This window comes from Shewanella chilikensis (assembly GCF_037953065.1).
In the GTDB taxonomy this organism is placed as follows: Bacteria; Pseudomonadota; Gammaproteobacteria; order Enterobacterales; family Shewanellaceae; genus Shewanella; species Shewanella chilikensis.
In genome coordinates, this window is the sequence record NZ_CP149966.1 from 2,869,546 (window position 1) to 2,984,888 (window position 115,343).

Genomic DNA, 115,343 nt, shown 5'->3' on the forward strand with positions numbered 1-115,343 from the left:
AGAAATCAACCAGCACTTCTTTACCATCAAGGTTCAGCTTACCGGTTTCAACGTCAACAAAGCTGCCGTACTCACGCTCGATGCTGTAAGCATCCAGGATCAAACGGAACTTTTCAGCCAGAGTCACTTCGGCAGTGTTAAGCAAGTCTTTGAGGTTTTTAACGCGCTGTGCACGGTCTTCAGATTTGAATGGCAGATCCAGAGCCACGAACTGCTCCAGGGCATCAACCATTTTAAACATCAAAGGAACAACACCTTGACGCAGTTTGTCTACGCCATTGATATCGTCCTGAATGGATTTCATTGTGGCTTCCTGATCAGCGACCAGTCCTGCCAGATAATCATTGTAGGCTTTGAGAGATTCACGCTCGTCAGCAACGGCGGAATATTCGAAAAGCATATCTTGAGCCTGGTCAAAATACTTATCGATCTTCTTCTGTGACGCAACGGCGTCTGACTGCAGACGACCCGCGGCTTTTTGCGCGTCGGTAAGAGGATCTGCAACGACTAAGTTGCTGCTGGCGAGTGCCAGCGCGCCAACAAGCGCAGAAGCGATTTTTGTTCTATTGCTTACCTTGGACATAGTTCCCAACCAATTTGAAGTGATTAAAAAGGTTTAACTTTTCAGCAACAGTGCCCCGAATATCCCTATTTCAACGGCAGATGGTGCTATCAAGTATGTCTTTCTCTTGTGATTGTTAGTTTTTTATCTTCCCTTTCCTATGCCCCTGAAGGCATAGACCCGCTGGCATCATTTCACAAAATGTTGACCTGTGTCAACATTTGAAATGAGGCGAAAACGCTGGAAACTAAGGCTAACTGTGTGATTAATCATCAATGGCTTTTTTTTACATTTAGTGATCAATTGTCAGCCACCTTCTTAGGCGATGAATAGCGGTAAAAACAGCATAAGCTAATATTTAACCTTATGATTTATATATAATTAAAAAGCATAAGCCGGTGCGATATGTTTTATCAATCTTGAAAGAATTCAATTCGACAGACCGATGGTAATCCACTTTTTCCAAGCGATTACTGTCCTTGGGAAAGCGGTTTAACCACAAAACCATCTCCCCTGCTCTCTTGCCATGAAATCAATTGGCAGCCAGGTTCGATTGCAGTTGTTACGCAATAGTGTTTTGTCAATTTGCGACTATGTCTTACTTATATAGAGTTTAAAAAGTAAAAACCCCGGAAGGTATCCCCAACGTAGTTCACTTAAGCGGAGCTGCCTTGTGATTAACAGGATATCGGGTCTTTGATATTTTTACCGCCCTAGGCCGATTTGGCTTAGGGCGTTTGTCTATAAAGAGGATGGACAAGTCTCCTCGTAGACTGTTTAGACGCTTCGGCGTATTACCTGGTGACACCGCTTTGCTCATGACTTTGAGCTGACTTGCGATGAACTGACAAGCGTACTTAAAGCTGATTTCATTGGGCATTCGACCATGCTCTACTGCCGCTTGGCTCGCTTCTCGTCTCACCAAGTTATAACCAAGCAGCAGCCCCCATAACTCTTGATAGACAAGTTCGACTGTCTTACTCCTCAGCACTAACGCATTGTGTTGCATCGAACTTTTTATGTCTCGATACCCTAATTCAATTTCCCATCGCTCGTGGTAAAGCGCCGCGACTGCTCCCGCATCGTACTGCTCTCTGGGAAGAGACGTAAATACGGTTTTTGGCTTACCTTGTACCTGATAAGTCACGGCTCTCACTTGCCATGTTTCAGGTAGGTTAGGATTTTTCTTGCGTGCTTGTGGAGAGACTTTCATTTCGACTCGCATGTCGTCACTCTCTTCATCGTCCAGCAGGGTGTATTTCACCCCTTTCTTCGCCGGTAACAACCAATGTCTGTTAGCACCACTATTTTGGAGAGAAAGAAGTAAGCCTGCTCCATAAAAACCCTTATCCAATAAGGTCACGGAATTATCCGGTAAGGAGTCAATAAAGGGCATAGCAAGAGGAATTTCGCCTCGACGATAAGGGCTTATAGCGGCATCGACAATGACATGAGAGCGAACATTCATCATGGTCACCACCCTTAATACTGGATGAGGCGTCTGTCTGTCGCTGGATGTATTACCTGACCCAAAATGGTCTCTTAGTTCCGGTGTGTCAGCGGTTCGAAAAAGCGCGCCATCCACAGCAAAGACTTGCAAACCTTGCCATGTATCCTCAGGGTAACGCTCTAACCCCCACCTATGGCTGCATTGCCTAAACAACCATTCTGGGGCTGCTTTGCCGAGGCGTTGCCTTGCTTGCGTTAAAGCACTTTTTGCTAACAGCTCCTCATTAGCCAACCCCTCGGCACAGACATTCATTCGCCGTGCAACTTCGGCAATCGGTTCGTTGCGGAAAAACGCCATTCCAACAATAAGCCAAAGAACCATATCACTCGGTAAGCGACGTCGACGAATCGTCGCTTTATCGGAAAGTGTTACCGCTTTAGCAATCCACTCGTCAGGAATATGCTCGGAGAAGGTGGTTAGCTGAGCGACATCAACAGGACTCTCTTCAAGAAAGTCGGCAAAGCAGTTTTGAATAGACATAAAAAATCGGAAACCTACAAACAGGTTTCCGATTGTCTCTCATCAGAAGGATCGGTCAACCGATCCTTATCTGATCTACATTGCGGAAGGTATCCCGGGGTTTCATTCATTGAAGCTGACTTAATTCATCCAAAGATGAAGTTTGTCATTAGAACTTCATGCTGGCACGAACGAAGAAGTAGCGGCCCAACATATCATAAGTATAAGGATCGGTATTCGAGTCGTTGTTACCAGTGTAGTACGGAGGCTCTTTGTCAAACAGGTTGTTAACACCGCCGGATACACGGATGCGGTCTGTGATATCGTAAGAACCTGACAGGTCATGGTAAACCACGCTGTCTACTGAAGGCGCGTAGCAGCTGCCATCATTTTTCTTACAAGCAAACGAGTCCATACCGTCGATGTAGCGAGCTTCATAAGTGACAGTCCAATCATCACCGGCAGCGGTAATGTTCAGGTTGCTCTTGAACTTGGCATAAGCACCCACGCCACCTGTGATATAGCCACGATAGTCAACCGCATTACCATCCGGGTCAAACTCTTCATACTCACTCAGGATAGAGCTGTCCCAGCCGGCCTTCCAGTCCAATCCAAAGGCATCGAATACGTAGGCAACGTTGATGTCGTAACCTGAGGTATTGGTAGCACCTATGTTCTGCAGACCGTTGTCGAACTTGATACGACCGCTATTGTCGAGCTCAATATTGGAAGACTGACACAGCGCAGTGCCTGTGTTGATCTTGTTCCCACCTGCATCCAGACACTGGTTGGCAATATAGTTGTTGTCAACTGAAGTAATAGTGTTGGAAATCTCGATGTCATAGTAATCGACGGTCAGAGACAGACCTTCTACAAAGCTTGGTGAATACACCAGACCCAAAGTAGTGATATCAGCCTCTTCAGGAGTCAGCATTTCGTTACCACCAACAGTCACTTCAGCCTGATCCTGATCAGTAGCAGGGTGAACAATCTGCTCGAATGATGGTGACTTACCACCATACAGTTCGTATACAGTTGGCGCACGGAAGGCAGTGGACATACCACCGCGGATCATCAGGTCATCATAGACACGCCAGGTCAGACCCAATTTCCAGGTAGTATCATCACCGAAAGTGCTGTAATCGAAGTAACGCATAGCGGCGCTCAGATCCACTTGCTGCGCCAAAGGCAATTCGCTCAGCAGTGGAATCGCCAATTCTGCGTAAAATTCATTAACGCTGAAATCACCGGAGGTTGGCTCAACGCGAGGATCGTTTGCCAAGCCCTGAGAAGTCAGAGAATCCGGAGTATAGTGAGCAGCCTCTTTACGATGCTCGTAACCCGCGGCAAAACCCATTATACCGGCAGGCAATTCAAACAAATCGCCGGACAGAGTCGCCGCAATGATATCCAACTCGCTGCCACCGCTGTTCACTTCGGTATAGATGTATGGCTTGATGCTCTCACCTTCCCATGATGATTGCAGGAAAGGATCGAAAGTGCCTTCAAGAACTGCAGCATTGATGGAACCCAAGTTGTGCAGGTTAGCTAAAGTATCGGTTGAGTCGTTCTTGCCTTTATTGTAAGAAGCATCCCAAGTCCAACCATTTTCAAACTCACCTTCCAGGCCAACAACGATACGTATGGTGTCTACTACTTGGTCAAAGTCACGGGTACCGGACTCAACCATACGACGACCATAAGCCAGTGCTTCACCGGGTTGCACCCAAGGCAGCAGCTCGTCGGTCATCCAGCCACCGGCTGACTTAGGATTGTAAACCCAAGCAGAGTTGTTCCAGATTGGCTGAGGCGCCATTTGCTGATTGGACCAACGCTTGGAGTACATGGCTTCGGTGAAGAAACGAATCGATTCGGTCAGTTCATAAGTACCCGCCATGGACAGGTTCAAACGCTCCATTGGCGTCGACAGATAGCTGTCTTTGGCATAGTTGTATCTGTCGGCATCGCTGAACTCATGATAAGTTCCACCCAAGCCACTCAGGTCCGCTTCAGACATACCATCAAAGTATTGGAACTTAGGCTTGCCTTCGCCGTTATCGACGTACTCACCATAGTAGCCCTTGTCACCTATGGCATAAGCGCCTTCGGGTCCGGTGCCCACGATACCAAAGTTGTTGTCACCCCAGATGTGACCGCCTTGAGAATAGCTACTACCACCGCAGTACAGGCTACGTTCCCCTTTTGGACCTGTTTCTGCAATAGGACACTTTGAAAAATCACGGTCAGCCTGGCTGGCATCACCGCGCTTGGTGTATTGAGCATTAACAACGACATTACCTTTCTCGAAGGTGTTACCCAATGTCATGTCGATGCTGGACTCGTCAGCGTCACCTTCACCTGAAAGACCAGTTTGAACGTTGATTTCAAAACCGTCGAAATCTCTTTTCAGAATGATGTTAACCACACCGGCAATCGCATCGGTACCATAAATGGCAGAAGCGCCATCTTTCAGTACTTCGACACGCTGGATCATGGATACCGGAATGGTGTTAAGGTCAACAGAAGAAGCAGCACCGGTACCGGATGCAATCATACGGCGACCATTCACCAGAACCAAAGTACGGTTGTCACCCAGACCACGCAGGTTGATACGCGAGTTACCGCCTGAGCCGTTGTTGATACCGGCGTTGGTCATGGCACCACCGGCAGAGGTCATTTTTTGCAGAACGTCGTCAATATTCACTGCACCTGACGCTATGATAGATGAAGCATCGATCACACTGACAGGGCTTGCAGTTTCCATATCGGTGCGCTTGATACGAGAGCCTGTAACCTGAATACGCTCTACATTGTCAGCACCTTCTTCGGCCGCCAAAACGGTTGGAGCGCTAAAAGCAGCCGCTGCAACACCACCAACCAATGCCAGACGCACTGCGTTGGTTAACGAATTATTCTTATACATACTTATCTCCCTTTCGACATCTTGTGTCTTGGTAACGGATCCAAATGCTTTGTCCGGATCCTTTAGTTGTTTGCTGGTAGACACGAGTTTACCTGCAACAATTTCACGCAAATAAAATCACATAACAAACATTTTATCAACATTTGAAACGTTAATATTGCATATAAAATTAACAACAAAAGAGAGATGAGATTATTTCATTTAGCATGAATCTAGTGGCTCTTACACCAAGATTGCCCACTTCAACCAGAGCTGAAAACATTAACACCATGAATTAATAGAGTTTTATAAAAACCGTCTCACCCCTCCCAATCGTAACAAACGCGTTACATATCTCTTTTTGGTAAGACGTACGAACACTTTTTTCCCCAATAAAAAAAGCGCCTTTCGGCGCTTTTTTAAACAACTCTATTAACAATCAAAGGGTGTAACGAATACCGATAGCGATACCATCATCTTCAGATAATGACATTCTAGCTTCTTGCGCTTTATCGGCGCTGGTAAAGTCGCTGTAGTCTTTACGTGCTTCAACATAAAGAACCGTATTCAGATCCCAAACAAAGTGTAAACCTACAACCACAAACTGACGCTTGAACACATCGTTAGGATCGGCATTAAAGTTTGGTTGAATAACATAGTCTTTCCCTGCATCCAGAATGTTATAAGACACAAAAGAACGTAGACCATTATCAAACTTGTAAGAAACTAAGGTTTCAACACCATAGGCATCTTTAATCAAGCGTCCGATGTTATCAGTATCATGATTTTCTTCTTTGTGAGCATTTGCGGCAACATATAATCCATTCTTGTCAAAATCACCCCAAGTAGCGCCCACACCATAGATTAAATCAACAGCGGTTTTGTGCTCACCAGTACCATAGACTACATCAAACTCACCTCGGTTTATACCCGCCATTAAGCTGAATTTATCTGTGGCCTTGTAGGTCAAAGACGCACCATAGGTGTAATCGTAAGTAACCTGTTGCGCTTCTTTCTTACCTGCATTCCATTCTGCTTCACAGGCACTCTCAGTGATGTTTTCGATGTCGCAGGTATAGAAGCTACTGTTTTTTAATTGTGCCTGAACCGCAAAGCTCACATCACCGATGCTGTTACGGTATTGAACAACTTTATCACCACGACCAACACCGTTTACCGCGCCATCGTCTTTGTTGAAAGTGTAAACACCAGCAGCATTACCATCCCACACAAAACCGTAGTTAGTGTTGTATACCACGTCGTACCAGGCACCCCATTGTTTACCAATAGTAATAGTGCCATATTTATCGTGGCTAATGCCTGCGTAGCCCAGACGGTTGTAGAAGAACTCATCCTGGACTGATTCGAAGCGATTGTTATAAACAATATCGCTGCTGCCAACAGGGTTCACGCCCCATTCCAATTTGGCAAATGTGTTCCAACCGTGGGTTAACTCACGACTAAAACCAAAATTAATCCTGGAAGCACCATTGACGACTTCCGTTTCACCCTGAGTATTGATTACTCGGACATCAACGAAACCACCGATTGAGACTGCATTTTTTTGATCTTTATAGATTTCAATGGCTTGTACCGATGGAACGGCTAAGAGTCCTGCCAGGACGGATGCGATGAGAGTCTTGTTCATTTGTTGTAACCTTAAGTGTTTTCAGCCTGCCTACCCCATTCCGTTGTTTTATTTCCTTCCAAGGGGAGCGAAGATTAGCAAAAGCTCCGTAAAGCGGCAAAGATAAAAATCACATTTTTTATTACTTTTGCCTTAAAAAAAACCATAAAGGTCGTAAAAATCCAGAAATAAAACCACACATTAACTTTGTTAACTTTTTGAAACAACTTTAGTGTCAGATTAAACTCAGCTGTCCAGTGCTGATTGAGGTAAAACTTTCTTTCATTATGGAAAGTATTGGATCGGCTATCGGCTTGATTTGCCTTTCAATATAGTAGTCATAATCAATGGCTGAACGTCTGAGGGAAACTGCTTCGGGGCCATTGATTGTTACCAGATAATTAATCCGGGTGCCCAAACGGCCATAACTCAAATCGCCGGTGTGCTCCAACAGTTGTCTGGCCGCCTTGACATGGGGTGATGCCTTGGCCTGATAGGCATCCAATTTACGCCTTAGTCGCTTGGAGAAAATAAGCTCATTATCATAGTCACCGCGTTTGAGCGCTTCTATTTCTGTGGCCAGAAAGCCCACCACATCCAAATGATTGAACATACGCCGGTACAACTCGTATTGAATCCGTCTGGCCAAAGGGCTCCAGTCACTGCGAACCTGCTCCATGCCTTTGAAGATGATATCCAACTGACCTTGGCTATTGCGGCTGGCACCGACATAGCGCTTTTTGGAGCCTTCTTTCGAATCTCTGAGGGTGGGCATCAGAAACTGTTCATAATGGCGCTCAAACTCGAGTTCCAGATGACTCTGCAGCTGAAAATTATCCGCCAAATGTTGTTGCCACTTGGCGGTTACCCTGGCAGCCAACGCCCTGCCGAAGGCTTGCGGATCTGTAATGTCATGCTGCTGTCCCAGCCAAACAAATGTCGAATCTGTGTCGCCATAGATGACACTCATGCCTTCATCCTCAATCCAACGTTTGGTCTGCTGCATGATTTCATGACCGCGCATGGTAATTGAGCTTGCCAATCGGGCATCGTGGAACACACAGCCCCGAGAGCCCAGTACCCCATAAAGCGAATTCATGATGATCTTGATTGCCTGAGACAGGGGCGCATTGGCTTGGGCCTTGGCACTTTCCCGCTCTTGGGCCAACTTGGCAATAAGCGTTGGCAATATAGGTTGTTTACGGCTGAATCTTGCACCGAGAAAACCGGGTACCGTCTCGGCTTCGGGTTCACCCATACCCAACACCAGCCCCATGGGGTCGATTAAAAAAGTACGGATGATCGAAGGATATAGACTCTTGAAGTCCAGCACCAGAATGTCCCGGTAAAGGCCCGGAATGGAGTCCATCACATAGCCGCCGGGACTCTCCAGGCCGTCACTGGCCGGTGCTGCTGGCGCCACAAATCCGGCCCGGTGCAAGTGTGGCAGGTAGAGATGATTGAACGCCGCCACCGAAGCCCCTACCCGACCAAACTCCAACCCGGTCAGTTGCGCCCGGGCCAAGGCAAAATTCAATAAATCGGTTTTATCGAAAATATCCAGTACCAGACGGCAATCGGTCAGATTGTAGTGGGCCAATGCCAATTTATCCTCTTGAAAGAGCTGGCTTATCTCCTGGCCGCGATCTTCAACTTTATCTATCGCCTTGCCTTCACTCAAGAGTGCGCGGGAGACGAACTCGAGCGAATAGCGCTCAAACTGATAGAAGGCGGCCTTGAGCCAGTCTATACCGTCCAGCACCACTCTTCCGGGCAAGGAGAGGGTTTCCGGCCGATACTTGCCTTCTACCAACCAGGACATGGGCACGCCTCCCCGCCCAAGCCGTGCTTCTATGCCATGATGGACGTAGCGTCGGCTCAGCAGTGCCAGGTCAAAATTGACAACCGACCAACCTATTATGATGTCCGGATCCCAGAGACTGAACCAGTCAATCAAAGCCTGCAACAGGGCTGCTTCATCCCTGACCCAGTGGATATAGTCAGGCCCGCCCTGGGCTTGACCTATCATGTACACCCGCTGAAACAGCGCTCCATCGCGGTCACGACCGTAGAGTCCGGCGGAATAGAGCTCGCCCTGCATGCTGCATTCAAGATCGAGGGAAATAACAGCCAGTTCTATATTGTTGAGCGAGGCTTTCCTGGCGCGGCTGGCAACAAACCGTTGCAGCGCGCCGCTTTCCTCGCTGAAATAACCGTAAAACTCGGCATCGAGCGCAATAAAGCGTTCAATCAAGAAACGCTGCTGGGGTTTAAGATCGGCTTCATATAAGGGCATTCCCTGATCCTGGGCCTGCTTTTGCAGTAACCGCATCTGTTGCCGACTGCGACTGTAAAGCGCCGCAACCTTCTCTTTGGCGAAGTTTCTCAGCGCCAACGGCTGGGCCCGTACCTGGCTTAAACTCTGGCATAAAACCGCCGCATCCTTCTCTTTGGCAAAGCAAACCTGTTCCTGCTCCGGCACCTCAACCAACACAGGCCCCTGCTCGGTGGCCAGATAGTATTGCAGGCATAATCCCTCATTTCTCTGAGCCAGATGACGGGTAAGAATACGACCCTTAAGGGTTTGCGGCGTGTTTTGGGGCATGTGTCGGGACAATCGCGTTTTAGTGGTTTATTAGCATAAGAAATTACTGGTATTATATACAGGATAATTTTCCAGAACCGAGTCTCATGCTAGCAGCCCATGTAAAGACCCAGATCCGTGAGATCTACAAGGACATTGCCTCCGCACTGCCCAACTTCCGTTCCCGCCGGGAGCAGAATTATATGGTGGCGGAGATCTCCAAAACACTTGCCGGTGAATACGACAAGCAGCGGCGGATCATGGTGATTGAAGCAGGCACTGGTATAGGTAAATCCCTGGCCTATATTCTGGGAACCATACCCCTGGCGCTGGCCAGCAAGAAAAAAGTCTGTATTGCCACCGCCACAGTGGCGCTGCAGGAACAGTTGCTGCATAAAGATCTGCCGTTTTTTCTGCAACACTCCAAGCTCAACTTCCGTTACGGTCTGGTCAAAGGGCGTCAGCGTTACGTATGCTTGGCCAAGCTTGAGATGTTGGTCGGTGACGGCAACGGCAGCCAGATGGCCATGTGGCAAACCAAGCCGGATACCTCACAGGTTGAGCAGTTGCAGGCTCTGCTCAAAGACTATCAGGATGGCCGCTGGAATGGTGAACTTGATACCCTCAAAACGCCGCTGCCAGACCACCTGTGGCAGCAGATAGCCTGTGACAAACACAGCTGTCATCGCCAACTGGCCAGTCACAGCCACTGCCCCTTCCACAAGGCCCGCGAAGATATTGACACCTGGGATGTGCTTATTGCCAACCATAGTTTATTACTGGCCGACCTTGAACTGGGTGGCGGTGTGATTCTGCCGGACCCGGAAGAAGTTTATTACGTTATCGACGAAGCCCATCACCTGCCGAATGTGGCCAGGGATTTCTCCAGCGCCCAGGCCACGCTCAGAGGGGCCTGTGATTGGCTGGAGAAAGTCAGCAAGACCACTGCAAAACTGCAAAACCAAATAAAGAGCAACAATATCATCGCCCCGGCGCAGGCGATGTTGGATCGCATCGAAGAGTTAACCGGTCTGCTGAATCAGGTTGCCCACTACTGTGATACCCAACCCAAACTCTTTGCCAACCCGGAAAACCGCCTGCGGTTCGAACATGGCAAGCTGCCGGACGCCCTGTTGATCCAGGCAGAAAACCTGGCCACGGCCTCCAACGATGCCCTCAAGCAATTCAACAAGATGCAGGCTATCCTCAGCGAAAGCGTCAAGGATGGTGAATTGCCAAGGCATCAGGCCGAAGCCCTCTTGAGTGAAACCGGCTTTATGATGCAGCGCCTGGAAAACCTGCAAAAGCTCTGGAAAATGATGGCCAAGGAGGACAACCCCAAAGGTGCCCCCACCGCCCGCTGGATTGAAGCCCTCAGCGGCAAGCAGCAGGACTACCTTTTCAGTGCATCGCCAATCGAGGTCGGCTATATGCTGGAACATATGTTGTGGGAAAAAGCCGCCGGCGTCGTGCTATGTAGCGCCACTCTCAGAGCACTGAACCGCTTTGAGCATTTTGCCTATCAGGTTGGCCTGTCACTCAATGATGGCAGTCGCTATCTGGCGCTGCAATCTCCTTTCGATTTTGAAAACAACGCCACTCTCTACCTGCCGAAAATGCGCACTGAGCCAACCGAAGACACCTACACAGAAGAACTCGCCAGCCAGATAAAGCAGTTGGTGGAGGGTGAAATGGCCACTCTGGTACTGTTTGCCTCCTACTGGCAGATGGAAAAGGTGGCCGATCTACTGCGCAACAAGCTGGTATCAGAACCACTGATCCAGGGCAGTGCCCCACGCCAGCATCTACTCGAGCAGCATAAGCAGAAATGTGACAAAGGTGAGCCCAGCATTATCTTTGGTACCGGCAGTTTTTCCGAGGGTCTCGACCTTCCCGGCGACTACCTGACCAATTTAATAGTGACCAAGCTACCGTTTGCCGTGCCAACCTCGCCGGTAGAGCAGGCCCATGCAGAATATGTCAAAATGAAAGGCGGTAACCCGTTTTTACAATTGACTATTCCGGATGCGTCACGGAAACTCATCCAGAGTTGCGGCCGCCTGTTGCGAAAAGAGCAGGACTATGGCCGAATAACCATATTGGACAGGCGTTTGGTAACCAAAAGATACGGATCGTCGCTGCTCGATGCCCTGCCGCCTTACCGCCGCGTTATCGAATGATGCGCTCAATCAGGATGTAAAGTGGATATTCTGCTCGAACCCAGCAGCTGGGCCATATTGGCCGCAGTCGGCCTGCTGGCCGGATTTATTGATGCCGTAGTCGGTGGCGGCGGCCTGCTGTCCATTCCTGCCTTGCTGACCGTGGGCATGCCGCCTCATCTGGCTCTGGGGACCAATAAGCTGGCTGCCTGCTTCGGCTCCTCCATGGCGGCATTTACCTATTACCGCAAGCAGTTGCTGACGCCAAAGTTCTGGCTGTTCGCCTTTATTGCCACCGCCATAGGCGCCGTTATCGGCAGCATTGCCGTTTATCTCATCGATACCCGTTGGCTGGAAAAAATTCTGCCACTACTTATTATCGCCATCGCACTCTATTCGCTGTTTTCACCCGGAGCCATGGGCTGTAGCCAGTGTAAACCCGTCACCGAAACGCCGGCAAAACATAAACAGATACTTCAGGGGCTGGGGCTTGGCGCCTACGACGGCTTTGCCGGCCCGGGCATTGGCGCCTTTTGGGCGGTCAGCTCGACCGCACTTTACCGCCTGCCCTTCCTGCACAGCAGCGCCTTGGCCAGGGCAATGACTTTTGTCAGCAATATCACGGCATTGATGATTTTCCTGCTGCTAGGTAAAGTGCACCTTTTGGTCGGTGTGGTGATGGGCTTGTGTATGATGCTGGGTTCTTATATCGGCGCTCACTCGGCTATCCGCTTCGGAATGCCGTTTATCAGGCCACTCTTTATTGCTATTGTGGTGCTTATCGCCGCCAATCTAGCCTGGAGTGCCTGGTTTTGAACACCAATCAACTGGTACAACGCCTGCGGGAACAACTCAGGCAGTTGGAGCAAGAAGTGCTGCAACATGATGCTTCTTTACCAGCGGCGCAGCGCAAACTGCTGCAGGATACTGAACGCTTCAACAGCGAACTGTTTATTCAGCATGGTGCCCAGCTCTATCCCTGTGTGGAACAGCTGCACAAGAGCATAGATCAGCTGGAAAAACAGTTGCGCCATCAGTTGGCCCAACACACTATAGCCTTAAGCTGCGAGCGTATTCAGGACAGGTTTGTCGCCCTGAAACGGGCCCTTGGCACCACAGGTCTCAACGCCAGGGTCCAGAAGCTACAGCAGGCCAGCAAGCGGAGAAGCTACCAACAACGTCAGGGCCGCCGACACCAGGAAAGTGGTTTTGGCTGGATAGCTGCAGGTGTTATGCAAAACAGCCATCAATTGTACGAAGAGCTGAACAAACATCTGAACTGGGCCAAAAAAATAGAACAAAAGATTGAACAATTGCAATCAAAGCTTGAAAACTGTCATAGTACTGACAAAATCCCCGTCCAGAATGACATCCTTTTGATGCATCGCCGCCTCGGTAAGTGCAGGCAGGCGATCAGCTATATTGAAGATCGCATTCAGGCATTTGAACGTCCGCATCAGAGTTACAATCGTTAAGGAGCAACAATGAAACTACGCTTGACCGCCTCGGCCATACTGGCCCTGCTCAGCACTTCCTCGGTATTTGCGGCCAATCTGACCATCCCTATGTCTTTTGAATATCTGGCTCTGGATGGCAAAGAAATTGAAACCAGCAACTTCAACCACAAATCTGAGCTGGCACTGTCCGAAGGTGTCCACAAGATTGCTATTCGTTATCATGACATGGTCGATGATGAGTTTTCCGACAGTCAAAGCTTCGTTAAGTCTTCTCCTTTCATTCTGACCTTGAAAGCCGAAGGCGACAACGAGTACATCCTTAAGCCTGCGGATGGTGACTACGTCAAAAAACCCAAAGAGTTTGCCAAAACCCCTCAGGTCGTCATTACCCGCGCCGATAAGGGCCAGGTCAACTACCAGGTGGAACTGACTCAACTGAAAGAAACCACTTTCCTGTCACAGCTGTTCAATGGCAACAAGGGTCCAGATGTTGAAACCGCCGCTGCAGCCGTAACCTCAGGTAACATGGCCTCCAACCGACCTGTGGCACCTGTATCCCAGCCATCACCTGTCAGTGCCATGACAATGCCAGCAGCTTCCAAGGCCAGTGGCCAAGGTGGTGACAGTGCCGCCCATGCCCAGCAAATGCTGCAATACTGGTGGTTACAGGCCGATGAAGCGACTCGCAAAGAGTTCATGAGCTGGGCCATCAAACAGCTCTGATAGATGCTCCCTTTGGTGTATCACGCCAGCTATTCTAGGCTGGCGTTACCATCCCGGCACAGATTTCCAATCAGCAAATATCAACGCCTGTTTAAGTATCTGTGCCAAACTCCATTTTCCGGGCAATTTAGCCTCTGTTCCCCAAAGCCTGCAAACCAAACTGCCCTCGCCTCTGTGCATTGTCCTCTATATGTTGCCGGGTTTATGCACAACCAGTTGGATCCTAAGGCAATGCGCCGCATAGGCTTTCCCTGGAGCGAGCATCTGCTAGCGCGGACACTGCACTCAGTCGCCGGTACTGAGCTGGCGGCGCGAAAAGCGCTCGAGCACGGCATAGCGCTGCATATCAGCGGTGGTTACCATCACGCTCACCAAAACTTTGGCAGCGGTTACTGTATTTTCAACGACCTGGTCTACAGTGCCAGACGCATGATAAACCAAGGGCTGGCGGACAAGATTTTGATTATCGACTGCGACGTCCATCAAGGCGACGGCACAGCCACCATGACAGCCGGCGATGCGAACATCATCAGTTGCTCAATACACTGCCGACAAAACTTCCCCGCCCGTAAAGCAGACTCTCACTATGATATCGAGCTTGAAAAAGGCGCTGCTGATGACGAGTACCTCTCAACGCTGGAGCAGATACTGCCTTTGCTGCTCTTGACTCATAGGCCGGATCTCATTCTTTATGACGCTGGGGTCGATGTGCATGCTGAAGATGAACTCGGTTTGCTGCAGCTCAGCCTTGAGGGCATATTCAAACGGGATATGAGCGTATTGCGTCATGCCAGAGACGCGGCAATACCAATAGCCTGTGTCACGGGAGGCGGATACTGCAAAGACCCTCTACAATTAACATTCAGACACAGTCAATTATTTCGCGCCGCGACTAAGCTGTATCGCTAAAGGCTACGAACCAATTGCTACCAACCAAGCCTAACGCAGCAAAACTTTGGGAGCGTCACCTATGCAGCTAGAGATCCGCAACTACTACGAAGTGATGTTAATGGAAATCCTCGCTGAAGAGGGGTTGATGGATGAGCTGCCAACCGACTATGTGGCAGATCTGGCTTGTATCACGCTCAATCAACTACCGGTGCGCTACATTCACCATCTGGTGGACACCTATTTCTACGGCGACTACCAAGAGCAAGATAGAATGCGCAACGAGATCTACCAGGCATTAGAGAAATCGCGGGCGTTTTTGAAATCCAAATTGCCCCCGAAACTGGAAACCGAGCAGCAAGCGCTGGGGTAGCACAGGCCCAGTTATCAAGAAACACGGATAACTCTGGGTTTGAGCCTCACCAGCGGAAATAAAGTCGCCGCTCTGCTGCTATTCTTTTACTTCTTGGCGGTCTTGTTTTGGCCGTTAATGAGGTGGTAGCCAAGCCATCGCAGTCCATGTAGCCAGCTGTTTATACCAAACGAAAGTGTTAATGGTAGCCATTGGCGCGTCTTCGCTATAGAGGGGCTGCGCTTCTGGCGCATTAAATATCGTGTCGGGAGTAACAGAGATAAGGGTGGAAATCGGCTTTAGCTAGACTCAAAGTGTACCACCTTGTGTACCACCAAGGTTTATCTCAAGCTAACCATTTGAAAAGGTTTGGAATTGGAGGTTCCCCCAGAGCCACACCCCGGCACATGAGTCACTTGCTACGGTTGCTCCCTTCCGGGCCTGGCCGGGTTCACAAGTTATCATTGCGGGGGGACCCTGGGGTCACCACAGATTTGCAGCCTTGCTGCAACGCCGTGGATTATCCACCATGCCCCCGCCGGGATCAAGGGAAATAACCTCCGTTTGCCCCCTAGTGCTTTTAAGTGAACATAAGATAAACAAAAACCTGTGTTTACCCTTACTCTTCAAAGTACCAATAGATGTTTATTCTGTTCGACCAGTTTAGCCCCAATCCCCTTCACTTGAGCCAACTCATCAATGGATTTGAATTTTCCTTGGCTGCTACGATATTCCACAATCGCTTTGGCCTTAGCTTCTCCAATCCCTTTCAGTAGCTGCAGCTCAGATTCCGAAGCAGTATTAATATTGATTTGGTGAACCTGTGCTTGGCCGGCTTGCGGGGTTTGTGAAGTTTTATCCTTGGTGGGCTCTCCGGCGTAAAGGGGGAAACTCAAACTAGTTGCAAGTAATAAAGCATAGAATGGTGTTTTCATTGAAGACTCCTTGTCATGGTCATTGAGGCCGAGATCCTTTTCCTTGGCCTAAGAGAAATGTAGACCAGCGCACGGATATTGCAAAATTATTGCAACTAGACATTAGTACAACAGCTTAATGTGACACGCATCACCGTTTTAAACTTTCATTCTCTTTCAGTAATATAGAGGCTGTGCCTCTTAGTTAACCGTTTGAAACAAAAAAACGCTCAAAGGCGATCAAAATTAGGTGATCCATCTCTCCAATTTTCCAATTTCGTGATAGATTTCTCATACAAATGTATTACGCAAGGTGGTTAAGTTACCCAATAAAGCCCTTTGCCAAATGTGAGCTATACCCTAAATTGCTTGCCATAAAAACAAGACGAGGAAGTTAAGAATGTCTTTAGAACAAACGGAAAGCTTACCCCCTTCGCAGACAGAGAAGAGCGTCCAACAACGTAACATGTTGATCTTGGCCGCAGATATCTTGCTGCTTTTTCTATTGCACAGTTTTTTACCTTTTGAACCTGGGGTAAATACCGGTCTGTCTATCTTGGTATTTGCCGCTGTGCTCTGGCTTACTGAAGCCATTCATTTGAGTATCACGGCGATACTCATTCCGGTTCTGGCGGTATTTTTCGGTGTGTTTGAAACCAAAGCTGCCATGAGCAACTTTGCCAACCCAATTATCTATTTGTTTTTTGGTGGTTTTGTATTGGCTGCTGCCCTGCACCATCAAAAAATCGATACTCTTATAGCCCAAAAGGTGTTACTGGCTTCCAAGGGTAAACTCAGTATCGCCTGTATGATGCTGTTCGGAGTAACAGCTTTGCTGTCTATGTGGATCAGCAACACAGCCACAGCGGCCATGATGTTGCCTCTGGCACTGGGGATCTTGCAGCAACTGGATAGAGAGAGCCAGCACAACACCTATGTCTTTATGCTGCTGGGTATCGCTTATTCGGCCAACATTGGTGGCATAGGCACTCTGGTAGGTAGTCCACCAAACGCCATTGCCGCTGCCCAAGCTGGCTTGAGCTTTAGCGACTGGCTGGAGTTTGGTCTCTTGACTGTGGCCTTGATGCTGCCAACCATGCTGATCGCCCTGTATCTGTATTTCAAACCGGACTTGTCGGTGGAATGCAAACTGGATATCGAAAATCAGAAACTGAGTTTCCAGGGAAAACTGACCCTGCTTATTTTCCTGGCCACAGTTTGCTGCTGGATCTTCAGTAAGCCCCTATCAGAGGCGCTCGGTGGTATCAGCCAGTTTGACACCATAGTCGCGCTTTCTGCAGTAGTTTTGCTGGCAGGACTTGGCTTGGTTGGTTGGAAAAAGATAGAAAAAACCACCGATTGGGGTGTACTGATACTGTTCGGCGGCGGTCTGACCCTGAGTGCCGTACTGAAAGCCACGGGTACCAGCGTCTTCCTGGCCCATTGGATGACAGACATTTTCGGCAGTACCCATATGTCGCTGTTCGTGTTCGCGGTCATTTTCTTTGTGGTCATGCTGACAGAGTTTGCCAGTAACACCGCGAGTGCTGCGCTGCTGGTACCTGTGTTTGCTGCTATCGCCGAAGCATTGGGGCTGTCGCCTGTGATGCTGTCAGTGCTCATAGGTATTTCGGCATCCTGCGCCTTTATGCTGCCGGTGGCCACGCCACCCAACGCCATTGTCTATGGCTCTGGCTACATAAAGCAGTCTGAAATGATGCGAGTCGGTGTTATCATCAACTTCATCAGTATGTTGGTGCTCTATATCATAGCCCACACCTTCTGGGGCATTTGATTCTCTCAAGCCCGAAAAACAAGGCGAGCCATGCTCGCCTTGTCTCTTTTAACTGATCACTGTCAGTGCCTGCTCCAGATCAGCTATCAGGTCATCCACATCCTCAAGCCCGGCCGATATTCGCAGCAGGCTGTCACCTATGCCGGCTTTAAGACGCGCCTCCTGGGTATAGGGGGAATGGGTCATGGACGCCGGATGCTGAATAAGCGACTCACAATCCCCCAGACTCACGGCAATTTTGAACAGTGCCAGTCGATTGACAAAGGCCATGGACTGCTCCAAACCGGCCTTAAGCTCAAACGCCAACACCCCACCGGCCCTGCGCATCTGCGAGCCGATAAACTGATGGCCCGGATGGGAAACCAACCCGGGATAATGTACCTTGGCCACGGCTTTATGGGATTCGAGATACTGCGCCAGGCGCTCGGCGTTATCGCAATGACGTTCGAGTCGTACCGAGAGGGTTTTCAGGCCTCGCAAAATCAACCAGGCATCGAAAGGTGATAGCACGGCGCCAATATCTTTTAGTTGTTGTTGCTTGATGGCCGTTATCGCCGCCAGTGAGCCACAGATGATACCGGCAATAACATCGCCGTGGCCATTGAGATACTTGGTGGCGCTGTGAACAACAAGATCGATTCCCAACTGCAGTGGCTGCTGCAGCAACGGCGTCATAAAGGTGTTGTCCACTATGCTGGTCAGTTGATGGCGCTTGGCGATAGCGGCTATGGCGCGGAGATCATACACGGCCAGATGCGGGTTCACCGGGGTTTCGCAAAAAATCACCCGAGTGTTGGGGCGTATAGCCGCCTCGACGGCCGCGAGATCGGCAAAATCCACCAGAGACACCTCAATACCGAAGCGGGCAAACTGCTCTGTCATCAATGAAAAAGTGCAACCATAGACGGCCGAGGAAGCCAGCAGGTGGTCGCCACAGCTCAAGTATGCCAGCAAGGCCGCCGATACCGCGCCCATGCCGGACGCGGCAGCAGCTGCTGCTTCAGCGCCTTCAAGCAGCGCCAGACGCCGCTCAAGCTCGGCAACCGTCGGGTTACCCAAGCGGGTATAGATATAGCCCTCTTCTTCACCGGCAAAGCGGCGACCACCGCTTTGGGCTGTATCAAAACAGAAGGTGGCACTCTGATATAAAGGCGACACCAATGCCCCGGAAGACTCGCCCGAGTGGCCACCATGAATAGCCAGTGTGGCTGAGTGCAGTACTTTTGGCTGCTTGTGTTGCATGCTTAACTCCCCATGTCAGTCCGCCCATCCCTTATATTGTTATTCGGCTTCTCGCCCGGGATGATTCAGTTGTCCTGGCACCAACATACTGAGTCAGCAAGACTTGCCCAAATCGGCAAGCAAAAATCATTACCCCTTGGTTGTAAAATCTTTGTTACGTTCAGTTTTTCTGGCCAGCACTGAGGCGGAAAAATCCTTCAGTTCCAATAGTAGTTCTTTGTGGATCCGCGACAGTTTGGGCTTGCTGGCACTGGAAAATGCCAGCGGCCGACAAAGCGCCATCGCCTGATAGCCAAGTCTCGCCGTCAACAAACCGCCCCCCAGTCCCTGACCGAGCCGCGCCGAAAGCTTGCCGGACATCTCTACCGACAGCAATTGGGTACCCAAGTCGCTAGCAAGCTCTGTGGTGCCTGCATAGAGAATATTAACCAGGATCCCGCGGATCAGCCGAATACGGCTCCAATAACCCAGCTCTACCCCATAACAGCGGGCGATATCCTGGATCATCTTCTGATTGCGCCAGAGGATCAGCGCCATATCCAGTACCGCCAGCGGGCTGGCCGCCAACAACAACGCCGATTCGGCCGCATAACGGCGCACCAGCTTCATTCCAACCTTGTCACGCTCGGTCAGCACTACCTGATCAAACAGTTGCAACTGCTCAGCATCATTCTGCTCCGGATTCAGCAGCGTCTGCAGCCTGTCCTGCTCCGGCCCCTTGGGCATCTGCTTGCAAATACCATAGATAAAATCGCGCGCTTCGCCCATCTGCATACTGCCGAGCAGGCGTTGCCCGGTTTGCTGAGTATCTTCCACCTGGCGCAGGCGTTTGAGTTTACGCCACTCCCCGAAACAAAGCTTGCCAACCCAGGCCAGCACCAAGGCTAGCACCAGGCTGTAAAAACCAAACAGCCAAGGGCTTTCCCGCCAGGCATCGATAAGACCAAGCAGTGTCTGCACCACAACAGCCGCCATCACGCCCAGCAGAGCCAAACGCGCCAACCAGGACCAGCGTTTGGGCTTGAGGGAGATGAGTTGATCTGCCTTGGGCTGTGCACTCAGCACTTGTTCCAGTTCGGCTTCTGTGGGGTATTCAACAAAGTCATCGCCTTGGAAATCCTTGGCCGCGGCCAATTCGACGGCGGATTCCGGCTGATGACTGAAAATTCTCTGCGGCGCCAACTCTGTGGTTTGCGCTTCATCAGCGTGACTGCCGTTGCCGGCAGCATTGTCAACACGCTTTTCTGAACTGTGTTTTGCCACGACTTACCTCAACTTGTCGCCCAAAAGAAACTCCAGCAGGTGATCGAGCCGGATATGTTCATAGCCTAGTTCCGGTTGGCTGTCGGGCGGCGCAAACTCACAGAAATGAAATCCCTGCCTTTGCCAAAACGCTTTCTCAGGCAAGGCTCTGGGCACCTCGCCCGGATACAGGGTCACCTTCTGGCCATCGCTCATGCGCCTGCCACAGACTACTTCCACTTCTGCGCCATCGGCATCTTTTACCATACCGTGACGGGTCGCCTTGATGGCGCTGATGGCCATGGTTTCCACCCTACTGCCGGCAAATCCGGCCTGTTGCCGACTGGGCGCCAGCATGGCACTGAGCAGTGACAACACATTGCCCTGCTGATCCCGGGTCACCTGATCGACTTTACTGGCGGCAAACAGCAGAGTATCTATTCGAGGAGCAAACAAACGGCGCAGCAAATTGGACTGGCCATACTGGAAGCTGGCGCTAATGGCATTGAGTGCTTCGGCCATATCTTCAAACTGCGCCTTGCCACGATTAAGGGCGCTGAAACAATCCACCAGAATTAACTGACGGTCGAAACCGGCAAAATACTCCTGATAGAAGGGCTTAACCACCTTGGCCAGATATTGCTGATATCTGTGCCTGAGCACCTGATAATTACTGCGACGTCCGGCCGATGCCAGTTGCTGTTTGTCTTTGAGTTGCTCGGGTAACAGGGGAAAAAAGGCCAAAAGTGGCGTACCGGCCAGTTCTCCGGGCAGCAACATTCGCCCCGGCTGTGCCTGATAAAACCCCTGTTGATGCACCAGATCCAGCAGTAGTAACCGATAACTTTCGGCAATGGCGGCCAGCGCCTGATCGTCGGCATCGGCGTACAAATCCAGCGCCGCCAGCGCTGCAGCAAATTTAGGGTAAAGAGGCGAGGCTTCCAGGGTTGATTGCCGAGCAAAACGGGTTTCGGACCAGCGGTTAAAGTCCTGACTCAACATGGGCAAGTCCAGCAACCACTCCCCGGGGTAATCGACTATGTCAAGATGCAGCTTGGCGCTGTCAGCCAATTTTGCCAGCATCCCTCTTGTAGGCACATATTTGAGCGTCAGCCGCAGCTCACTGATACTGCGGGTCGATGCCGGCCAACTGGGCTTGGCCGCGGTCAAGCTGGCAATCGCCGCATCAAAGTCAAAACTGGCTATGGTCAAATCCGGCTGCAGCTCCCGCCTAACCCCGAGTAAACGTCCGTCGCGGCACACCTGAAATAGGGGTAAGCCCCTGCCATCAGCCTCAGTACCGGCGCGCAGCAGTCTATCCACCAGCGCGGTAATAAAGGCCGTCTTGCCGGCGCCGGAAAGGCCGGTAACCGCCAACCTAAGATGCCTGTCTGTAGTGCGCTGTGCCAACTCGCGGGTTTTATATTTGAGTTTGCCGAACTCTTGCCTGACGCTTGCCATAAGTCTCCTGATACAAACAAACGGGGCGGTAAACACCGCCCCTTGAACAAGGATTTATAGGTTGTTGAACTGTCTTTTCAACTCGAACTGCTCAGAGGTGACATGTTGTTCGAGTGCCCTGAGCCTATGCTCCAGCGATTGAAAGCGATTGCTTACATCTCTGAGCGCTTGCCCGGCGGGCTCCCCGGCTTGCCAGACCTTTTTCTTGACCCCAATGTCCTTATGGGTGTCTTTAGCTGTCCAAGGTTTGACATCCAGTATCATCCACAGCACCAGATAGGTGATAATCACCATTCCATAGCCACCGAGCACAAGGATTGAAACCGTAGCGACCCGAACCAACCAAGGTTCCAGATTAAAGTACTCGGCTACCCCGGCACAGACCCCGGCTATCTTCCTTTGCTGGGGAATGCGGTAAAGAGTACGCTTGCCTGATTCAGTCATGACGTTGCCTCCATTCCGGGGACTCGGCATCCAGGATGGCTTCCAGCGTTTCAATCCTTTGGCCCATCTTATCAGCTGTGTCTATCAAATCGTTAAGCTGTTTGAACTCTGCCTCGGTAAGCCCCTGGCTCACCTGACTTTTACTGCGATAATGCAGAATCAACCAGATTGGCGCCACAAAGATCATGAAGATAATCAGGGGTGCCAGCAGTAAGTCCATATCCATAAATCACCTCTGAGTCTGTATTATTTTTTGGTTTTGGCGCTATCGCCTTTCACCTTGGCCTTCAAGGCTTCCAGCTCGGCGCTGACAGAATCTTCGGCCTTGAGTGCCGCAAATTCCTCTTCCAGACTGGACTTCTTGCCACCCAGATCATAGGACTCAACTTCAGCCTCCAGACCTTCGATGCGACGCTCATACTGTTCAAACTTGAGCATGGCATTGTCGATTTTGCTGGAATCCAGCTGCTTTTTCACTTCCAGGCGTGAAGAAGCAGTTTGCTTGCGCATTATGATGGTCTTCTGGCGAGCCTTGGCATCGGCCAGCTTTTCCTGCAGTTGACCCACTTCCTCTTTCAGGCGGGCGATATGCTCTTCAACCACCTCGAGCTCTTGCTCCAGGGTTTGCGCCAGCGCTGCGGCTTTTTGCTTTTCAACCAGCGCGGCCTTGGCCAGATCTTCCCTGTCCTTGGTCAGTGCCAGCTCGGCCTTTTCCTGCCAATCCTGCACCTGAAGTTGCACTTTGCCAATACGGCGGAGTAACTCTTTCTTCTCTGCCAATACTTTAGCCGAAGTAGAACGTACTTCAACCAGGGTATCTTCCATTTCCTGAATGATCAGGCGCACCATTTTTTCCGGATCTTCTGCCTTGTCCAGCAAGGCACTGATGTTGGCATTAATGATGTCGGCAAAACGTGTGAAAATTCCCATAATCCTGTCCTCTACATTTATTGTGGGTCTCGGTTCTTGTAATACAGATCCCGTGCCAACTTTTAATTTGTTAATAATATCAATGAGTTAATATAAATCTTAACTTTTGCTTTATTTATTTAACCTACCCGCATATTATGATTTTCACCAATTATTAGCGTTAAAGACTAACTGTTATCGTGGCCAATCCCTATCAGCAAGACAATCTTATCGGTCAATCCAATGCCCTGTTGGAGGTGTTGGAGCACGTTTCCCAAATCGCACCACTGTCCAAACCTGTGCTTATCATAGGTGAGCGGGGGACGGGTAAAGAGTTGATCGCCGAACGTCTGCACTATCTTTCCCAACGCTGGGATCAGAGTTTTATCAAGCTCAATTGTTCCTCTCTGAGTGAAAATCTACTGGAAAGTGAACTGTTTGGCCATGAGTCCGGCGCATTTACCGGCGCCAAGGGACGTCATGAAGGCCGCTTCGAGCGCGCCGACGGCGGCACCCTGTTTCTTGATGAGCTGGCCAATACGTCCGGCCTCATTCAGGAGAAGCTGCTGCGGGTTATTGAATATGGTGAATATGAAAGGGTGGGCGGCAGTAAGACCCTCAATGCCGATGTACGTCTAATCTGCGCCGCCAATGAAGACTTACCCAGTCTGGCGGAAGCCGGCGAGTTTCGAGCCGATCTGCTCGACCGTTTGGCATTCGATGTGATCACCCTGCCGCCGCTGCGCTGCCGCCGGGAAGATATTCTGCCATTGGCCGAATACTTTGCCGTGGGGATGGCGCGCCAGCTCAAGCTGGAGCTGTTTACCGGTTTTGCCGCCGCAGCCGTGGCGACCATGATGGATCACAACTGGCCGGGTAATATTCGGGAGCTTAAAAATGCCATAGAGCGCAGCGTCTATCGCCATGGCCATAACCCCGAACCGATTGAAAACATAGTGCTCGACCCCTTTGCCTCGCCCTACCGGCCCACCAAGCGAGTCAAGACCCATAGTCGCCAGTTGGCGACCGCTGAAGTTGGCAATGAAGTCCTTGCCGGCAGTGCCGCCGCACCGACGAGCGATAGCCCGGAACCTTCGGCAAACCAGATACAGTTCCCGGTGGACTTCAAACAATGCTGTGAAGACTTCGAGACCGACCTGATTCAACGTGCGCTCAGTGCCAGCCAGTTCAATCAAAAGAAAACCGCCGAGCTACTGGGACTTAGCTACCATCAGCTCAGAGGCATACTGAAAAAATACAATTTGCTCGATAAGGCATAAGCCGATTGCCCAGGTAACGGCTGCACTGCTAAAATGTTCGGTCAACATCTGAATAACTAACGATTTTGTAATGAATCTGCTGACGTTAAGCCCCGGGCGAGGCTCTGATGCAATGGCGCAAGTCTCCAGGAGCAAGCTCTACGGACGCCTTGCCACTGGGCGTTTATTCCGCTCATGTCGGCGCCTGAAACTGACCGGGTGCATACTGACCGGCCTGGCTCTGACAATGCTGCTTGGCGGCTGTGGTCAACAGAAAGTGCCTTCCGGCCTGGTTTACTGCTCCGAGGGCAATCCCGAGTCGTTCAACCCGCAGCTGGTGACCTCGGGAACCACAATCGATGCCACCTCGCACCAAATTTATAGCCGCCTGGTGGATTATGATCCCGAGAGCGGCGATATCATCCCGGCACTGGCAACCGAGTGGCGAATAAGCGAAGACGGCCTCAGTTATGAGTTTGAGTTGCGCCAGCGTACCCTATTTCACGAACAGCCATACTTTCACCCCAGCCGGCATTTCAATGCAGATGATGTGCTGTTCAGTTTCAATCGCATCATAGACAAACAGCACCCTTTCCATGAGGTAGCTCAGGGCGGTTACCCCTTCTTCCAAAGCATAGGCTTTGCCGGGCTGATAAAATCCATCAGCAAACTGAGCGAATACCGAGTCAGATTTGAACTCAACCAACCCGATGCTTCATTCCTGTCCAATCTGGCCACCGACTTTGCGGTAATCCTTTCCAAAGAGTATGCCGATCAGCTTCTCGCCCAAGGCAGCCCACAACAGTTGGATAACCAGCCGGTAGGGACAGGCCCCTTTATGCTGGTGCAATACGTTAAGAATGAATATATCCGCTACCGGCGCCACCCAGGTTACTGGGGCAATATGCCGCAGTCTGAAATGCTGGTGTTCGATATCACGCCACGAAGCACTACCCGCCTGGCCAAGCTGATCACCGGCGATTGCAGCGTCTCGGCCTTGCCCAAGGCCGGTGAGTTGCCGGTTATTGAGCAGCACGACAACCTGGTTTTGGAGAGCCGCCCCGGGATGAACGTGGCCTATTGGGCCTTCAATACCCAAAAACCGCCGTTCAATGATGTCAGGGTCAGACGGGCGCTGGCCTACGCCATCGACAAGCAAAACCTGCTCAAAGCCGTTTATCAGGACACTGCCGTCGAGGCAACCGGTATTCTGCCGCCCTCCTCCTGGGCCTATTCCGATTCAGCCAAGAGTTATGAATATGCTCCTGACAAAGCCAGAGCGCTGTTGGATGAAGCCGGCATAGATAAACTGGAGCTGGATATCTGGGCGATGCCTGTGGCACGAATATACAACCCCAATGCGCTGAAGACCGCCGAGCTGATCCAGGCCGATTTGGCGACCATAGGTGTCAAGGTCAATATCGTCAACTACGATTGGAGTGTGTTCACCCAAAAACTGGCGCGCAGTGACTATGACTCAGTACTCATCGGCTGGAACGCCGACAACAGCGATCCGGATAACTTCTTTACCCCCTTGCTCAGTTGTGGCTCCATCGCCTCCAACAACAACCGTTCCCGCTGGTGTAACCCCAAATTTGACGGCCTGCTCAACCAGGCCAGACGCGTGACCGACAGAGAAAGTCGCAGTTTGCTGTACCGCCAGGCCGAGGCGATTCTGGCACAGGATATGCCGCTAGTGAGTCTGGCACATGCCAAACGTATGGCGCTAAAAAATGCCAGCGTGACCGAAACCAGCCTAACGCCTTTTGGCGGTATCGCCTTTGCCAACATAGGCCACGGCAATAAAGCGACTGCTGATGCCCCAATGCCGCCCGCAAAGGATCAAGAATGATGGCTGCTTACCTATTGCGCAGACTCAACCTCTTTGTCGCCACCTCTATGCTGCTGATTGGTGTACTCTTCTATGCCACCAGTTTGTTTCCGGTTGACCGCATCTACGCCCTGACCGGGATCCAGGCACCGACTGATGCCCAGGAGGCGCAAATCATTGCCGATTATCATCTCGATGGCGGCTCTTTTGCCCAGTTTATGGGTTATTTAACCCAGAGACTCAGTGGCGATCTCGGTATTTCGGTGACCTCTCAAAGGCCAGTGGCAGAAGAGCTGTTGGCGGTATTGCCGGCCTCTTTCGAACTGGCGACTGTATCCGGTTTATTTGCCATCATCTTCGGGGTGCCACTGGGGGTGCTGGCCTCATTGAGTAAACAGAAACTAACCCAAAACGCCATCATGGCGGTAACACTGACAGGTTACTCAATTCCGGTATTCTGGCTCGGGCTGTCCCTGTCACTCTGGTTCGGTGTCAGGCTGGGTTGGCTGCCAATTTCCGGCCAGATAAACCTGCTCTATGAAATCAAGCCTGTGACCGGCTTTATGCTGATAGACACCCTGCTTTCCGACTCGCAATACCGCTTATCCGCCTTTAAGGATGCCGCCTTGCATATAATCTTGCCAGCGCTGACCTTGTCTGTGTTGCCCTTTACCGTGGTGGTACGTATTACCCGCTCGGCGATGATGAATGTGATGAACCAGACCTATATCCGCGCCGCCGAGGCAAGAGGTCTGCCAACCAGCAAAATCGTTTTGCGCCACGCCCTGCCCAATGCCTTGATCCCCTTGCTCAAGCATCTGGGACTTATGCTGGGGCCATTTGCCAGTTATGCCATAGTGGTGGAGGTAATCTTCAGTTGGCCTGGAGTAGGCTCCTGGCTGGTATCTGGTATCTATCAGCGGGATTACACTGTGATCCAGGGCGGTACACTGGCGGTAGCGCTGCTGATTATCTTTCTGAGTATTCTGATTGAAGTGCTGCATACGGCCACCAATCCGCTCAGCAGGAAGGAACTCTATGCCTCAAATTAAGATTTATCAGGAAGACGATATTCCGTCCCCCAGCCTCAAGCTCTGGCGTACCTTTGCCGCCAACCCTTTTGCGCTTGCCGGGCTTTGGGGAGTGCTCTGCCTGCTGATCCTGACAATGTTCGGGCCCATGATGGCCCCTTACCCGGCCGATTTTCAAGATCCCAACGCCCTGTTACTGCCACCATCCTGGGACGATCTCGGCACGGTTGAGCACTTTCTCGGTACAGACGATCTCGGCAGGGATATCTTTTCCCGCCTGCTGCACGGCACCAGCTACACCTTCGGCATGGCGCTGGCGATTGTTGCCACCGCGCTCCTGGTCGGATTTATCATAGGTTCATTCTCGGGGATGATGCGCGGCCTCAAGTCCAGTATCCTTGGGCACCTGCTCGATGCCTTGCTGTCGATTCCATCACTCTTGATGGCCATTTTGGTGGTGGCGGTAATGGGCCCAGGGCTGATGAACGTATTCTGGGCCGTGGGGATTGCGCTCACCCCTCAGTTTGTGCGCGCCATACATCAAGCCGTGCATGAAGAGTTGCAAAAAGAGTATGTCACCGCCGCCAAGTTGGATGGTGCCAATGGTCTGCAGATATTCTGGTTTGTGATTATGCCCAATGTCTGGGAGACTGTGATTATTCAAACCACGCTGGCAATATCAGCGGCCATTTTGGATATCGCCGCGCTGGGTTTTCTCAACCTCGGCGCCCAGGCGCCCAAATCCGAATGGGGCGCCATGGTGTTCCAGGGGCTGGATAACCTGCTGACCGCTCCCTGGACTGTGACCATTCCGGGAGCCGCTATCCTGCTGAGTGTATTGGCCGTCAACCTGGTCGGCGATGGACTGAGATCGGCGCTTGCGCCCATCAGAAACTGATTATGCCATTACTCGATATACGAAATCTCACCATAGAACTGGACACGCCACAAGGGCGGGTCAAGGCGCTGGAAAAAGTCAGCCTGACGGTCAATGCCGGAGAAATCCATGGTCTGGTCGGTGAATCCGGCTCGGGCCGCTCTCTCATGGCGCGGGCCATTCTCGGTATTCCCGGCCCCAACTGGACTGTCACCGCCGATCGCATGATGTGGGATGGCCGCAACCTGATGGAAATGACCCATGCAGAACGCCGTAGTCTGATGGGCTCTGATATGTCAATGATATTTCAGGACCCTTCCGGCAGTTTCGACCCGGCGCTGACCGTGGGCAGCCAATTGATTGAAGCCATGCCGTTGAATAGGCAGACACCTTTCTTTCGCCGCAGTAAAGAGCGGCACCTCACTGCCCAGAAATGGCTGCACAAAGTGGGGGTCAAAGAGCCGCGGCGGGTGCTGGCCAGCTACGCCTGGGAACTCTCCGAAGGTGAATGCCAGAAAGTGATGATCGCCATGGCGCTCGCCAATCGCCCCAAGTTGCTGATAGCCGATGAACCCACGGCTTCGATGGAACCCAGTACCCAGGCGCAGATTTTTCGTCTGTTGACCCAGCTCAATCAGTTGCAGAACGTCGCCATCTTGCTGATCAGCCACGAGCTGGACACACTGTCGAACTGGTGTAACCGCCTGACTGTACTCTACAGCGGCCAGGTGATGGAATCCGGCCCTACCGCAGAGCTTCTTGAGCAGCCCTATCATCCCTATACCAAGGCGATGCTGGATAATATGCCGGACTATTCCGGCCCTGCAGCCCACAAGACGCTGATGCCGACCCTGCCGGGCTCAGTGCCAGCGCTGCAACATCTGCCGATAGGCTGTCGCCTGGGGCCTCGCTGCCCGGAAGCCCGCAAACAATGCGTGGTGCAACCGCAACTGAGCCATCACAAAGACAGATATTACGCCTGCCATTTCCCTTATCAGAGTGAGCCTATTGATGACGACTCCCTTGCTTAAAGTCACGGACCTGAGCAAACGCTACTTCAGCGGCTACAAGGGCTTTCGCCGCCAATATACTGAAGCTTTGGCGCCCATTTCGTTCGAACTCAACAGTGGCGAAACCCTGGCCATCGCCGGTGAAGCCGGCTCCGGCAAAAGTACTTTGGCCCGCATTTTAGTCGGCGCCGAGTATCGCAGCGGCGGACAAATTCTGTTCAATGGCGAGCCGCTCGACAGCCATGATCTGAAACAGCGCTGCAGACTTATCAGGATGATATTCCAGGATCCCAACACCTCACTCAACCCCAGGCTGACCATAGGGGAGTTGCTCAATGAGCCGCTGAGATTTAATACCCGGTTGTCGGCCCATGCCCGCAGCGAACAAGTGATTGAGACCCTGCGCAAAGTCGGCTTGCTGCCGGAACATGTGGAGTTTTACCCCCACATGATTTCCGAAGGTCAGAAACAGCGGGTGGCGGTGGCTCGGGCCTTAATGCTCAACCCGAGGATCATTATCGCCGATGAAGCCCTGACGGCCCTGGATCTCTCGGTGCGGGCGCAGATCCTCAACCTGCTGCTCAAGCTACAAAAAGAGATGGGACTTTCCTATATATTTGTGTCCCACAACCTCAATGTTATTCGCCATGTAAGCGACAAGATCATGGTGTTGCACAAGGGGGTGATGGTGGAAAAAGCCGCCACTGAGACCCTGTTCAATGACCCGCAACATGAATACACCCAAAGATTGCTGCAAGAGCAGGCACAATTGACCCGCAAGCGTTGATAAGGGTTCAAACTGCTCCAACCACTGCCCCGTCGGCAGGCTTTTTGAAAAAATCAGTACCAATTCAAGTTGAAATACTTATCCTAATGACAGTTTTCGGAAGAAGAAGCTAAGACATGATTATTAAACCTAAAATTCGTGGTTTCATTTGTACCACTACTCATCCTCTGGGCTGTGAAGCCAACGTGCTGGAGCAGATCAACACCACCAAGGCCAAAGGCAAGATAGCCAATGGCCCCAAGAAAGTACTGGTGGTAGGTTCTTCCAGTGGTTATGGTCTCTCCTCCCGTATTGCCGCCGCCTTTGGTTCCGACGCTGCCACTATAGGGGTCTTTTTTGAAAAGCCCGGCACTGAAACCAAACCAGGCACAGCCGGTTGGTACAACTCGGCGGCGTTTGACAAGTTTGCCAAGGCAGAAGGCCTGTATTCCAAGAGCATCAACTGTGATGCCTTCAGCCATGAAGCCAAAGCCAAGGTGATTGAGCTGATCAAGGCCGATCTGGGCCAGATAGACATGATAGTTTATTCACTGGCCTCGCCTGTGCGTAAATTGCCTGACAGCGGCGAAGTGATCCGCTCAGCCCTCAAGCCTATCGGCGAGTCATATCGCTCTACCGCGGTGGACACCAACAAAGACACCATCATTGAAGCCTCGGTTGAACCGGCCACAGAGCAGGAAATCAACGACACTGTGACTGTGATGGGTGGTCAGGATTGGGAACTGTGGGTAGATGCCCTCGACAAAGCCGGTGTGCTGGCCGATGGCTGCAAGACAGTAGCTTACAGCTATATAGGTACAGAGCTGACCTGGCCTATCTACTGGCATGGTGCTCTGGGTAAAGCCAAGATGGATCTCGACCGCGCCGCCGGCGAACTGAACCAAAGACTGGCCGCCAAGGGTGGCAGTGCCAATGTCGCCGTGCTCAAGAGTGTGATCACTCAGGCCAGTTCGGCTATTCCGGTAATGCCACTGTATATCGCCATGGTCTTCAAGAAGATGCGCGAAGAAGGCCTGCATGAAGGCTGTATGGAACAGATTTACCGTATGTTCAGCGAGCGCCTATACAAGGCCGATGGCAGCAAGCCAGAAGTAGACGATGCCAACCGCCTGCGCCTGGACGATTGGGAGCTGAGAGAAGACATCCAGCAGCATTGTCGCGATCTCTGGCCACAAATCACCACAGAAAACCTCAGTGAGCTGACTGATTACCGTGAGTACAAGGCCGAATTCCTTAAGTTGTTTGGCTTTGGTATCGAAGGCATAGACTATGATGCCGACGTTAATCCAGCCGTTGAGTTTGACGTGATTGAACTCTAAATTGAAACAATAACGCTGACCGAAAAACGCCGCTATCAAGCGGCGTTTTCTTTTACCACCACAAGTAAAGGTTAAATTATAAGCTTTCAGGCAATGAATCGACCGTGGGCATTTTACCTATGGTTGCAGAATCAGCGCTTGGAGCCCAAATTTGTCGCTCAGGCATCCATCTTGAGGACGATTGAGTTTATACTCTTTACCTTGCTAATTATTCTTCCAGGAGAAAACCATGAAAATCAGTGCACGCAACTGTCTTGGCGGTACCATCAAAGCCATCGAAGAAGGCTCTGTAAACAACGAAGTCACCATTGAACTGGCTCCGGGTGTCGAATTAACTTCCGTAGTCACCAAAGCCTCCTGTGAGCGTTTAGGGCTTAAAGTCGGTGACAGTGCATACGCACTGATCAAAGCCAGCAGCGTAATGCTGGGGGTTGACGAATAATCAATGAGCAGCGCCGCAAGGCGCTGCTTTTTGTTATGCATACGGATATCAGTTGGGCCAAAGTGCTGGGCCCTGAAAAACAACAAGCCTATTTTCAAAAGACGCTGGCTTATATCAACGCCGAGCGTGCCCGGGGAAAAATCATCTACCCTCCCAAAAACAATACCTTCAACGCCCTGCGTTATACACCACTATCAGAAGTCAAAGTAGTGCTCCTGGGACAAGATCCCTATCATGATCCAGATCAGGCCCACGGCCTGTGCTTCTCAGTGCCCAAAGGGGTGATGCCACCGCCTTCATTGAAGAACATGTTTAAGGAGCTAGCCAATACAGTCCCGGGATTTCGCTATCCAAGCCATGGCAATCTTTGCAGCTGGGCCAGTCAAGGCGTGCTGCTGCTCAATACTGTGCTCAGTGTCGAGCGTTATCAGCCACATTCCCATGCCCATATCGGCTGGGAACTATTCACCGATAGAGTGATAGAGGCGGTCGATAAATACACAAAAAGCGTGGTGTTTCTGCTTTGGGGGAAGCCTGCCGGGCTCAAGGCTCAGCGGATTGATGGCAGCAAACATCTTATCTTAAAGGCCCCTCACCCATCGCCGCGCTCGGCTCACAGAGGGTTCTTTGGCTGTAATCATTTCAATCGGGCCAACGATTACCTCATAACCAAAGGCAAGGCGCCCATAGATTGGCGCTTACCAGACTAACCTGCCGCTCGCCAAAGTCCTGGCACCCTGGTTAACCACAGAACATAAATCCCAGACATAAAGAAGCCGGTCACTTGGACCGGCTTCTAAGCTAAATCAATGAAGCTATTTACTCATCGCCTTCCGGGTAAACGATTTCAGCTTTGGCCTTCAGCATATCGATAACAGCGCGATAGTCATTCTCACCGTACTGGCTATTAAGACCTTGCTTAATGGCCGCAACCTGATCGGCAGGTACGCTTTCAGTGGCATGGATTGCATCCAATACCACTACCGCATAACCGGTCGCCAGCGATACAGTATCAACGCTCAAGCCCTCTTTGGCCTTGGCCATCTGGAATGCCTTGCTCACCAAAGCCGAATCTACGTCCTGGGTGAAACGTCCCAGGTTAGCACGGCTCTGCAGCGCGATATCAGCACTGCCTTCTTTGAGCTTGACCATGTATTCCTGCGCCTTGTCACGAGCAATCTCATTAGCCTTTTGCTGCTTAAGACGCGCTTCAATGGCAGGCTTCACTTCGGCGAATTCCAGCGTGCCGGCTTGTTGATGTTCCTTAACGCGGATAACCACGACATGGTTGCGCTCTACTTCAAGCAGCTCACTGTTCATACCTCCCAGTACATCACTGGAGAAGGCGGCCTTGGACAGCTCCGGCTTATCGAAAGGCGCAGGCGCGTTATCACGGCCGAACAACCGGGTAGTCTTGATCTCTGCACCAACGGCCTTGGCCGCCTCCTGCAGGTTATCAGGGATTTCATAGCTGGTATCGGCCAGTTTTTGCTGCAAACCATAGAATTGGTTGACTGCTTCATCCTGCTTGAGTTGGGCAACTATCTTGTCTTTCACTTCGGCGAAAGGAGCAGTCTGACCGCTTTGGATATCCAATAACTTGATGATATGGAAACCAAATGGTGTCTTGACCACTTTGGAGACATCACCCTTACTCAATGCAAACAGAGCGTCATCAAAAGCAGGATCCATCACACCAGGCTCAAACCAACCCAATTCACCACCCTTCTCACCGCTCAAGGTATCCTGGGAATCGGACTTGGCCAGCGCAGCAAAATCAGCGCCGTTTTCCAGTTGCTTATGAATATCCTCGGCCTTGGCTTCGGCGTTGTCGGTCGAGGCATCAATCAGAATATGGGCAGCCAGACGCTTTTCGGCAGTCTGATATTGATTCTGATGCTCATCATAGTAAGTCTTGGCTTGCTCATCGCTGACCTCAATGCTATCGGCCAAATCTTTGGCATCAAGCTCAACATATTCCAGACTGACCATCTCCGGACGTTCAAATTGGGCCGGATTGGTGTCGTAGAATGATTTGACTTCCTCTTCGGTCACTGTCGCTTGGCCCAGGAAAGGCTCAGCGTCAACCAAGAGATAGCGAATATCACGGGTTTGTCCCTGCAGCTTTGCCAGAGATTCGGCTTCACCATTGAGAACAAACTCACTGCCAATCAAGGCGCTAATCAGCTGTCGACGAGTCATGTCCACCCGCATGCTTTCACGGAAAGTGGCTTGTTGATAGCCCAGTTGGCGCAGAATCGCTTCGAAGCGATCGTTGTCAAACTTGCCTTCAGTCTGGAAAGCCGGTTCTTGTCTAATGGCTTCTGCGATTTGAGCATTGGACACTCTCAAGCCCATTTCAGCAGCGGCTTGATCCAGCAGCTTTTGCGCTACCAGACGTTCAAGCACGCCTTGCTTGATACTGGCCAGATAAGCATCATTGGCCGCCAGGGCGTCAAACATCTCACCCAACTGTTGTTCCAGACGGGCACGCTCGCTTTGATAGGCCTGGTCCAGTTCGGTTGTGGAAATCTCTTCACCATTGACTGTGGCGGCCGGAGCCACTGAGGAGGAACCCAGGTAACTGCTTACACCAGCAAATGCAAAGGAAAGTATCACCAGTACCAAAATACCTTTGGCTATTACGCCCTGTGACCCTTCGCGAATCTTCTCTAACATCAGACGTCTCGCTTAGCGATTAATAGTAAAAAAAAGGCGCATCTCTTGTGGGATGCGCCTATCTGTAACATGAATGGAGTCTGCAGACGCTACTTCAGCTTATCCTCACACTCCGAAACGTCGGCTAATCCGGCGCTTCCCAATCCGTAAAAAGCACTGCCTGGCAGTGCTTAATCTTTACGAAAGCCTACAAAGGCTACGATGTTAATTAGTTAACAGCGTCTTTAAGAGCTTTACCTGCTTTGAATGCAGGGATCTTAGCTGCAGCGATTTTGATCTCTTTCCCGGTCTGTGGGTTACGACCAGTACGCTCAGCGCGCTCACGCACTTCAAAAGTACCGAAACCAACAAGAGAAATTTTGTCGCCTTCTTTCAGACCATCAGTCACAGCTGCGATGAAAGAGTCCAGTGCGCGGCCGGCAGCGGCTTTAGAAATGTCAGCACCAGAAGCGATTTTCTCGATTAGTTCAGATTTGTTCATGTCATCCCCTTGAATGTAGTTTTCGCGCCGCAACCAAATCCTTCTCTAGAGCGGTCTGCGGAGGCTTTTATAACAAGCTTGATACCAAAGTTCAAGCTCAGTTGGAAAACCAAAGAATTTAAATTGGATACAGCTCAAAGCCAGTTGCCCCAAGGGCTTGGCACAACTGGCTCTCCACAGACCTAGGCTACCACAGGTCTGGGTTTTGTTAAGCCCCTTTTTTCATTTTTTTTAGTGGCATAGGACATTTTCTTGCGTTAGCCCAAATTTTTAACCACTTCAAAGCCTTCGACTGGTCGCTCAAGCGCCAATTGCAGCACTTCGTCTATCCAACGAACCGGACGAATTTCCAAGTCTGCCACTACGTTAGCCGGAATTTCTTCCAGATCCCGTTCGTTTTCCTTGGGTATCAACACCAGCTTAATGCCACCGCGGTGGGCCGCCAGCAGTTTTTCTTTCAGGCCACCGATTGGCAGCACCTCGCCTCTCAGGGTAATTTCACCTGTCATGGCGACTTCACCCTTGACCGGGTTACCTGTCAGGCTGGAAACCAGCGCGGTACACATGGCGGCACCGGCAGATGGACCATCTTTCGGGGTTGCCCCTTCGGGTACGTGCACATGGATATCACGCTTCTCGTAGAAGTCAGGGTTGATCCCCAACTGCTCGGCGCGCGCCCGAACCACAGTCATAGCGGCCTGGATAGACTCCTGCATCACATCACCCAAAGAGCCTGTATAGGTGAGCTTACCCTTACCGGCCACAGATGTGGCTTCTATAGTCAGTAAATCGCCGCCTACTTCGGTCCAGGCCAAACCTGTCACCTGGCCAATCTGGTTCTTGGACTCGGCCTTACCATAGTCAAAGCGCTGTACCCCGAGGAAAGACTTGAGGTTGTCCTGATTGACATCCACATGCTTGGTATCTTTCTCCAGCATGATCTGTTTGACCACTTTACGGCAAATCTTTGACAGCTCACGTTCCAGCGCCCGCACCCCGGCTTCACGGGTGTAGTAGCGGATCACCCCGAGAATAGCGCTGTCATCGATAGTGATTTCAGTCTTCTTCAGGCCGTTACGTTCAATCTGCTTCGGCAACAAGTGCTGCTTGGCAATATTGAGTTTCTCATCTTCCGTGTAACCGCTCAGACGAATAACTTCCATCCGATCCAACAAGGGGCCCGGGATGTTCATCGAGTTGGAGGTGGCCACAAACATCACATCGGACAGATCGTAATCCACTTCCAGGTAGTGATCGTTAAAGGTGGCGTTCTGCTCGGGATCCAACACCTCCAGCAATGCCGAGGCCGGATCGCCGCGCATGTCCGAGCTCATCTTGTCGATTTCATCGAGCAAAAACAGCGGGTTTTTCACCCCGACTTTGGCCATCTTCTGGATAATCTTGCCCGGCATAGAACCTATATAGGTACGGCGGTGACCGCGGATTTCCGCCTCATCACGCACGCCGCCCAATGCGACCCGCACATATTTACGACCGGTCGCTTTGGCAATAGATTGCCCCAGGGATGTCTTACCTACCCCTGGCGGGCCAACCAGACACAGGATAGGCCCCTTAAGCTGTTTCACCCGGCTCTGTACTGCCAGATACTCAAGGATCCGCTCTTTAACCTTCTCCAGGCCATAGTGATCTGTATCCAGCACCTGTTCGGCCTTGGAGAGGTCACGCTTAATCTTGGAGCGCTGTTTCCAGGGCACTGAGGTCATCCAGTCAACATAGCTGCGTACCACAGTGGCTTCGGCCGACATCGGAGACATCATTCTCAGCTTGTTGAGTTCAGCAGACGCCTTCTCTTTGGCTTCTTCCGGCATGCCGGCTTCTTCAATCTTACGGCCAAGGCTTTCAAATTCATCATGGCCCTCGTCAAGATCGCCAAGCTCCTTCTGGATAGCCTTCATCTGTTCGTTGAGATAATACTCACGCTGGCTCTTTTCCATCTGCTTCTTGACCCGAGAGCGGATACGTTTTTCTACCTGCAGCAGGTCGATTTCCGCTTCCATCATGGCCATCAGATATTCGAGTCTTTCACCGACCTTGACCATCTCCAGTACAGACTGCTTGTCTGCCAGCTTAAGCGGCATATGCGCCGCCATGGTATCGGCCAGTCTGTCGGCCTCTTCAATACCAGAGAGTGAGGTGAGTACCTCGGGCGGAATTTTCTTGTTCAGCTTGATATAGCCTTCAAACTGACTGATAGCGCTGCGAACCAGCACCTCTTCTTCCTTGTCATCCAGCGCTTCAGACTCCAGGTAGTGTGCGGTGGCAACAAAGAACTCTTCTTCCTGGGTATAACGTTCTATGCGGGCGCGCTTGCCGCCTTCGACCAATACCTTGACTGTGCCATCGGGCAGCTTCAGCAGCTGCAAAATGGAAGCGACTGTACCTACGTCGAAAATATCGTCTATGCCAGGCTCGTCCAGATCCGCATCCCGCTGCGCCACAAGAATGATCTGTTTATCCTGCGCCATGGCAGTTTCCAAACAACGGATGGACTTTTCACGTCCTACGAATAACGGAATTACCATATGGGGATAGACCACCACGTCTCTCAGTGGCAGCACGGGCAATTCGATTCGCGCTTCACGCTCTAGGGTCATAGTTCGATTCCGTTTCAGTTAAAGATTACATTGAGTATATTGGGACGCTTTCCCGGCTTTCAATGGTAAAGATAAAAAAAGGAGCCCCAGTGGACTCCTTAATTTTCAACCTGATAGCTTATTGCTCAGTTATTGGTCACCGGCAGCAGCCTGGGAGTCATTATTCTCATAAATAAGAATAGGCGCTGACTCACCTTTCACCACAGACTCATCAATAACCACCTTGACCACGTTATCCATGGACGGCAGGTCATACATGGTATCCAGCAGTATCGCCTCAACGATGGAGCGCAGACCGCGGGCACCTGTCTTACGGGACATGGCTTTTTGTGCTATCGCCTTGAGGGCGTCATCGCGAAACTCGAGTTCGACATTCTCCATCTCGAACAAAGTGGCAAACTGCTTGGTGATGGCGTTTTTGGGCTCGGACAGGATCTGCACCAGCGCCGCTTCATCCAGTTCACCCAAGGTCGCAACCACAGGTAAACGCCCGATAAACTCAGGAATAAGGCCATACTTGACCAGGTCTTCCGGCTCAACCTGCAGCAGAGTATCTGTGATGGTGGCCTTTTCAGCCTGACCTTTAACCTGAGCGCCAAAACCTATACCGCTGCCCACATGGGAGCGCTGCTCAATCACCTTCTCAAGGCCGGCAAAGGCACCACCACAAATAAAGAGTATCTTGGAGGTATCAACCTGCAGGAACTCCTGTTGTGGGTGTTTACGACCGCCCTGAGGAGGCACAGCGGCAACAGTGCCTTCAATCAGTTTCAGCAGTGCCTGCTGCACCCCTTCACCGGACACGTCCCGGGTGATGGAAGGGTTATCTGACTTACGGCTGATTTTGTCAATCTCATCGATATAGACAATACCACGCTGCGCCTTGTCAACATCATAGTCGCACTTCTGCAGCAGCTTCTGAATGATATTTTCAACGTCTTCCCCCACATAGCCGGCTTCGGTCAATGTGGTGGCATCCGCCATGGTAAAAGGCACATTCAGGAACCGCGCCAGGGTCTCTGCCAGCAAGGTTTTACCACTACCAGTTGGGCCGATAAGCAGAATATTACTCTTGCCAAGCTCCACACCATCTTTGGGGGCGCTGTTTTTCAGGCGTTTGTAGTGGTTATAAACCGCTACAGACAACACCTTCTTGGCCTGCTCCTGGCCGATAACATAATCATCCAAATGAGCGCGCAGTTCATGGGGAGTCGGCAGCTTGTCCTGATCCCGATTGGGCGAAATCTCTTTTATCTCTTCGCGAATGATGTCGTTACACAACTCAACACATTCGTCGCATACATACACAGATGGCCCGGCGATCAGTTTGCGAACTTCATGCTGGCTTTTTCCGCAGAAAGAGCAATACAGCAATTTGCCGCTATCACCGTTGCCTTTGTTGTCACCCATTACTCTACCTCTTTTGCAGTCTGCTCTACTGCCATACACTTAAGCGTCTTCAATCTGAGCATAGCCCAGCCATAAGCAAAAATCAGCCTTAACGTTTGGTCAGAACCGAATCCACCAAACCGTATTCCATGGCCTGAGAAGCACTCATAAAGTTATCTCGGTCGGTATCCCGCTCGATGATTTCCAATGGTTGACCTGTGTGCTCGGCCAACATCTGGTTCAGCTTCTGTTTAATCCCCAGGATCTCTTGGGCATGGATAGCGATATCCGATGCCTGGCCCTGGAAACCACCCAAAGGCTGATGGATCATCACCCGCGAGTTCGGCAAACAGTGACGCTTACCCTTGGCACCACCGGCCAACAGGAAGGCGCCCATACTGGCCGCTTGCCCGATACATACAGTGCTGACATCCGGCTTAATAAACTGCATGGTGTCATAAATAGCCATACCAGCAGTGACAGAGCCGCCTGGTGAGTTGATATAAAGAGAGATCTCTTTATCCGGGTTTTCTGATTCCAAAAACAGCAACTGTGCCACGATCAAGTTGGCCATGTGCTCTTCAACCTGACCAACCAGGAAGATCACCCGCTCTTTCAACAGACGTGAATAGATATCGTAAGAGCGTTCTCCCTTGGCGGTTTGCTCAACCACCATAGGAACGAGTGCATTAAGTACTGATTCTGGCGCGTTATGCATCATTAACTTTCCCTAAATAAAAAACGGCCCGCATGAGGGACCTCATACGAGCCATTATAAATGGCGAACAACCAAGCAAGTCAAGCTTAGGTTATGCGCGGCCGGTAGCCTTGTTCATAAATTCTTCAAAAGCGACATCTTTCTTAGTCACTTTGGCTGATTTCAGAACCGCTTCAACAGCTTGCTCTTCCAGAGCCAGGTTGCGCATGTTCTGCATCAACTCTTCGTTACCGTTGTAGTATTCGATCACTTCTTTTGGATCTTCGTAAGCAGAAGCCATGGAAGCAATCAATGCCTGTACGCGCTCTTCTTCGGCTTTCAGCTCGTTGGACTTAATCACTTCGCCCAGCAGCAGACCGACTTTAACACGGCGCTCGGCTTGTTCGGTGAACAGCTCGGCTGGCAGCTCAGGCATGTTGGCACCTTGACCACCGAAACGCTGCATGGCTTGGCGACGCAGTACGTCAACTTCACCGTCGATCAGCGCTTTTGGCAGTTCGATTTCGTTGGCAGCCAGCAGGCCTTCAAGAACTTGTTCTTTCACATTGGCTTTCAGAGCTTGTTCCAGCTCGCGGCCCATGTTCTTGCTGATCTCAGCTTTCAGAGCATCGATGCCGCCATCGGTGATACCGAACAGCTTGGCGAACTCGTCGTTAACTTCAGGCAGGTTGGCGCCCTTGACTTCTTTCACTGTGATAGCGAACTTGGCGGCTTTGCCTTTCAAGTTTTCAGCGTGGTATTCCTCAGGGAAAGTCACGTCAATGTCGAACTCTTCACCGGCTTTGTGGCCTTTAACGCCTTCTTCAAAACCAGGGATCATGCGACCGCTGCCCAGTTGCAGTTCGAAGTCTTCGGCCTTGCCACCTTCAAACTCTTCACCGTCAACGCTACCAACAAAGTTGATAACCACTTTGTCGCCGTCTTCGGCAGCGCGCTCAACCGCTTCGTAAGTCGCGTGTTGCTTGCGCAGAGTTTCGATCATGTTATCAACGTCGGCTTGTTGTACTTCGGCAACAGGCTGCTCAACTTCGATACCGTCCAGGCCTTTGATTTCAACTTCTGGATAAATTTCAAAGGTCGCAGTGAACTCAAACTTTTCGGCGTCAGTGGCACCTGGGGTAAAGGTAGGAGCACCGGCAGGGTTCAACTTCTCGGCAATGATGGCCTCAATGAAGTTGCGCTGCATTACTTCACCGGTAATGTCTTGGCGAATCGCTTTGCCATAACGCTTTTCAATCACGCTTGCTGGGACTTTACCTGGACGGAAACCTGGGATACGGGCACGCTTGGCTTCGCGTTGCAGGCTGTCTTTAACCAGTTGTTCGATCTGCTCTGCAGGAACAGAGATGGTCAGGCGACGCTCCAGGCCTTGGGTTGTTTCAACAGAAACTTGCATTGTTTTACCTCGAAATGTGTCTAACGTCCTTTGCAATAGCCGATTGTTTCAACTATTCAGGTATTCGTTTCTTGATCTTTAACTTGACTTAAATGCCCATCAGAAGTGAATTCCGGCACCGGTCGCACATTGTTGATTGTTATCAAGACGCAGCATTATATCGACCGTTCTTAGTGGAGTCGAGCCTCAATGCCACAGAAAAGGGCATAAAAAAAGCGACCTAAGGTCGCTTTTTTTAATAAAGAGTGGGGTGACTGATGGGGCTCGAACCCACGACAACTGGAATCACAATCCAGGGCTCTACCAACTGAGCTACAATCACCACCGAAAGTGGTACGCCCGGCAGGATTCGAACCTGCGACCATCCGCTTAGAAGGCGGATGCTCTATCCAACTGAGCTACGGGCGCAGGACCTGCAAATTCAATTTGCATCCTAAGCGGTACTGACAATGCTATCCACACTGCCCTTGAAATCTGGTCGGTGATAGAGGATTCGAACCTCTGACCCTCTGCTCCCAAAGCAGATGCGCTACCAGGCTGCGCTAATCACCGAAAATTTTCTCCAAGCGCGGTTACAACCGGCTCGCCTCGAGAACGGAGCGCATCTTAGCCCCTCACCCGACAAGCGTCAACGATTTTTTTAAGCGCTTTATCTGCTTGGCGAAATTACGTGCTGCTTTAACGAAATTCTGTGTTCTGGACCCGGTTTGTCCATGACACTCCCAAGCCTCACTGGTAAAATGGCGCCGTTTTCAACATCATCGCGCCATACAAAGGATATCCTACACCCATGACAGCCCAACTAATAGATGGCAAAGCGATTGCGCAATCCATAAGACAACAGCTAAAGCAAAAAGTCGCTGCACGTCAAGCAGCGGGACAACGTATCCCAGGCTTGGCTGTTATTCTGGTGGGTGCTGATCCTGCCTCTCAGGTCTATGTCGGCAGCAAGCGTAAAGCCTGTGAAGAAGTGGGGTTCATCTCCCGCTCCTATGATCTGCCGGATTCCACCAGTGAAGAAGAACTGCTGGCCCTGATAGATTCACTCAATGAAGATGCCGCCATTGATGGCATTCTGGTGCAGCTGCCGCTGCCGGAACATATTAAAGAATCCAAGGTCATTGAGCGGATCCGTCCCGACAAAGATGTCGACGGTTTCCATCCTTATAATGTCGGCCGTCTGGCCCAACGGATCCCGGTACTGCGCTCTTGCACTCCCATGGGGATCATGACCCTTATCAAGTCTACCGGTATCGATACTTATGGTCTGGATGCGGTTGTGGTGGGCGCCTCCAATATTGTGGGCCGTCCCATGACTCTGGAGCTCTTACTGGCAGGCTGCACCACCACCACTTGTCACAGATTCACCAAAGATCTCGAGGATAAGGTCAGCCGCGCCGATCTTCTGGTGGTTGCCGTCGGCAAACCCGGCTTTATCCCCGGTAGCTGGATCAAACCAGGCGCCATAGTCATAGATGTGGGCATTAACCGTCTCGACAGTGGCCGTTTAGTGGGCGATGTTGACTTTGATCTTGCCTGTGAGCGCGCCAGCCACATCACCCCGGTTCCCGGTGGCGTGGGTCCAATGACCATAGCCAGCTTGCTGGAAAACACCCTGTTTGCCGCAGAGCAATATCACGACTGAAAGCAAACTTCCGAGCTGCATCTTGATTGAAGCCAACCTCAGTTTGGTTTTCAATTTCAAGCGATAAAAAAACGCCGACTTCAACAGCCGGCGTTTTTGTTTGCGTTATTATTTCGATGAGGGTTACTTCTTGCGCCAGCTGGTACCCTGTGGGCCATCTTCCAGCACCACCCCCAGCTCATTCAATCTATTACGGGCAACATCTGCTGCCGGCCAATCCTTCTCGGCGCGGGCACGGTTACGCTCGGCAATAAGCGCTTCGATTTCAGCCACCTCATCGTCGCTGCCCTCGCCTTTGAAGAAGGCTTCAGGTGTTGAGCTGACAATCCCCAAAACATCCGCCAGTTGTTTCAGTAACACGCCAAGGGCCGAAGCTGCCGCCATATCCACGCTCTTGAGGCGGTTGATTTCACGCACCATCTCAAACAGCACTGAGTAGGCTTCGGGGGTGTTGAAGTCATCATCCATCGCCGCCTTGAAGCGCTCAACATACTCTTCGGCAGGCGCAGCAGTGACACTCAGGTCAAGATCTTTAAGCGCAGTATAAATTCGCTCAAGCGCGGCTCTGGCCTGCTTGAGGTTGTCTTCCGAATAGTTCAGTTGGCTGCGGTAGTGGCCGGACAACAGGAAGTAGCGTACGGTTTCGGCATCATAATGCGCCAACACATCGCGAATGGTGAAGAAGTTACCCAGCGACTTGGACATCTTCTCTTTGTCGACCATCACCATGCCGGTATGCATCCAGTAGTTCACATAAGGCGTGTCGTGGGCGCAGCAAGACTGGGCGATTTCATTTTCATGATGCGGGAACTGCAGATCGCTGCCACCGCCATGGATATCGAAATGCAACCCCAGGTGTTTGCTGTTCATAGCAGAGCACTCAATGTGCCAACCGGGACGACCCGGGCCCCAAGGTGAATCCCAGGTAGGTTCACCGGGCTTGGACATCTTCCATAGCACAAAGTCCATGGGATCGCGCTTGTGTTCGTCCACCTCGACCCGGGCACCGGCCTGCAACTGCTCCAGGTTCTGCCCGGAAAGCTTGCCGTATTCAGGGAAAGAAGCAACGCTGAAAAGTACATCGCCATCATCGGCTACATAGGCATGACCACGGGCGATCAGCGCCTCAACCATGTCGATAATCTCGGCAATATGCAGAGTCGCCCTTGGCTCCATATCGGGGCGCAGCATGTTCAGAGCATCAAAATCTTGATGCATCTGACCGATAAGACGCTCAGTGAGGCTATCGCAGCTTTCGCCATTTTCATTGGCGCGCTTGATGATTTTGTCATCCACGTCTGTGATGTTGCGCAGGAAGTTAACCTGGTAACCCGCGTAACGCAGGTAGCGCACTATCATGTCAAAGGAAACAAAGGTCCGGCCATGACCGATATGACACAAGTCGTATATGGTGACACCACACACATACATACCCACTTTACCTGGGTTAATCGGTTTAAATTCCTCTTTTTGGCGGCTCAGACTGTTGTATATCTTCAACATCGACTTTCTCTTCAACAATATAGGATTAGTGGGTAAAACGAATCTGGCAGTTTAGCATTGCCACAAGCTCTTGAATACTGCCCTTTATAGCCGGAGTCGGATAAGTTAGAATCCGCCAACAAAATTTATCCTGAGGATCCAATCATGATTACATTGCACACCAACCACGGCGACATCAAACTGGCGCTGGATAGTGAAAAAGCCCCTCTGACCGCGGCCAACTTTATCAAGTATGCCCAGGAAGGCTTCTATGACGGCACTATCTTCCACCGCGTTATCGATGGTTTTATGGTTCAGGGTGGCGGCTTTACCGAGCAGATGTCACAGAAACCTACCAATGCCCCTGTGCGTAACGAAGCCAACAACGGCCTGTCAAACAAGACAGGTACCATAGCCATGGCCCGCACTTCCGATCCTCATTCCGCCACCGCGCAGTTCTTTATCAATGTCAACGACAACACCTTCCTGGATTTCAAAAACGAATCCATCCAAGGCTGGGGTTACTGTGTATTCGGTGAAGTGGTAGAAGGTATGGACGTGGTCAATGCTATCAAAGGCGTGAGCACGGGCAACCGCGGCATGCACCAGGATGTGCCTCTGGAAGCTGTGATCATCGAGAAAGTGACCATAGCAGACTGATAACTTCTGAATGCGCACTCTCTTTATCGGCGATCTGCACCTCAGTGCCGATCGCCAAGATATCCTCAACGCCTTCTATCTATTCCTCGATACCGGTCTTGAACAGGTCGATGCACTCTATATTTTGGGAGATCTGTTTGAGGTTTGGGTCAGTGATGATTTGGCCGAGCCCTTTGCCCTGGCGCTGGCCGAGCGGCTCTATGAAGTCAGCCGCAGCCTGCCGGTGTACTTTATCCACGGCAACCGCGACTTTATGCTGGGGAAAGACTATGCAGCCAAAGCGGGAATAACCTTACTGCCCGAGGTGTATCGACTGGATCTCTATGGTCACAAGACAGTGCTGCTGCATGGCGACAGCCTCTGCACTCTGGACAAGGCCTACCAGCGTTTTCGGCGGTTTCGCAATATGGCATTGCCCCGCTGGATATACCGCCATTTGCCGAAAAAGACCCGCAGCAATATTGCCACCAAGCTCAGGCAAAACAGCCAGATGCAGAATCAGCTGAAGAGCGTTGAAATAATGGATGTTGAGCCGAGCGCGGTGGAAGAACTGTTTGCCGACACAGGAGCCGAGTTGATGATCCACGGTCACACCCATAGACCGGATATCCATCAATTGGCCGGTAATAAGCAGCGCTTGGTGGTGGGAGACTGGTATGAGCAGGGCAGTGTCTTAAGCATCAGTGCCGATAACATAGCACTGACCAGCCTGCCTTTCATAGAATAAAGCCAGTAGACTCGGATTTTATCTGTTTGGCTTGGTCGGCTCGCGTTAAATCTATCCAGCCCTGATAACCTATAAAACCCTTCCAATCCATCAGATGCCGACCCTGTCGGCATCTGCATTGACCTAGTATTGGCTCAACATCGAGTAGTTTAAAGCGACGCGCCGCTGTGAAACCTGAATTCGTCATCCGGCGCTAGAATAAGCTCGGCTTCCACCTCAGCAAAATAAGCCACTCTGGCGCTGATATCCTCGCCGGCAATCGCCTCGGCCAATGAAAGATAATCCTGATAGTGGCGCGCTTCAGAACGCAGCAGTGAAATATAGAAACGTTTAAGCTCATCATCGAGCCAAGGCGCCAGCTTGGCGAAACGTTCACAGGAGCGGGCCTCGATAAAGGCGCCCACTATGAGTTTATCTATCAGAGTCGCAGGCTCATGGGTGCGAACATGCTTCATCATCCCCTTGGCATAACGGCCGGCGCGGATGTTGCTGTATGGGATATTGCGCGCCAACATCAGCTCCAGCACCTGTTCAAAGTGATGGAACTCCTCTTTGATAAGGCGGATCATCTTGGCGATAAGTTCAGGGCCATGGGGGAACCCCGCCCTGGGCGTCAACTCACCAATCAACTCGTTCTTCTTCACCTCTCTGGCCAGAAAAGCCGCCATATCCCTGTCGTTTCGATAAACAAACTCTTCGTAGGGCCTGGCCCAGGTTAGCAACTGCTCGCCACTTTGTTTGTCCACCGCATACTTGCGTACCAAAAACATCGCCGTCTGCGCCGCCTTAAGCTCACAATTACAGTGATCTATCAGCAATTCGGCCAGTCTATGCTCCTCTTTGGCAGCCGCTATCCAGCTGTCCGGGGTTTCACAGGCCAAGAATTCTTTTACAGGGGCGAGTAACTGCTGCATTGAGGTCAAGCTTCCACAAGAGTTTTCAAGGCCGCCAAGTCTACCAGCAAGCCAATGCTATGCCCACTGCCTCTCGGAGCACAAACTTGACGCCCCGCCGTTTTTGTTCAATAAATAGACTCAGAGCGGTAAAACGCTCGTCTGCAGTTTGGCGAGCAAAAGTCAAAGCGGAATAAGGATAATTATAATGGTATTGAATCACTTAATGGGGTTGTATACCCATCCCAAACAGGAATGGCAAACCATAGAACAAAACCATGAGGCACTTAAAAGCTGTCTCAGTCACCTGCTACTCATTGCGCTCATCCCTTCTATCTGCAGTTACATCGCCGCTGTGCACATCGGCTGGAACCCTGGTGCCGGCGAACCTCTTTTTCTAACGGCTCAAAGCGGCTTCTTTATGTGTGCCGGTATGTACTGTAGCCTGGTATTCGGCGTATTTGCCCTCGCCTATCTGGCCTATTGGATGGGTCAAACCTTTGATGCTCACCCGGACTTTACCCAGTGCCTGGAACTGGCGTCCTATACCGCCACGCCGCTGTTTATGGTGGGACTGGCGGCGCTCTATCCAGAGCTTTGGTTTATTATGGTGATAGGATTGATAGGGCTTAGCTACTCGGTATACCTGCTGTATACAGGAGTCCCTATCATAATGAACATTCCCGAAGAAAAAGGCTTTATCTATGCCAGCTCTGTGGTGACTGCAGGCTTGGTGCTTCTGGTCGCTCTGATGGCCGGTAGTGTGATCCTCTGGAGCATGGGACTCGGCCCAATACTGCAATAGTAAACGCGGCTAACATGAAAAAGGCGCTCAATGAGCGCCTTTTCTATCTGTATACCCGAAGCATTAAGCGAATGAATCTCTTAATGCCACAGTGCGGTTAAATACCAACTTATCTGGGCTTGAGTCCTTGCTGTCGGCGCAGAAGTAACCTTCACGCTCAAACTGATAAGCCTTTTCGGCCTCAGCTTGCACCAAACCGGCTTCAACCAGACCATGCTTAACCACCAAAGATTCCGGGTTCAGCACTTCGTCCACAGTTTCTGCCGCGGCAGGATTGGCATCGACGAACAAGCGATCATAGAGACGGAACTCGGCAGGCACAGCGCTGCTGGCTTCGACCCAGTGGATCACGCCCTTGACCTTGCGGCCATCGGCAGGGTTTTTACCCAGAGTCTCTGGGTCATAACTGCAGTAAATAGTGGTGACCTTACCGTCTGCGTCCTTGTCACAACGCTCGGCTTTGATCACATAAGCGTTGCGTAGGCGCACCTCTTTGCCCATCACCAAACGCTTGTAGTGCTTGTTGGCCTCTTCACGGAAGTCGGCCGCATCGATATAAAGCTCACGGCCAAAGGCCAGCTCACGATTACCCAGCTCTTCCTTATTGGGATGCACCGGTGCACTGACATGCTCCAACTGCCCTTCAGGATAGTTCTCGATGATCACCTTAACCGGGTCGATAACCGCCATGGCTCTCGGGGCGTTGTCATTGAGCTCTTCGCGAATACAGGCTTCGAGCATACCCACTTCCACCAGGTTATCCTGCTTGGTCACGCCGATGCGATCACAGAACTCACGGATGGAGGCCGGGGTATAACCGCGGCGACGCAAACCGGCGATAGTCGGCATGCGAGGATCATCCCAGCCATTGACCAACTGACGCACCACCAGCTCGTTGAGTTTACGCTTGGACATCAGGGTATATTCCAGATTCAGGCGTGAAAACTCATATTGACGGGTACGGTTGGGGATCTTGAAATCATCCAGATTATCCAACACCCAGTCATAGAGACGACGGTTATCCTGGAACTCCAGCGTACAAAGGCTGTGAGTGATATTTTCCAGCGCATCAGAGATACAGTGGGTAAAGTCGTACATGGGATAGATGCACCACTTATCACCCGTCTGATGGTGATGAGCGAATTTGATCCGGTAGATTACCGGGTCACGCATACACATGAAAGGTGATGCCATGTCTATCTTGGCCCGCAGTGAACACTCACCTTCTTTAAACTCACCGGCGCGCATCTTTTCAAACAGTGCCAGGTTTTCTTCAACGCTGGTGTCACGATAAGGGCTGTTCTTGCCCGGCTCTTTCAAAGTGCCGCGGTACTCGCGCATCTGCTCGCCATTGAGAAAACACACATAAGCCAGACCTTTTTTGATCAACTCAACAGCATAGCCGTAGAGGTTATCAAAGTAGTCTGAGGAGTAATGGATATCACCGGCCCACTGGAAGCCCAGCCATTGCACGTCCGCTTTAATGGAATTCACATAGTCGATATTTTCCTTTTCCGGATTGGTATCGTCAAAGCGCAGGTTGCACTGGCCCTGATAATCCCTGGCAATACCGAAATTCAAGCAGATAGATTTGGCATGACCTATGTGCAGGAAGCCATTAGGCTCTGGTGGGAAACGGGTGTGCACATTGGTGTGCTTACCGCTCGCCAAATCTTCATCTATGATATTGCGAATGAAGTTACTTGGACGTACTTCGGTGTCCACATGACTCATGAAATTCCTCTTTGCGAACAATGGCAGTCTAACGAAAAGAGGCATGATCCTACAGATCATGCCTGGTTACAATCCTTCTAGAATAAAAACTGCGGCGCGCTTCGTCAAACCCGGCGCCATGATCCAAAAAGCAGCCAAAATGGCTGCTTTTTATCTGCGACCTTACTCAGTCACTATCTTGATACCCGGAATAATCTCCTGGGTCTTGCGGCCTTTGCGCTTCAGCCACATATAGAAACTAATCAGGGCAAGTACAAAGAAGCTTATCCAGGCGGTGGACTGCAATGGATGCTCGGCAAAAGTCGCACCTTGATAGACCACAGTGGCACTACCGTAAGCCAGTGCAAAGGTCCAGGTCGCCGCGAAAGTAGCCCAGCGACTGCCAAACTCATTCACCAGTGCGCCCATAGCGGCCACACAAGGCGTGTAGAGCAGAATAAACAGCAGATAGGAGAAGGCAGCCAATTGTCCGCTGAACCCTGCCTGCAGAGCCCCGAATGTGGACTGATCAACCCCCTGCTCTTCTGCAGCCAGGTTTTTATCTTCAACATGGCCCACAGACAGCTTAAGCGGATCTTCCATCACTATGCCGAACAGGTTGGCCGGAATGGTCGCCAGCGCCTCGGAGAAGCTGTCCATCAATGGAGTAAGCTCGCCATCACCGCCATCAGCCGTGCTATACAGGCTATTGAGCGTACCCACTACCGCTTCTTTGGCGAAGATCCCTGTCACTATCCCAACCGTGGCCGGCCAGTTATCTTCCTCTATCCCCATGGGCGAAAACACCGGAGTGATCTTCTGACTGGCGACACTGAGCAAAGACTCCTGACTGTCTTCATGGCCAAAACTACCATCGACCCCTATGGCATTAATAAAGTTAAGCAGAGTCACTACCACTACAATGGTCTTGCCGGCACCGAGAATAAAGCTCTTGGTACGTTTACCTGTGCGGGAAGCCACAGCTTTTAGCTTGGGCATTTCATAGCTTGGCAGCTCCATCACTACGGCACTGCTGTTACCGGGCAGCAAGGTCTTGCGCAGCAGCAGGCCTGTGCCTATCGCAGCCAAAATACCTATGAGATAGAGACCGAACACCAGGTTCTGACCTGAATCAGGGAAAAAAGCCGCAGCAAACAAGGCGTATACCGGTAATCTGGCACCGCAGGACATAAAGGGTGCCATCATACCCGTGACGATACGTTCACGTTCACTACCCAGTGTGCGGGTCGCCATGATGGCAGGCACAGAGCAGCCGAAACCGACTATCATGGGCACAAAGGCCTTGCCGGGCAGGCCGATGCGGCGCATCAAACCGTCAACAACAAAGGCCGCACGGGCCATATAGCCAGAGCCTTCCAACACAGACAAAGCCAAAAACAGCGCCGCGATAACCGGAATAAAGGTCGATACCGTCTGAATACCCTGACCTATACCACCGGCCAGCAGAGTCACCAACCAGGCAGGAGCACCTATGTTGGTGAGAAAAGCACCGAAATGATCAACAAACAGTGCACCGGCACTGATATCGAAGAAGTCGATAAAGGCACTGCCCACGTTGATGGCAAACATGAACATCAGGTACATCACCAGCAAAAATACCGGAATACCCAATACAGGATGCAATACCAACTTATCGAGTCTGTCACTCAAGGTCAGTTGACCGTCGGCATTGACAGAACCCTTGTAAACGCGCTCGACAAAGTCAAAACGTGTGGTAGCGACCATGATCTCAATGTCTTTGCCTTCGAGTGTCAATTGTTCTGTCACTCTGGAGACTTGTTCATCGAGTAAATTGTTTTGACAGGAACCACAACCCAGACCATTAGCCAACATAGCCAAGGCTCGGCCCCGACTTAATTGACTGTCGCTACCCATAATGGCAGCGACACCGCTTTCAATCGTGGCATCATACTTAAGCATCAAAGGCGATTCTGAAACCCGCCCTTCCAGCAGTGCTATCACCTGCTCCTTGACCCGCTCGACGTCTTGGGCTTCTCTTGAAGTCACGCCTATCACGGGGCAACCCAATTCTCGACTCATGGCTTGAGTATCGACCCGAATGCCACGCTTGACCGCTGCATCCATTTTATTGAGTACCACAACCATGGGAATACCCAGCTCACGCAGCTGCACTGTCAGATACAGGTGACGTTCGATATTGGTGGCATCCACCAAGTTGATAATGCCATCTACTTTCTGGCTGGCCAGATACTGCTGGGCAATCTGCTCATCCAACGAGCAATCACAGTTGCTACCGGCGGGAAGAAGATCGTAAATGCCGGGTAAATCAGTGAGAAAGACATCATCGCCATTAAGCGAAAAGTGGCCGGTTTTCTTTTCAACTGTCACCCCTGACCAGTTACCCACCTGTTGATTGGCACCTGTGAGGGCATTGAACAATGTCGACTTACCGGCATTGGGGTTGCCGACAGTGACACAATGAAACTGCTTAGTCATTGGCCTTTTCCACCTCTATAATCTGTGCCAGATCCTGACGCATGCACAACTTACTGCCGCGGATGTCCAATTCCAACCCGGATCCCATGGGAGCTCGACGGATCAAAGAAAAACGGGTATTTGGGGTGATCCCCATGGACAGGAGCTTGCGTTTGACCACTGCAGGCAGATCCAGATGGCCAACTTCGGAAATCATGGCGCGATCACCGGGTTTCAATTCACTTAACTTCATTGCCTCTACCACTGAAAACAGCATGCAAGCATGCGGGTAATGATTCGATTTTACCTGAAACCGTCAAATAAGAACTTTATCTGGATCAAGCTTTTCAACTGGTAACGATAATAGTTTTCAATTGTGTTGGCTATTATGAGTCAAAAGCGCTCGGGAATAAACCGCTTAAGCTCAAATAACCCAAACTGAATCCGGTATTTTTCTGCTTCAGATCCCAATTTCAGCTTAAAGAGTGCCACAACAAAATGTGGCGCAGATCACACTTTGTTGTTTTCTTTTTTAAATCAGCCTTCTTTATTCATAAGCATCATTAAAAAGTTATCGCCTTGTCATTTTTTTGCTCTATTCTTTAACATTAGCAATTCAGTAAATTACTGAAGCATGCCCAATAACTATAAATCGGCAATGAACGCGCTCAGGATGGAATGATGAAAATGGATAACTCGAGTAAACCAAGCCTTTGGGGGTTGGGTTGTGCTCTCCCCTTATTGTTTTTGTTGGCCTTTGCAGCCAAAGCCACCCCATGGGACGACAAGGATCCGGCCGAAGTTGAAGCCATCCTGGATGCCAAGTTTGCTGAAGGAAAATACTCTCCCAAAGGGGCTGACAGCTGCCTGATGTGTCACAAAAAGAACCAGAAGGTGATGGCGCTTTTTGATGGTGTCCACGGCAATCCCAACGTCTCTCAGTCTCCGATGGCCGATCTGCAATGCGAAGCCTGCCACGGTCCTATGGGAAAACACAACCGCGGCGGCAAGGAACCGATGATCACCTTCGGTGCCGACTCGCCGATACCGGCAGACAAACAAAACAGCGTTTGCCTCAGTTGCCACCAGGATGAACAGCGTCTTGGCTGGAGTGCCAGCCACCACGACACCGCCGGAGTTGCCTGTGCCAGTTGCCACCAAGTGCACACAGGCCATGACCCCATCCAGAGCCGTGAAACCGAGGTCGCCGTTTGCAGCAGCTGTCACTCAGAGCAACGTGCCGACATCCACAAACGTTCCGCTCACCCGATACGCACAGAGCAGATGGTCTGCAGCGACTGCCACAATCCTCACGGCAGTCTTGGGGACGCCAGCCTGAAACAGATGACGGTCAACGAAAACTGTTACAGCTGCCACGCCGAAAAGCGCGGGCCCAAGCTATGGGAACACGCCCCGGTGACAGACAACTGCGCCAGCTGTCATAACCCTCATGGCAGTGTCAACGAAGCCATGTTGCTGGCCAAACCGCCTCAGTTGTGTCAGCAGTGCCATGCCTCCGATGGCCATGCAGCCAGAGCTTACTTCCCTGCCAATGAGCAAACCGGCTTGATGCCCAACGCCTATAACGCCGGCAACTCCTGCCTGAACTGCCACACCCAGGTGCATGGTTCCAACCATCCATCCGGCAAACTCTTGCAGCGATAAGGAGCAGAGTATGGTTATCGAGAAACAGACACAGATGAAGCTGTCACTGCTGACGCTCACCATAGCCTGTGCACTGCAACCGGCCTGGGCCGGTGGCTATTCGCTGCAACAGGCCAATCGCGCCGAGCTCAAGCAAGACAAGTGGAGTTGCGGCCAGTGCAAGTTGCCACAGGAAAGCCGCGGCACGCTTGAAGCCGGTGTGGCCTACAATGATGGCGGCAATGCGGTGTTTGCCAATAGTAGCGGCACAGACGCCGATGGCGCCACCGGGCACCTTGGCGGTGATGTCGTTTTTTACGGTGAGCGGGGTTACCGCACCCACATTGAAGCCGACAAATTGGGCTATGACACCGGCAGTGCCAGCCTGAGCATGGGAAGACCCGGCCAATTTGATATCCGTCTGGGTTATCGCGCCTTGGCCAACTTCGGCCCGGACAATGGCATGAGCCCCTATATCAATCAGGACAACAGGCTGATGTTGCCGGACAACTGGCAAGCGGCCGCCCTCACCTCGCAGATGCCAGGGCTTAATGACAGCCTGACAAGCCAGCGACTGGAAATGAAGCGGGATCGCTTCACCCTGGATGCCCATTACCTGGGCAGCTTTTATAAAGCGGGGCTCAATTACCGTCACGAGCAAAGGGATGGTACTCGCCAAACCAACGGCAACTTTCTAACCAACTCCATGGCATTGGCCACCCGAGTGGATGACAGCACCGACGAACTGGAAGCCAAACTCTATTTCAAAGGAAAGGGCTGGTTGGCCGGCTTCAATTCGACCCTGAGCCAATACAGTAACGACTATCAGGCACTCTATTGGGAAAACGCCTTCTTACCCACATTTGGCGCCGCCTATAATGGTCAACTCGCCGACAATCCGGACAACAAGGCATTGAGAGTCGGCGCCGATCTGCAGTTATCCGAGGCCGGACATCAAATATTAATGCACACGGCATTCACCCGCATGACTCAGGATCAGGCGCTGTTACCGGCCACCATCAATGGTCCTTCACCCCAGTTGCCCGCAATCGATGGCGACATGCAGGTCGACGTGCTGGAACTCAAACTCAAGTATGCCGCCCGCATCAGCAGAGGCTTGTCGGTTCGCGGTGGCTATGACTATCGCGACCGGGAAAACAAGACACAACTTAAAGACTGGCCGCAGGTGAGCAGTGACAGCTGGCACCAGGGCAGCGCCACGCCCGCGGCCTATGACCACACCCGCCAAAGAGCCGATATCGCCTTTAACTACCGTTTTACCCGTGCCCTGTCTCTTGACGCAGGTTACGAGTATGAACACCACAGCTATAGCGATCTGGCGCGCGAATCCCTGTTCCAATCCAGCGTGTTTGCCAAGCTGAACCTGCGTGCCAGCCGCGATTGGCAGTTGTGGTTCAAAGGTGAACTCAGTGAGCGCAGTGGCGGCAGTTATCAGGCCTCCGAGCTGAGCCAAAGCCCCAATAATCCATGGATGCGTCAGTATTGGCTGGCGGATCGCAAGCAAACCCTGTTGCGACTGCAAAACGATTACCGCTTCAGCGATGCCCTGTCGTTCAGCCTGGCGCTAAATCACAAAAAGCAAGACTATGATGAGACGCTTATCGGCCTGGATGAAGTCAGCAGTTGGGGCTATGGCCTCAGTGGCAACTATCAATTCTCAGCCCAATTTGGCCTCAATGCCTGGCTCAATCAGGACTGGCAGGATACAGATCAAACCGGCTCAGCCTCTTTCGGCCCCAGCGGTTGGTACAGCCGTGCCAGTGACAGCAGCACAGTCGCCGGGTTCGGCATCTACTATAACGAGTTGCTGGATAAACAACTGGATCTGGGCTTCGACTGGCAATACTCAAAAGGCGAAAGCGACACAGATGTCAGCCAGGGGCTCACACTGGATTACGGCGACTATTATTCACGCCGTCATACCTTCAACGCCTTTGCCAAGTATCACTTCAGCGACAAGATGGCATTGAGGCTGGATTGGATGTTTGAACACTATCAGGACAGTGACTGGCTCAATCAGGGATTAACCCCAGATAGCATCCCCAACGTGCTCAGCCTTGGAGATCTTGGCCAGGACTATAACGCCCACTATCTGGGGCTGACACTGAGTTACTCCCTATAAGAGCAAGAGGCGAAGAGCGATGTCAAAGGAATACACCCCAAAAACTCCCCTGTTTTATCTAGGCGCGCCCCTGCTGACCGCCATGTTGGCTCTCTCAGGTTGCGGTGGTGATGATGGCAACCCGGGAACCCCAGGCGAACCGGGCGGCGAGCCGGCGATGAATATCAGTATGCTCAAAATTGAGGTCAAGGAAACGGCTCTCGAAGAGGGCATTACCCGGGTAGATTACCGGGTCACCAATCAGGATGACGAGCCTGTGGTTGGTATCCCCTCCGGGCGCTTCATTGCCGCGCAGTTGTTGCCGGAAGGCACCAGTGGCGCAGGCAACAGCAGTGAATGGCAGTATTTCACCGCCGAGACCTGCTCCAGCAGCTGCCCTGGCACCTATGTTGACCATAAAAATGGCAACTACTCCTACAGTTTCAGTGCCCCTTTCGACGGTATGAATGAAATAGCTGAAATCGCCGGCGCCACCCACAGAGTGGTGATCAAACTCGGTGGTGATACCTTGGCCGATGGCACCGCATTGCCGGTAACCAATGACCATTACGACTGGCAGCCACCCTCTGGGGCTCCGGCCTACAGCCGCAACATTGTCTCCATCGACACCTGTAACAGCTGTCACAATGACCTGGCGTTTCACGGCGGTAACTATAACCAGGTGGAAACCTGTGTCACTTGCCACAATGCCACTCGGATCAGCAATCCGGAAAACATCTTCCCGCAAATGATCCATGCCAAACATCTGGCCGGATTCCCCAAACCCTTGTCTGACTGTCAGACCTGTCATAAAGAGGATGAAACCCTCAGCGAACAGCACAACTGGTTCCGGGTGCCAACCATGGAGTCCTGTGGCAGTTGTCATAACAATATCGACTTCATTAAAGGCGAAGGTCATCCGGCGCAAGCGGATAACAGTAATTGTGTCGCTTGCCACAATCCGGATTGGACCCGCGAAGTCCATGCCAATCAGCAGAACATGGTGGCCCTAGAGCAATTCAAGGCCGAGGTCACCAACGCCAGTGTCAGCGGCAGCAGTTTGAGCTTCTCGCTCAAGTTGAGTAACCCGCAGACAGGTGCAGCCTATAACGACAGCGCCGACAAACAGCTGTTTGTCAGCGATCTCAGGATCTACGCCAACTGGGGCACCAGCTTTGATTACGCCACCCGCTCTGCCCGCTCAATTCGAGTGCATGAAGTGGCGCCGCTGTCCGGAAGTAATGGAGTCTATCAGTATCAGTTGGATGGACTGACCATTCCAGCCGGCAGTGAAGCCGATGCAGGCACCCTGGCGATTCAGGGCCGCGTCTGTGCCAGCCAAGGCATGCTGGTTGACTGCAGTGACAGCGCCGCCAGTGTGCTGGTTATCAAGTCGAGCCATCAGTCGTTCAACATGGCGGGCCTCACCACGGCCGGGCGGCGCCAGGTGGTCAGCAACGAAACCTGTGGCAGCTGCCATGGCGATCAGCAATTGAACTTCCACGGTGCCCGCAACGACTTGGCCGGTCAGTGTCAACTGTGCCACAACCCCAATATGCAGGCCGATGCCACCGCTGCCAATCCGTCGGCAACGAGTGCCGACTTCAAACAGCTGATCCATGCGCTGCACTCTGCCCGCTACGAAGGGTTCGAGACGCTGCAATTCCCGGGGAACATAGGCAACTGTGCTCACTGCCACAGCAAAGATGAAAATGGCGTGCTGAGTATGGCGCTGCCGCTCAACTCGGCAGTGCAACCCTTAAGTCTGAATGACGGCAGCTTCACCAGCCCAACGGCGGCAATTTGCAGTAACTGCCACCAGAGCGATGGTGCCCGCAACCATATGACACAACAGGGAGCCGTATTCCAGGGCTCTGAAGCCGATGCCAAGGCAGGAACAGAAAGCTGCGCCACCTGTCATGGACAAGGCGGCCTGGCCGATGTCACCAAGGTGCATCCTATCGCTCAGTAACAACAATAAGCCGCCCTTTAAGGGCGGCAATAACAGGAAAGAGCCGGTATTTAAACACTGGCTCAGTCGTGCAATCAAAGCAATGCAGGGAAATAATGATGAAAAGCTCAAGACTGGTTAAAGGGCATACCCGCCTGGCATTGGCCACTCTGATGTCGCTGACGCTCATGGCATGTGGCAGTGACGGCAAGGATGGCGAAGACGGTAAGGACGGCGTGATCGGAGTGAATATCGATGCCACTCCCACCCTCAAGGTCAAGTTTACCGACGCCAAAGTGGAAGCAGGAAAGGTCACTGTTGACTTTATGTTGACCAACGCCAATGGCGTAGCTGTGCTGGGTCTGAACAAAGACTATGACCTCAGATTTGGTATCGCTCAGCTGACACATGTGACCGAAACCATAGGTGAAGGCGAAGAAGCCAGAGAAGCCGACTGGGGATTCCAATGGCAAGCCTATATCAATAGCCTCAAACAACCATCATCGGTTCCCGATGGGGTGGACAACCTCAGTCCATCGCCTCAGTATCAGGCTGGAGTCGAAGCCGCCAGCGCCTGCGATACCTGTCTGGTGGACAATGGCGATGGCAGCTATAGCTATAGTTATCAGGTCAATATTGCCGAAGTCACAGAGCCGCTGGCCATAGCTTATGATGCCGATGCCACTCAAAGGGCCACGCTGGAACTGAAACTGCCTCAAATTACCGCCAATGCCCATTATGATTGGCAACCGTCCAGCGGCAAGACAGAAGGCATTCAGACCCGCAATGTGGTCACCATTGATGCCTGTTACACCTGTCACCAACCGGACAGCCTGGAGCTGCACGGCGGACGGCGGATAGCGCTGGAAAACTGCGCCTCCTGCCATACTGCGACCTCTGGTGATCCTGAGTCGGGTAACAGTGTGGAGTTCACCTATCTGATCCACGCCATTCACCGCGGCGCAGAACGGCATACCTATGATGCCGATGGCAATGAAGTGCCGGCACCATACAAGATTGTCGGTTATGGAGGCAGCGTCCACGACTATGGTGTGGTCGGCTTCCCCCGTAAGCCTGCTTCAGACTGTAGCGTCTGTCACCAGGAAGGCAGTGGCGCCCCGGCCAATGCCGACTTGTTCAAGGCAGAGAAAAGCAATACCGCCTGTGTCGCCTGTCACACGGAAAAACCTTCATCCCACCACTCCAGCACAGATTGTATGGCTTGCCACAACACGGACAATACCTATCACGGTACCGGCAGCGCAGCCAAGCGCCACGGTGATGTGATGCAAGCCTTCACTCTGGCTGCCGAACTGAGCGTCAAGGTGTTGGAGGTCAGCAGCAACACCGGCAAGATGACCTTTAAAGTGCAGGTTTTGGACAAAGACGGTAACGCCATGGAGCAAAGCTTTATCGATCAGAGTAGCCGTATGATAGTGGGCTGGGATGTAGACAAGGACTACCCAGCCTACAACGAAGCCTCCTACAGCCAGCGCCGTATTCGTCTCAGTGAAGGCAGTTTTGACGCCACCAGCAAGAGCTATACGCTGACTCCGGCGTTTGATATGCCGGCAAACCCGGATGGCAAGAGCTTTGAAATCTGGTCGGCACTGGAAGCCTGCTTCAATAACGGCGGTTATGGTGTTGCCGATATTCAACTGACAGACTGTGCAACCGACGGCGTTCGCTCTGTGGCTATCCAGCAGGAACCCTACCGCTTTGTCTGGGGCAACAATGGTGTCGACAGCAGTATGGATGCCATGGCCCGCCGCGCCATCATAGACCCGACCAAGTGTCAGAGTTGTCATGGCAAGGAGATCCATCACTATGACAATGGCGTCAACTGCCAAACCTGCCATACACCGGATAAGACACTGCGAAATGATGCCGATTATCCCGGCGGCAAAATCCCCTCAAGCTTTGCCTGGAAGGCACACGAGCGTGAAGGCCACTTCCTCAAATATGCAGGGCTTAAGTCCGGCACTGTGCTGAAAACCGATTGTGCCACCTGTCATGCAGAGTCCTCCGGCAGCGTCACAGGTATCACTCTGGGTCGCTCACCGGATCGCGTCTGGCGCTATGGTGACATCAGCAATGGCGGCGCGGATATCTGGGTATCCTCAGATGCCGGCTCCTGTTTGAGCTGCCACCAGCAGTACCTGAGTGATGCAGCCAAATCGCATATTCAGGCCAACGGCGGTATTCTGGATGGCATGGATGAAGCCGATGTCCGTAATCGTGCCAAAGAGGCCTGTGCCACCTGTCACACCCCGGCTCAGCTGATGACAGCACACGGCAATTAAACTCAATATTGCTACCAAAGGGAGGCTTTCGCCTCCCTTTTTTATGCAGCAAAATTCGTTAAAAAAGCCTTTAAAACACACGTTTTTTTGATCAGGATTAACTTTTTTTGATCTAGCGGTATACCCCTAAAGAAATAGTCGGATCTTAATCACATAACCCATCTAAAGTGACTGATTAATCCCCACCACTTGGGTAGCCTTGGCCTTGGAAAAATAATTCCACACACTTTCCATGGTTGATGAGATTTATTCTTATTTAACCTCTGGTTAGTGATGATTAAAATCACTTGCAGGGAAATATCATGATGAAACGGTTTAATTTCAATGCCGCGACGAAAGCGATGTTGGGTGCCGGTTTGCTGTCTCTGATGCTGGCCGGTTGTGGCAGCGACGGTTCAGATGGCGAACCAGGTAAGCCAGGTCCTGTCGGCACACCTATAAGCAAAGTCAACACGCTGAAATCCAAGATTAATTCCGCGTCTGTAGACACCAACGGCTTCCTGACAATCAACTTCAGCTTGTCTGATGCCAACGGCGCCGCCGTCTTTGGTTTGAAAAACACTGACATAGGTGCAGTCTCCTTCGGCCGTGTCGGCAGCGAAGATGAGATTGAAGGCCTGACCGATGTAGAAGGCCAAGCGAGAGAAATCTGGCTGAGCTACTTTAACAAAGACAAAGGTGATGGCTTCTACACTGGCTCTTCCTACTTCCAGGGTAAAAACTGTGAAGACTGTCTGACCGACAATCAGGACGGCACCTACACACTGAAACTGAACAAAGCCATAGATACTCTGGGTAAATACGACTACAAGGCCGACATGGTCAACGGTATTTATCTTGGCATCAAGACAGCCAATGCGGCCAACGTTAATCTGGTTAACAACAGTTTCTTCTACTGGCAACCCTCTTCCGATACTACTCAGGCCAAACCCAAGCCGATTATCGCCGATGAAACCTGTCAAAGCTGTCACAGACCCGGTCATGATGGCGCACTGGCCATGCACGGTGGCAAACACGTCACCCTGGAAAGCTGTACTTTCTGTCACACCGACTACAACAGCTACATGAAAGATGACAAGGACGAAAATGACCAAGTGATCGGTAGCCACAAATTCGACGGCTCCATCAAAGGCATGGCACACGAAGTGCACAGTCATGCCTTCTACAACGGTATTTTCCCGCAATCAGCCAGCAACTGTCAGACCTGTCACCAACCCAGTGAAACTCTAACCATGGCCGATGCCTGGAAAGCCGACAAGGATTCCGCAACCTGTCTGAATTGTCACAACAGCCCATATGCCGTGCCTTCCTGGCACTGGGATGCAGAAAACAACCAGATCCTAGAAAACAAGCAAAACTGTGTTTCCTGCCACAATGATCCTGATGGTGCCCGAGGTGCCGAACGCGCCCACTATAGCAGCAACGACAGTGCTCAGGCCGCCAAAACCCGCGTCATTTTCAATAGCATGACCTATGATGAGGCCAGCAAGACAGTCACGGCCAATATGACGGTCAAGCACGGCGACACCAATGTGACGCTGGCGCAGATTGACTCCAGCCCATACTCACACGGCGGTTTCACCAGCGCCATCGTCTTCAACGGCGTGGTTAAAGACGACTTCCTGGTTAACTACCAGAAAGTGGGTTACGACCACTTCAGTGAAGGCGCCGACGGCAGCATAGATGTCACCTTCAGCGACGGCGACTTCAAAGTAGCCGAAGTCATGGGTACACCTGAGGTCAAAGTGGCCTTGAGCAGCCAGCTGCATGTCTGCTTCGATGGCAAAGGCGCTGTAGCCAACTGTAAGCCAGTCGCAGACGGTGTTATCCCTAACTCCGGTCCTTACGTGCCATCTGACACAGTTTACTTCAATGTGGATGGCAGCAAAGTCGACAAGACGCCAAGGGTTCAACATGCCGAAATGACAGCTTGTCAGCAGTGTCACACCACTGCCATCAAGCATCGTTTCTCCAACGACATCGACGGTTGTGCCTCCTGCCACAACGGAACCAAAGACAAGAAGGGTAATGGCTCATCTAACCTGGCATACATAGTGCACTCCAAGCACTACCTGTATGACAGCTCAGGCAATGGCTTCTTCAAGAAGACAGACTGTCAGACCTGTCACGGTAAAGACGGCTTCTCACTGAAGAAAATTGCCGCCGATGCCGCGCCGGTTGCCTTCGGCAAGACCGAAGATGAAACAGAGCAGACTCTGGTATCACCACAGACTGCCGCCTGCGCCAGCTGTCACCAACCGCCATACGGCCTGAGTGAAACCACTATCAACCACATAGTGACCAATGGTGGTGTGATAGGTACAGGCCACGGTGTAGCTGCAAGTGATTATGACGCCCAGAAAGGCCAAGAAGCCTGCGCTACCTGTCATACAGACTCCCAGCTGTTGGAAGCTCACTCCAACTGGAGTTTCGATCACTAATACTTAACCCTAAAGAGAGGCTTCGGCCTCTCTTTTTTTATCTGTCAAATTGTTAAAATCGAATTAAAAAACAGCGTTTTTTTGATCGAGATTAAGTTTTTCCTACCAGCTCAAATACCTCTTTATAAATAGAAAGATCCAAGTCACACATTAACACCAGTTATGCAGCTTTTCGGCCCTGCTTGAGTTAGCCTTTTCAAGGGGAAATCCTATTTCCGGTATCGGGTTAAGGGCCAATTACATAATCAATTTGGTTGACTCAAATCAACCACTCCCTAAACCAGATACTTCCACTATTGCAGGGAACAAGATGATGAACGCACAAAAAACCAGAATCGCACTGCTGCTGGCAGCCAGTGCAGCTACTCTGGCCTTAGGTGGCTGTGGTGGCGATGATGGCAACGATGGTAATCCAGGTAACCCAGGCGGCGAGCCGGCAGGCGAAATCAAAGCACTGCATTTCAGCTTTGAGCAGGCCGTTGTCAAAGACGGTATCCCAACTGTCGAATTTACCGTGACCAACGAAGACGATATGCCGGTAGTTGGCTTGCAGAAGTTCCGCTTCGCCGCCGCTCAGTTGCTGCCGGAAGGCGCAACCGGTGCAGGTAACGCCTCTCAGTGGCAATATTTCGGCAACGAAGACTGCACTGTAAGCAGCAGCTGCGCAGGCACTTTCGTTGACCACAAAAACGGTAGCTACAGCTACACCTTCAGCAAGACACTCAATGAACTGAGTAAAGATAGCATCAGCTTCAACCCTGAGCTGGCTCAGCGGGTATTGCTGCGTGCTTACAACACACCACTGCCTGACGGCACTCTGATCCCCAACAGCAACGCCTTCGTCGACTTCAGTGCCGACTCAGGTGCTGCCGCATACAGCCGCATGCTGGTGAGTACTGATAGCTGTAATACCTGTCACGGTGACTTGGCCGACGTCAAACATAACGGTGGCTATCCTGACGTCAACTATTGTGCCACTTGCCACACTCCTGGTCGGGTTGGTGAAGGAAAAGAGTTCAATGTCCTTATTCACGCCAAGCACAAGGACCTGGGGCTGGATGCGCTTAACAGCTGCCAATCCTGTCACAACGACACCAATGTCGAGCTGACGCCCGATTGGGGCAACTGGTCCAAAGTGCCTACTGCTGCAAGTTGCGGTAGCTGCCACAGCAACATAGATTTTGCTGCAGGCCAAGGCCACAGCCAACAAACCGACAACTCCAACTGTATCGCCTGTCACAACAGCAAGTGGACAGAAGAGCTGCACACAGGTGTAACCGGTGATAAGCGCGCCGTTATCGCTCAGCGCGGTCTGGCCGCAGAGATGACAGGCAATGCCGACAACAGTGCCACTCTGACTGTGACTCTGCTGGATAAAGCCGGTAATGCGCTGGATGCCAACAAGGAGCTGGCCAAGATCAAGCGCCTGGAAACCATCACTAACGTGGGCCCTAACTTCCCTGTCATGGGCTACAACGTCAGCCCTGGAAGCGGTAAAGCCAAGGTTGCCAAAGATCTGGTTAAAGACGGCCAGCTGCAGGACGCCGTGACCCTGGTTGACGGCAAGCTGCAATTTACCGTTCAAGATCTGCCTTTCGGTGCCGGTGATGCCGATACTGCCTTCAGCTTTATCGGTCTGGAAATGTGCAACCAAGGCAGCGAGCTCATCGCCTGTGCCGATGGCGTTGCCACTACCAGTATGAAAGCTCAACTGGCCTTCGCTACCAAGTCGGGTGATGCGCCTAGTCACCGTCATATCGACTCTGTGGACTTTGCCACCTGTGAAGGCTGTCACAGCGACACCTTCGAACTGCACAAAGGCCACCACTCCGGCTTTGTGATGACAGACCAGCTTGCTCGCGAAGTGAATGGCAAGCTCACCGTCGGTGTTGATGGCTGTGTGGCCTGTCATACACCTGATGGGACTTACGCCAGCGGTGCCAACAAAGGCGCCTTGGAGATGAAACTGCACAAGACCCACATTGAAAAGGCTCACGGCCTGATCGGTGGCAACTGTTCAGCCTGTCACAGTAAGCTGAATCTTGATGCCTTCAAGAACAAAGGCGCTCTGGCCACCTCAGCAGGTAAGTACACCACGCCTATCACTGCTACCTGTACTTCTTGTCACACTGTCGGTGGTGACTACATGGTACACACCAAGGAGCAACTGGAAGCCTACGGCGCTGTGGTAGATGGTGATTACACCCCTGCCAACCAGGCTGCGCAGCTGGAAACCTGTTTCTACTGCCACAAACCAACCGCCGCAGATCACACTCAGGTGAAGATGTAATTTGCCCAGGCCGGGGGAGTTACCTCCCCCGTCTTTCAAGGGTTTGGACAAATTAAGGATGCCTAATATGAGAATCAGCAAAAATATACCAACACTGCTAAGCGCCCTGCTGGCGACGGCAGTGTTATCTTTTGGTATCACCCAGGTGGCTCACGCCTCCAAGTGGGACGCCAAAATGAGCCCGGAAGAAGTGGAAGCGACTTTGGATCAGAAGTTTGCCGAAGGCAGCTACTCTTCCAAGGGCGCCGACTCCTGTCTGATGTGCCACAAGAAGTCAGAGAAGGTCATGGACCTGTTCAAAGGGGTTCACGGTGCCATCGACTCCAGCAAGAGTCCTATGGCCGGACTACAATGCGAAGCCTGTCACGGCCCTATGGGCAAACACAACCGTGGCGGTAACGAACCCATGATTACCTTCGGTAAGGGTTCAACCCTGGCAGCCGACAAGCAGAACAGTGTCTGTCTCTCCTGTCACCAGGATGACAAGCGTATGTCCTGGAACGGTGGTCACCACGACAACGCCGATGTTGCCTGTGCCTCTTGCCACAGCGTGCATACCGCCAAGGATCCTGTGCTCTCCAAGAACACTGAAATGGAAGTCTGTACCAGCTGTCACACCAAGCAAAAGGCTGATATGAACAAGCGTTCCAGCCACCCGCTGAAGTGGGCACAGATGGTGTGCAGCGACTGTCACAACCCTCACGGCAGCACCACAGATGCCGATCTGAACAAGGCGTCAGTCAATGACACTTGTTACAGCTGCCATGCGGAGAAGCGCGGCCCAAAACTCTGGGAGCATGCACCCGTCACTGAGAATTGTGTCACTTGCCACAATCCCCACGGCAGTGTTAACGATGGCATGCTGAAGACCCGAGCGCCGCAACTATGTCAACAGTGTCACGCCAGCGACGGCCACGCCAGCCGTGCCTATCTGGGTAACACAGGCATGGGTTCTCAGGTCAACGACAACGCCTTTACCGGTGGTCGCAGCTGCCTGAACTGTCACAGCCAGATCCATGGTTCCAACCATCCATCCGGCAAGTTGTTCCAACGCTAAGGAGGCGGGAAGATGAAATTCAAACTTAATTTGATCACCCTGGCTCTGCTGGCTCCTGCCAGCCTGGCGATGGCCGCTGACGGTTATGACTTGGCCAACGCCAATACCGAAAAGGTGAAGTTTTCGGCCTGGAGCTGTAAGGGTTGCGTCAGTGAAACCGGTGTATCCGGCACTATTGGCGCCGGGGTCGGCTATAACGACTCTGACGATATCCGTTCTGCCAACGCCTTTGCCGCCGAAGATGACTTTGCCGGCAAGGTGGACGCAGACCTGAGCTATCGCGGTGAAAACGGCTATCGAGCCAGTATCGAAGCCGATAATCTGGGTATGGAAAACGGCCGGGTCGATATCAATGCCGGTAAACTCGGGCAGTACAACATCAACCTGAACTACCGTCAGATCCACACCTATAAGACAGACTCAGCCATGAGCCCTTATCTGGGAGCCGGCAGCGGCAACCTGACACTGCCGGCTAACTGGCAGACAGCCGGTGGCAGCAGCGAGATGCCCATGCTGTATGACAGCCTGAGCCCACTTGAGCTGTCGCTCAAGCGCAAGCGCGCGGGCCTGGGCCTTGAATATCAAGGTGAAGAGCTGTGGAGCACCTATGTCACCTATATGCGCGAAGAAAAAACCGGCCTGAAAACTGCGTCCGGCAGCTTCTTCAACCAGTCAATGATGCTGGCCGAGCCTGTGGACTACACCACAGACACCATAGAGGCCGGGATCAAACTCAAGGGTGACAACTGGTTTACCGCACTCAACTACAATGGTTCATTCTTCAAGAATGACATCCAGACCTTGAGATTCGATAACGCCTTCAACCCAACCTTTGGTGCCCAAAGGGCGGGCTATATGAGCCTGGATCCGGATAACGAGTCTCACACAGTGACCTTGAGCGGCCAATTTGCCCAGAAAGGCGCCGTGGTCAGCGGCCGTTTGTTTGCCGGACAGATGACCCAGGATGAGGCCTTTATCACCTCGGGTTACGGCTATCAATTGCCGCAGGAATCCCTGGACGGTAAAGTCGATATCCTCGGGATGAACCTCAAGGCGGTCAAACGCGCCACCCGCAATCTGCGGATAAGCGGCAGTTATGATTACTACGACAGGGACAACCAGACCCAGATCCAGGAATGGACTCAGATCAGTATCAATAACGTCAGTGGTCGTGTGGCCTACAACACCCCTTATGACAACACCAGTCACAAGGCCAAGTTGGCCATGGATTACCGGATTGCCAACGGCATGAAGTTGGACGCAGGTTATGACTACCGTCGTGATGAACGCAGCTATCAGGACAGGGAAATCACCGACGAGAACAGCGTTTGGGCCCGTTTCAGTCTCAACAGCTTTGAACACTGGAATATGTGGATCAAGGGCAGCTATGGCAAGCGCGATGGCTCAGAGTACGAAACATCTGAGTGGACCTCTTCCGAGTCCAACAAGTTGCTGCGCAAGTACAATCTGGCCGACCGCAAGCGCACTCAGGTTGAGGCCAGGGTGACTCACAGCCCTATCGACACCCTGACCTTGGATTTCGGTGCCCGCTATGCGCTGGATGACTACAACAACACGGTTATCGGTTTGACTGAATCCAAAGACCTCAGCTATGACGCCAGCATCAGCTATTTGCTGACAGACGATCTCAGCCTGAGTGCCTTCTACAACCATCAGACCATAGACTCAGATCAGGCCGGCAGCAGCAACTTCAGCACTGTCACCTGGACAGGAACCGTGGAAGACAAGGTAGATGTCATAGGGGCCGGTTTGGCCTACGACAACCTGCTGGAGAAGAAACTGCGTCTGGGGCTGGATTACACCTACTCTGACTCGGATTCCAGCACTCAGGTACGCCAAGGCATCACAGGCGACTATGGCGATTACTATGCCAAAGTGCACAACGTTAACCTCTATGCCCAGTATCAGGCTACTGAGAAAATGGCGCTGCGTCTTGACTACAAGATGGAGAAATACGAGGACAACGACGCAGGTAACGATATCGCCCCGGATGGTATCTGGAACCTGGTCAGCTTTGGTGACAACAGCCATGACTACACGGCTCACCTGATCATGTTGAGCGTCAACTACCGTCTGTAATTCTCGCTCTTAGCTCCCAAAAGCCCGCTTTTCGCGGGCTTTTTTATCTCTTCCCACCCTCACCCCAAACCAACAAGCATTCGGTAAAATTCCTCTTGCCAGCGGCCCTTTTTGCAGCTTACACTGCGAAACGTTACATCTTTGTAACAATTATAACAATTAAGATTATATGACCTGAGGACAATGGCATGAGAATCACTCATACACTACAAGGAATAGCCTTGCTCGCGGCCCTTTCCAGCACCAGCGCGCTGGCCGATAACATTCGTGCCAGCCTGGAGATGAGCCAGCAGAGCTATAAGGCCAGTGATAACGTGTTGGTCACTGTGACCCTGACCAATGACGCCAACCAGCCGGTAAAACTGCTCAAGTGGTACACAGCCGCTGATGGAGTGGAAGAATCCCTGTTCAAAGTCAATGCCGATGGCCTTGACCGTCACTATCTTGGTGCCCATTTCAAACGCCCGGCACCCGGCAAACAGGACTATATCAAACTCAAATCCGGTGAGAGTGTGTCCTATCAGGTAGAGTTATCCTCACTTTACGACATGAGCAGCAGCGGCAACTACGAGATAAGCTATGATGTCAGTTCGTTGCAACTCTTCTCCCCCAACCCGGGCCAACAAAAGAAACTGGCCCGCTTAGGGATAGAAGGGATACATTCAGATCCGGTCAGCTTCTATGTGGAAGGCCGTGAATTCAAGTCCGGCGCCAACAAGGGTAAACCCGGCAGTGGCGATGGCGGTACGTCACCCGACGGTATCAGCTTTACCGGCCGTTGCAGCAATTCCCAACAGAGCGATATTCTGGCGGGACTGGATGCCGCCCGCGCCATGGCGGCCGACAGCAAACAATACCTCGCGAGCAACAACAACCCCTCAAGCTCGGTGCGTTATGCCACCTGGTTTGGCAGTTACAACAGCAGCCGCTGGAATAGCGTCAGCAGCAACTTCAGTGCCATAGACTCGGCCTTGAACAATCAGCCACTGACCTTCGATTGCAGCTGTAAGAAGAGCTATTACGCCTACGTTTACCCGACTCAACCCTACAAGATCTACATGTGTAACGCCTTCTGGAGCGCACCGGTATCGGGCACCGACTCCAAGGGCGGCACCATAGTCCATGAAATGAGTCACTTCAATGTGGTGGCGGGAACCGATGACATTGTCTACGGCCAAAGTGGCGCCAAATCGCTGGCCCTGAGTAATCCTGCCCAGGCGATTCAAAACGCCGACAGCCACGAATACTTTGCTGAAAACACCCCCTTTCAAAACTAAGGAAGCTATAGCAGATTAGTTTACCTTTCGTGGGCCGGCTCCTCCGGCCCACCTCCCTGTTACCTTGTGAGCTTGGGCGGACGGAACTGCCCCCTTTTTTCCTCATAGTCTCAGAGCCATCCCATAACAGCCATCAAGCACTTGCAAGCCTTTCGCCTTTAAGCCAATGTAAGGCGCAACCTTTATGATGAGAATCTATTGATGAAGTTGAAATATCCTTGTGCCTTGGTCGCCCTTTTTCCGCTATCGGCCATGGCTGCACAACCCGAGGGGTTAATGGCCGGGGTGTTTACCATACTGGTGCTGGGTGGTTTTACTCTGGTTAACCTGCTACTGCAGCTGGTTTTTTACTTCAACGGCCAATATAGCCGCCCTAGGTTTGTCCGCAGCCATATCTATTGGACCTTGCCCATTCCGCTCATTACCCTGTTACTTGTCCTCTGGGATCATGCCTCTGTTGCCGATCTCAGTATGAACTTCGGTTTGGTGTTGATAGCCGTGGCACTGGCGTTGTTGCCACTGCAACTGAAAAACTCGGCCAAGGGCGCCGGACCTCAGGCTGGTTGGCGCCTGCTGGCAACCTCCGCCTTATTGTTGCTGCTGGCCAATTTCATCTGGCCACTGACTATCCCGGCGATGCTTATCGCCTGGAGTGCTAGCGATTGGCAGCAGCGCAGAGAAAACGGCTTTAAGCTCAGCCGGATAGTGTTACTGCTGGCGGCGCTGGGGCTGACATTGTATGAAGGCTTTCAGGCCTGGCAACATTTTTTCGGTGCCTGATTTTCGAAGCCTGATTTTCGGAGCCTAGTTTTCGAAGCCTAAGTAGGGTCTGATATCCATCAAAAACCAGGAAATATAATGAAAACTGCCGCTCTGCCCAGTGATTTCCCGCTACTCAATGAGGTGCGAGCCTGCACCCTGTGCCGGGATAAACTGCCGCTGCCGCCCAAGCCGATACTGCAGGCCCACCCTGACGCCAGGATTTTAATCGCGGGGCAAGCGCCCGGCAGAATAACCCATGAGCGTGGCCTGCCCTTTGACGATGCCAGCGGCGACCGGCTAAGGCAGTGGCTGGGGGTGAGCCGAGAGCAGTTTTATAACCCCAGGCTGTTTGCTGTCATTCCCATGGGATTTTGCTATCCGGGAACAGTTGAAAAACAGGGTCGCAAGCAGGGTGATATGCCGCCGCGGCCAGAATGCTCTGCTACCTGGCACCCAAGGCTTTTTGCCGCCCTGCCCAATATTGAGCTGACGCTTATCCTTGGCAAATACGCCATGGCCTGGCACCTTAATGGCAGTCCGCTGGCCAAGGCGTCCGTCAGCACCGCCGTGGCAGAAGCTGACTCGCTGTGGCCGACAAAACTGGTGCTGCCTCACCCGAGTCCGCGTAATCGCCTCTGGTTTAAACAGCACCCGGAATTTGAGCAAAACCTGTTACCCAGGCTCAGGCAGAGAGTCGCCGAGTTATTGGCACATTAGGGTCTGTTGACCCTTGAAGATGGTTTTTGCAGCTTTTGTCGTTTTTTATACCAAACAACGACAAATGCTACTCAAAGGGCTCGGCTAGACGCGCTTTACTTTTTGTTGCAAGGTATTTACCTAGGCCCCTAGGCTGCATACCTTGCGTCGCGATTAAAACGCGTCTAGTACGAGCAAAATTCAACCATGAAAGGTCAACAGACCCTAGAGGCTCGCATGTATTTTCTCGACGCCGCGACCGCGCAGCAAATAGTGGATCGCACCATGAACATCATCGACCACAATATCAATGTGATGAACAGTCAAGGGGTGATCCTCGGCTCCGGCGACAAGCAGCGACTCAACAGTGTCCATGAAGGCGCCCTTCTGGCCATAGCCCAAAACCGCACTGTAGTGATAGATGAAGGCAGTCGCCACAGCCTGCACGGCGTCAAACCCGGGATCAACCTGCCGCTGCACTACCACGGCAAGATAATCGGCGTTGTTGGCATTACCGGTAATCCGGCGGAGCTGCTGCACTATGGCGAGTTGTTGAAAATGACCGCCGAAATGATGGTCGAGCAAGCCAACTCCCTCGAGCTGGATCTCTGGCATAAACGCCAGCGGGAAGAGTTTATTCTGCAACTGCTGAAACGTGACAGTTATAGCGAAAGCGATTTTTGTGCCTGGGCCGCCCAGCTGCAGATAGATCTGCAAAAACCCAGAGTTGCCGCCGTGATAGAACTCGCCAAAGGCGAAAGCAAGGCCACAGATCTCAAGGAGATCCAGCGCTTACTCGAGTATCCCCAAAGGGACAACCTGGTGGCCATGACCGCCATGGATCAGTTGGTGATCCTCAAACCCGCCTTTCTCGATGGTCGCAGCTGGGATCCGGCGCTTGAGGATCTGCGAATCGAGAAATTGCTTGCCCGTTTGCCGGCCGACACCCAGGGCCGGCTCAAAATCGCGCTGGGGCATTTCTTTCCCGGTGAAGGCGGTATTCGGCGCTCATATCAAACCGCGCTGGAAACCCTGAGATTGGGAAAGAAACGCGCGCCGGAAAAGACCAAATACCTCTATCAGGATCACGCGCTGGCGGTATTGTTGTCCGGGCTGGTTAATAGCTGGCGCGGTCAGGAACTGGCTGCGCCTTTTCGCAAACTGCAACAGCATGACAAAAAGGGCCTGTTGCTGCGTACACTGAGTGCCTATCTGCAACACTTCGGCGACCAGCAACAATGTGCCAAGGCCCTGTTTATCCATCGTAATACCCTGAGATACCGCCTGGAGCGTATCAGTGAAATCACCGGCATAGAACTGCAAAGCCTGGATGGATTACTGCAACTCTACCTGGGGGAAGTCCTCAGTCGCCTGGAACACAAATAATTGTGCATACGCACAAAAAACTCCCCTCTTTCAGGGGGGAATTCCGTATTTTCCCCTAAAGCCATCACGGCGCGGCAACTGGGATAATAATCGCCAGCCCGCCTTTGCGCCGGCGCCCCAACCCTACACAAATAACGACCCAATAAGGGACACTTATGAGCCTGGTACTAGTACTATTGGCGGTGATCATCTTTATTGTTATCGCCACCTCAACATTTAAACTACACCCCTTTTTGACGCTGTTGCTGGCGTCATTTATCGCCGCCTTCGGATTCGGCCTGCCCGCCGGGGAAATCGCCAAAACCATCAGTGGTGGTTTTGGAGGTATTCTTGGTTATATAGGGCTGGTGATAGTCCTGGGAACTATCATAGGCACAGTGCTGGAAAAGAGCGGCGCGGCCATCACCATGGCCGATGTGGTCATCAAGGTGCTCGGGCAGCGCTTCCCGACTCTGACCATGTCCATCATAGGTTATATCGTTTCCATCCCGGTGTTTTGTGACTCGGGCTTTGTGATCCTCAACAGCCTGAAACAGTCTCTGGCCAATAGAATGCAGGTTTCCAGCGTTGCCATGAGCGTCGCCCTGGCCACCGGCCTCTATGCTACCCACACCTTTGTGCCGCCCACTCCCGGCCCGATTGCCGCCGCCGGTAACCTGCAACTGGAAGCCAGTCTGGGGCTGGTGATTGCCGTCGGCATCCTGGTTTCTGCCGTTGCCGCCTTCGCCGGTTTACTCTGGGCCAACCGCTTTATGAACACTGAGCCGGATGGTGAAGGCGCCGAAGAGCTCAAGGCTTCTGCCGAAGAATTTGAAACACTCAAGGCTGCTTATGGCAAGCTGCCAAGCCCCTTGGCGGCGTTCTCACCTATTTTTGTTCCTATTTTGCTGATCTGCCTTGGCTCTATCGCCGCCTTCCCTTCCAAGCCCATGGGTGAAGGCATGCTGTTCAGCCTGTTCCATTTCCTCGGCCAACCGCTCAACGCCTTGATGATAGGCCTGGGGCTGTCACTCTTGCTGCTCAAGGGCGACAACAAGGTCAAAGAGTTTTCCGATCGTATCTCACAGGGCCTGGCTGTTGCCGCCCCCATACTGCTGATTACCGGGGCCGGCGGCGCTTTTGGCGCTGTGATCAAAGCCACGCCTATCGGTGACTTTATCGGCACTTCACTGTCAGCTCTGGGTATAGGTATCTTTATGCCCTTCCTGGTGGCGGCGGCACTGAAGTCGGCTCAAGGCTCCTCCACTGTGGCGCTGGTAGCCACTTCGGCTCTGGTAGCCCCCATGTTGGGAGATATCGGCCTTGGCAGCGAAATGGGCCGGGTGCTGACCGTCATGGCCATAGGCGCCGGTGCCATGACAGTGTCCCACGCCAACGACAGCTTCTTCTGGGTGGTTACTCAGTTCAGCCGTATGAGCGTAGCCCAGGCCTATCGGGCTCAGACCATGGCGACCCTAATTCAGGGGATCACCGCCATCATCTTCGTCTGGCTGCTTAGCCTGGTTCTGCTCTAAACTCTTCCCTTGCTGCTGCCGGTTTCACCGGCAGCCCGTTGTACAGGAAATCAGATGAAAATAGTGATAGCACCGGATTCCTTCAAGGAAAGCCTGAGCGCCCTCGAAGTTGCCAATGAAATTGAAGCAGGCTTTAAACACAGGCTGCCGGATGCCGAGTACCTCAAAGTGCCGGTGGCCGACGGCGGCGAAGGCACAGTGCAATCTATGGTCGATGCGACCAATGGTCACCTGGTCGAGCTTGAAGTCTGTGGCCCACTCGGACAACCAGTGAAGGCCCATTACGGCATTCTGGGTACAGAAGGCACTCATGGCGCCAGAACTGCAGTTATCGAAATGGCGGCCGCCTCCGGGCTGCATCATGTCAGCCCGGCGCTTCGCAATCCAAGGCTCACCACCAGTTACGGCACCGGCGAGCTGATTGTCGATGCCATGGAACGTGGTATTCGCCACTTCATCATCGGCCTTGGCGGCAGTGCCACCAATGATGGCGGCGCCGGTATGGCCAAGGCGCTGGGCGCCAAACTATTGGATAGTGCCGGGCTGGAGATAGGCCCGGGCGGCGCGGCGCTCGTGGCCCTGGCAACACTGGACTGCAGCCAACTGCATCCGGCGCTCACTGACTGCCATTTTGAAGTGGCCTGTGATGTGGACAACCCTTTATGTGGCGAGCGCGGCGCTTCGGCGGTATTCGGGCCGCAAAAGGGAGCCACAGAGGAAATGGTCGCCGAGCTTGACGCCGCCCTCGGCCACTTTGCCGATATTCTGGTTCAGAGCGGCTTTGAAGATAAGCGCCTGCAAAGTGGCGCCGGCGCCGCCGGTGGCATGGGGCTTGGGGTAATGGCATTTCTGGGCGCCAAGCTGCGCCCCGGTATCGACATAGTCATGCAGGCCGTGGGGCTTGATGCCAAACTCGAAGGCGCTGCACTGGTTATCACCGGCGAAGGACGTATAGATGGACAAACCATCTATGGCAAGACGCCCATGGGAGTTTTGCGCCTGGCAAAGGCACGCAACATTCCCGTGATTGGTATTGCCGGCTGTTTGGGAGCGGGCTCAGAGCTGGTGTTGGAGCAGGGAATGAGCGCCATTTTTGATATCATTCCCTCAGCCAGCGACTTGCCCAAGGCGCTGGCCGAAGCCAGAACCAATCTGCAGCGCACCTCAAGCAATATCGCCGCTCTGCTGGCTCTGCAACTGAATAACGCCAATTGATTTTTCGCGGGCCAACCTCTGTGGCCCGCCGCTTTTTCGTTTCAGTTTCAACTTGTCTGACCGTAATCCTTGCAGTAAAGTGAGCTGCCATTTCAAGACCTGTGCAGACACAGGCAGATACAGTGTGAGACCAAAGCCCAATGACCGCCAGCAAGCAACGCCAGGCCACCGCCTCAGAAAACTCTCTGATGCGTATCTTTACCGTGCCCGAAGCACCGGAATCGACCCTGAGCCGCATAGAGCAGGCCTTGTCTCAAGATCTCGCCGGTTTCCTGACCCAGAATATCGCCGCGCTGGAAAAGCCCCTGAGTGAAATCGAAAAAGATTTCCAGGCCTTTGAAATCCCGCGTCAACCCAGATTTGTTTCTGACTACACAGAAGAGATGATGCAGAATTTGGTGGCGCATTCAGTACACACCGCCGCCCCCAGCTTTATCGGCCATATGACATCGGCACTGCCCTACTTCGTGTTGCCCTTGTCGAAAATGATGGTGGGCCTGAATCAGAATCTGGTCAAAATCGAAACCTCCAAGGCCTTCACTCCCTTGGAGCGGCAGGTGCTGGGAATGATGCATCACCTCATTTATGGCGAAACCACCGACTTCTACCACCAGTGGATGCACAGCGCCAATCATGCTCTGGGAGCCTTCTGCTCCGGTGGCACTGTAGCCAATATCACCGCCCTATGGATTGCCCGTAACCAACTGCTCAAGGCTGACGATGAATTTCGCGGTATCAACCGCGAAGGCTTAGGCGCGGCGCTCTGCCATTACGGTTGGAAGGGCCTGGCGATACTGGTGTCCGAGCGCGGCCATTACTCCCTGGGCAAAGCCGCCGATCTGTTGGGCATTGGCCGGGATAACATAGTTTCAATCGCGACCGATGCCAACAATAAGGTCGATGTCGACGCCATGCGCGAGGCGGCCACCAAGCTGGCCAGGCAGGGCATCCGAGTCATGGCGATAGTCGGCGTCGCCGGCACCACAGAAACCGGTAACATAGACCCTCTGCCAGAGCTGGCCGAGTTGGCAACCGAGCTCAATTGCCACTTTCATGTTGATGCCGCCTGGGGCGGAGCCAGCTTGTTATCCAGCAAATATCGCCATCTGCTCAAAGGGATAGAAATGGCAGACTCAGTGACCATAGATGCCCATAAACAGATGTATGTTCCTATGGGTGCCGGTATGGTGCTGTTCAAACAGCCTGAACTGGCCCGGGCAATTGTGCATCATGCCGAATATATTTTGCGTAAAGGTTCCAAGGATTTGGGCAGCCAGACTCTGGAAGGTTCCCGTCCAGGAATGGCCATGCTGGTGCATGCCTGCATGCAGATAATCGGCAAGGAAGGCTATGAAATACTGATCAATAATTCGCTTGAAAAGGCCCGCTTCTTTGCCGGCTTGATTGAGCAACACAGCGAATTTGAACTGGTGAGTCCGCCCGAGTTGTGTCTGCTCACCTACCGTTGGTGCCCCTCTTGGGCACAAACTGCTCTGAACCGGCAATTGGCACAGGGCAATCTTGAAAAGGTCAAAGAGATCAATGGCATTCTTGATGACCTCACTCGTGCCATTCAGAAAAAACAACGTGAACAAGGCAAGTCTTTTGTGTCCCGCACCCGGATCCAACCCGCCCGATATCACAGAGAAACCGTGACTGTATTCCGGGTGGTGCTGGCCAACCCGCTGACCACAGACACCATACTGGCAGATGTATTAAACGAACAAACTGAGCTGGCAGCTTCTGAAACCGGGCTACTACAGGTGCTAAAGCAAGCCTGCTGCTAAAAAGGGGCGAACAAGTTTCATCTGTGCTCTGCGGCGTGACTTACAAACCCGTAAGCCACGCCCTTGGCAACCCACTATCGTATCTGTGGCATTCAAGGGCGCATCTGCGGCAAATCCTTAATCTCTATCTTGCCGCTCTGGGTTGACTTGAAAACTGCCGCTTAAATGAACACAGGCAATAAACTCTTTACTCTTCTAAAAATAAACATGTTTACTGCAAGTGCACTCATCTAAGGAAGGTGTGAACAAGTCCCATGTGTGCTGTGGGTCGGCTTACGGGCCTGGATGCAAGGCGTGGTTCGCAGCAAATGGCCCTAGTCCTTTGCAAGAAACTCAACATAGCAGACAGGTCTGTAAGCCACACCTGGATTGCCCACTGCTTATATTTCACCTTCTCATGCCACGGGCTTTCTCAGGCTCCACTCTATCAACTTGGCTCTGACCAAACGTTGCGAAAACTGCTGCGGATCAAGAACCCAGTTAGTAGCGATTTCCCGAACATTCGCACCATCCGGATAACATCCCCCTGTAGACAAACCATTAATATAACAACGTTTAGCGGCTTGTACCTCTGCCTCAGTGGGTTCACCCGCCGAGATGTAGCTTTGGTCATATTCATAGAGCCCGTCATGATACACAGCATATTTTCTTGTTACCTGACCGTTTTCCGCCATAAACCAAAAATTGTATATACCTCCTTGATGGTCACCGAAGCCATAAGTTTTTCCAAATCTCTGGCTTAACCTGGCAGCGAATTCTGAAAGATTGCGTAGGCATTCATCCAGCATTTCCATACTGTCCCTGAGGCCATATTGCCGGAACGGCAAGCCCCAACCACCAAGGTAGATAAGTCCATCAAGATCCGCGACAACCAGATGTGAAGTTTTCCAGATAAGCTTCAGATCGCCTGCAGATCCCAAATCACTGATGGACGTGATATCTGCTTCCCCCTTCAGATGGTCAACGATTCCATCCAGATCTGTGCTTTCTACGACCAACCAAATCATATTGCGATACATCGAAACACTCATTTTTATTCCCTTAAATATCTGAAGCTTTGAAAATTCAGTAGTCCACGGACTTTAGTAGCTCAACAATGGGCCGGAACAGTAACAAAACCAAGAGACAAAACAAAGGGACAAAACAAAGAGATTAAAACCGAGATATTAAAATTGAGACCCCATAACTCTTGGTAGATTGCAGGCCGGAGATCCTCGATGAATTCAAAAAAAAGTGCCTGATGTTTCCATCAGGCACTTGAGTCTCTTGTCAGAGAGTTATCTATTCAGTTAATGAATAACCACGGGAATACTGGGCAAGATGGTGGAAACTCCGTTAGGGGTGGTGATTTCAATCAACAGACTACCTGCATCGGCTTGGTCGGCACCTTTCACCATCACACTATACTCCAATGCGCTATTTTGATTGGTTGAGAGTACAGTAAAGTTCCCCTTACTTGCCAAACTACCTGCTGAGGTGCTGAAAGTGATACTCGTGCCGGATGGCAAGGGTTGATTATGGAGATCCCCGACAATAATTGATACTGCGCCAACGGATTTACCTATGATATCCAAGGTCTGGTTGTCATTGAGGCCGTCACAAACATCCACTTGGTTCTTATCATCAGTACAGCTATCCGTAATTTCAGGAGTTGAAGCAACCGGGTCACTACCCGACATCACCAATACAATAGAAGCCCTGACATTGAGCGACTTGTCGGTTGCTGAACACCCTTCGTGAGGATTATTGCTGTCATCAAGCCGGCAAAGACTACCGTTATAAACGCCATCCGACTCATCAAAGCTACCACTATTATTAAAGTCCACAAAAGTCTCTAACTCTCCACCGGTTAGCGATCTGTCATACATATAATCTTCATTATGGTCGACGAAGGCTTCCGATAAATCAAAGGAACGACCGGAGACATCAAGTTTATTCTCGAAGTCGTCCCATTCATCAAGGTCAAATCGTCCATTACCATTGAGATCCGGGAACGACTCTTCTCCAATTGCCGTAGCAAGAATGGTTACCCGGCCGCCATAGGGTTGACCAAGGTTATCCAGGGACGGTTGATCTCCGCCCCCAAGGGTGTTGCCTGTAGGACGAGGGTTTTGGCTGGTCCAGGTCACGGTACAAGCACCGGCTGTTGTTGTACATGAAGACTCAATGACGCCACCCTCTGTGGTAAAGCTAACTGCAGTGCCATCCGGAACCGGGTTGTTGAAAGCATCTGCCAACCTGGCAGTCACTTTGACTTCAACGCCATCATAATTCCAACCTTCCGGGTTATAGTTATCAGCAGAAAGAGAGAAGGAGTCCTGATCCGGAAGGCCGGTCGAAATCACCAGTTGACTGGACTGGGACGAAATCAATGGCAAGCTGCCATCCACTTCAGCGGTTACCCTGACTGAAGTCGATACGGTTCCTGAGTTAATAACAGTTTGGGCTATCCCTTGTGCATTGGTCGTCGCAAACACAGGATCTATCTCTATATCACCAACGTCTGTATTGAGGGAAAAGTTAACTCTTTGATTACTTACAGGATTATTGTTTTTATCCAGCACTTTAAATCTAACAGTTGACGATTCCGCACCGCCCGTGCCTTTCAAACGGATAGTTTGCGGAGTCGCATCCATGAAAAAGATACTGCCCACGCTCGCCGGTAACACATTGACCACGGCTTTGGCCGTCAGTGATTTGCCTCCGACATTAGCACTGATATTGATAGTATCATCACCGACACAGCCTTTGGCGAGATAAGTGCTGGTAGCGACACCATTAACTGCAATGACAGGTGAACTGATTTCCGCTTCCAAAGGCGTTTTACCGGCACAGACTGAAGTAAACTTAACTTCAGCAGGTTCGACAAAAGGATTACCGTTATCATCCTGCAATGTCACACTGACACTCGCTGTACCACCAGCAGAGACAACGGCTGGTGCCACAGCTGCCACCCCATCCTGAAATGGCGAGCCACTGCCCATAAACACATTGGTTGCACCGACTTTAAATACCAAGGAAGTCTCTTCACCGGACAGTAAAGTCGCGGTTGCAATCCCGGCTCCAGGCTGAGTACCGGCCAAGATTTGAACATAGGCCTTACCATTATCTGTGGCCGCCGTATCTATGGGGATTTCGCCCCTGTCACTGGTAAACTTGACAATGGTCTGTTTGGAAATCCCGGTGACATTGGCCACCAAGTAACCCGGCGTTAATGAGGTGATCGCTTCCAAAGGAGTTGTACTGTCAGGATCAGCAACAAGCACAAGTGAAATCTGAGCTCCCCCGGTATCGGCGCCACCGTCACCTTTGGTATTGAATGAGACTTGAGCTTCAGCACCATCGCCACTGCCAGGAATATACCGGGCTGTTACAGTCCCCGAACCCAACTTATCGCCGGGCAAGAGATCAATTCGCACCACACCTTGTGCATCCGAAACCCCACTATCGGAAGCCAATACACCTTGACCTTCAACAGAGAAGACAATTCTTCCGCCCTGGAATGGCACTGCGTTTTTGCTCAACGTCGCAACCAGCTTTCCCGGTACGGCATTGGAGACTTCCGATAAAGGCTCACCATCGGCATCGGTTAACTTGAGACTGATGGTATAAGTATCTGTAGGCAGAGTCGGCGTTGTGCCATCTCCACCGTCGGAAATACTGCCACCACCACCACAGGCAAATAAAAGAAAACTACATAATAGAGTGAAGCAAAACTTAAACGCTGACTTCATTGTCAGACTCCCTGTTACTCAATAAATGCAAATGATCTACTTGTGTATTACTTATAGAGCAACATTGTATAATTTTCATTAAACATTTCCACAACATGTGAGCGTTATTTGTAATTAACAGCCTCAATATTTAACCAGCATACCATTTCCTCAAGAGAGCTTTCTTGCTAGGCTTTAGTGCGCCAAATTACAAAAGTACAAGAATTAAACAGGAAAATTTATGGCATTCACTCCAACCAAGAAAATGGGCCTGACCGGCAAGATCCTTATTGGCATGGCAGCCGGTATCATTGTCGGTCTTCTTTTGAGATCTTTTTTCCCCGCTGGTGAGTTGGATTCACCGCAAGTCCAGCAAGATCCCTATTTCATCTTTGTGCAGGATTACATCACCGAAGGCTTTCTCAATGTCGTCGGTACTATCTTCATTTCCAGCTTGAAAATGCTGGTAGTGCCCTTGGTCTTTATCTCTCTAGTGTGCGGTACCAGCTCACTCAGTGATCCCTCAAAACTGGGGCGTTTGGGTGGCAAAACTATCGCCTTCTATCTTTTCACCACTGCCATAGCTCTAACACTGTCAATTATGGCTGCAGTGATGATCCATCCCGGCCACAGCAGCATGTCTACCGCAGGTAACAGCTTTGAAGCCAAAGATGCTCCCAGCTTGGCAGAAGTATTGATTAACATAGTACCAACCAACCCGATGCAGGCGATGAGCGAAGGCAATATGCTGCAGATCATTATCTTTGCAGTGATCTTTGGTTTTGCCATCTCTCATGTGGGCGACAAGGGCAAGCGGGTTGCAGCGCTGTTTGAGGACCTCAATGAGGTGATCATGAAGGTGGTGACCCTAATCATGCATCTAGCGCCTTACGGGGTGTTTGCCCTTATGGGTAAACTGGCACTAACACTCGGCGTAGAAACTTTCGGTAGTGTGGTCGCTTACTTCTTTGTGGTACTGGGCGTACTGCTGGTGCATGCCTTTATTACCTATCCGGTACTGCTCAATCTGCTTTCAGGACTCAACCCTTTCACCTTTATTCGCAAAATGCGCGATGTGCAGCTGTTTGCCTTCAGTACCGCCAGTTCCAACGCTACTCTTCCGGTCACTATCGAGACGGCCGAGCATCGCCTGGGCGTCGATAATAAGATAGCCTCGTTCACCTTACCCTTGGGCGCTACCATCAACATGGATGGCACCGCCATCATGCAGGGTGTGGCAACGGTATTTATCGCTCAGGTTTACGGTATCGACCTGACAATTACCGACTATATCACTGTGGTTGTCACTGCCACCCTGGCCTCTATCGGCACGGCCGGCGTACCGGGCGTGGGCCTGGTGATGCTGGCAATGGTACTCAATCAGGTAGGCTTGCCGGTAGATGGTATAGCACTGATTATCGGCGTAGATAGATTGCTGGATATGGTACGCACCGCGGTGAACGTCACAGGCGATACTGTTGCAACCGTGGTGATAGCCAAGTCGGAAAATGAGTTCAATGAAGAAACCTTCAACGACCCTAAAGCCGGTAAAGCCAATGTCAACTTCCACAAGGAACACCATACTCCCATGTAAGGCTTAAGCCGGGTTCGCTGACAACGGAAATACAAAGAGGGCGCCCATTCGGACGCCCTCTTCTATTTTAACGGGTTTGATTTAACCCATTGAGATTAGCTGAGCCAAACTTAACGTTCCCAGTAGGCTTCTTCCAAGCTATCTTCCCGCTCGGGCAACCCTCTTGATAGGCGTGGGCTATGCTGCGCCAGCACTTCATAAGCGACCCGGTTGGCGTACTTACAGATTTGCGAGAATGAGGAGTAACACAAACCATCGCGCTTATGCTTACTGGAGCCCGGCACGTTGGTCTTGTGGAAGGTATTGGCCGCCAAATCATGCAAGAGCGCAGACAGGGCACCATCACCGGCGCCATTGGTATTATGAATTTTCTCCGGCCCGCCCATATAAGGCGAAATATGGGCATACACCTTGATAGGTTTATCACAATCATTTTTCAATTTCGGGCGGGAGAACTCATAACGGTTAAATTCAGGAATAGCGCCGGGCAACAGAGTATGGGCCGTCTCGCGTTTCTCGGCGTCATCGGTATAGCCTGCGGTGTAAAGTCCCGAAGCACCCGCAGTGGTCAATACCATGTCGCACCATTCAAGTGCCGCTTCGCTGGCCAGTAAAGGATCGGCAAATCCGGTCAGCGCCTCACCTTCATCTTCATTCATCGCCAACACAGTCACATATTGGCGAATAAATTGCTGCCACCACTTGGGATCTTCGGCGATCAGGAAGCGGGTTCCCAAGGTCAGTACCACTGGTACTTCTGCTTCCTGGGCGTAGCGAATCGCCGTCAACGCCGCTTCACCTATCTGATCGCCATCACTGGCCCGCATCAGATAAGCGGTCAACACCAAAGCAGAACTGCCCTGAATCACTTCTTTATCGATAAACTCCGGACTTAACTTGTCCATTGAGCCCTTGCTGATGGCAAAAGTGCGCTCACCGTCATCGGAGATCAGGGTAAAACAGCGACCTATCGGGCCTTCAACCGGCTGTAAGTAGTTGAGATCCACCTTGGATGAAGTGTTGCACAAATAGCGATAGGCGTAGCTGCCTACTTCAATATGCTTGCTCATCACGCCAAAGAGCACAGATCTGTCATCGGCAAGAATTGAGTAGTTGTGAATGGTATTACCGATAGTGCCGCCGGCAAACTCATCGCTGACCAACTCACGGCTTTTAAGCTCCTGATACAGTTGATGGGCACTGGCATCATCAATCAGAGTCGAGTTGCCTTTGGGTAAGCCGTAACGCTGCAGCAGTTCATCTTCAACCTTGGCTTCAATATCCACCAAAGTCTGGTCTATACCTGAAATCCAGGTGCTGAAAGGTTGTGGCTGCTGAGTCAACTGCGCCAGCAAAGGATCACGGGTTTTGACCGGAAAATAGTGTTTGGATTTACGCTGACCGGGAAATTTCATATTGGGCTCTCATTTTCATCGTCCCTGAGTAGTGTACCGTTTGGGTACACTTTCCTGATAATGATCTTAAGTCAGGCTGACGGAGCTGCCAGCGACCACTTTAAATGGCGGCAGATTCTATCACAAATCCACCGCCACACCAGTGCACGCTAACGGGCTTGATACCAATTTTCAGAGTGAAACTTCACCAACTCGGCCAAAAAACACATATGAGCCGATTGTGCGTTGAGACAAGGAATAAATTGATAACGCTCACCACCGGCTTCAAGGAAGCTCTCGCGGCCTCCTTGGGCTATCTCTTCCAGGGTTTCCAGGCAGTCGGCGGCGAAGGCGGGACTCATGATATCGACCGAGGTAACCCCTTGTCCCGGCAAGGATTCAAGCAGCTCATCGGTATAGGGCGTTAACCAAGGCTCTTTGCCGAAACGAGATTGGAAACACAGCTGCCATTCGCCTTCACCCAGGCCAAGCTCGGCGGCCAGCAACTTGGCAGTGGTTTCACATTGACTGCGATAAGGATCCCCCTCCTTAATGTAACGCTCGGGCACCCCATGAAACGACATCAGCAGCCTTTGTCCCCGCCCTTCTTGCTGCCAATGGGTTCGGACACTGCCTGCCAGGGCCTGAATATAACCAGGCTTGTCGTGGTAATCACGCACAAATCTCAGCTCAGGCAGATTACGTTCCCGTTTCAGTGCCGCAGCAACACCATCAAACACACTGGCCACAGTGGAGCAGGAGTATTGAGGATAGAGAGGCAACACCAACACCTTGTCAACGCCGGCATCTTTCAATGCTGCCAGGCCATCACTCAAGGAAGGGCTGCCATAGCTCATTCCCAGCTCAACAGGAATATGACAGCCAATTTGCTCCCGAAGCAAATCAGCCAGAGCTTGCCTCTGCTGCTTACTGACCACCATTAAAGGCGAGCCTTCCGCCTGCCAGATAGATTGATACAACTTGGCGACTTTCGCCGGGCGGGTATTGAGAATAATACCTTGTAACAGGGGTTGCCACAGCCAGGGAGACAGATCCACCACCCGTTGATCGCTGAGGAACTGCTTCAAAAAAGTACGTACTGCCGCTTTGGTTGGCGCAGCGGGAGTACCCAGGTTAACCAAAAGCACACCGAATGGAGAACGGGGATCCTGCACTGTATTATTCCTGTTTCAAGAGAGGTGGCGCCAAGTTAACATCGCTAAAACCATAAAAAAAGCCCGCAGTTGCGGGCTTTTTTCGATTATGAGAACCGGTTCTGATAATTAATCAGCCCAGCGCCTTCACAATGGCTTCGCTGACGGAAGCAACACTTTGGGTACCGTCGAATTTACTGTACTTGGTATCACCCTTGGCAGCCATGGCGCCATAGTAATCCACCAGCGGCATGGTCTGTTCGTGGTAGATGCCAAGGCGCTTGCGTACTGTGCTCTCTTCATCATCCGGACGGATAACCAGCTCTTCACCAGTAACATCATCCTTGCCTTCTTCTTTAGGCGGATTGAAGACCACATGGTAAACCCGGCCGGAACCAGGATGCACCCGGCGACCGCTCATACGTTTAACGATTTCTTCGTCCGGCACATCAATCTCAATCACGTGATCAACATGGATACCGTTGGCCACCATGGCATCAGCCTGTGGAATAGTGCGTGGGAAACCATCCAGCAGGAATCCCTTGGCGCAGTCGTCCTGAGTAATGCGCTCTTTAACCAGACCTATGATCAGCTCATCTGAAACCAATTGTCCGGCATCCATCACCTTCTTGGCTTCCTGTCCCAAAGGCGTACCGGCCTTGACGGCTGCACGCAGCATATCGCCGGTTGAGATCTGTGGAATGCCATACTTTTCCATGATGAACTGAGCCTGGGTACCTTTACCGGCACCAGGGGCGCCCAATAGGATAATGCGCATATCAAGAGTCCTCTTTTCGCATTGATATTCTTGTTAGGGCGGCGATCTTCGCACATCTGACCGCCCATGAGAAGGCCTTTGGCTTCGACTTTAGCCACAGAAACGCCAAAAAAACCTCACAACTCCGACCTGTTAAAAGCGGTAAAAAACCGCTCAGACAGAGGCTTGGCCTGCCAAGCTTAACTCTATCAGTAGAGTAAACTATAAAGCTTGCGACGATAGCTGCTCGCCAGTGTATTCCCCTGACCAAGGGCTGAAAGTATCGTCAGAAACTGCTGTTTCAACTCACCATTGCCGGCGTTGAGATCTTGCTGCAATTGAGCAAACAGCAGCTCCAGTGCCTCTTCATCCCGGTGCGCCTGATGCAATGCCGTTGCCAGCTTGCCAAGTATACTCAGATCCCCCGGGGTGGCTTCGAGCGCCTGTTGCAAAGAACGGATTTCCGGCGTATCGGCCGCCTCTTCCGCCAACTTGAGTTTAGCCTGCAAACTGGCGTAATAAGCATCCTGATCTTCAAGCTTGATGCCGGCAAGCAAGCTTTTGGCAGCGGCAATATCACCGCTTAACAGGCATGCATCAGCATAGGGCAAGGCCACCTCGGCGCCATTGTGCTCGCCATAGGCCTCCTTCAGCAATACCAGAGCTGCAGCGGCATTGCCTCCGGCGAGTAATTCTCTGGCATCAGCAAGTTTCAGCTCCCAGGCGGCAGGCAGATGTTTATCCAGCATGGTCTGTATTTGCGACTCGTCCTGCACCCCGGCAAAGCCATCAACCGGCTGGCCCTGGCTGAGCAGCAAAGTGGTCGGCAGGCTCTGGATTTGGAAATAGGAGGCGATTTCCATTTCGGTTTCGCAGTTGACGGCCGCCAGCAGCAGTTGTCCCTGATAACGGTTTGCCAATGTTTCCATGGTGCCGAGCAGCCCCAGACTCTCCGGGCTCTGCTGGGCCCAAAAGACCAACGCGACCAACTGTTGTTTCGAGGCTTCCACCACCTGTTGAATATTGTCGCGGGTCAGTTCGATACGTGTTTCCATAGCAATCCTTGTTGGATGGTCGGGCTAAGCCCGAGTAAAAAAGGGCCATAAAGGCCCTTTTTTGATTGGCTTACTTAAGGTTGGCAAGCAACATCTGGTTCATCAAGCGGATAAACTCAGATGGATCGGCCAGGCTGCCCTTTTCTGACAGCATTGCCTGTTGCAACAACAGGTTACTCCAGTCAGTAAAGCGGCTTTCATCTGTCTCTTCATTGAGCCTTGCCACCAGCGGGTGCGTCGGGTTCAGCTCAAACGTCGGTTTGACTTCCGGCACCTGTTGACCGGCTGCCTGCATCAACTTGATCATCTGGCTCGACATCTCGCCTTCACCGGCCACCACACAGGCAGGAGTGTCGGTCAAACGCGTGGTCACCCGCACATCCTTCACCTTATCACCCAGCGCTTCTTTGATACGCTTGAGCAAAGACTCGGATTCGGCCGCCAGTTTTTCCTGTTCGGCCTTTTCATTCTCATCTTCCAGCTCACCAAGATCCAACTCGCCGCGGGTCACAGAGTGCAGCGCCTTTTCCTTGTACTCGGTCAGATGGTTAATGAGCCACTCGTCGATACGGTCAGACATCAACAGCACTTCGATGCCCTTCTTGCGCAGCAGTTCCAGATGCGGGCTGTGGGCCGCCGCCTCATAGCTGTCGGCAACAATATAGTAAATCTTGCTCTGACCTTCTTTCATCCGGCCTATGTAATCGTCCAGCGATACGGTTTGCGCCGCAGTGTCATTGTGGGTCGAGGCAAAACGCAACAAGCCGGCCACACGCTCGCGGTTGCTCCAATCTTCTGCCGGGCCCTCTTTCAGTACCTGGCCAAATTCGGCCCAGAACTGCTGGTACTTATCGCTGTCGTCTTTTGCCAGTTTCTCCAGCATACCCAGCACCCGCTTGGTGATGGCTGTACGCATGGCTTGGGTCACCTTGTTGTCCTGCAGTATCTCACGGGAGACGTTCAGCGGCAGATCGTTGGAATCGACCAAACCTTTTACAAAACGCAGGTAAGAAGGCATAAACTGCTCGGCGTCATCCATAATAAATACACGCTGAACAAAGAGTTGCAGGCCCTGCTTGCGATCCCGGTTCCAAAGGTCCCAAGGCGCCTTGGAAGGAATGTACAGCAAGCTGGTGTATTCCTGCTTACCTTCGACCCGGTTGTGACTCCACAGCAGAGGATCGCTGAAGTCATGGGAGATATGCTTGTAAAACTCCTGATATTCCTCATCGGAAATCTCAGACTTGTTGCGGGTCCAAAGCGCGGTGGCCTTGTTCATCACTTGCCATTGACCTTCGGTCGCCGGAATTTTTTCGCCATCCGGGCCTTCGGACTCGGGCGAACCTTCCTGCCACATCTCTACCGGAATGGAGATATGATCTGAGTACTTGGTGATGATAGAGCGCAAACGCCAGTCATCGGCAAACTCTTTTTCCTCTTCACGCAGATGCAGAATAATCTCGGTCCCGCGGCTCTCTTTGACTATGTCTTCAACGGTAAAATCGCCTTCACCGGCAGACTGCCATTGCACGCCTTCATCGGCCTTGTGACCGGCAGCGCGGGTTCTCACCGTTACCTTATCGGCCACAATAAAGGCCGAGTAGAAACCCACGCCGAACTGACCGATCAGCTGCGAGTCTTTGGCGGCATCGCCGGAGAGGTTTTTGAAGAATTCTGACGTGCCAGACTTGGCAATGGTACCCAGGTGTTCGATAACACCGTCACGGGTCATACCTATACCATTGTCTTCAATGGTAATAGTGCCCTTTTCCTTATCGGTACTGATACGTACCCTGAGCTCACCATCACCTTCATAAAGCGCATCGTTGGTAAGTGCCAGATAACGCAGTTTGTCGGCAGCATCGGCGGCATTGGATACCAATTCACGCAAGAAAATCTCTTTGTTGGAGTACAAAGAGTGGATCATCAAATGCAAAAGTTGTTTGACTTCAGTTTGAAAACCATGAGTTTCTTGATGTGACATGAATAGCTTCCCTTGTTTATCGCAATAGGTTAAACCAACTTGAGTTGCTTAACTAAATGGGGATGCGATTTTCAAATTCAAGGGCGGGATGACACAGACTGATAACAGCCGCAGAAAAAATAGCCCGTAGAGCGCTATGAAAATAGCCCAGCGCCGATTGTCGGTTTCTATCTATGTCGAAAATATTCAATCTTTGTCCGCTTTGCCCGGCTATCGTCTGGGAACCCCCTCTCAGGAGATATCATGATGAAACGACTCAACTATGTAAATACAGCGCCACAAGCCTTGGAACTTCTATACCAACAAGAGCGTTACTTCCACCACCAATTCAGCTCATCGAAGACCATGTCTATAACCATCTGGGAACTGGTCAAACTCAGAGTCTCACAAATTAATCAATGCGCCTTTTGTATTGACATGCACAGTAAAGACGCGCTGAAGTATGGCGAGAAAGCCGAACGAATTTTTGGTCTCAATGCCTGGCGGGACATGCCTATTTACAGCACTGCAGAAGGTATTGCCCTCGCTTGGGCCGAGCATCTGACCGCAGGCTTGAGCGTCAGCGATGAAGAGTACCAAAAGGTGCTGGATTGTTTCGGCCCTCAGGCGATGACAGATTTGACCATAGCCATCAATGCCATCAATAGTTGGAACCGTATCGTTAAAGTATTTAAACCCGAGGTCGGCAATTACCAGCCCAAGTGATTCAGGTTGAGTATGGACTTAAAGCTATTTTCCCCCAAAGGCAATATCGCAGCTGATATTCAAGCTATATGGTCTGTTCGCGTATCAACAGGGCATAGGGAGCCAATTGTTCGATTACTGCTGGGCGACGCCGGCAGCGGTATCCTATTCAATTTTGGCCCTGAGGTGTTTTTTGATGGGATATGGCATCCTCCAGGGATCATTTTGTTGCCTATTAGTCAGACTTCCCAAAACATCATCATGCCGCCGGGGACCCAAATGGCAGGCATCCGCTTTCATCCAGCTATGGGCTATCAATGCCTGGGAAAACGCTTCGACAGCCCTGTCCGCAGTGAGCAGGAAACGGATATCCATACCCTTCTTAACCCACTATATTTGCAGCTCCATACCTGCAGCGTTCACTATACCCGCATCCGCACCATATATCAGTTTTCTCGGCAACATATCGTCAGCCGTAGTGAAAGGCATCAAAGGGTTAAGGAAGTCCTCCGGTATACACACCACAAGCATGCCAAAGAAACCACATTGGGATTACGTCAAATAGAACGCCACTTCCAAAGCTGGATGGGGATGACCCCTAAGTATTATCAACGCGTTATTCGGGTCAAGGAGGCACTGGAACAACTCCAGCTGGCACCGTCAACATCACTGGCCGAACTGGCAGCCGACTTTGGCTTCGCCGATCAGGCACATATGACCCGGGAATTTCGCACCTTGGCCAATATCACCCCGAAACATTACGCCCGCCGCTACTTATCCCACGCTACGCAGACCAAAAAATAGCCCCGCATAAGCGGGGCCGGTATCTTCACAGAAGGCTCATTAAATCAAACGTCAGAGCGGCAATCGTCCATTAAACGACAATGCCAGAGTGGTACTGTCGACATATTCCAGCTCACCACCTACCGGAACCCCATGAGCGATTCGGCTCACCTTGACTTGGTAACGATGGGCGATATCGGCAATAAAATGCGCCGTAGCATCGCCTTCCACCGTCGGGTTAGTGGCCAGGATAAGCTCAGCAATCTCACCTTTGGCCAGATGCTCTTCCAGCAGCGCCAGCCCCAACTCCTCGGGTCCGACACCATCAAGCGGCGATAGATGCCCCAGCAACACAAAATAACGGCCACTGAAATGCCCCCCGGCTTCGATAGCCAAAACATCGGCCGGCGTTTCAACCACGCAGATGGTATCGGCGTTGCCGCGCCGAGGACTGGCGCAGATGGGACAAAGCGTTTCCTCGGTGAAGGTACGGCAAGACTGACAATGTCCCACCTCTTTCATGGCTCGCTCCAACGCTTCAGCCAACTTAAGCCCGGCTTTACGCTCGCGCTCAAGCAGTTGAAACGCCATCCGCTGTGCCGATTTAGGGCCAACACCGGGCAGACAGCGCAGCGACTGGATCAATTCATCAACCAGAGGGCTGAATTTCATCTGTTATTCCGACTCAGAATGGCATCTTCATGCCAGGAGGCAGTTGCATGCCACCTGTCACTTCGGCCATTTTGGACTTTTGGTTCTCTTCAACACGGCGAGCCGCATCGTTGCAGGCCGCGGCGATCAGATCTTCCAGCATCTCTTTGTCGTCTTCCAGCAGGCTGGGATCTATCTCGACTTTGCGAACATTGTGGCTGCCGGTCATGGTGACTTTCACCAAGCCTGCGCCTGACTCACCTGTGACTTCCATGCGGGCGATCTCTTCCTGCATTTTGGCCATTTTTTCTTGCATCATCTGGGCTTGCTTCATCAGGTTGCCCATACCGCCTTTTCCAAACATAGCTTTATCTCTTCAATTCAAGTTGTGAGTAACAGGTCAAAGTTGGCTAATCTTACTGAAATAAACCCGCTTGGCAATCCAAGAGTCGCTTTGAGCGGCAATCTTATGAAGCGGGTAACATCCACCGGGCCTAGGGCGCCTTGTCTGCAATCAAATTAGCCCTTTGACTGAGCAGCTCAGGGGGATAGCCGAGAGTATCCTGATCCAGTTCGGCCCCCATATGACTGACAAGCCATTGAATATTTTCATCATTCATCAATGAAGCATGAGCCCCGCTCAGGAGCTCCTGATGAAAACGATGACGAATTTCCAACGGCGTTTCCCTTTGGTCATCTACTCCTACGACAATCTCTGTGCGGCAAGGTTTCCCAAACAATTTGGAAAGCGCCTCTTCGAGCTGTTTGATGGCCGAATCTGCCGCCAAGTGCTTCTGATCCGGCTTAAGCAGCAAGGGCAGCGGTTCAGCTATCCGCTCACAGACTGAGTTCACCGCCAGTTGCCTTACCCGGCCGCCAATCTCCAGCGCCGACATCAATTTATACCAATAAAGATCCTGTGGATGGCCGCTGGGTAGAGCATGGGCAAAAGCATCCGCGGCCCCTGGGTGAGGTGCTAAGCCCGGCTCAGGTGCGGGCCGAACTTCGGCGTTTGCCATTATGTTTTGGCTTGGCGGTTGCCCAATCGCTTTTGCAGATTCTTGTACCGGCTCATCTATCGCCTGTGGTGCAGCTTCCTGTGCTGTCTGCGGCGCGGTATTTTGTGGTTGTGGCTTAGGTTCAGGCTTAGGTTCAAGCAAAAACTCAGGCACAGACTCTGGTTCGGCTTTTGGGAAAGCCGCATTTTGAAGCGTTTCACTGTCTTCCACCGCCTCGCGACCCGCTGCAACCGTACCCTCTGGGGCATCTTCCCATGGCGGGCTGTCTTCCTTGAGCGCCGCAACATGACTAGGGCCAGATCCAAAAGCCATTTCCCCGGCGACAGGAGTTTGCGTTTCTGCTCGGGAGGCCTCAGGACTATTGAACCGCTCAGGGCTTTTGCTCAGCTCAGAGCTTTTGCTCAGCTCAGGGCTGTTTCCTGGCTCTGCCAACGCTTCAGACTGACTGGCAGCTGCCCCATCGGACTCAGGTGCTGCGGCCGCGCTGCGGCGCTCCAGCAAAGGCTTTTTTTCTTCACCGTCCTTGGGGCTGGCCGCCTCTATATCACTGAGCAGCAAATCCCGGGTGGCAAGTACCTGATCGAGCAGATCATCAGCCAAGATGTCATCGCTGCCAGATTCTATGTTGGCATCGGCAGGCACAGATGACTCGCTCGATGGCTTATTTGATAGCGATACCTCGGAAGTACTATTGTCAGCAGCGGATGGCATTTGGCCGTCCATCGACATCTGCTGCTGATAAAAATCCAGGCTACTCTCCTGCCCTTCACCTTGTTGTGAATAGCCCATGGCAGCGTAAAAATCATCCTGGGACTGCTGCTCATCGCTAACAACCGAGGTTTCAGCTTGTGAAACAGGCTTGTGAGGCTGAGCTGCAGCCGTTTGCTCTACAGGCAGAGACTCGGTCACTTTAACTGACTCAACTGCCGCATTTGCTTCAGCCACACTTGTTTTTGACGCATTCATCTGTGAAGGGGAAGCTTGCAAAGGCACTGAGGCCTTATTCCGAAACCCCATGCTACCGGCTTGGGATAACAGCAGCGCTTGTTCGGCTAATAAGGCCTGTTCATCTGCATCTTCGCCTTCACCGGCAGCCATCTGCGCGCCACCACTGCTCGCCTGCGTCTCAGCCGCCGAGCTTACCTGTGTTGGCATCTTGGCAGCTTGTATCTTTTCAGCTTGCGCTTCGACAGCCTGACTTATAACAGATTGAGCAGAGACGGCTTGAGGCTTTATCTCATCGACGTTACTGCTTGCCACTTCTTGATTCGGCGCCCTTGCAACTGCAGCTGCACTATGGCTGTTATCCAAGGCAGATAGATCGGCGACTTCGCCCCTTTGCCAGCGCTTGGGCGGCGTTTCCGGCACAAAGGCAACGGCTCTGAGTAACGCCATCTCCAATCCTGACTTGGGATCCGGTGCATAAGGCAGCTCCTTGCGACCACTGAGCAGCAACTGGTAATAGAGCTGCACCTGCTCGGGCGCCAAGTTTTCACCGTAGTGGTTAATTCTGGGGCCGAACAGCGACAGATTGGCCGCCGCCGGTGCAAACTGGCTCAGGGTTATCTGATGCAAGAGCTCCAGCAGGCTGCGCAGCACTTCGGCAGCATCGGCGCCAAATGCCAGCACCTTGGCCACCTCCTGCATCATTTTGGCGATATCACCTGTGAGGAGCGCATCAAACAGCGCCAGCACCTGGCGCTCATCTATGGCGCCGAGCATGGTTTGTACCTGCTCCAGCATCACTTGCCCAGCCCCAAAGGCGATGGCCTGATCTGTCAAACTCAGGGCATCACGCATACTGCCATTGGCGGCTCGCGCCAGAAGCGTCAGTGCAGAGGTTTCAAACTTGAGGCCTTCGCTTTGCAAAATATGCTGCAGCTGACCGGCCATCTCGGTCTGATCCAGGCTCTTTAGGTTAAATTGCAGGCAGCGGGACAGTACAGTCACCGGCAGCTTTTGCGGATCTGTAGTGGCCAGCAGGAATTTGACGTGCTCAGGGGGTTCTTCCAGAGTCTTGAGCAGCGCATTGAAACTGCTGCGGGACAGCATGTGCACTTCGTCTATCAGGTAAACCTTGAAACGCCCCCGGGTCGGGCGATACTGAACATTATCCAGCAGTTCGCGGGTATCATCTACCTTGGTACGGGAAGCGGCATCGACTTCGATAAGGTCGACAAATCGCCCCTGGGCAATTTCCTGACAGGCGCTGCATTGGCCACATGGCTTAGCGGTGATCCCGGTTTCACAGTTGAGCCCTTTGGCGAACAGGCGCGCCAAACTGGTCTTGCCGACGCCGCGGGTACCGGTAAATAAGTAGGCATGGTGCAGTCGTTGCTGACTCAGGGCATTGGTCAATGCATGCAAGACATGAGATTGGCCGACTACCTGATCAAAACTGGCAGGTCGCCATTTTCTGGCTAGTACCTGATAGGACATGAAACTCCCCAAAATCCATAAAAATATCTTTGCGGGAGCAAGCTCCGCGGATCGTAAAACAATAACATGAGGTATAACTTCATGCTACCGAGATGACCCGCAAAGCGGCAGGGCTGAGCTTTTATTCGCCTTCAAACTCGCACAGTTTGACTAACTCAAGCCCATGTTCGGTCAGACGTTGTTCACCACCCAGATCAGGCAGAGAAATGATAAACGCAGCATGTTTGGCCTCGCCGCCCAAACGACGGATAAGCTTAACCGTAGCTTCAATGGTGCCGCCGGTTGCCAGCAGGTCGTCGATAACCAATACCTTGTCACCCGGTACTATGGCATCAACATGCATTTCCAAGGTGTCGTGACCATATTCCAACTCATAGCTTTCGGCTATGGTTTCTCTTGGCAATTTGCCGGGCTTACGCACAGGAACAAAGCCCAATCCCAGTTCCAACGCCAGCGGAGCGCCAAAGAGAAAACCTCGGGCTTCGGTACCGACAACCTTGGTAAAACCATGATCTTTATAATGATCCACTAGTAAGCGAATACTTAACTGGTAGGCGACCGGGTCTTCGAGCAAACTGGTCACATCACGGAACAGGATCCCGGCTTTTGGATAATCCGGAATGGTTTTAATGCTTTGCTTAATCAGGCTTAAGCTGTCGGAGTTCATTGCCATAGTCTCAATACTTCGTTTCCAGACACTGGGCCCGGCTCTTTACAACAAAAAAGTCCACACTGAGGTGGACTGCATTTCAAAAATCCGGCTAAAGCTTAAGCCGCTTTAATCCGCCATGCAACAATCTCTGTCGATAAGTGATCCAGGAGTTGTTGCTTTGTGTCACAGTTCAATGGTTTTCTCCAAAAGCCGTTAACCTGCGACATATCCATACTGGCAGCGACTTCCTCCCGAGTGTGAGTACTTAACACCACTACAGGCAGGTTGGCATAACCGTCTAGTTGTCTGAGTAACGGGATGAAGTGCGGCCCGTCAAGCAAAGGCATGAAAAATCCACTGATCACTGCATCGAAGCTTTGCCGTTCAGCACAAGCTAACCCCTGCATACCGTTGGCCGCCAGCGTACAGCGCCAACCTTGACTCTGGAACAATTCCGCCAAAGCCTGTTGGCTGATGTTATTATCATCAACAAGCAAAATATTGAAACTCATTAAAATTCCCTGGTGGTTTCAAGGCGCGCCAAGGCTACCCCAACTGAATGACAAAAGCACGACGAGCCGACATTTTTGTCTACAGGATCACTCACTGTCTTCCAGTTCAGGAATTTGCCACAGGAACAACAACAGACTAATACAACATACCGCCAGCAAGAGTTTCACCCACCAAAGCGGTACCAAGGCAATACTGAGGGCAAAACTGGCACCACTGATCAAAAAGGCTTTTCGCTTTAATCCCTTACGCATCGCTTTACGGGAATGCCAATCGGCAAGAGGCTGGGCAAACCAAGGATGGCTGTGCAGCCAATCGTGTAGCTTTTCGCTGGAGCGAGCAAAACAAAAAGCGGCCAACAAAATAAAGGGAACTGTCGGCAACACAGGTAAGACGATGCCAAGCAATCCCATGCCCAGGCTTAGGATACCGAAAATTAAAAAGAAGCCTCTTTTGATAACCATCCAATTTCCTCTGGAAAACCGGCCGCCCATAAGGAAGTGCTTCTTGCAAAGGACTAGGGCCATTTGCTACGAACCACGCCTTGCATCCAGGCCCGTAAGCCAACGCAGAGCACACATGGGACTTGTTCGCACCTTTCCTAAACAAAAGCCACCGCTGAGGGTGGCCATTGTAGCAAAAATGGTATTTTGTTGCTTCAGATCAATCCCGCGTGTTTCAGCCAAGATAGGCTGGCCGGCAATGTAGGTAACAGCATTACCAGAACAAAACCAAGAAAATACAAAATATTGAATGGGTCTTTAAACGGCTGACTCATGACAGCTCCTCTACTTCCAGGGCTAGTGTGGGAGTGACCTTAGTCACAAAACCCGGCCATTCTAGCCCTTTATCACGCCGATAAAAACCATGTTTTTTCAATGGGATTAGCCAATCCCTTGTATTAAGGTCGCTTTCAGGCATCAATGTCAGCGAAAGTGTCAGCCAAAGGCAAATACAGCTAAAATACACTCATGCCTAACAAGACGTTGTGGCCGCAATAGCGGCTGCAGGCTGTTTACGAATAATACCCAGCGCCGCCAACTCAGCCAAAGTTGTGGCCGCGCCCTGACAAAGCTGCTGCTTTGAAAATGAAGGAAATGTCTCCGCCAGCCAAGCAAGTAACCGGCTAAAGCTCAGCGGCGTTTGCTGCAATTTGGCCAGCAGCTGCGCCGTCATCGGATTGAGCCTTAAAAAGCATACCTCCTCTTCCCGATCACGATAAACGCAGAAGAATACCGGCTTGGATGATACTGTATTTGGGCGAAAATCTGCGCTAATTCGATCAACTTCGAACTGATATTGCGCCACTTTGGCGGTGGCGGCCAACTGCAGCTTTACTGCCAGTTGCTCCAGCGCCTGGTATTCGGCCGGCTCCAGCCAAGGCGCCGAACTGTCCAGAGCCACAGATACCTGCAGTTCCAAGAGTTCATAATGTGCCAATTCCAGCATAAAAGGCATGGCATCCAACCCACTTGCCTGCTCCCGGCACAGATAGTCGAGAAACTCGGCGGCAATGTCGATAAACAGCGGGCTTTGACATTCATGACGGGCAAAAAAATCCTTTACCAACGCCAACCACTGCGCTTCAGTATGCAGCGACTTGAGAACCGGATAGGCATTGGAGACAAAGCCGTTGACATTGCTGAAAAACAGCTCGCGATATACCTGCATGTGTCGCTCGTCGGTGCCGGCCGGTAAAGGCATATCTTCCTGCCGCAAATAGGCCACAAAAGCCCGTTGTAATTGAGCCAAGGCCATTAAGCTCTCCTTTCTTGTGCAAAAACATCCAAGGCCTGCCCTTGTAGCGAGCCTATCTGCCTCAACTCCTGGCACAAGACCCGGGTTTCAGGGATATTAAAATCCCGCTCCAGCAAGGTGGGATGTACCCCGTGCAATCGATAACACTCTGCCAGCAGTTGCCAGACAGGATTGATAATATCGGCGCCATGAGTATCGATAATCAGATCTTCATCCTGCTGATAATGACCCGCGATATGCAGGTAAGCGATACGCTCACTGGGCATAGCCGCTAGAAAAGCCTTGGGATCATAACCGTGATTAACCGAGTTGACATAGATGTTATTGACATCAAGTAGCAGACGACAATCAGCCTCTTCCAGCACGGCGCAGACAAACTCTTGCTCTGTCATCTCGGCGCCAGGCGCAGCATAAAAGGACACGTTCTCCAGAATAAGTGGCCGCTCCAGAATCGCTTCAACCTGTTTAACCCTGGCACTGACATGCCGCACTGCTTCGTAGGTAAAAGGGATTGGCATAAGATCGTACATATGCCCAGCGGCGGAGCAATAACTTAAGTGCTCTGAATAAACATCTATCTGATGCAAATCGAGGAAACGCTTAATCTCCTTGATAAACACCAGGTCCAGCGGATCCGGGCTACCGATGGAAAGACTGAGCCCATGGCAATAAAATGAATGCCTTTCGGTCAATTGTCGAAACTGCTTGCCAAACTTACCGCCAAGACGCATCCAGTTTTCCGGTGCCACTTCAAAGAAGTCGGCCTCTTTAGGAGCTGCCTGACAAAACTCAGCCAACATCTCCCGCCTAAGCCCCAAACCGACACTGTTATTCATAAATAATTACCGCCTTGTGGTTTCAGACAGGGCGCAAAGCGCCCTGCACTATTCAACTTCAGTGGTTGCTACCGCACTTACCTTCTTTGACTTTGTTGGCTTCTGCCTTGGCTTTATTCTCTTCAGCTTTGGCTTTTCCTTCCGCTGAGTGCATCATACCTTCACCGCACTTGCCTTCACCGCACTTGCCCTCGGCGGCCTTATTCACTCCCTCTCCACACTTGCCCTCGGCAGCCTTATTCATCCCTTCACCACATTTACCTTCGCCGCACTTGCCCTCACGGCTTTTTTGCTCGGCTTCTTTGGCTTTCTTATCGCCACATTTACCTTCGCCGCACTTGCCTTCATTACCAACCAATTGATAACCGGCTTCCATAGTCTGAAACCCGAACGGGTTGGCATTTGCTTCTGCCGCGACGGCGCTACCGGCGATAACCATACCCAAAGCGGCTGCTACTGTACTTGTCTTGACTGTCTTCATTGTCTTTCCTGCCTTTGCTCATAGAGTTGTTACGAGTGACCGACCTCAATTGCCGGCTTGCAATATCAGACCCGGGGACAGCAGAATCTATTTCACTTTTTCAACCACGGATCACAGTTTTTATCCAAAACCCCATGTAGGGAACCATGAGTAAAATAGCAAATGCAGATAAGATCAAGCTGTTAACAGTTACATATCTAGAATAAGCCTGTGCCTTTTAAGCTGTCGATTGGTGCCGGATGGGATTTAAGGTAGAATGCGCCACTTTCTATTTCAGCCAGGCCTTAAACACGTGCGTATTATTCTCGCCCCTATGGAGGGGGTTGTTGACAATCTGATGCGGGAACTGCTCTCTGCAATTAATCCTTATGATCTGATGGTCACAGAGTTTGTACGTGTGGTGGATCAACTTTTGCCTGAAAAAGTCTTCTATCGTCTCTGCCCCGAGCTGCTGCAAGGCGGCATGACCCTCAGCGGTACGCCGGTCAGGGTACAACTTTTGGGGCAGGAACCAGATTGGATGGCCGAAAACGCCTTACGGGCTATAGAACTCGGCTCCCAAGGGGTAGACGCCAACTTTGGTTGCCCGGCCAAGATGGTTAACCGCAGCAAGGGCGGCGCCATATTGCTGCAGTATCCGGAGCAAATCCACAAGATAGTCAAAGCCATGCGTCAAGCAGTTCCTGAACCGCATGCGGTGACCGCTAAAATTCGCCTGGGGTTTGAAGACAAGAGCCTGTTTATGGAAAACGCACAGGCGATTTATGAAGCCGGTGCCACTGAGTTGGCCGTCCATGCCCGCAGTAAAAAAGACGGTTATCGTCCACCGGCCTATTGGGAATATATCACTGAGATCCGTAAAAAAATGGCCATTCCCGTGATCGCCAACGGCGAGATTTGGAACCGGGAAGATGCCCTGCGCTGCATGGAAGTAACGGGTTGCGACAGTATCATGGTGGGCCGCGGTGCCATCTCTTTACCCAATTTGGCGGATCACATCAAAAACAATGCCAAGCAATATAGCTGGCAGCAAACCCTGGCGCTGTTGATGAGTTATAGCCAAAAAGAACTCAGCGGTCGCAAAAGTTGCTATTACCCGGCGCGAATAAAACAGTGGTTCAGCTACCTCAATCGCCAATACCCTCAGGCCGATGCCCTGTTCAGAGAGCTCAGGGTACACAAGCAAACCGACGACATAGTGACCACGCTCAGTCAGGCTTATCGCGAAATAGATGACAAGATCTGAGCAATTCTGACAAATTAACGCCTTAACGACAGAAAATGTCACCCAGATTTGATCTTCATCATAGTGACATTGACCCGGCTGTTTAGACTAAATGACCGTAGACTCAATCTTTACAGGCTATTATCAGTGAGCAGCTCCCATATCAGACAAGCATTGTCGGCGTTAGAAATCGATCTCAGGAAAGAGATAATGGTGCTCGGACCCCACTGGGATCCCCAGATGTCACTCAGTGATCTGATTGAAACCATGACTCAAGCCGATCTTTGCAAACACCCCCTCTACCACAGACTGTTGCGATTGGATGCCGCGTTGTGCCAACTGGATTTAGGACTTTATGGTCTTTGCGCAGACTGTGAAGCAGAAATCGAGTCACATCGACTCGTGAAAGATCCGACCGAGCAGCGCTGTGAACGTTGCCATGAGCAATATAAACATGAACACAGACAAGAGTTGCGCTTGAATCACTAGTCAGTTACAGCAGTAAAGGCAACCCCAGAGGTTGCTTTTTTGTTTGAGGTTATATTTTGACGTTTAAGAACTGATAAAAAAGCCCCGTCAAAATGACGGGGCTAAGCCGTAAGGGAGGATCGGCGTTTTATCAGAACTTCTGATTAATGGTCACAAACCAAGTGCGGCCCAGTACGTCGTACAGCCCTGTGTTGACATCACGATAATCAGCGTAGTTGTACCAGGTTGGTGCTTCTTCATCGAAGGCGTTGTTCACACCCAAGGTGATGGAACCATTCCAGTCGTGAGCGTAACTTACCTGGACGTTGTGCTTGAAGTAGCTTGATACGTCGACCAGATACTCGTTGTTGTATTCAACAGCTCCTGAATCCTGGCCACCTATATAATAGGTAGTCCAAGCAGCACTCCAGTTATCACGGGTCCAGTTAACCGATGCACTGCCACGCCATTCGGGCTTATCCTGTAGACCGGCTTCATCGAAGAAGTCAGACTCGGCGTCGGCCTTGGTCTTGTAATCCAACACATGGGTCATTTCCAGCTTCAGACGGAAATCACCGAAGTCAGTTTCCTGGTTGTAGCTGGTAACAAAGTCAATCCCGGAAGTTTCCAGGGCACTCAGGTTACGATACTGGCTGTGAATGGTCTCAATCTTGCCATCACTGCCACGAACTATGTACTGAGAACCACCATTGGCCTCTTCTTCACGGATCAGATCCGCAACATCGACCACTTCAATCTTGCTGTCGTAGCTGATGTCATAATATGAAGTCTCAATACTCCAATCATCGGTCACGTTCCAGACAAAGCCCAGAGTCAGGGATTCACCCTCTTCCGCTTGCAGATCTGGGTTACCGCCGTAGAAGGTCTTATATTGGTTACTTGGGCTACAGTAGTTCTCATCAGCACCAGGGTTGGCACTACACCAGACAGTATCCAGGGTACGTTCAAAACTCAATGCTTCACCAGAGAACATCTCGCCCATATTAGGGGCACGGAAAGATTCACCCCAGCTGGCGCGCAGCAACAGGGAATCAACCGGACGCCAACTCGCAGAGAACTTGGGCACAACAGAGTCAAAGGTTGAAGAAGCAAATCCGGAAGCTATGTTACCCTCCTGCTCGTAACGCTCATAACGAACCGCAGCGGACAAGTCCACATTGTATGGCAGCGAAGATTGCAATTCCAGATAGCCAGAGCTGCGATCCCGGGTCGCATCAACATCATCACCACCTGAACCACCTGAGATAATACCGGCAGCTGATTGCGGATCACTCAGCTGTACGAACTCAATCATTTCATACTCGGCACCGACAACCGCGGCCAAAGTAACGCCATTGCCTTCATACAGCATGCCGGACAGCAAACCATCAAATTGGGTGCTGTTGAATTGTGCCTGATACACACCTGTGTGGGCTGCTTGACCATAAAGATCGGCCATTTGCGCATCCCAGTCTTCATAACTCATGCCTGTAGTGTTGAAGACATCATAGTTGCCTGTGTTGATCAGGTCCTGAACTATATTGTCGTTGATCAGGTTGTAGTTGAATGAGTCAGTGGTTGAGCGGGTATGCTGGGCATTAATTTCCCAGTCGATGCCACTGCCCACATCCCAATAACCCACCAAACCGGCCAGGAAGTCGATTGAGTTGGTTTCAGTGGTGGTGTCACGCTCACCAATCTGTACTGAACGCATACGGATCTCAGATATATCCGTGCCCAATGGGTTCATTGGGTTGTCGGCAGCCATGGTTGGCGCGTTGGTTGATACAGGGGTGCCCGCATAACGGGTATTCGTTTCACTCAGGCTGGCAGAAGCGCGGCCACGGAATTGAATATCATCGGTCAGCTGATAATTGAAGTTTGACAGAATACTGTTGCGGTTCACATTACCAAACAGCTTGGTCACCTTACCAAAGTCATAGTAACAGGTTCCGGCATTGGCGCCATCGGTGCCATCAATAACATTCGGCGCCTGGGCACAAAGCTCGCTATTAGTATAATTGGCTGATTTACCATCTGCGCCAATATAGGTAGCTCTTGGGATCACGCTGTAGGAGCTAATACCATTCCAGGTTGGGTCATCAAAACGCCAAACATCTTTGTCGTATACTGAGCCTGTATCGTAATGCTCAAATGTCAGGGTGATATTGCCCTTATCTGTGCTAAAACCGGCGGCCACGGAAAAGCGTGAAGAATCACCGCCTTCCACGTCCGGAGATTCGCCTGTGTAGTTCAGCTCAATACCTTCAAAATCTTTCTTGGTAATAATGTTAATTACCCCGGCAACCGCATCTGAGCCGTAAACCGCCGAGGCACCATCACGCAGTATCTCGATTCGCTCAACAATCGCCATGGGGATGCTCGAAGTATCGGCAACGGTTCCTGAGCTTGAGCTGGTACCTGGCATGCGACGACCATCGAGCAGAATAAGCGTTGCCTGAGACCCCAGACCACGTAAATCCACATCACTGGTGGCACTGGCTCCGGCACCATAACCGGACATACCCCGCCAGGAACCAAAACTGTTAATGCTGGAGTTATTCAATACATCGGCAACCGAAGTTTCCCCGGTAACCTTAAGATCGGCTGCTGTGATAACAGTCACAGGTGAAGCCGTTTCCATATCCACTTGCTTGATGCGTGAACCCGTTACCTCGATCCGCTCAACTTTGCCTTCTTTTGCTTCCTCAGCAGTGGCATATCCGCTGAATGCAATTCCCGTAACTGCCGCAGCAAGTAAACCGCGACGAACTGCCTTTGCAGTTAAACTGATGGAACTCATACTTGTCTCCCTGATGTTTCTTTTATGAGAAATATCTGATTATTTTTTGTTTTAAAATTTGCAAGCATATTGCAATGCTTACAATGATATTCCACAAATAAAACAATTTGGTCAACATTAAAAACCACCAAAACAACTGCGCAACAACAAATTGATACAAATAATTACACAGGCATTCAACAGCATTAAATTTAACCAATAAAAATCAGCAAGATAGCCACAAAAAGGCCAAGTTGAAACATATTGATACTTAGGTTTTTAAATAGTTAAAAATATCTCACTAATGAAACAATTTGGCACAACAAACAAAAATAACAAATTAATCGCCAAGAGAAAAATATAACAATAAAACAACATACGAATTAAAGTGTATCGAATATAGTCCTTATTTACTAAAAACAGGCATAAAAAAACCGGCTTAAACTAAGCCGGTTTTTAAATTTAAATATGATTAGAAGGTAAACTCTACCCCTGCATAATATTCACGTCCGATAACGTTATAATAGGCTCTTGGGTAATGAGGCCAGCTGGACTGGGTGTAATCTATCTCAGGGCCTGAATCAAACAGGTTGTTGATACCTGCCGAAACCTTAAGATTGTCATAAATGAAGTAACTGGCAGCCAGGTTGACCTCCACATGACTGTCAACTTTCACTGAGTACTGGCTATCTAGGCCATTTTCAACAAAGTAGTCCATCCGCTCACCGTTCATGCTGTCGATATATTTGAACAGAATGTTGGTGGAGAAGTCGTTGTAAGACCATCCCAGGTTCAGGTTGGCACGCAGCTGAGGCGCAGAACCTTCACCATCGATAAGATCCAGCTCTTCAGAATCCGGAGTCAGCTTTTCCTTCCAACGGGTCAGATAAGTCCCTTCCAGGCGGCTGCTGAATTCACCATAGCTCTCGGTTTCATAGCGATAGCCCAAGGAGAAGTCGATACCGGCAGTCTCACGGGAAGACATATTCATCGCCTGGGTGTTCACTTTCAGCAACTTACCTTCACTGTCGCGAATGATTTTATCGGCAAAGGCATCGGCGTGATCCAAAATGTACTGTGCACTTGGGTCATTCACCAGATTGTCGATTTCAACCATCCAGTAATCTACCGTCAGGTTGATACCTTCGTAGTCCCAAACCAGACCCAGGTTGTAGTTTTTACCCTCTTCGGCTTCCAACTCTGGGTTGGCACCGATAGCAATAGGTAAAGACTCAATCTTGTCACATTCGTCATAGGCTTCGCAGCGCGGAGTATCGATAACAGTGCTGTAGCCAGTGGTGGGATCGCCAAACAAACGCTGCATATCCGGTGCGCGGAAGGTCTCGGCATACAAAGCACGCAGCATCAGGCTATCGATTGGACGGTATTCCAGTGACACTTGCGGAGTAAACTGACCACCAACATCAGACTCATCATCATAGTAGTCATAACGTCCGGCCAATGTCATGGTCAACTGATCCAAGAGTGGCAAGGCCAGTTCGGCATAGGCAGCATACTGTTCACGTTCACCTTCGGCGCTGCTGCCCCCCTTGCCTATAACGCCACCGTTGGAGGTGAAGCTGTCAGATTTATCGTAGAACCACTCCTTGCTGTACTCAAGGCCCACGGCGTAAGCGGCTGTGCCACCGGCTAGTTCGAACGCATCGCCATTGATGCCGGCGCTAAAGCTGGACAGAGTAGATTGTCCCTTCTTGTTACCTTCATAGTTCAGCAGCGCCGCATCTTCAGGAGAGATCACATCCATCAAAGACTTGCCGTTTTCGCCTGAGGTCAGATAGTCAAACATAGCCTGATGAGTCGGCTAGCCTGAGCTGCGGGATTCCACTGTCTGACGCGCAATAGACCAGGAAGTATCATACTCGATACTGTCGGTCAAAAAGCCTTTGGCACCTATGATGAAAGAGAAGTTATTGGTTTCAAAGTCAGAGGTACGTGGCCCCAGCTCACTCATACGGCGGGTGTAGAAGTAATCGCCATCTGCAGCATTGGCAAAGTCACCGCCGAATGCGGTGTCCTTTTTGAAGGTCTGGGACATACCCTTGTCTTTATTGGCAATGGTTACACTGTCGCCGGCTACATTGAACATGAAGTCATTGCCCACTGTCGCAGACTCAATCTCGGTAAAAGTCGAGGAGTGGGTGTAATCGATGCGGGAATACAGCTGATGATCCGCATTCAGCTCCTTGGTGAGGTTGATCATGGTGGAGTAACGCTTCTGCTCCGGCAGGAAATCCCGCTGCTTGGAGCGGTCGAAACCACAGCGACCATTTTCCATCACCACATAACCACGGGCCTCACACTCGGCCGGTGACAAGGTCTTTTCCAGTTCAGTTTTGTTGTTGCCAAGATCCTGCACCAGGTTGGCGCCATAGGAGCTGTAACCCGAGTATGGCTGACCGTCGACAATATCTGTGCCCCACTCTGGGCGATCTGTTCCTTTCAGCGCCGTTCTGTCTTCATATTCGGCAAAGAAAGTCAGGTTGGCCGTGTCACTGCTGACACCTGTCATAAAGGAGAACTGGTTGTTCCGCAGGCCACCTTCATCCGTATCGGAGAAACGATACTTGAAGGTGGTCTGTTCAACATCTTTCTTAAGAATGATGTTAATAACCCCACCCATGGCATCTGAGCCATAAATCGCCGAAGCACCCGTAGTCAGGATTTCGATACGCTCAATCGCGCCCAGTGGGATATTGGCCGTATCCACAAAGCTGTCTGTACCACCGGCACCAAAAGGATACTTAGGCACCCGCTTACCGTTGATTAGGGTCAATACCCGACCGGCCCCCACGCCACGCAGGTTGACCGATGATGCCGCAGGAGTAAAACCATGGACTTCCTGCTGGGTCATGGAACCACCTGAGTTTTGTGACAGGTTACCCAGCACATCCTGAACCGAGTTGAAGCCACCTTTTTCAATATCAGCAGCGCTCATTACCACGATGGGGGAAGCATTCTCCATATCGGTGCGTTTAATACGGGAACCCGTGACTTCAATACGTTCGACTTGTTCAGTGGCTTGAGCCTCATCGGCAGCGTAAGCCATTGTAGGGATTGATGTGGAAACAAAAGCAAACAGACTAAAGCGGATAGCCTTAGCGACGGCAGTCTGCGTTGACATATTCTCATTCCTTTTACAAAGCACGGTGGCAGGGAGGGAACACCGTGTTCTTATTCTATGTAATACTCAGCCCCCCAAACGAGAAACATACCAATAACAGCAATATTATCAATCACTTAAATGATAACAATATGTTTATACCTGGTTTAATTTGTAAAACACAAGCATCTTATCAATTAAGATCTAATGATGATTTTACAGGTTCCATGCCGGGTTCCGTGAATTCGTATCATTTTGTATCGATACAAATCCGTTACAAAGATTATTTTTTAACCTGTTGTTAGAACGACGCTTTTAATAAAAAATGCGATATAGGTCGCATTTTCAATTCATACAAAAATCAAACAAAAAGGGAGCCAATTGGCTCCCTTTTGTCTATTTGCTGTTAATTAACGAGTGCGAGGACACAGCTCATCGGCAGCAAAGAAATAAGCGATTTCACGCTCGGCTGAAGCCAGGGCGTCAGAACCGTGAACAGCGTTCTCATCGATGCTGTCAGCAAAGTCAGCGCGCAGAGTACCACGGGCAGCTTCTGCTGGGTTGGTAGCACCCATGATTTCGCGGTTAGCCAGAACGGCGTTTTCACCTTCCAGAACTTGAACCATGATAGGACCAGAAGTCATGAAAGAAACCAGAGCACCAAAGAAAGGACGCTCGCTGTGCTCAGCGTAGAAACCTTCGGCTTGTTCTTTGGTCAGGTGAACCATTTTGGCGGCAACAATTTTCAGGCCGGCAGTTTCAAAACGGTTGTAGATAGCACCTATGTGGTTCTTGGCTACCGCATCAGGCTTAATGATAGAAAAAGTACGTTCGATCGCCATGACTAGATTCCTTAATCAGCGAGTTTAAAAATTCGCGCGGATTATACGAAATAATCGCGTCAAATCCTAATCTTATCTGATAAGCCCTTCAGTAAAAGCTATGATACAAGCCAGGTAATTCTCGGTTCAGTGCCTATGCTTGAGCCACAAATAGCCGAGACCGAGACAAATAAGCAACAGCAACAAAGGCATAAACGGCGGTAAATGATGAAAAAAACCTATGCCACCGTGTCCTGAATGCGCAAGCACGGCCGGGGCAAATAATCCAAAACTACAGGCGAAAATACGTGTCATGACTCACCTCCGGAAAATCTGGGTTCAACAATTTATTAACCGAATAAATATAGTTGACTCCTGGTGGTGATAATTTGACCGGAATCAGCTTTCAGCCAGCGAACGCTACTTTTCTTCTATCCAACATTGCTGCACGGCTTCGAGGATTTTCTCGCTGCAGTGTTTGGGATCATCATCGAAGGCTTCCAACGCCAATATCCACTCGTAAAGCTCAGGGAAATGCAGTTGCTGCGGATCCACATCGGGATGTGCTTCCAGCAGCTCCAAAGCCAAGTCCAATGAATCTATCCACTTGAGTCCCATAGTTACTCCTGCATCAGATAAGAATTGACTTTGAGTATAGCGCCGCAGAAGAAGGCTTTATAGCATTGATTAACACTTTTCCATTAGCGAAATCAGGCTTCACTGGGCGCCTTACTCTTGCGCTTCTGCTTGGCAATAAACTCTATGATGGCGCCGGCAACATCTTTGCCGGTAGCGGCTTCAATACCCTCTAACCCGGGTGAAGAATTGACCTCCATCACCACAGGCCCATGGTTGGAGCGCAAAATATCGACACCGGCGACATTCAACCCCATGGTTTTGGCGGCACGCACCGCGATTGAACGCTCCTCCGGAGACAACTTTACCAAGGTTGCCGTGCCGCCCCGGTGCAAGTTGGAGCGAAACTCTCCCGGCAGAGCCTGGCGCTTCATCGCAGCAATCACCTTGTCACCGAGTACAAAACAGCGGATATCGGCTCCTTGAGCCTCCTTGATATATTCCTGCACCATGATGTTGGCCTTAAGACCCATAAAGGCCTCAATCACACTCTCGGCCGCCTTACGGGTTTCGGCCAGTACCACACCTATACCTTGAGTACCTTCCAAAAGTTTAATCACTAAGGGAGCACCACCGACCATGTCGATAAGATCCGGAATATCGCTGGGCTTATTGGCAAAACCTGTCACTGGCAGTCCTATGCCTTTGCGGGACAGTAACTGCATGGAGCGCAGTTTATCCCTCGAGCGAGAGATCCCCATGGAGCTATTGAGTGTATAGGTAGCCATCATTTCGAACTGACGCACCACAGCCGTGCCGTAGAAGGTAATGCCGGCGCCTATTCTCGGGATCACCGCATCGAAGGGCGGCAACTCAACGCCCCCGATATGGATACTGGACTGCTGCATGCTGATATTCATGTAGCATTCCAGTGGATTGATCACCTGCACCTGATAACCCCGTTCTTGGGCGGCCTCCACCAAACGGCGTGTGGAATATAAGGTTTTGTTCTGTGACAAAATTGCAATCTGCATCCCGGTCAGTATCCCGAAGAGTGAAAAAGACAGCGCATCATACGCCTGCCGTGTTGGAAATCAATCTCTGCATGCCAAGCATAGCAATAAAAAACCGGCCTCTTGAGGCCGGTTTTCAAACGATGTCAGCACTTAGGGAAGGTGCCTTGAACGCCCATTACTGTGCAAGCCACTCTCTACAAAAGAGAAGGCCACAAGGACCTGTTCTAACCTTCCCTAGCCTTCACTGACCATGTTGACTGTGTATTTGGGGATTTCCACCACCATATCGGTTTCAACCACCTTGGCCTGACAAGACAGACGGCTCTCTGGCTCCAGGCCCCAGGCCTTGTCCAGCATGTCGTCTTCCAGATCATCGCTGGGCTCGAGATCATCGAAGCCTTCACGCACTATCACGTGGCAGGTGGTACAAGCACAGGATTTCTCGCAGGCATGTTCTATGTTGATGCCGTTTTTCAGCGCGACATCCAAAATGGATTCACCCACCTCTGCCTCCACCACGGCGCCTTCTGGACACAGTTCTTCATGGGGCAAAAATACTATCTGTGGCATAGTCTCACCTATATGTTATCGACCGACTGACCCTTCAGCGCGGTCCGAATCGAATTGTCCATGCGTCTGGCGGCAAACTCCTGGGTCTGCGCATCCACCGCTTCTATCGCCGCCTTGATGGCATCAACATCGCCATTGGCAGCAGTTTCATTCAAGTCAGCCATGGCGCGGTCAACCAAAACGCGTTCCTCCTGGCTAAGCAAATCGCCATCTTTCGCCAGTGCCGAGTGCAGCGATTCCAGTACTCTGGCTGCCTCCACTCGCTGCTCGGTGAGCATTCTCAGCTCAATATCCTCTTTGGCGTTCTGCATCGAATCTTTGAGCATTCCGGCAATTTCAGTATCACTCAGGCCGAAGGAAGGTTTAACCTGGATGCTGGATTGCACCCCGGTCGACTTCTCCATGGCAGTGACACTGAGCAAGCCATCGGCATCGACCTGGAAGGTCACCCGAATATGCGCGGCACCAGCGGCCAATGGTGGAATGCCCTTAAGGGTAAAGCGCGCCAGAGAGCGGCAATCGGCGACCAGCTCACGTTCACCTTGCACCACATGAAACGCCATGGCGCTCTGACCGTCTTTGAAGGTGGTGAATTCCTGGGCTCTGGCCACCGGAATTGTGGTATTGCGCGGGATCACCTTCTCCACCAAACCGCCCATGGTTTCAATGCCGAGCGACAGTGGGATCACATCCAGCAGCAAAAGATCCGAGTCAGGCTTGTTACCCACCAAAATATCGGCCTGTACCGCTGCACCTATGGCAACCACGCGATCCGGGTCAATCGATGTCAGCGGCGCCTTGCCAAAGAATTCGCCGACCATTTCCCGCACCAGAGGCACACGGGTAGAGCCACCAACCATCACAGTTTCCAGCACCTCGTCAGCATCCACTCCGGCGTCGCGCAAAGCCTTGCGGCAACCTTGAATGGTTTTCTTCACCAGTGTGTTTATCAACTGGTCAAACTCACTGCGACTCACTTCGGCTTCACGCTCAGTGCCGTCTTGCAGTGTCAGCTTAGCAATAGTGCTGTCGCTATCGGTCAACGCCTCTTTTACCCGCCGGGCTTCCATCAGCAACTGCCGCGCTTCCTGGCTGGAAAGCGACTCCAGCGCCATGCGTTCACGCAGTAAGCCTTGCAGCAGTTCATCAAAGTCATCACCACCCAGGCGGGAATCGCCACCGGTTGCAAGTACCTCAAACACGCCGCGGTTGAGACGCAAAATAGAGATATCAAAGGTGCCGCCGCCCAAGTCATAGACGGCAATGACGCCTTCCTGACCCGAGTCCAGGCCATAGGCGATGGCGGCCGCCGTTGGCTCATTGAGCAGGCGTAACACCTTGATACCAAGCAAGGCTGCCGCATCTTTGGTTCCCTGACGCTGGGCATCATCAAAATAAGCTGGCACTGTGATAACCACGCCTTCCAATGGGCCACCCAGAGTGGACTCGGCGCGGGCAATCAGGGGGCGCAAAACCTCGGCAGACACCTGAACCGGATTCATTTTACCTGCGCGGGTAACAAACAATGGCAGGCCGTTTTCACTGGCCTCAAACTGATAGGGGAAAGCTTGCGCACCGCTTTGTACATCGGCCAAAGAACGGCCCATGAAGCGCTTCACCGACACTATGGTGTTTTCAGGATCCTTGGCCGAATCGGCCAGGGCATCGTGACCTACTCGGACGCCCTGCTCGCCATAGTGCACCACAGATGGCAATGAATGCCGACCTTGCTCGTCGGCCAGTGTACTGGTCTCGCCGCTGCGAACCGCAGCAACCAGGGAGTTGGTGGTCCCCAAATCTATCCCGGCGGCTAATCTGTGTTGGTGAGGAGCGGCCATTTGGCCGGGTTCAGCAATCTGCAAAAGTGCCATAGTCTTCCATCTTGTGTTTAAAAAGTTGGCTCAATCAGAAATTGAGCCAACTGTAGGAATATGCTTTAAGGCCGAAAGCGAATTCAGTCGAACAGCGCATCCTGGGCCCGCTGCAGTTCATCCTGCAATTTTGCCATAAACTTCAACTTACGGACTTGATCTGCCGCGGCTATTGCATCGGCCTCTTTGGAACTGTGAAGTTGGTTGCGCAGCAGCTCTGTCTCTTGCTTACGATAAGCCGCGAATGAAGCATCTAGCTCATCGATATCGCTCTGGGCATCGCCGCTCTGGCCTATTTCCTCCAGCGCTTCACGCCATTCCATCTGCTGCATCAAAAAGGCGGTGTCTTTAACCGTGGTGGTTTCGTGACTGATATCCACACCTTTGAGCGCCAACATATGTTCGGCTCTACGGATAGGGTCTTTCAGGGTCTGAAAGGCATCGTTGATCTGGGCAGTGCGGGAAATGGCCAACAGCTTTTGCTGTTCACTGGCGTTGGCAAATTTGTCGGGATGCACCGCCCGCTGCAGCTCGCGGTAGCGACTGGCCAGCTCGGCGGTGTCCACATCAAAGGAGGGAGTTAAATCAAACAGCTCGAAATAATTCATATACTCTCAAGGCGGCGGTGGAACTCAAACCGTGAAGCTCTCACCGCAACCGCACTCACCTTTGGCGTTAGGGTTATTGAATTTAAAGCCTTCGTTGAGTCCTTCCTTGACAAAGTCCAGCTCGATCCCTTGAAGATAGATGAAGCTCTTGGCATCTATGATGATGTTGACACCATCTATGTTGTATACCTCATCATCTTCATTGAGTTCGTCGACAAATTCCAGAACGTAAGCCATCCCGCTGCAGCCTGAAGTTTTAAGCCCCAAACGCAAACCTATACCTTTTCCTCTGTTGCTCAGGAAGGCACGGACACGCTCGGCGGCGGCAGGCGTCATAGTAATAGCCATCTTAACTCCTGGCGTTATTTATCTTGCTTGGACTTGTACTCTTCCAGAGCCGCCTTGATGGCGTCTTCGGCCAGAATCGAACAGTGGATCTTCACAGGTGGCAGAGCCAACTCTTCTGCAATATCCGTGTTCTTGATGGCGGCCGCTTCCTCAATGGATTTGCCTTTAACCCATTCGGTCACCAAAGAGCTTGATGCGATGGCGCTGCCACAACCGTAAGTCTTGAAGCGAGCGTCTTCAATGATGCCCTGGTCGTCAATCTTGAGCTGCAGTTTCATCACGTCACCACAGGCGGGCGCACCCACCATACCGGTTACTACGGATGGGTCGTTCTTGTCGAAAGAACCTACGTTACGCGGGTTCTCGTAATGATCTATCACTTTTTCACTGTAAGCCATGATACTGCTCCAAATTCATCTATCCGCGGGGATCAGTGGTGTGCCCACTGCACCTGGTTGAGGTCTACACCATCTTTGAACATTTCCCAAAGTGGTGACATTTCTCTCAGTTTGCCAATAGAGTTTCTAATGGTTTCGATTGCGTAATCTATCTCTTCTTCAGAAGTGAAACGACCTATGGAGAAACGGATTGAGCTGTGCGCCATTTCGTCGTTCAGTCCCAGGGCACGCAACACATAGCTGGGCTCAAGACTGGCAGAAGTACAGGCAGAGCCGGAAGATACGGCCAGGTCCTTGAGCGCCATCATCAGCGACTCGCCTTCCACATAGTTAAAGCTGACGTTCAAGCTGCCGCAAGCACGCTGATCCATATCACCATTGAGATAGGTTTCTTCGATATCTTTGATACCGTTCCACAACTTGTCGCGCAGATAGCGAATACGTTCGTTATCTTTTTCCATATCGGCTTTGGCAATGGCCGCCGCTTCGCCCATACCCACAATTTGGTGAGTCGCCAGGGTGCCGCTGCGCATACCACGCTCATGACCACCGCCGTGCATCTGGGCTTCCAGACGAATACGAGGCTTACGGCGTACATACAGGGCGCCTATGCCTTTGGGGCCATACATCTTGTGACCCGAGATAGACATGAGGTCGACCTTGGTCTTTTGAATATCGATAGGCAGCTTACCGGCACTCTGGGCTGCATCCACATGGAAGATGATGCCTTTGCTGCGGCACAGCTCGCCGATGGCATCGATATCGTGGATCACGCCAATCTCGTTGTTAACATGCATGATGCTGACAAGAATGGTGTCGTCGCGCATGGCCGCTTCCAGGCGCTCCATAGGAATAATACCGTTGGCCGCAGGCTCCAGGTAAGTGACCTCGAAACCTTCACGTTCCAGCTGACGGCAGGTATCCAGTACGGCCTTGTGCTCTGTCTTGCTGGTGATGATGTGCTTACCCTTCTTCTGGTAGAAGTGGGCAACACCTTTGATAGCCAGGTTGTCAGATTCGGTAGCGCCTGAGGTGAACACAATTTCACGGGGATCAGCATTGATCAGCTCCGCGACCTGGTTACGGGCGATATCCACCGCTTCTTCGGCCTGCCAGCCGTAGCGGTGTGAACGGGATGCGGGGTTACCGAATACACCGTCCATTGTCATGTACTGTACCATTTTGTCTGCAACCCGGGGGTCTACAGGCGTTGTTGCGGCATAATCCAAATAGATAGGAAGCTTCATTACACACTCCGTACTTCGCAGTCTCGGCCGAGGCTACATACAACGTACATTATTCGTTTTTATATCCAACAGAGGATCAGCTCAAGCGCTGACTCTCTGCTCCTGCTGCATCTTGTCTTGCTTTACCGAGATAAACTGCACATCCCGTTTCTGCATCAGTGCAGCAAGGCTGATGCCATTTAAAAAGTCAGAAATCTGTTTGCTCAGGTCACCCCAGAGCGAATGCGTCAGACAGCGGGTGCCGCTCTGGCAATTCCCCTGGCCTTGACAGCGGGTGGCATCGACAGATTCATCTACCGCATGTACCACCATGCCCACCGAGATGTCATTGGCTTCCAATCCGAGGCGATAACCGCCACCGGGACCGCGCACACTGGCGACCAAGCCCTGCTTTCTCAGTTTGGCAAAGAGTTGTTCTAGGTAAGAAAGGGAAATCCCCTGGCGCTCTGAAATATCTGCCAGCGGTACCGGCCCCTGCGCCGAATGTATGGCCACGTCCAGCATGGCTGTCACTGCGTAGCGACCCTTAGATGTAAGTTTCATAAAACGACCACGGCTCCCAAACAGGTATGTGGGAATTTCAACATACCCGAGCAATTTAGTCAAGTATAAATCCTACTTGTTTACTCGGGTATTGTGGTTCATAAATCAGGTTGAATACCCTGTCTGCTTGGTGGGGTATTTAACCTTTTTCGCCACGATTATTCAATGGCAAAAGCCGATAAAATGGTCATCGAGTATCAGATAATGGGATCAAACTCATCCATTGACTGTTGCCGCTTTTGTGCCGCAGCAGTTTCAGCATCACTGAACTCGCCCACATCCAACTCAGGCAGACGTTCAGTGCAGACACTGCCGCCCATTTTCTGAACCGCATGACAAACTTCCTGTACTTTGGAATCCATCAAATGCATATGATCCAACATCTGGCCTATGGCATTGGCAACAGGGTCTGGATTATCGGGAGAAACGGCGTAAGCATCGAAACCGTATTTCTTGGCCATGGCACTGCGGCGCTCACTGGTTTCCTTGGATTGAGCCGATGCGACTGTCACAGCTCGGCCAGGAATACCCACAACGGTAGTGTCCTTGGGCACGTCTTTAACCACCACAGAGTTGGAACCAACCCGAGCCCCATCATGCATGGTAATGGGGCCCAGCACCTTAGCTCCGGCACCTATGACCACGTTATTGCCCAAGGTCGGATGGCGTTTGCCGGCTTGCCAGGTGGTGCCCCCCAGTGTCACCCCGTGATAAAGAGTGCAGTCATCACCAATCTCGGCCGTTTCGCCAATCACGACTCCCATGCCATGGTCAATAAAAAACCGCCTACCTATGGTTGCCCCCGGGTGTATTTCCACCCCTGTGAGCCAACGGGAAAAAGTGGACAGACAACGCGCCAGAAAACACCAATTGGCCTTCCACAGTTTATGGCTGATACGGTGCAGCCAAATAGCCTGCATTCCCGGATAGTTGAGCAATATCTCCAATGTGCCCCGCGCGGCAGGATCCCTGTGATAAATGGATCCTATGTCCTCTTTCAGTCTGGCTATCACACCCATCTTGATTCCTCGGATTACTCTTCTTTACTGTCGACCTTTTTTTCTACCGATGTCAGGATCCCGCGCAGTATGTTCATCTCCTGCGTTTCGATTCTGGCCCGGGTAAACAGGCGCCTCAGCTTAATCATCACCTGTCCCGGATGATTCTTGATAATAAAGCCGGTTTTTTGCAGTGTCCGTTCCAAATGTTCAAAGAAACGCTCATGATCTTCACTGCTGGGATACTCGGCCAGTTCCTGCTCGACTTGTTGATGTTTCTCCAGCCATGCCACCCGTGTTTCATAACAGATAAGCTGCACAGCCTGAGCCAGATTGAGTGAGCTGTATTCCGGGTTGGCAGGGATACACACATGATAGTGGCATTTTTGCAACTCTTCGTTGCTTAAGCCATGGCTTTCACGGCCAAAGACAATAGCAACAGGCCCCTGGCAACTTTCAAGCGCCAATTTGCTGCCCGCTTCACGGGGTTCAAGCACGGGCCAGTCGAGTGTGCGGCTGCGGGCACTGGTGGCAATCACCAGACTACAGTCTTTAATTGCCTCTTCCAGGCTGTCGACCTTGACCAGATGCTTGAGAATATCAGAGGCGCCGGCGGCAAGCGCAATGGACTGACCGTCTGGTTCAACTTTGGGCTCCGCCAGATAAAGGTTGGATAATCCCATGGTTTTCATGGCCCTGGCCACAGAACCTATATTGCCGGGATGCGTGGTACCTACCAGGACGACACGAATATTGGAGAGCATGGAACAACTTCAAAAATAAAAAAATCAGGAGGCGGATGGTACCACAGGCATATTTTTTTGCTTATAGAAAAATCGCCATTTGATATCAGCGTCAACTAGGATATAATCTGCGCCGAATTTTTGTCCGTTCTTTAACATCCAGGGGATTGCAATGCATCCGATGCTGACTATTGCCGTGCGCGCTGCTCGCGCTGCAGGCCAAACTATTATGCGTGCCTACACCGAACTCGACCGTATTGAGGTCGATGCCAAAGGTGTCAACGATTTTGTGACCAGTGTAGACAAGGAAGCAGAAGCAGCAATTATCTATCAGATCCGCAAGTCCTATCCAGACCACAGTATAGTGGGTGAGGAAAATGGCGAAAACCGCGGCACCAACCAAGATTATCTGTGGATTGTTGATCCTCTGGACGGCACCAATAACTTTGTTAATGGTGTACCTCACTTCGCCGTCTCTATCGCCATGCAGTACAAGGGCAAAACTGAAGTTGCCGTTGTCTATGATCCCGTTCGCGATGAACTATTCAGCGCC

The 115,343-nt window shown here is 51.5% G+C and carries 95 protein-coding genes, 3 tRNA genes and 1 other RNA gene (2 of these 99 only partly in view); 41 read left to right on the forward strand and 58 right to left on the reverse strand.

The features are described from left to right. The 5 genes from WKR14_RS13015 to WKR14_RS13035 all read right to left on the reverse strand — a co-directional run. Positions 1-583, reverse strand: partial view of a DUF3450 domain-containing protein gene (locus tag WKR14_RS13015; protein ID WP_039035598.1) — the 5' portion only. Its footprint begins 200 nt before the window's first position; the window shows 583 of its 783 coding nt (coding positions 1-583); it begins with the start codon at positions 581-583; its stop codon lies beyond the left edge, outside the window. A 631-nt stretch (positions 584-1,214) separates the two neighbouring features. After that, the gene (locus WKR14_RS13020) at positions 1,215-2,552 is read right to left on the reverse strand and encodes an IS4 family transposase (RefSeq protein ID WP_165564965.1); all 1,338 of its coding nucleotides are present in this window, start codon (positions 2,550-2,552) and stop codon (positions 1,215-1,217) included. A 148-nt stretch (positions 2,553-2,700) separates the two neighbouring features. Further along, positions 2,701-5,454: a TonB-dependent receptor gene (locus WKR14_RS13025; protein ID WP_165565278.1), complete on the reverse strand. Its 2,754-nt coding sequence runs from the start codon at positions 5,452-5,454 to the stop codon at positions 2,701-2,703. A 418-nt stretch (positions 5,455-5,872) separates the two neighbouring features. Continuing rightward, the gene (locus WKR14_RS13030) at positions 5,873-7,081 is read right to left on the reverse strand and encodes a porin (RefSeq protein WP_101053412.1); all 1,209 of its coding nucleotides are present in this window, start codon (positions 7,079-7,081) and stop codon (positions 5,873-5,875) included. A gap of 214 nt (positions 7,082-7,295) precedes the next feature. Beyond that, the gene (locus WKR14_RS13035; RefSeq protein WP_101053410.1) at positions 7,296-9,665 is read right to left on the reverse strand and encodes a DNA polymerase II; all 2,370 of its coding nucleotides are present in this window, start codon (positions 9,663-9,665) and stop codon (positions 7,296-7,298) included. A gap of 86 nt (positions 9,666-9,751) precedes the next feature. Between WKR14_RS13035 and dinG the strand changes: the two genes are divergently transcribed. From dinG to WKR14_RS13065, 6 genes are all read left to right on the forward strand, one after another. After that, complete coding sequence (gene dinG, locus WKR14_RS13040; protein WP_101053408.1) at positions 9,752-11,824, forward strand: ATP-dependent DNA helicase DinG; 2,073 nt, start codon at positions 9,752-9,754, stop codon at positions 11,822-11,824. A gap of 21 nt (positions 11,825-11,845) precedes the next feature. Beyond that, positions 11,846-12,619 (forward strand): TSUP family transporter, encoded by a 774-nt coding sequence (locus WKR14_RS13045; protein ID WP_101053406.1) that lies wholly within the window; start codon positions 11,846-11,848, stop codon positions 12,617-12,619. Beyond that, positions 12,616-13,278 carry a primosomal replication protein gene (locus WKR14_RS13050; protein ID WP_101053404.1) on the forward strand — a complete coding sequence of 221 codons (663 nt, stop codon included), beginning with the start codon at positions 12,616-12,618 and terminating at the stop codon, positions 13,276-13,278. The genes WKR14_RS13045 and WKR14_RS13050 overlap by 4 nt, the downstream gene beginning before the upstream one ends. Positions 13,279-13,287: 9 nt before the next feature. Continuing rightward, positions 13,288-13,983, forward strand: a complete 696-nt coding sequence (locus WKR14_RS13055; protein ID WP_339086424.1) for a DUF2057 domain-containing protein — start codon at positions 13,288-13,290, stop codon at positions 13,981-13,983. A 3-nt stretch (positions 13,984-13,986) separates the two neighbouring features. Further along, positions 13,987-14,892 (forward strand): histone deacetylase, encoded by a 906-nt coding sequence (locus WKR14_RS13060; RefSeq protein WP_339086426.1) that lies wholly within the window; start codon positions 13,987-13,989, stop codon positions 14,890-14,892. A 61-nt stretch (positions 14,893-14,953) separates the two neighbouring features. Beyond that, positions 14,954-15,244: a late competence development ComFB family protein gene (locus WKR14_RS13065; RefSeq protein WP_101053398.1), complete on the forward strand. Its 291-nt coding sequence runs from the start codon at positions 14,954-14,956 to the stop codon at positions 15,242-15,244. A 363-nt stretch (positions 15,245-15,607) separates the two neighbouring features. Here the strand turns inward: WKR14_RS13065 and ffs are convergent. Together ffs and WKR14_RS13075 are read right to left on the reverse strand one after the other, a co-directional pair. Continuing rightward, positions 15,608-15,704, reverse strand: an RNA gene (gene ffs, locus WKR14_RS13070) — signal recognition particle sRNA small type. Positions 15,705-15,849: 145 nt separating this feature from the next. Next, positions 15,850-16,158: a ComEA family DNA-binding protein gene (locus WKR14_RS13075; RefSeq protein WP_101053386.1), complete on the reverse strand. Its 309-nt coding sequence runs from the start codon at positions 16,156-16,158 to the stop codon at positions 15,850-15,852. A 379-nt stretch (positions 16,159-16,537) separates the two neighbouring features. On the opposite strand from WKR14_RS13075, the gene WKR14_RS13080 reads away from it, so the two are divergent. Next, positions 16,538-17,932, forward strand: a complete 1,395-nt coding sequence (locus WKR14_RS13080; RefSeq protein ID WP_165565281.1) for a DASS family sodium-coupled anion symporter — start codon at positions 16,538-16,540, stop codon at positions 17,930-17,932. A 48-nt stretch (positions 17,933-17,980) separates the two neighbouring features. Here WKR14_RS13080 and WKR14_RS13085 read toward each other — a convergent pair whose 3' ends face one another. The 6 genes from WKR14_RS13085 to pspA all read right to left on the reverse strand — a co-directional run bounded on the left by WKR14_RS13085 (position 17,981) and on the right by pspA (position 23,251). Continuing rightward, entirely contained in the window at positions 17,981-19,174 is a 1,194-nt protein-coding gene (locus tag WKR14_RS13085; RefSeq protein WP_165565282.1) for a trans-sulfuration enzyme family protein, read from the reverse strand. A 129-nt stretch (positions 19,175-19,303) separates the two neighbouring features. Then, complete coding sequence (locus tag WKR14_RS13090; protein ID WP_339086429.1) at positions 19,304-20,437, reverse strand: TIGR01620 family protein; 1,134 nt, start codon at positions 20,435-20,437, stop codon at positions 19,304-19,306. Between the two features lie 3 nt (positions 20,438-20,440). Continuing rightward, positions 20,441-21,877, reverse strand: a complete 1,437-nt coding sequence (locus WKR14_RS13095) for a YcjX family protein (RefSeq protein ID WP_224866389.1) — start codon at positions 21,875-21,877, stop codon at positions 20,441-20,443. A gap of 54 nt (positions 21,878-21,931) precedes the next feature. Next, positions 21,932-22,321: an envelope stress response membrane protein PspC gene (pspC, locus tag WKR14_RS13100; protein ID WP_101053376.1), complete on the reverse strand. Its 390-nt coding sequence runs from the start codon at positions 22,319-22,321 to the stop codon at positions 21,932-21,934. Then, positions 22,314-22,547, reverse strand: coding sequence for an envelope stress response membrane protein PspB (pspB, locus tag WKR14_RS13105; RefSeq protein WP_101053374.1), 234 nt, complete (start codon positions 22,545-22,547; stop codon positions 22,314-22,316). The genes pspC and pspB overlap by 8 nt, the downstream gene beginning before the upstream one ends. Positions 22,548-22,567: 20 nt before the next feature. Then, on the reverse strand, positions 22,568-23,251 hold the full coding sequence (pspA, locus tag WKR14_RS13110) for a phage shock protein PspA (protein WP_039033897.1): 684 nt from the start codon (positions 23,249-23,251) through the stop codon (positions 22,568-22,570). Between the two features lie 179 nt (positions 23,252-23,430). Here pspA and pspF point away from each other — a divergent pair, with 179 nt between their 5' ends. The 9 genes from pspF (at position 23,431) to ung (ending at position 32,496) form a co-directional block, all read left to right on the forward strand. Beyond that, on the forward strand, positions 23,431-24,510 hold the full coding sequence (gene pspF, locus WKR14_RS13115) for a phage shock protein operon transcriptional activator (RefSeq protein WP_165565285.1): 1,080 nt from the start codon (positions 23,431-23,433) through the stop codon (positions 24,508-24,510). 226 nt (positions 24,511-24,736) lie between these two features. Continuing rightward, positions 24,737-26,341: an ABC transporter substrate-binding protein gene (locus tag WKR14_RS13120; protein WP_339087751.1), complete on the forward strand. Its 1,605-nt coding sequence runs from the start codon at positions 24,737-24,739 to the stop codon at positions 26,339-26,341. Further along, positions 26,341-27,372, forward strand: coding sequence for an ABC transporter permease (locus tag WKR14_RS13125; protein ID WP_101053464.1), 1,032 nt, complete (start codon positions 26,341-26,343; stop codon positions 27,370-27,372). The genes WKR14_RS13120 and WKR14_RS13125 overlap by 1 nt, the downstream gene beginning before the upstream one ends. Continuing rightward, positions 27,359-28,249 (forward strand): ABC transporter permease subunit, encoded by an 891-nt coding sequence (locus tag WKR14_RS13130; protein ID WP_039033894.1) that lies wholly within the window; start codon positions 27,359-27,361, stop codon positions 28,247-28,249. Before WKR14_RS13125 ends, WKR14_RS13130 begins: the two co-directional genes overlap by 14 nt. A 2-nt stretch (positions 28,250-28,251) precedes the next feature. Beyond that, complete coding sequence (locus WKR14_RS13135; RefSeq protein WP_339086433.1) at positions 28,252-29,259, forward strand: oligopeptide/dipeptide ABC transporter ATP-binding protein; 1,008 nt, start codon at positions 28,252-28,254, stop codon at positions 29,257-29,259. Then, complete coding sequence (locus WKR14_RS13140) at positions 29,240-30,025, forward strand: ATP-binding cassette domain-containing protein (RefSeq protein WP_101053366.1); 786 nt, start codon at positions 29,240-29,242, stop codon at positions 30,023-30,025. The genes WKR14_RS13135 and WKR14_RS13140 overlap by 20 nt, the downstream gene beginning before the upstream one ends. A 116-nt stretch (positions 30,026-30,141) precedes the next feature. After that, on the forward strand, positions 30,142-31,344 hold the full coding sequence (fabV, locus tag WKR14_RS13145; RefSeq protein ID WP_101053364.1) for an enoyl-ACP reductase FabV: 1,203 nt from the start codon (positions 30,142-30,144) through the stop codon (positions 31,342-31,344). 229 nt (positions 31,345-31,573) lie between these two features. Beyond that, on the forward strand, positions 31,574-31,786 hold the full coding sequence (locus WKR14_RS13150; protein WP_025010701.1) for a TOBE domain-containing protein: 213 nt from the start codon (positions 31,574-31,576) through the stop codon (positions 31,784-31,786). 35 nt (positions 31,787-31,821) lie between these two features. Further along, positions 31,822-32,496 (forward strand): uracil-DNA glycosylase, encoded by a 675-nt coding sequence (gene ung, locus WKR14_RS13155; protein ID WP_339086436.1) that lies wholly within the window; start codon positions 31,822-31,824, stop codon positions 32,494-32,496. A 109-nt stretch (positions 32,497-32,605) separates the two neighbouring features. Here the strand turns inward: ung and WKR14_RS13160 are convergent, their stop codons facing one another. The 9 genes from WKR14_RS13160 to WKR14_RS13200 all read right to left on the reverse strand — a co-directional run bounded on the left by WKR14_RS13160 (position 32,606) and on the right by WKR14_RS13200 (position 41,616). Further along, entirely contained in the window at positions 32,606-34,465 is a 1,860-nt protein-coding gene (locus WKR14_RS13160) for a SurA N-terminal domain-containing protein (protein ID WP_165565286.1), read from the reverse strand. Between the two features lie 208 nt (positions 34,466-34,673). Then, positions 34,674-34,946, reverse strand: coding sequence for a nucleoid-associated protein HU-beta (hupB, locus tag WKR14_RS13165; RefSeq protein ID WP_025010704.1), 273 nt, complete (start codon positions 34,944-34,946; stop codon positions 34,674-34,676). Positions 34,947-35,203: 257 nt separating this feature from the next. Continuing rightward, entirely contained in the window at positions 35,204-37,561 is a 2,358-nt protein-coding gene (gene lon, locus WKR14_RS13170; protein ID WP_101053360.1) for an endopeptidase La, read from the reverse strand. A gap of 129 nt (positions 37,562-37,690) precedes the next feature. Continuing rightward, positions 37,691-38,971, reverse strand: a complete 1,281-nt coding sequence (gene clpX / locus WKR14_RS13175) for an ATP-dependent protease ATP-binding subunit ClpX (RefSeq protein WP_039033888.1) — start codon at positions 38,969-38,971, stop codon at positions 37,691-37,693. A gap of 88 nt (positions 38,972-39,059) precedes the next feature. Beyond that, the gene (gene clpP / locus WKR14_RS13180) at positions 39,060-39,668 is read right to left on the reverse strand and encodes an ATP-dependent Clp endopeptidase proteolytic subunit ClpP (protein ID WP_039033912.1); all 609 of its coding nucleotides are present in this window, start codon (positions 39,666-39,668) and stop codon (positions 39,060-39,062) included. 91 nt (positions 39,669-39,759) lie between these two features. After that, complete coding sequence (gene tig / locus WKR14_RS13185) at positions 39,760-41,064, reverse strand: trigger factor (protein WP_101053358.1); 1,305 nt, start codon at positions 41,062-41,064, stop codon at positions 39,760-39,762. Between the two features lie 246 nt (positions 41,065-41,310). Beyond that, positions 41,311-41,386: transfer RNA gene (locus WKR14_RS13190), tRNA-His, on the reverse strand. A gap of 9 nt (positions 41,387-41,395) precedes the next feature. After that, positions 41,396-41,472, reverse strand: a tRNA-Arg gene (locus tag WKR14_RS13195). Positions 41,473-41,539: 67 nt separating this feature from the next. After that, positions 41,540-41,616, reverse strand: a tRNA-Pro gene (locus tag WKR14_RS13200). A 238-nt stretch (positions 41,617-41,854) separates the two neighbouring features. On the opposite strand from WKR14_RS13200, the gene folD reads away from it, so the two are divergent. Beyond that, positions 41,855-42,709 (forward strand): bifunctional methylenetetrahydrofolate dehydrogenase/methenyltetrahydrofolate cyclohydrolase FolD, encoded by an 855-nt coding sequence (folD, locus tag WKR14_RS13205; protein WP_129978938.1) that lies wholly within the window; start codon positions 41,855-41,857, stop codon positions 42,707-42,709. A 123-nt stretch (positions 42,710-42,832) separates the two neighbouring features. On the opposite strand, the gene cysS is transcribed toward folD, so the two are convergent. Continuing rightward, the gene (gene cysS / locus WKR14_RS13210) at positions 42,833-44,212 is read right to left on the reverse strand and encodes a cysteine--tRNA ligase (RefSeq protein ID WP_339086442.1); all 1,380 of its coding nucleotides are present in this window, start codon (positions 44,210-44,212) and stop codon (positions 42,833-42,835) included. A gap of 144 nt (positions 44,213-44,356) precedes the next feature. Here cysS and WKR14_RS13215 point away from each other — a divergent pair, with 144 nt between their 5' ends. Both WKR14_RS13215 and WKR14_RS13220 read left to right on the forward strand, forming a co-directional pair. Next, entirely contained in the window at positions 44,357-44,851 is a 495-nt protein-coding gene (locus WKR14_RS13215; protein ID WP_039033884.1) for a peptidylprolyl isomerase, read from the forward strand. 10 nt (positions 44,852-44,861) lie between these two features. Further along, on the forward strand, positions 44,862-45,578 hold the full coding sequence (locus tag WKR14_RS13220) for a UDP-2,3-diacylglucosamine diphosphatase (protein ID WP_165565288.1): 717 nt from the start codon (positions 44,862-44,864) through the stop codon (positions 45,576-45,578). A 149-nt stretch (positions 45,579-45,727) separates the two neighbouring features. Here the strand turns inward: WKR14_RS13220 and miaE are convergent, their stop codons facing one another. Continuing rightward, positions 45,728-46,492, reverse strand: coding sequence for a tRNA isopentenyl-2-thiomethyl-A-37 hydroxylase MiaE (miaE, locus tag WKR14_RS13225; RefSeq protein ID WP_165565289.1), 765 nt, complete (start codon positions 46,490-46,492; stop codon positions 45,728-45,730). A gap of 187 nt (positions 46,493-46,679) precedes the next feature. On the opposite strand from miaE, the gene WKR14_RS13230 reads away from it, so the two are divergent. After that, positions 46,680-47,276: a Yip1 family protein gene (locus WKR14_RS13230; RefSeq protein ID WP_039033881.1), complete on the forward strand. Its 597-nt coding sequence runs from the start codon at positions 46,680-46,682 to the stop codon at positions 47,274-47,276. A 63-nt stretch (positions 47,277-47,339) separates the two neighbouring features. Here WKR14_RS13230 and glnS read toward each other — a convergent pair whose 3' ends face one another. From glnS to WKR14_RS13245, 3 genes are all read right to left on the reverse strand, one after another. Next, entirely contained in the window at positions 47,340-49,010 is a 1,671-nt protein-coding gene (gene glnS, locus WKR14_RS13235) for a glutamine--tRNA ligase (protein ID WP_208149297.1), read from the reverse strand. A gap of 162 nt (positions 49,011-49,172) precedes the next feature. Beyond that, the gene (gene feoB / locus WKR14_RS13240) at positions 49,173-51,467 is read right to left on the reverse strand and encodes a Fe(2+) transporter permease subunit FeoB (RefSeq protein WP_339086446.1); all 2,295 of its coding nucleotides are present in this window, start codon (positions 51,465-51,467) and stop codon (positions 49,173-49,175) included. After that, a complete protein-coding gene (locus tag WKR14_RS13245; protein WP_039033911.1) occupies positions 51,460-51,699 on the reverse strand; it encodes a FeoA family protein in 240 nt (79 codons plus the stop codon). The genes feoB and WKR14_RS13245 overlap by 8 nt, the downstream gene beginning before the upstream one ends. Positions 51,700-52,127: 428 nt before the next feature. Here WKR14_RS13245 and WKR14_RS13250 point away from each other — a divergent pair, with 428 nt between their 5' ends. The 15 genes from WKR14_RS13250 (at position 52,128) to panP (ending at position 75,991) form a co-directional block, all read left to right on the forward strand. After that, positions 52,128-53,111: a DmsE family decaheme c-type cytochrome gene (locus WKR14_RS13250; protein ID WP_101053344.1), complete on the forward strand. Its 984-nt coding sequence runs from the start codon at positions 52,128-52,130 to the stop codon at positions 53,109-53,111. A 10-nt stretch (positions 53,112-53,121) separates the two neighbouring features. Then, entirely contained in the window at positions 53,122-55,233 is a 2,112-nt protein-coding gene (locus WKR14_RS13255) for an MtrB/PioB family decaheme-associated outer membrane protein (RefSeq protein ID WP_339086448.1), read from the forward strand. A 19-nt stretch (positions 55,234-55,252) separates the two neighbouring features. Beyond that, on the forward strand, positions 55,253-57,184 hold the full coding sequence (locus WKR14_RS13260) for an OmcA/MtrC family decaheme c-type cytochrome (protein WP_420787317.1): 1,932 nt from the start codon (positions 55,253-55,255) through the stop codon (positions 57,182-57,184). A 95-nt stretch (positions 57,185-57,279) separates the two neighbouring features. Then, a complete protein-coding gene (locus WKR14_RS13265) occupies positions 57,280-59,466 on the forward strand; it encodes an OmcA/MtrC family decaheme c-type cytochrome (RefSeq protein ID WP_339086450.1) in 2,187 nt (728 codons plus the stop codon). A gap of 302 nt (positions 59,467-59,768) precedes the next feature. Next, positions 59,769-61,907: an OmcA/MtrC family decaheme c-type cytochrome gene (locus WKR14_RS13270; RefSeq protein WP_339086452.1), complete on the forward strand. Its 2,139-nt coding sequence runs from the start codon at positions 59,769-59,771 to the stop codon at positions 61,905-61,907. A gap of 310 nt (positions 61,908-62,217) precedes the next feature. Then, positions 62,218-64,197 (forward strand): multiheme c-type cytochrome, encoded by a 1,980-nt coding sequence (locus tag WKR14_RS13275; protein ID WP_226564162.1) that lies wholly within the window; start codon positions 62,218-62,220, stop codon positions 64,195-64,197. A gap of 58 nt (positions 64,198-64,255) precedes the next feature. Then, on the forward strand, positions 64,256-65,254 hold the full coding sequence (locus WKR14_RS13280; RefSeq protein ID WP_373296799.1) for a DmsE family decaheme c-type cytochrome: 999 nt from the start codon (positions 64,256-64,258) through the stop codon (positions 65,252-65,254). Positions 65,255-65,266: 12 nt separating this feature from the next. Further along, positions 65,267-67,354, forward strand: a complete 2,088-nt coding sequence (locus WKR14_RS13285) for an MtrB/PioB family decaheme-associated outer membrane protein (RefSeq protein ID WP_226564164.1) — start codon at positions 65,267-65,269, stop codon at positions 67,352-67,354. A gap of 188 nt (positions 67,355-67,542) precedes the next feature. Further along, complete coding sequence (locus WKR14_RS13290) at positions 67,543-68,631, forward strand: M35 family metallo-endopeptidase (RefSeq protein ID WP_339086457.1); 1,089 nt, start codon at positions 67,543-67,545, stop codon at positions 68,629-68,631. Between the two features lie 201 nt (positions 68,632-68,832). Beyond that, positions 68,833-69,411, forward strand: a complete 579-nt coding sequence (locus WKR14_RS13295) for a hypothetical protein (protein WP_109247651.1) — start codon at positions 68,833-68,835, stop codon at positions 69,409-69,411. 78 nt (positions 69,412-69,489) lie between these two features. Then, a complete protein-coding gene (locus WKR14_RS13300; protein WP_339086459.1) occupies positions 69,490-70,110 on the forward strand; it encodes a uracil-DNA glycosylase family protein in 621 nt (206 codons plus the stop codon). Positions 70,111-70,326: 216 nt separating this feature from the next. After that, positions 70,327-71,475, forward strand: coding sequence for a sugar diacid recognition domain-containing protein (locus tag WKR14_RS13305; protein WP_039033869.1), 1,149 nt, complete (start codon positions 70,327-70,329; stop codon positions 71,473-71,475). Between the two features lie 155 nt (positions 71,476-71,630). Continuing rightward, positions 71,631-72,989 (forward strand): GntP family permease, encoded by a 1,359-nt coding sequence (locus WKR14_RS13310; protein WP_025886739.1) that lies wholly within the window; start codon positions 71,631-71,633, stop codon positions 72,987-72,989. 54 nt (positions 72,990-73,043) lie between these two features. Continuing rightward, a complete protein-coding gene (locus tag WKR14_RS13315) occupies positions 73,044-74,204 on the forward strand; it encodes a glycerate kinase (RefSeq protein WP_339086462.1) in 1,161 nt (386 codons plus the stop codon). Positions 74,205-74,344: 140 nt separating this feature from the next. Further along, the gene (gene panP, locus WKR14_RS13320; protein ID WP_101053320.1) at positions 74,345-75,991 is read left to right on the forward strand and encodes a pyridoxal-dependent aspartate 1-decarboxylase PanP; all 1,647 of its coding nucleotides are present in this window, start codon (positions 74,345-74,347) and stop codon (positions 75,989-75,991) included. A 395-nt stretch (positions 75,992-76,386) separates the two neighbouring features. Here the strand turns inward: panP and WKR14_RS13325 are convergent, their stop codons facing one another. Continuing rightward, entirely contained in the window at positions 76,387-77,022 is a 636-nt protein-coding gene (locus tag WKR14_RS13325; protein ID WP_165565301.1) for a hypothetical protein, read from the reverse strand. A gap of 258 nt (positions 77,023-77,280) precedes the next feature. Beyond that, positions 77,281-79,725, reverse strand: coding sequence for an Ig-like domain-containing protein (locus WKR14_RS13330; RefSeq protein WP_234555245.1), 2,445 nt, complete (start codon positions 79,723-79,725; stop codon positions 77,281-77,283). Between the two features lie 220 nt (positions 79,726-79,945). Here WKR14_RS13330 and WKR14_RS13335 point away from each other — a divergent pair, with 220 nt between their 5' ends. Next, positions 79,946-81,298: a dicarboxylate/amino acid:cation symporter gene (locus WKR14_RS13335; RefSeq protein WP_101057278.1), complete on the forward strand. Its 1,353-nt coding sequence runs from the start codon at positions 79,946-79,948 to the stop codon at positions 81,296-81,298. Between the two features lie 110 nt (positions 81,299-81,408). Here WKR14_RS13335 and WKR14_RS13340 read toward each other — a convergent pair whose 3' ends face one another. The 5 genes from WKR14_RS13340 to htpG form a co-directional block, all read right to left on the reverse strand. Continuing rightward, entirely contained in the window at positions 81,409-82,713 is a 1,305-nt protein-coding gene (locus WKR14_RS13340) for an inosine/guanosine kinase (protein WP_101057280.1), read from the reverse strand. A 149-nt stretch (positions 82,714-82,862) separates the two neighbouring features. Further along, entirely contained in the window at positions 82,863-83,867 is a 1,005-nt protein-coding gene (gene hemH / locus WKR14_RS13345; protein ID WP_165565303.1) for a ferrochelatase, read from the reverse strand. A 112-nt stretch (positions 83,868-83,979) separates the two neighbouring features. Further along, positions 83,980-84,624, reverse strand: a complete 645-nt coding sequence (adk, locus tag WKR14_RS13350; RefSeq protein ID WP_101057284.1) for an adenylate kinase — start codon at positions 84,622-84,624, stop codon at positions 83,980-83,982. 188 nt (positions 84,625-84,812) lie between these two features. Then, a complete protein-coding gene (locus tag WKR14_RS13355) occupies positions 84,813-85,658 on the reverse strand; it encodes a tetratricopeptide repeat protein (protein ID WP_101057286.1) in 846 nt (281 codons plus the stop codon). A gap of 70 nt (positions 85,659-85,728) precedes the next feature. Beyond that, positions 85,729-87,642, reverse strand: coding sequence for a molecular chaperone HtpG (gene htpG, locus WKR14_RS13360; RefSeq protein ID WP_101057289.1), 1,914 nt, complete (start codon positions 87,640-87,642; stop codon positions 85,729-85,731). A 243-nt stretch (positions 87,643-87,885) separates the two neighbouring features. Between htpG and WKR14_RS13365 the strand changes: the two genes are divergently transcribed. Next, entirely contained in the window at positions 87,886-88,347 is a 462-nt protein-coding gene (locus WKR14_RS13365; protein ID WP_165565305.1) for a carboxymuconolactone decarboxylase family protein, read from the forward strand. 12 nt (positions 88,348-88,359) lie between these two features. Beyond that, positions 88,360-89,130: an AraC family transcriptional regulator gene (locus WKR14_RS13370; RefSeq protein ID WP_286995656.1), complete on the forward strand. Its 771-nt coding sequence runs from the start codon at positions 88,360-88,362 to the stop codon at positions 89,128-89,130. A 51-nt stretch (positions 89,131-89,181) separates the two neighbouring features. On the opposite strand, the gene recR is transcribed toward WKR14_RS13370, so the two are convergent. The 9 genes from recR to WKR14_RS13415 form a co-directional block, all read right to left on the reverse strand. Further along, a complete protein-coding gene (recR, locus tag WKR14_RS13375) occupies positions 89,182-89,781 on the reverse strand; it encodes a recombination mediator RecR (RefSeq protein WP_039033855.1) in 600 nt (199 codons plus the stop codon). 13 nt (positions 89,782-89,794) lie between these two features. Further along, positions 89,795-90,124: a YbaB/EbfC family nucleoid-associated protein gene (locus WKR14_RS13380; protein ID WP_025011505.1), complete on the reverse strand. Its 330-nt coding sequence runs from the start codon at positions 90,122-90,124 to the stop codon at positions 89,795-89,797. Between the two features lie 130 nt (positions 90,125-90,254). Next, positions 90,255-93,218, reverse strand: coding sequence for a DNA polymerase III subunit gamma/tau (gene dnaX / locus WKR14_RS13385; RefSeq protein ID WP_339086471.1), 2,964 nt, complete (start codon positions 93,216-93,218; stop codon positions 90,255-90,257). 121 nt (positions 93,219-93,339) lie between these two features. After that, the gene (gene apt, locus WKR14_RS13390) at positions 93,340-93,891 is read right to left on the reverse strand and encodes an adenine phosphoribosyltransferase (protein ID WP_039033853.1); all 552 of its coding nucleotides are present in this window, start codon (positions 93,889-93,891) and stop codon (positions 93,340-93,342) included. Between the two features lie 95 nt (positions 93,892-93,986). After that, positions 93,987-94,382, reverse strand: a complete 396-nt coding sequence (locus WKR14_RS13395) for a response regulator (RefSeq protein ID WP_101057297.1) — start codon at positions 94,380-94,382, stop codon at positions 93,987-93,989. 87 nt (positions 94,383-94,469) lie between these two features. Next, positions 94,470-94,844: a YbaN family protein gene (locus WKR14_RS13400; RefSeq protein ID WP_101057299.1), complete on the reverse strand. Its 375-nt coding sequence runs from the start codon at positions 94,842-94,844 to the stop codon at positions 94,470-94,472. A gap of 511 nt (positions 94,845-95,355) precedes the next feature. Beyond that, on the reverse strand, positions 95,356-96,138 hold the full coding sequence (locus tag WKR14_RS13405; RefSeq protein ID WP_101057303.1) for a DNA-binding domain-containing protein: 783 nt from the start codon (positions 96,136-96,138) through the stop codon (positions 95,356-95,358). Next, a complete protein-coding gene (locus tag WKR14_RS13410; RefSeq protein WP_286995650.1) occupies positions 96,138-96,974 on the reverse strand; it encodes a DUF692 domain-containing protein in 837 nt (278 codons plus the stop codon). Before WKR14_RS13410 ends, WKR14_RS13405 begins: the two co-directional genes overlap by 1 nt. A gap of 58 nt (positions 96,975-97,032) precedes the next feature. Beyond that, positions 97,033-97,455 (reverse strand): hypothetical protein, encoded by a 423-nt coding sequence (locus WKR14_RS13415; RefSeq protein WP_101057307.1) that lies wholly within the window; start codon positions 97,453-97,455, stop codon positions 97,033-97,035. 292 nt (positions 97,456-97,747) lie between these two features. Here WKR14_RS13415 and dusC point away from each other — a divergent pair, with 292 nt between their 5' ends. Then, positions 97,748-98,701: a tRNA dihydrouridine(16) synthase DusC gene (dusC, locus tag WKR14_RS13420; RefSeq protein ID WP_335922917.1), complete on the forward strand. Its 954-nt coding sequence runs from the start codon at positions 97,748-97,750 to the stop codon at positions 98,699-98,701. Between the two features lie 126 nt (positions 98,702-98,827). Beyond that, complete coding sequence (locus tag WKR14_RS13425; RefSeq protein WP_101057309.1) at positions 98,828-99,169, forward strand: TraR/DksA C4-type zinc finger protein; 342 nt, start codon at positions 98,828-98,830, stop codon at positions 99,167-99,169. 130 nt (positions 99,170-99,299) lie between these two features. On the opposite strand, the gene WKR14_RS13430 is transcribed toward WKR14_RS13425, so the two are convergent. From WKR14_RS13430 to trmJ, 15 genes are all read right to left on the reverse strand, one after another. After that, complete coding sequence (locus WKR14_RS13430; protein ID WP_165565308.1) at positions 99,300-101,951, reverse strand: TonB-dependent receptor; 2,652 nt, start codon at positions 101,949-101,951, stop codon at positions 99,300-99,302. A gap of 451 nt (positions 101,952-102,402) precedes the next feature. After that, the gene (locus tag WKR14_RS13435) at positions 102,403-103,737 is read right to left on the reverse strand and encodes a TonB-dependent receptor domain-containing protein (RefSeq protein ID WP_339086476.1); all 1,335 of its coding nucleotides are present in this window, start codon (positions 103,735-103,737) and stop codon (positions 102,403-102,405) included. A gap of 15 nt (positions 103,738-103,752) precedes the next feature. Then, the gene (locus WKR14_RS13440; RefSeq protein WP_339086478.1) at positions 103,753-105,072 is read right to left on the reverse strand and encodes a TonB-dependent receptor plug domain-containing protein; all 1,320 of its coding nucleotides are present in this window, start codon (positions 105,070-105,072) and stop codon (positions 103,753-103,755) included. Positions 105,073-105,461: 389 nt separating this feature from the next. Then, entirely contained in the window at positions 105,462-105,893 is a 432-nt protein-coding gene (ndk, locus tag WKR14_RS13445; RefSeq protein ID WP_025011497.1) for a nucleoside-diphosphate kinase, read from the reverse strand. A 399-nt stretch (positions 105,894-106,292) separates the two neighbouring features. Then, a complete protein-coding gene (iscX, locus tag WKR14_RS13450) occupies positions 106,293-106,490 on the reverse strand; it encodes a Fe-S cluster assembly protein IscX (RefSeq protein ID WP_100142340.1) in 198 nt (65 codons plus the stop codon). 92 nt (positions 106,491-106,582) lie between these two features. After that, a complete protein-coding gene (gene rimK, locus WKR14_RS13455) occupies positions 106,583-107,482 on the reverse strand; it encodes a 30S ribosomal protein S6--L-glutamate ligase (RefSeq protein ID WP_165565310.1) in 900 nt (299 codons plus the stop codon). Between the two features lie 216 nt (positions 107,483-107,698). Further along, positions 107,699-108,034: an ISC system 2Fe-2S type ferredoxin gene (fdx, locus tag WKR14_RS13460; RefSeq protein ID WP_039033844.1), complete on the reverse strand. Its 336-nt coding sequence runs from the start codon at positions 108,032-108,034 to the stop codon at positions 107,699-107,701. A gap of 8 nt (positions 108,035-108,042) precedes the next feature. Continuing rightward, positions 108,043-109,905, reverse strand: a complete 1,863-nt coding sequence (hscA, locus tag WKR14_RS13465; RefSeq protein ID WP_101057146.1) for a Fe-S protein assembly chaperone HscA — start codon at positions 109,903-109,905, stop codon at positions 108,043-108,045. 83 nt (positions 109,906-109,988) lie between these two features. Further along, a complete protein-coding gene (gene hscB, locus WKR14_RS13470; RefSeq protein ID WP_101057144.1) occupies positions 109,989-110,513 on the reverse strand; it encodes a co-chaperone HscB in 525 nt (174 codons plus the stop codon). Positions 110,514-110,537: 24 nt separating this feature from the next. Continuing rightward, positions 110,538-110,861, reverse strand: coding sequence for an iron-sulfur cluster assembly protein IscA (gene iscA / locus WKR14_RS13475; RefSeq protein WP_025011492.1), 324 nt, complete (start codon positions 110,859-110,861; stop codon positions 110,538-110,540). A gap of 14 nt (positions 110,862-110,875) precedes the next feature. After that, the gene (gene iscU / locus WKR14_RS13480) at positions 110,876-111,259 is read right to left on the reverse strand and encodes a Fe-S cluster assembly scaffold IscU (RefSeq protein ID WP_101057142.1); all 384 of its coding nucleotides are present in this window, start codon (positions 111,257-111,259) and stop codon (positions 110,876-110,878) included. 32 nt (positions 111,260-111,291) lie between these two features. Further along, positions 111,292-112,506, reverse strand: a complete 1,215-nt coding sequence (locus WKR14_RS13485) for an IscS subfamily cysteine desulfurase (protein WP_101057140.1) — start codon at positions 112,504-112,506, stop codon at positions 111,292-111,294. An 81-nt stretch (positions 112,507-112,587) separates the two neighbouring features. Next, complete coding sequence (gene iscR / locus WKR14_RS13490) at positions 112,588-113,049, reverse strand: Fe-S cluster assembly transcriptional regulator IscR (protein WP_025011489.1); 462 nt, start codon at positions 113,047-113,049, stop codon at positions 112,588-112,590. Positions 113,050-113,246: 197 nt separating this feature from the next. Next, positions 113,247-114,068, reverse strand: coding sequence for a serine O-acetyltransferase (gene cysE / locus WKR14_RS13495; protein ID WP_165565315.1), 822 nt, complete (start codon positions 114,066-114,068; stop codon positions 113,247-113,249). 14 nt (positions 114,069-114,082) lie between these two features. Then, the gene (gene trmJ, locus WKR14_RS13500; protein WP_101057136.1) at positions 114,083-114,811 is read right to left on the reverse strand and encodes a tRNA (cytosine(32)/uridine(32)-2'-O)-methyltransferase TrmJ; all 729 of its coding nucleotides are present in this window, start codon (positions 114,809-114,811) and stop codon (positions 114,083-114,085) included. Positions 114,812-114,962: 151 nt separating this feature from the next. Here trmJ and suhB point away from each other — a divergent pair, with 151 nt between their 5' ends. After that, positions 114,963-115,343 carry the beginning of an inositol-1-monophosphatase gene (gene suhB / locus WKR14_RS13505; RefSeq protein ID WP_039033837.1) on the forward strand. 420 nt of this gene lie beyond the right edge of the window, so only the first 381 of its 801 coding nucleotides appear in the window; it begins with the start codon at positions 114,963-114,965; its stop codon lies off the right edge, out of view.

Bases quoted from the DNA above. Each gene is read 5' to 3' on its own strand.
- iscR (WP_025011489.1), bottom strand. From the start codon at position 113,049: ATGAAACTTACATCTAAGGGTCGCTACGCAGTGACAGCCATGCTGGAC.
- clpX (WP_039033888.1), bottom strand. From the start codon at position 38,971: ATGGGTGACAACAAAGGCAACGGTGATAGCGGCAAATTGCTGTATTGC.
- WKR14_RS13280 (WP_373296799.1), top strand. From the start codon at position 64,256: ATGCCTAATATGAGAATCAGCAAAAATATACCAACACTGCTAAGCGCC.
- glnS (WP_208149297.1), bottom strand. From the start codon at position 49,010: ATGAGTCATGTGGACACCGAAGTACGTCCAAGTAACTTCATTCGCAAT.
- WKR14_RS13365 (WP_165565305.1), top strand. From the start codon at position 87,886: ATGATGAAACGACTCAACTATGTAAATACAGCGCCACAAGCCTTGGAA.
- panP (WP_101053320.1), top strand. From the start codon at position 74,345: ATGACCGCCAGCAAGCAACGCCAGGCCACCGCCTCAGAAAACTCTCTG.
- WKR14_RS13430 (WP_165565308.1), bottom strand. From the start codon at position 101,951: ATGAGTTCCATCAGTTTAACTGCAAAGGCAGTTCGTCGCGGTTTACTT.
- htpG (WP_101057289.1), bottom strand. From the start codon at position 87,642: ATGTCACATCAAGAAACTCATGGTTTTCAAACTGAAGTCAAACAACTT.
- WKR14_RS13270 (WP_339086452.1), top strand. From the start codon at position 59,769: ATGATGAAACGGTTTAATTTCAATGCCGCGACGAAAGCGATGTTGGGT.
- WKR14_RS13255 (WP_339086448.1), top strand. From the start codon at position 53,122: ATGGTTATCGAGAAACAGACACAGATGAAGCTGTCACTGCTGACGCTC.
- folD (WP_129978938.1), top strand. From the start codon at position 41,855: ATGACAGCCCAACTAATAGATGGCAAAGCGATTGCGCAATCCATAAGA.
- WKR14_RS13400 (WP_101057299.1), bottom strand. From the start codon at position 94,844: ATGGTTATCAAAAGAGGCTTCTTTTTAATTTTCGGTATCCTAAGCCTG.
- WKR14_RS13310 (WP_025886739.1), top strand. From the start codon at position 71,631: ATGAGCCTGGTACTAGTACTATTGGCGGTGATCATCTTTATTGTTATC.
- trmJ (WP_101057136.1), bottom strand. From the start codon at position 114,811: ATGCTCTCCAATATTCGTGTCGTCCTGGTAGGTACCACGCATCCCGGC.
- WKR14_RS13065 (WP_101053398.1), top strand. From the start codon at position 14,954: ATGCAGCTAGAGATCCGCAACTACTACGAAGTGATGTTAATGGAAATC.
- iscA (WP_025011492.1), bottom strand. From the start codon at position 110,861: ATGGCTATTACTATGACGCCTGCCGCCGCCGAGCGTGTCCGTGCCTTC.
- WKR14_RS13295 (WP_109247651.1), top strand. From the start codon at position 68,833: ATGAAGTTGAAATATCCTTGTGCCTTGGTCGCCCTTTTTCCGCTATCG.
- WKR14_RS13330 (WP_234555245.1), bottom strand. From the start codon at position 79,725: ATGAAGTCAGCGTTTAAGTTTTGCTTCACTCTATTATGTAGTTTTCTT.
- feoB (WP_339086446.1), bottom strand. From the start codon at position 51,467: ATGACTAAGCAGTTTCATTGTGTCACTGTCGGCAACCCCAATGCCGGT.
- WKR14_RS13415 (WP_101057307.1), bottom strand. From the start codon at position 97,455: ATGAAGACAGTCAAGACAAGTACAGTAGCAGCCGCTTTGGGTATGGTT.
- pspA (WP_039033897.1), bottom strand. From the start codon at position 23,251: ATGGGAATTTTCACACGTTTTGCCGACATCATTAATGCCAACATCAGT.
- WKR14_RS13135 (WP_339086433.1), top strand. From the start codon at position 28,252: ATGCCATTACTCGATATACGAAATCTCACCATAGAACTGGACACGCCA.
- WKR14_RS13300 (WP_339086459.1), top strand. From the start codon at position 69,490: ATGAAAACTGCCGCTCTGCCCAGTGATTTCCCGCTACTCAATGAGGTG.
- rimK (WP_165565310.1), bottom strand. From the start codon at position 107,482: ATGCAGATTGCAATTTTGTCACAGAACAAAACCTTATATTCCACACGC.
- WKR14_RS13335 (WP_101057278.1), top strand. From the start codon at position 79,946: ATGGCATTCACTCCAACCAAGAAAATGGGCCTGACCGGCAAGATCCTT.
- adk (WP_101057284.1), bottom strand. From the start codon at position 84,624: ATGCGCATTATCCTATTGGGCGCCCCTGGTGCCGGTAAAGGTACCCAG.
- WKR14_RS13405 (WP_101057303.1), bottom strand. From the start codon at position 96,138: ATGGCCTTGGCTCAATTACAACGGGCTTTTGTGGCCTATTTGCGGCAG.
- lon (WP_101053360.1), bottom strand. From the start codon at position 37,561: ATGACCCTAGAGCGTGAAGCGCGAATCGAATTGCCCGTGCTGCCACTG.
- WKR14_RS13485 (WP_101057140.1), bottom strand. From the start codon at position 112,506: ATGAAGCTTCCTATCTATTTGGATTATGCCGCAACAACGCCTGTAGAC.
- iscX (WP_100142340.1), bottom strand. From the start codon at position 106,490: ATGGGACTCAAGTGGATAGATTCATTGGACTTGGCTTTGGAGCTGCTG.
- pspB (WP_101053374.1), bottom strand. From the start codon at position 22,547: ATGGATATGGACTTACTGCTGGCACCCCTGATTATCTTCATGATCTTT.
- WKR14_RS13140 (WP_101053366.1), top strand. From the start codon at position 29,240: ATGACGACTCCCTTGCTTAAAGTCACGGACCTGAGCAAACGCTACTTC.
- cysS (WP_339086442.1), bottom strand. From the start codon at position 44,212: ATGTTGAAGATATACAACAGTCTGAGCCGCCAAAAAGAGGAATTTAAA.
- dnaX (WP_339086471.1), bottom strand. From the start codon at position 93,218: ATGTCCTATCAGGTACTAGCCAGAAAATGGCGACCTGCCAGTTTTGAT.
- WKR14_RS13325 (WP_165565301.1), bottom strand. From the start codon at position 77,022: ATGAGTGTTTCGATGTATCGCAATATGATTTGGTTGGTCGTAGAAAGC.
- WKR14_RS13125 (WP_101053464.1), top strand. From the start codon at position 26,341: ATGGCTGCTTACCTATTGCGCAGACTCAACCTCTTTGTCGCCACCTCT.
- WKR14_RS13035 (WP_101053410.1), bottom strand. From the start codon at position 9,665: ATGCCCCAAAACACGCCGCAAACCCTTAAGGGTCGTATTCTTACCCGT.
- apt (WP_039033853.1), bottom strand. From the start codon at position 93,891: ATGGCAATGAACTCCGACAGCTTAAGCCTGATTAAGCAAAGCATTAAA.
- dinG (WP_101053408.1), top strand. From the start codon at position 9,752: ATGCTAGCAGCCCATGTAAAGACCCAGATCCGTGAGATCTACAAGGAC.
- ndk (WP_025011497.1), bottom strand. From the start codon at position 105,893: ATGGCGATCGAACGTACTTTTTCTATCATTAAGCCTGATGCGGTAGCC.
- WKR14_RS13395 (WP_101057297.1), bottom strand. From the start codon at position 94,382: ATGAGTTTCAATATTTTGCTTGTTGATGATAATAACATCAGCCAACAG.
- WKR14_RS13160 (WP_165565286.1), bottom strand. From the start codon at position 34,465: ATGTTAGAGAAGATTCGCGAAGGGTCACAGGGCGTAATAGCCAAAGGT.
- ung (WP_339086436.1), top strand. From the start codon at position 31,822: ATGCATACGGATATCAGTTGGGCCAAAGTGCTGGGCCCTGAAAAACAA.
- WKR14_RS13150 (WP_025010701.1), top strand. From the start codon at position 31,574: ATGAAAATCAGTGCACGCAACTGTCTTGGCGGTACCATCAAAGCCATC.
- cysE (WP_165565315.1), bottom strand. From the start codon at position 114,068: ATGGGTGTGATAGCCAGACTGAAAGAGGACATAGGATCCATTTATCAC.
- miaE (WP_165565289.1), bottom strand. From the start codon at position 46,492: ATGCAGCAGTTACTCGCCCCTGTAAAAGAATTCTTGGCCTGTGAAACC.
- hscA (WP_101057146.1), bottom strand. From the start codon at position 109,905: ATGGCACTTTTGCAGATTGCTGAACCCGGCCAAATGGCCGCTCCTCAC.
- WKR14_RS13080 (WP_165565281.1), top strand. From the start codon at position 16,538: ATGTCTTTAGAACAAACGGAAAGCTTACCCCCTTCGCAGACAGAGAAG.
- WKR14_RS13245 (WP_039033911.1), bottom strand. From the start codon at position 51,699: ATGAAGTTAAGTGAATTGAAACCCGGTGATCGCGCCATGATTTCCGAA.
- hscB (WP_101057144.1), bottom strand. From the start codon at position 110,513: ATGAATTATTTCGAGCTGTTTGATTTAACTCCCTCCTTTGATGTGGAC.
- hupB (WP_025010704.1), bottom strand. From the start codon at position 34,946: ATGAACAAATCTGAACTAATCGAGAAAATCGCTTCTGGTGCTGACATT.
- WKR14_RS13380 (WP_025011505.1), bottom strand. From the start codon at position 90,124: ATGTTTGGAAAAGGCGGTATGGGCAACCTGATGAAGCAAGCCCAGATG.
- WKR14_RS13305 (WP_039033869.1), top strand. From the start codon at position 70,327: ATGTATTTTCTCGACGCCGCGACCGCGCAGCAAATAGTGGATCGCACC.
- WKR14_RS13435 (WP_339086476.1), bottom strand. From the start codon at position 103,737: ATGTTTGACTATCTGACCTCAGGCGAAAACGGCAAGTCTTTGATGGAT.
- WKR14_RS13340 (WP_101057280.1), bottom strand. From the start codon at position 82,713: ATGAAATTTCCCGGTCAGCGTAAATCCAAACACTATTTTCCGGTCAAA.
- WKR14_RS13275 (WP_226564162.1), top strand. From the start codon at position 62,218: ATGATGAACGCACAAAAAACCAGAATCGCACTGCTGCTGGCAGCCAGT.
- WKR14_RS13260 (WP_420787317.1), top strand. From the start codon at position 55,253: ATGTCAAAGGAATACACCCCAAAAACTCCCCTGTTTTATCTAGGCGCG.
- WKR14_RS13290 (WP_339086457.1), top strand. From the start codon at position 67,543: ATGAGAATCACTCATACACTACAAGGAATAGCCTTGCTCGCGGCCCTT.
- WKR14_RS13055 (WP_339086424.1), top strand. From the start codon at position 13,288: ATGAAACTACGCTTGACCGCCTCGGCCATACTGGCCCTGCTCAGCACT.
- WKR14_RS13355 (WP_101057286.1), bottom strand. From the start codon at position 85,658: ATGGAAACACGTATCGAACTGACCCGCGACAATATTCAACAGGTGGTG.
- iscU (WP_101057142.1), bottom strand. From the start codon at position 111,259: ATGGCTTACAGTGAAAAAGTGATAGATCATTACGAGAACCCGCGTAAC.
- WKR14_RS13120 (WP_339087751.1), top strand. From the start codon at position 24,737: ATGCTGCTTGGCGGCTGTGGTCAACAGAAAGTGCCTTCCGGCCTGGTT.
- pspC (WP_101053376.1), bottom strand. From the start codon at position 22,321: ATGACTGAATCAGGCAAGCGTACTCTTTACCGCATTCCCCAGCAAAGG.
- WKR14_RS13370 (WP_286995656.1), top strand. From the start codon at position 88,360: ATGGACTTAAAGCTATTTTCCCCCAAAGGCAATATCGCAGCTGATATT.
- WKR14_RS13075 (WP_101053386.1), bottom strand. From the start codon at position 16,158: ATGAAAACACCATTCTATGCTTTATTACTTGCAACTAGTTTGAGTTTC.
- WKR14_RS13440 (WP_339086478.1), bottom strand. From the start codon at position 105,072: ATGTCAACGCAGACTGCCGTCGCTAAGGCTATCCGCTTTAGTCTGTTT.
- fabV (WP_101053364.1), top strand. From the start codon at position 30,142: ATGATTATTAAACCTAAAATTCGTGGTTTCATTTGTACCACTACTCAT.
- WKR14_RS13085 (WP_165565282.1), bottom strand. From the start codon at position 19,174: ATGCAACACAAGCAGCCAAAAGTACTGCACTCAGCCACACTGGCTATT.
- WKR14_RS13220 (WP_165565288.1), top strand. From the start codon at position 44,862: ATGCGCACTCTCTTTATCGGCGATCTGCACCTCAGTGCCGATCGCCAA.
- WKR14_RS13250 (WP_101053344.1), top strand. From the start codon at position 52,128: ATGAAAATGGATAACTCGAGTAAACCAAGCCTTTGGGGGTTGGGTTGT.
- WKR14_RS13315 (WP_339086462.1), top strand. From the start codon at position 73,044: ATGAAAATAGTGATAGCACCGGATTCCTTCAAGGAAAGCCTGAGCGCC.
- tig (WP_101053358.1), bottom strand. From the start codon at position 41,064: ATGCAAGTTTCTGTTGAAACAACCCAAGGCCTGGAGCGTCGCCTGACC.
- WKR14_RS13025 (WP_165565278.1), bottom strand. From the start codon at position 5,454: ATGTATAAGAATAATTCGTTAACCAACGCAGTGCGTCTGGCATTGGTT.
- WKR14_RS13230 (WP_039033881.1), top strand. From the start codon at position 46,680: ATGGTATTGAATCACTTAATGGGGTTGTATACCCATCCCAAACAGGAA.
- WKR14_RS13215 (WP_039033884.1), top strand. From the start codon at position 44,357: ATGATTACATTGCACACCAACCACGGCGACATCAAACTGGCGCTGGAT.
- WKR14_RS13095 (WP_224866389.1), bottom strand. From the start codon at position 21,877: ATGGCAAGCGTCAGGCAAGAGTTCGGCAAACTCAAATATAAAACCCGC.
- WKR14_RS13410 (WP_286995650.1), bottom strand. From the start codon at position 96,974: ATGAATAACAGTGTCGGTTTGGGGCTTAGGCGGGAGATGTTGGCTGAG.
- WKR14_RS13030 (WP_101053412.1), bottom strand. From the start codon at position 7,081: ATGAACAAGACTCTCATCGCATCCGTCCTGGCAGGACTCTTAGCCGTT.
- clpP (WP_039033912.1), bottom strand. From the start codon at position 39,668: ATGCATAACGCGCCAGAATCAGTACTTAATGCACTCGTTCCTATGGTG.
- fdx (WP_039033844.1), bottom strand. From the start codon at position 108,034: ATGCCACAGATAGTATTTTTGCCCCATGAAGAACTGTGTCCAGAAGGC.
- WKR14_RS13020 (WP_165564965.1), bottom strand. From the start codon at position 2,552: ATGTCTATTCAAAACTGCTTTGCCGACTTTCTTGAAGAGAGTCCTGTT.
- WKR14_RS13285 (WP_226564164.1), top strand. From the start codon at position 65,267: ATGAAATTCAAACTTAATTTGATCACCCTGGCTCTGCTGGCTCCTGCC.
- WKR14_RS13130 (WP_039033894.1), top strand. From the start codon at position 27,359: ATGCCTCAAATTAAGATTTATCAGGAAGACGATATTCCGTCCCCCAGC.
- WKR14_RS13060 (WP_339086426.1), top strand. From the start codon at position 13,987: ATGCTCCCTTTGGTGTATCACGCCAGCTATTCTAGGCTGGCGTTACCA.
- recR (WP_039033855.1), bottom strand. From the start codon at position 89,781: ATGAAATTCAGCCCTCTGGTTGATGAATTGATCCAGTCGCTGCGCTGT.
- WKR14_RS13265 (WP_339086450.1), top strand. From the start codon at position 57,280: ATGATGAAAAGCTCAAGACTGGTTAAAGGGCATACCCGCCTGGCATTG.